Below are 113989 nucleotides of genomic sequence, written 5' to 3'. Positions count from 1 at the left end.
TTGAGGCGTCGGTCGAGGCGTCGGTCGAGGCCGAGGAGGAGATGGAGGAGGCGGTCGCGGTCTGAGGACCGTTCGCCGCAAGGGACTTCACCCGGTACGAGGGCATCGGCACCGGGTGGGGATCGGCGGCCCGCGCCCGGCCTTGGACAAGCCGGGCGCGGGCCCGTTCACGCGTCGGCCGCCCCCGCCCCGCGCCCCGCACCCCGTTCCGGCCGGGAGTGCGGGGTTCAACGGCCCTCCCCTGTGGGGTCGTTGACCCCCGCACCGGCCGGCGAGATCGAGTCTGGCCCGTGCGGGCCGGCCGGACCTCCCGCTGCGGAGGGGAGTTGCCTCCAACCCGTGGAGGAGCCCGGCTCCCCCGGGAGAGCTGCCCGTAGGCTCGGTGGCGTGCGTACCGATCCCCTGCCCCGCCCCGGCCGGCCCCGGCGGTGGCCCGCCGTCGGCGCCGCCCTGCTGCTGCTCGCACCCGTCGCGCTCGCGCACCCCGGGGAGCACGCTGCGGCCCTGGTGCCCGCCCTGACGGCCGTGCTCGCCACGGCGGTGGCGCTGTTGCCCCGGCCGCCCGGTCGGGTCACGCTCGCCGCCGCGGCGGGTGCGTCGGCCGGGGCCTCGCTGCTCGTCGACCTCTGCTACTCGGGGCCCTACCGACTGCCCGCGTTCTGGCTGCCGTTCGAGTGGCTGGCGTTGCTCGGCGTGCTGTTCCGGGCCGTCCGGGGGCTGCCCGACCGCTGGGCCGGGCCGATCGGCGGACTGGTCGGGTCGGCGGCCGTGGTGCTGCCGCTGCGGTTCGCCCTCCGGATGCCGCACGGCGGGCCGGCCGGACCGGTGGTCGCCGTGCTGGTCTCCCTGCTGCCGGTGCTCGGGGTCGCCGGGGCGGGCCTCTACCTGCGGGTGCTGGATGCCCGGCGGGAACGGGCGGTGGCCCGGGCCAGACGCGAACAGCGGCTGGACGTGGCGCGCGGGCTGCACGACTCGGTCGCCCATGAGATCACCGGCATCGTGCTGGAGGCCCAGGCCGGCCAACTCCCGGGCCAGGAAGCGGCGGAGACCGCGGCCCTGCTGCGCCGGCTGGAGGAGGCCGGGCTGCGCGCGCTGGACTCGATGGACGAGATGGTCGGCGCATTGCGCGCGGACCGGGCCACGGCCGCCACCACCCGGCGTCTCGGCCTGGCCGACCTGCCGGAGCTGGTGGCGCGGTTCGGCACGGCGGGCGGCCCTTGCGCCACCGTCGAACTCGCGCCGGAGGCCGTCGGGTTGCTCGCCGCCGAGGCCGAGGCCACCGTGTACGCCGTCGTCCTGGAGGCCCTCACCAACGTCCGTCGGCACGCCCCGCAGGCCACCGAGGTGACGGTCGGGGTGGTCGCGGGCCCGGCAGGGTGCACGGTGAGCGTCGTCGACGACGGCGGCCCGGCCGCCCGCGGGCCCCGGTTCCGCCGCCGCCCCGGCGCGGGCGGTACGGGCCTGGCGGGCCTGGCGGCCAGGGTCGCCGCCCACGGGGGCGCCCTGACCTCGGGCCCGCTCGACCCGTCGGGCTGGCGGGTGCGCTGCACCCTGCCGGGGCGGTAGCGGCAGGTCCGGTGGAACGCGTTCTGGACGCCTCGCCTCAGTGCCCCCGGCCGCCGCCGCGCAGGCCGCGCGGGCGGGTGAGGGTGAAGCGGTCGACCGGCACCAGGTCGCCGTACGGGCCGCTGACGGAGTAGTACGTGACGTCGATGGTGGTGTCGCCGCCGCGCTCGCCCGGGTCGACGTCGAAGGAGGCGAAGCCGTACGGGTTGTCGGCGTCGCGGAAGGCGGACCAGGGGGCGTCCTCGATCACGTAGACCGGCGGCCGCTTGCCGGTGGAGCTGTCGACCGGGCCGACGCCGGTGATCACCCGGGCCTTGGGCGGGGTGAAGAAGAGGTGGTTGGAGGGGGCGGAGGTGCCGCCGCCGCCGATGACCATGTGGACGGTGCCCTTGGTGGTGTCGACGGTCTCGGTGTCGGTGGCGACCGGGATGGGCGTGCGGGTGTCGGTGGGCTGCTGGCCGCGGATCGGGTGGGAGCGCTCGTAGTGGTGCTCGTGGCCGCAGACCACCAGGTCGACGCCGTACTTGTCGAACAGCGGGACCCAGGCCTCGCGGACGCCGAGGTCGGCGCCGTTGAACTTGTCGGCCGTGGAGATGACCACCTGATGCATGCAGACCACGATCCAGTCGATCCCCGGGTCCGCGTTGGCGGCGATCAACTCCCGCTCCAGCCAGCGCTGCTGGGCGCCGCCGGAGTAGCCGTGCACATAGCTGTTGCCGGCGTCCTGGTAGGCGACGTCGTCGTTGTTGAGGCTGATGACGCGCACCGATCCGGCCGTGAACGCGTACCAGAGGCCGCGCAGTTCGCCGTCCGCGCCGGTGTCCGAGCCGGAGTCCGGGAGGTCGAAGTAGGCCTGGTAGGCGCCGTAGCCGATCGGGCCGTTGCCCTTCTCGTTCTCGTGGTTGCCGGCTGCGGGCATCCAGGGGCGGTGGCGGGCCGAGCGGGTGTTGTTCTCGAACCAGTCGGACCAGGTGCGGACCCGGTCGGTGGCGAGGTTGGCGTAGCAGAGGTCGCCGTTGACCAGGTGGAACAGCGGGGCGACCCGCTCGACCCCGGCGGTGGTGTCGCCCGCGGCGGGGCTGCCGAGGTTGTCGTTGACGTAGCCGTTGGCGGTCTGCTTGCCGAGGGTGGGGGTGCCCTGGTCGCCGAAGCTGGTGAAGGTGAAGGCGGCCCGGCCGCGCGGGGCGGTGCGGACGGTGCCGAGCTCGGGGGTGGCGCCGTCGTGCACGGCGGCGTAGACGTAGTCGGTGTCGGGCCGCAGGTTGCCGATCCGGGCGTGGTGCACCTGGACCTCGGTGCCGGAGTTGGCGTCCCGGTAGGTGCGGGTCTCCGCCTGCGCCGTCCGGCCGAAGCCGCCGTGCGAAGTCCCGTACATCACTCGGGGGTTGGAGACGGACGCGGTGGTGTGCCAGGAGACCGTGACCTCGCGCGAGGCGTCCGAGCCGAACTGCAGGTGCAGCCCGCCGACCCGTGGGGCGCCGGAGCGGTCCGGCCGTTCCCAGAGCAGCGGGGAGGCGGCGGCGGGGGTGGCCGCGGCGCCGGAGAGGGAGACCGCGCCGCCGAGGCTCAGGCCGGTGGCGCCGGCGAGCAGCCCGCGCCGGCTGACGGAAGGGCTGACGGCGGGGCCGACGGGGGTGCGTCCACTGGAAGCGTTCATGGCCGCCAGCCTCACCGGGCGGAGGTGAACCGCGCCGGATCGGCAGCGTGAACTTTCCCGGGCCGGGTCGGGCTCCCGGCGGTCGGGCAGTCGGGCAGTCGGGCGGTCGGGCGGTCGGGCAGCCGGGCAGTCGGGCGGTCGGGCGATCGAGCCGGCGGTCGGGCGGAGTTTCCCGGCGGGCGGACGGTGCGGGAGACTGCCCGGTGTGACGAGTGCGAACGGTGGGTGTCCGCGGGTGATCCGGGTGTTGATCGCGGACGACCAGGAGGCGGTGCGGCGCGGCGTGCGGCGGATCCTCGCGGCGCAGCCGGACATCGAGGTGGTGGGGGAGGCCGCCGACGGTCTCGCCGCGCTGGAGCTGGCGGCCGAACTGCGGCCGGACGTGGCCCTGGTGGACATCCGGATGCCCCGGCTGGACGGGTTGGAGGTGACCAGGCGGCTGTCCGGTGCGGTGCGGGTGGTGGTGCTGACCACCTTCGACCTGGACGAGTACGTCTACCCGGCGCTCCGGCACGGCGCCTCCGGCTTCCTGCTGAAGCGTTCCGGCCCGTCCCTGCTGGCCGAGGCGGTGCGGGCGGCGGCGGACGGCGAGAGTCTGATCAGCCCGTCGGTCACGGTGCGGCTGCTGAAGCACGTGACGGCGCCGCGCCGGTCCGCGCGGCCGGCCGCCGGCGTGCCGGTGGTGGCGCTGACCGAGCGGGAGGTGGAGATCGCCGGTCATGTCGCGGCGGGCCGGACCAATGCCGACATCGCGGCCGAACTGTTCATCTCCCCGGGCACGGTGAAGACGCACGTGGCCAGCATCCAGCGGAAGTTGGGGGTGGCGAACCGGGTCGGGATCGCGGTGCACGCGTGGGAGATGGGGTACCCGGTGCCGTAGCGGCGCCAGGTGGGCCGGGACGGGGGCCGGGCGGCGGCGGGACGAGTGCGTCCACGGAGCCGAGGGGACGCTCCGTGGACGCGGGGAACCTACGAGGCGGGGGCGGCCTCCGGACTTGGCGTCCTCCGGCCGGTAGTTCGATCGTCGACCGAGGTAGTACCAGCGGCAGACCCTGATCCGTCTCGATCTGTCACCACTGCCTCCTGCGGTCGAACTTCCTTCAGCTGCCTCGCAGGTCCATCTCCCATCATGCGCCTCCTACGGCGGGTGCACCAGGGGTCAACGGCCTGAAATCGGGCGAATTTCGCAACTCGGGCGCTGTGTCGCCTCGGCCTACGGCGCCGGCCACCCGTCCACGAAGGCCAACGTCCGGTGGTACGGCCCGTCCGGCCCGGTGCTGCGGTAGTCCTCGGTGCTGCTGCCGGTCCGCACCGTGCGGTCGCCGTCGTGGCGCCGTGCGGTGGGTCGCAGGGTGTGGTCCACGGTGGAGCGCTCGGTGACGTGGCCGCCGGTCGCCGTGGTGGCCGCGCGGTGGTAGCCGAGGTCCATCGCGGTGTTCTGGTCGGTGTTCCCGGCCGCGTCCCGGCTCACCTTGTACGTGACGTCCAGCGGTTCGCCCTCGTGCACGGTGGTGGTGCGGTGCGGTCCGCCGCCCCAGGTGCTGGTGGCGCGGGTGAGGTCGGCGTCGTTGTGCAGGGTCACGTCGTTGCCGCTGTCGCGCAGTTGCTGGGCGGAGCTGAACGCGAGGTCGTCGCGGACCTCGGTGGTGATCCGGCCGTGCGAGGTCTGCACCCAGCCGCGGGCGAGGTCGTGGCGGGCGGCGGTGACGGTCCAGTCGCCGCTGCCGCCGCCGTGGTCGGCGAGTCGGGTGGTGACGGCGGCCTCGGGGGCGACCCGGTAGTCGGTGAGCTGCCCGGAGGTGCGGGCGGTGCCGTGGTCGACCTCGGCGAACAGGTTGAGCTGGCCGGTCCAGACGTCGTTGCTCTGCGCCTCGGTCGCGTTGACGGTGACGCCGAGCCGGTGCGGGCGCCCGTCGAGCAGCAGGCCGACGTACGGGGTGAGGTCGAGCCGGTAGGCGGGCAGGTCGAAGGCGAAGACGCCCGGCACCGGCCGCCACAGCAGCGGGTCCCAGCCGCCGGTGTAGATCACCGGGTACGGCCAGACCGCCCCGGCCACCCGGCCGTCCACGGTGAGCCGCAGTTCGCGGAACGGGCCCTTGCCGCAGGCGCCGATCGACGGGTTGGCGGCCACGAAGGCGTCCGGCGCGGCGGCGTAGGCGAACTCCTCGCAGGCGCCGCCGCCCCGGGCGTACAGCTCGGCGGTCAGTCGCTCCAGGTTCCGGGGGAAGGTGACGTCCCCGGTGCCGGCCGGGGCGGCCTGGGTGAGGGAGAACGCGCCGGTGGTGAGGACCTGGTCGGCGCCGTGGGCGGCGGGCCAGCGGTCGTTCGCGGTGTAGAAGGTCAGGCTCGCCGAGAGCTTGTAGACGCCGGTGTAGGTGGCGTCGGTGACGTTGGCGAGATCGAGCGAGAAGGGCTGCGCCCCGGCGGCGAACAGCGGGGCGTAGCGGGTGAGATCGCGCTCGACGTTCCACTGGATGCCGTCCTTGGACGGTTCCGGGGTGGAGGACAGCAGCACCTGGACGCCGCCGATGCGGGCGCTGAAGATGCGGTCGAACTGCCGTCCGGCGACCTGTCCGTGGAGGTCCAGGACCACCGCGGACCAGGGGCCGGCGCAGTCGGCGGGCGGGGTGACGCTGGTGGTGTACGGGGTGTCGGGCGGGTTGCCGTAGCCGTTGCGGAACTCGCGGTCGTGCATCACCTCGACCGTGCAGGAGCGGGTGTCGGGGCGGGTGAGCGGCTTGGTGGCGGTGATCGGGTCGTGGTAGCCGCTGCCGAAGTCGGCGTGGGCGGGTGCGGCGGCGGTGAGGGTGCCGGCCAGGGTGAGGACGGCGGTGCCGAGCAGTCCGGCGGCGCGGCGCAGCAGTGGGCGGCGCGGGCGCGGGGAGGGCAGGGAGCGCAGGGCCAAGGTGGGTCCCCGGGGTCGGGCGGCCCGTCGGCGCGCGACGGGCCGGGTGGGTGATCCGGGCATCCTTCCGGCGCTGGCATGTGAGCGTCAAGAGTCGGCGCGGGGGCCGCGGTCGGTCCTCGCCACTTCCGGTCGGCCCCCGTCGTTCCCCGCCGTTTCCCGCCGCGGCGCACCGTTTCCCGCCGTCCTGCAGTGGTTCCCGCCGCGCCTCACCACTCCTCCAACTCCGCGGCCTCCTGCCGGATCAGGTTGCGCAGCGTGGCGAGCGGGGGCCGTCGGTCGTCCGTGCGCCACTGCATCTCCAGCGGCAGGGTGGCCCGCCCCTCCAGCCGTACGGTGGCCACGTCCTCGGTGAGGTGGCCGGTCATCGAGCCGGGCACCAGGGAGAAGGCGCGGTTGCGGGCGAGCAGGTAGAGCCGGGAGCCGACGATCCGGGGCGGGCTGACCAGCACCGGCGGGTCGATGCCGTGCTCGGCGCACAGGCCGAGCACATGGTCGTAGTACCGGGGGTGCTGCTCGCGCGGCCACAACAGCAGTGGCAGGTCGCGGAGTTCGGCGAGCCGCAGGCCGGTCCGTCCGGCCAGCGGGTGGTCCCGGCCGAGGGCGACCCGGACCGGCTCGTCGGCGATCCGCTCCAGCCGGTAGCCGGGGACGTCCGCCAGGAAGCGGCCGAGGCCGATGTCGGCGAGTTCACCGGCCAGCGTGGTGGACACCTGGCCGGTGTCGACGGCGAGTTCGGCGGTGTGGAGCGTGGGCAGCTCCTGTTCGGCCCGGCTGACCACGGCCGGCAGCAGCCGGTTCACCACGCTCGGCGAGGCGACGATCCGGGCCGTCCGCAGACGGGACTCCTCGTGCAGCCGGACCCGGGCAAGCAGTGTCCCGGCCTGTTCGAGCAGCCGTGCGCTCTCGGCGGCCATCACCTCGCCGGCCTCGGTCAGCGCGACCGAGCGGCGGCTGCGGTCGAACAGCTCGACGCCGACGGTCCGCTCCAGCCGGGCGACCTCCTGGCTGACCGTCGGCTGCGAGATGTGCAACCGCTCGGCGGCCCGGCCGAAGTGCAGCGTCTCGGCGACGGTGAGGAAGACCTCCAGCTGCCGCAAGGTGAAGCCCATGCGGATCATCCTAGTGCGAACCGATAGGCCCTCGCCTATCGGAAACCCCAGGACTCATTCTGGTTTCCGATCCGAACCGTCCATACGCTGAACGGCACGTTGCCCCATCGCAGTGGCATCTCACAGGGAGCCCCACACCATGACCGGACTGCCCGCCAGCACCCCTGCCAGCACCCCCGCCATCCAGGTCGCCGAGGAGGTCGCGCAGGCCGTCGCCGACGGCCGTCCCGTGGTCGCCCTGGAGTCGACGATCTTCACCCACGGACTGCCGCGGCCGCGCAACCTCGCCGTCGCGCTGGAGGCCGAGCAGCAGCTGCGCGCGGCCGGCGTCGTCCCCGCCACCATCGGCGTGCACGCGGGCGTCCCCACGGTCGGGCTGAGCACCGAGCAGATCACCGAACTCGCCGCCACCGACGGCCTGGACAAGGTCAGCCTGCGCGACCTGCCGGTGGTCGCCGCGCTCGGCCGGCACGGCGGCACCACCGTCGCCGCCACCGCCTTCCTGGCCCATCGCGCGGGCGTGCGGGTGTTCTCCACCGGCGGCCTCGGCGGTGTCCACTTCGGCGCCTCCGAGAGCTTCGACGAGTCCGCCGACCTGACCACCCTGGCCGCCACCCCGGTCACCGTGATCAGCGCCGGGGTGAAGTCGATCCTCGACATCCGGGCCACCCTGGAGCGCTTCGAGACCCTCAACATCCCGGTCATCGGCTACCGCACCACCAGGTACCCCGGCTTCTACGTCACCGACTCCGGCCACGAGATCAACTTCGCCGTCCAGTCCCCGGAGGAGGCCGCGCGGATCATCGACGCCCGCGACCGGCTCGACCTGCCGCAGGCCGTCCTGATCGCCAACCCGGTCGACCCGGCCCGGCAGTTGCCGCCGGAGGAGCTGGACGGCATCCTGGCCCGCGCCTGGGCCGAGGCCGAGCGCCGGGGCATCACCGGCAACGCCTCCACCCCGTTCCTGCTCGACCACATCCAGCGCGACACCGGGGGACGCAGCCTGGAGGTCAACGTCGAGGTCTACCGCGGCAACGTCCGGCTCGGCGGGGAGATCGCCGGCGCGCTGGCCCGGATCCCCGCGGCCGGCCGGGCCGGTGGAGCCGATGAGGCGAGCGGCCCGGACGGGACCGGCGGGGCCGGTGGGTCCGTCGCCGCGCCCACCGGGGCCTGAGCCGTGCTCGGGGTGCTCGGCGACCTCGTCGAGGACATCGTGGTCTGGACCGACGGCCCGCTGCGCCACGGCACCGACTCCGGCGCCCGGGTCTTCCGGCGGCGCGGCGGCAGCGCCGCCAACGTCGCCTGCTTCGCCGCCGGGCAGTACCCGGCCCGGTTCCTGGGCTGCGTCGGCGCGGACCCGGTCGGGGACGGCTTGGTGGCCGAACTCGGCGGCCACGGCGTGGACGTGCGGGTGCAGCGGCACGGCCGGACCGGCAGCGTCGTGGTGCTGATCGACCCGGACGGCGAGCGGACCATGCTGCCCGACCGCGGCGCCGCCACACTGCTGGAACGCGTCCCGGAGGACTGGCTGACCGGCCTGACCCACCTGCACGTGCCCGGGTACTCCTTCGACGGCGAGCCGGTCGGCCGGACGGCGGTCGACGTGCTCGACCGGGTCCGGCGGGCGGGCGGCACCACCTCGGTGGACGCCTCCTCCACCGGCATGCTGGAGGAGTACGGGCGGGAGCGCTTCCTCGCCCTGCTGGCCGGGTTGGCGCCGACCTTCGTGTTCGCCAACCGTTCCGAGTCGGCCTTCCTCGGACTGCTGGTGGACGGCCTGCCCGGGCCGGAGCGCGCCCGGCTGGCGGCCACCACGGTGGTCACCAAGGCGGGGGCCGGGGCGACCACCGTCGACGTCCCGGGTGACGGGCTGTTCACCGTGCCGGTGCCGCCGGTCGCGGAGGTGCGCGATCTCACCGGAGCCGGGGACGCCTTCGCGGCGGGGTTCCTGGCCGGGTTCCTGGACACCGGGGACCTGCACCTGGCGGCCGGCCTCGGGCACCGCAGTGCGGCCCGGGTGCTGGGCTCGCCGGGGGCCAGTTGCGCGTAGGTCATGGCTGTGGCTGTGGCCGTGACCGTCGCCGCGGCCGTTCCGGGTCGACTACGGGTGTAGTCAACCCGGAACTACTTCTGTAGTGCGTCCTTGCGGAGGAAGTGCTTCAGCTTCTGCCACGTCCAGGCGTTGACGACGTCCTCGACGGTGAGCCAGCCGCGCTGTGCCGTGCCGATCCCGAAGCGCGGGTAGGCCAGCTGGCCGGTGGCGTGGGCGTCGCTGTCGATCGCGAACCGCACGCCGTGCCGCTTGGCCCGCAGGACGTCCTCGTCGCGCAGGTCGAGCCGCTGCGGCGAGCTGTTGATCTCGATCGCGGTGCCGGTGCGGGCGGCCGCCGCGAACACCGCGTCCAGGTCGACGTCGATCGGCCCGCGCCGGCCGATCCGGCGGGTGGTGAGGTGGCCGATGACGTGGACGTACGGGTTCTCGCAGGCGCGGATCAGCCGGCGGGTCTGGGTGGCGCGGTCGAGGGTGAAGTGCGAGTGCACCGAGGCCACGCAGACGTCGAACCCGGCCAGGAACCCGGCCGGCCAGTCCACGCCGCCGTCCGGGCCGATGTTCAGCTCGGTGCCGTGCAGCAGGCGCAACTTCCGGTGGCGGTCGGCGAGTCGGCGCAGCTCCGCGCGCTGGGCGAGCATCTTCTCGTCGGTCATCCGCTGCATCACCAGGTCCGGCGCGTGGTCGGTGACGGCGTAGTAGGAGTAGCCGCGGGCGGCCGCCGTGTCGATCATCTCGGTGAGGGTGGCCAGGCCGTCGGTGAGGTCGGTGTGGGTGTGCAGGTCGCCGCGCAGGTCCGATTCCTGGATCAGGTCCGGGAGTTCACCGTTCAGCGCGGCCTCGATCTCGCCCCGGTCCTCGCGCAGCGTCGGCGGGATCCAGGGCAGCCCGAGGGCCGCGTACACCTCCTCCTCGGTCGCGGAGACCACCTTGGCGCCCTCCCGGCCGCCCTTGGTGTTCCGGTCGGCGTCCTCCTCGCCGCCGACCTCGAACAACCCGTACTCGGAGAGCTTCAGACCGGCCCGCACCGCCCGCGTGCGCAGCGCGATGTTGTGCGCCTTGGACCCGGTGAAGTAGACCAGTGCGGCGCCCCAGTCCTCCTCGGGGACGACCCGCAGATCGACCTGGATCCCCTGGGTGGTGCGCACCGAGGTCTTGGTCGGCCCGCTGCCGATCACCTCGGTCACGTACGGGAGTTCGGTGAGCGCGGCCATCAGCGGTGCGGAGTCGGCGGCGGTCGCCAGCACGTCGATGTCGCCCACCGTCTCGCGCATCCGGCGCAGCGAACCCGCGTACGCGCAGCGGGTGCAGCCGGGGACGGCGGAGAGCGCCTCGACCAGCTGCTCGGCCAGCTCGGTCGCGGCGTCCAGGAGGGTCCGGCCGCCGGACTGCCGCATCAGCTCGATGCCGTGCAGGATCTTCTCGCCGCTGCGCTCGCCGAAACCGGCCAGGCCGGAGAGCCGGTCGGCGCGGACCGCGGCGGCGAGTTCGTCGACCGAGGTGATGCCGAGGTCACGGTGGAGGGTGCGGGCGCGCTTGGGGCCGACGCTGGGGACGGCCATCATCTCCCGTACGCCGGACGGGATCTCGGCCCGCAGGGCCTCCAGTGCGGGGATCGTCCCGGAGGCGAGGTACTCGGCGATCTTCTCGGCGGTGGACCTGCCGACGCCCGGGATCTGCTGCAGGCCCTTCACGTCCAGACCGGCCAGGTCCTCGGGGTGGCCGCCGACGGCCCGGGCGGCCTTCTCGTAGGCGCGGGCCCGGAAGGCGTCCCCGCCGGTGATGTTGATCAGGTCGGCGTACTCCTGGAGCAGTTCCCTGACCTGGTCGTTGAGCCGGGGCATGCGGCAAGTCTAGGTTCGGCGGGCGCTGTTCGCCGGGCGGCGGGTTCCGGGGCTCCGGTCGGTCGTCGGGCGTCAGCCGTGCGGGGACAGGCGTCAGGGGAGGGATGTCAGGGGACGGACGTCAGTCGTAGGCGACCGCGAGCAGCAGCACCACGGTCAGGCCGCCGCCGGGGGTGGGTTCGACCGCGAGGCCGCCACCGGCCGCCAGCACCAGGTTGCGCAGGGCCGGGCCCACCGCACCGGTGGGCCGCGGGTCCGCCGGCGGCCGCTCCCCGGCCCCGGGCGGCCGGTAGGCGCCGCGGTCGGAGATCCGGATCTCCACCCGCTCCCGGCCGCGTCCGCCCGCCGGCCGTCCACCGGCCGTCCGTGCACCGGCCACTCGTCCGCTCGCGGACCGGGGTGCCGCCGGGCCGATGCGCCGGACGTCCGCCCGGACCAGCACCCGGCCGTCCGACGGGCTGCGCCGGATCGCGTGGTCGAGCAACCCGGCGATCGCGGCCTCCATCCGGCGGGCGTCCCCGGCCACCACCGGCAGCCCCGGGGCCAGCCGGACCGTGACGGCCGCCGCCCGGCCGCCGCCGCGCAGCACCCGGCGCACCACCTCGGCGACCTGCACGTGCCGCGCCTGCGGCTCGCACCCGGCCGGCCGGCCGGTCCGGTGCAGCTGGTCGAGCTCCGTCCGGGACAGCGTCCTGGGCCCGGCCATCGCGATCGGTGGGAACGGGCCGAGGCCCTCCGGCGCGCCCTGCCCGCCCTGGCCGTCCTTGCGCTCGGCGCCGCCCGCGCCGCCGAGCGCACCCAGCGCCCGGGCGCCCGACGCGACGTAGCCCCAGAGCTTCCCGCGTGCCATCGCCCTGCCCCTCGTGCCTGACCGGTGGCCGTCATCGAGTCCGCGGCCGACCGGGGCGGGCCGCTTCCCGGGCCCTGCTGCCAGCCTGCGCCTCCTCCGCCCGAGTGACAACCGGCTCCGGGGCGCGAACCGGCCCACGCCCCCCGCCGAGCGGCGGGTACCCCGCACCGCCGACCGGCGGGGCGGGACGTCCGCCCGCCTCCCGGGAGCCCGGGAGACGGGCCGGGTCAGCGGTCGAGGGCGGTTCGTGGGGGCGGCTGTCCCGTCCAGTGCAGGAGCAGCAGGCTGGCCAGGGCGGCGAGGGCGCACCAGGTGGAGACGAACGCGAGCTGCCAGAGCAGGGCGCAGACCACGGCGCCCGCTCCGGTGAGCAGGCCGAGCCGGTGGAGCAGGCGGTCGCCGCTGATCAGAAGGGAGCCGACGGTGGCGAGGAGGTAGCCGGTGAGCAGGAGGGCCGGGTACGGGAGGCCGACGGCGTAGTCGAGGGTGTGGCCGTGCCGGGAGGCCGTCACCGGGTGGGCCGCGACGGCGATCGCGAGCGGGACCGCCACCGCCGCGCCCAGCAGGGTCAGTACGGTGAGTGCGCGACGCCGGCCGGGGCCGGCCGGGTGCCCGGGCTCGCCGGCCGCGCACCGGACCCCGGCGGGGACCAGGACAGGCAGCAGCGGCAGGGCGATCACCGCCCAGGCGGTGCGGGCCGCCCGGGCGGGGGCCGACGGCAGCCCGCCGTCGGTGCCGAGCCAGACCAGCGCCTCGATCAGCTGGTGCACGCCCAGCACCAGCGGGAGCGCGGCCAGCAGCAGGCGCCGTGGCCGACCGGACCGTGCGACCCGTGCCAGGCAGGCCAGCCCGACGGCCGCGACCGTCCCGCCGGCCACGGCGTCCGCCTGGGCGCTCCAGCACATCGGTCCCGCTACTCGCCCTTCTGCTCGCCGTTCCCGGTCGGGTCGCGGGCGGCGTCGCCGTCGTCGGCGGGTCGTTCCTCCGGTGGGGCCCCGACGCCCTCCAGGGTGTCCCGGACGCTGCCGGGCAGTGCCGGATGCCGGCCGATCACGATCACCCCGACCACGATCGCCACCAGCCCGGCCGCCTGCCAGGCCAGCGCGCCCGGGGTGACCCGCAGCCGGTCGCCCAGGAAGCCGACCGCACAGGCGATCCCGGACAGCGGTTGGGCGGCGGTCAGCGCCGGCAGGGACATCCGCAGCGGGGCGGCCTCGAAGGCGCTCTGCACCAGCAGCAGCCCGACCACGCCCGCCACCACCACCGCGTACGGCTGCCAGCTGCGCAGCACCGCGGCGAGCCCGCTGTGGTCCAGGCGCTGGGTGGTGGTGCGGGTGAGCGCGTCCTGGAGGCCGTACAGCAGCCCGGCGGCCAGCGCGAGCAGGGTGGCCTCCTCGAACAGCGGCAGCCGGCGGGCGAGCGCCACCAGCAGCAGGGTCAGTCCGACCACCGTGCCGACCACCAGCCAGTGGCGCAGTTCCCCGGCCGGCGGGCCGCCGCCGGTGGGCTGCCCGGCCACGATGAACGCCGTCACCCCGAGCCCGAGCAGCAGCACCCCGGCCCAGCCGGAGCGGCCCAGGGTCTGACGGGTCAGCACCCGGGAGAGCGCCATGGCGAAGATCAGGTTGGTCGCCAGCAACGGCTCGACCAGGGACACCTCGCCCTGGTTCAGCGCGAGCGCGGACAGCAGCAACCCGGCCACCATGAACCCGGTGCCGAGCAGCCACTCGGGCATCCGCATCAGGTCCAGCAGCAGGCGCCAGCGCAGCAGGTCGGCACGGGGGGCCCGTTGCGCCGCGTGCTGCTGGAGGACGAAGCCGAGTCCCAGACAGCAGGCCGCGCCCAGAGCGAGGAGGAAGACCGCCACGGAGGGACCACCAGGTTGTCGCTGCCCCGCGCCGCGCCGGCGGTTCCGGGGGAGGGTCGACGGTCGCGGCACGCTTCCGTCAGCGTACCGCCGGGGCGGTGGCCGGGCCGATCGGACGCGGGCCTCCCGCACCGGGCGCCGCACCTGCCGCCGCGTGGGCCGCCCGTCGGCCGTCGGCCGCCGTCCGCGACGGCCGCGCTTGCCGCCGCGGGTGGGGCGGGCGCACGCTGGTGGGAGCGGCCGCCACGGGCCCTCCGTCCGGCGCGGCCCGGACCGGCGTGACGGGGGCCGGCGCCTGGAGGTGTGGCATGCACAATCAGTGGGATGTGGAGCTGAGCTTCGACGAGGACGGCGTGCATACGGTGTGCGACGCCAGGTTGACGGGCGCGAGGGCGCCGGGCCTGAGCGCCCACGGTGAGTCCGAGAAGAGCGCCGAGGACCGTCCGCTCGCCAGGATCGGCGAGGAGGTCGCGGCCTCCCGGGCCCTGGAGGAGCTGTCCCGCAAGCTGCGGGCCCAGGCCACCGGGGAGATCGAGGACGAGGGGCGCCGCCCGGGTTATCTGATCTACTGACGAGCCGCCGACGGTGCCGGAACCGCTCGCGCGGCCGGGGCGGCCGTCCTCGAACAGCCGCCCCGGGAACGGCTCGGGCCGGTCAGCTCCAGGGGTCGGCCGGCTGGTCGTCGATGGCGGTCCAGAACCGGGTGCCCTGCGGGAGCGAGCCGGTGGCCCAGAGCGACCAGCCCTCGCCGTCGTGGAACTCGGCCATCCGCCAGTCGCCGCCGAAGGTGTCCGCGCACAGCCCGTCGCCGACGTCCCGGCCGGTGAGGTCGGAGCCCGCGGTCGGGTCGGTCGCCGCCACCTCGCCGCCGGCCCAGCTGTGGAAGCCGCTGGTCGGGATCCCGTCCGGGGCCGGGCGGTCGTCCACCCGGATGCAGAGCACCGGCAGTTCGGTCCCGGGGGCGGTGTCGCCGAGGTAGGGGTTGCTGAGGCTGTCCGTCCCGACGTGCACCGAGGTGCCGCGCTGGCCCAGGACCGACCAGGTCAGCCCCAGGTGCCCGGCCGGGGAGGCGTCGATGGTCAGGGTCGGCCCGTCGGTGGCGGCGGAGGCACCGCTCGGGGCGACGGTCAGGGCGGCGAGCGCGAGCACCGCCGCGGGGGCGAGGCGTCGGAGGAACACGGCCATGGCTGCTCCAGGGGGGAGGCGTGGGAGTGGTGCGGCTGCGGGGCGACAGTGTGTCAGCGCCAAGTGTCCGCCGGGGCAGGAGACTTGACGGGTGCGTCGGTTTCCGGCCGCCGGGCGCCGTGATGGTCCGTGGGCTACCGGATCGCGGCCTCGGGATTCCCTGCCGGTAGCCCATCGGGGGCGGGCCGTGGTGCGGTGGGTGGGGGTCAGGGGGTGGGCCGGGTGAGGAAGGTGAGGACGTGACGGTTGACCTCGGGGGCGGCGGCCACCGGGAAGTCGTGGTGGGTGGCGCCCGGGACGGTGGTCACGGTGGCGTGGGGGACGGTCCGGCGGGTGGCTTCGGCGGCGCGGTGGGGGTCGAGGGCGCGGGAGCGGTCGGCGTAGAGGGCGAGGAGGGGGGTGGTGAGGGTGCCGAGGCGGGCCGGGGTGGGCCGGGGGCCGGTGATGACGCGGGAGGCGGGGAAGTCGGCGTAGCCGAGGGCGTAGACCTCGCGCCAGTCGGGGCCGGTGCGGGGGCTGCCGGCGGTCTCCCAGTCGAGGAAGGCGTGGGCGCGGGCCGGGGTGCGGCCGGGGAGGAAGAGGGGGAGGGCGTGCAGTAGGTAGCCGGGGCGGAAGCCAGCGAAGCACTGGGTGGGGTCGAGCAGGGCGAGGCGGCCGACCCGGGCGGGGGCGTGCAGGGTGTAGGTGAGGGCGATCCAGCCGCCGTACGAGTGGCCGCAGAAGTCGGCTTCGGTGACGCCGAGTCGGTCGAGCACGGCGTCCAGCCAGCCGTGCAGGCCGGGGACGTCGCCGAGCGGGGTGCCGTCGTGGACGCTGCGGCCGGGGTCGCCGATGAGGTCGACGGCGAGGACGCGGTGCCTGGCCTCGGCCCAGGCTCCGGCGTTGGCGAACCACATGGTGGAGGTGGCGCCGCCGCCGTGGAGCAGCACGAGGGGGCGTCCGTCGGCGGGGCCGCAGGCGTTGACCCGGGTGGTGCCGTGGGCGGTGCGGACGGTGAGCGGTTCGACCGGGACGGGCCACCGGGCGAGCAGCCGGTCGTAGGCGGCGAGGAAGGGGGCGAGGTGCGGCGCCGGGGAGCGGTCGGTGCGGGCGGACATGCTGGGCCTCCGCGAGGTGTGGTGTGATCGCGTGCGGATATGGCACAAACTCACTCGTTGAGCGAGTCTCTCGCTGAACGAGAGAATAATGGCACGCGCGTGCCCGAGAAAGGAGGGCAGGGTGCCCGAGGTTGAGGAGCCGATGCGGCTGGTCCACCTGCTGCGCGGTCTGACGGTCGAACTCGACCTGTTCGGGGCGGAGTTCGCCGCCCGCAGCGGCCTGCACCCGACCGATCTTCGGGCGCTGATCCACCTGCTGGACGCCGCCCGGGCCGGGGAGGTGGTCACCCCGGGGCGGCTCGGCGAGGCGCTGCGGCTGAACTCGGCCGGGACCACCGGCCTGGTGGACCGGCTCGAACGGCTCGGGCTGATCCGCCGGGAGCGCGATCCGGGGGACCGGCGGAAGGTGCGGCTGGTGGTGGAGCAACGGGCGATGGAGCTGGGGGAGGGCTTCTTCGGCGGGCTGATCGGGGACCTGGTCACGGCGATGGGCCGGTTCGACCCGGCGGAGCTGGCGACGGCCCGGCGCTTCCTGGAGGCGATGACCTCGGTGGTGGCCGCCGCCCGCGCGGAGTAGGGCGCGGGGCCGTGTGCGGGAGCAAGGGCCCGGCGGCGGACGGGGGGTTACGCGGGTCCGAGGCTCCAGGCGATCAGGGAGAGTGTCGCCATCGAGACCAGCGTCGACCAGAGCACGGTGTCCCGGGCGAGCTCGGTGCCCTGTCCGTACTCGCGGGCGTAGGTGTAGATGTTCTGGGCCGTCGGCAGAGCGGAGAACAGCACCACGGTGAGCAGTTGGTGCATGGGCAGGTGGAGCACCGGGCCGGCCACGAGCAGCGCGACCAGCGGTTGGACCAGGGTCTTGATCGCGACCGTCAGCCCGAGCTCCGCGCGGCGCGAACGGCCGTCCGCGGGCGGCCGGTTGTGCAGCGACATGCCGAGGGCGACCAGGGCGGTCGGCACTCCGGCGCCGCCCAGCAGCTCGGCGGAGTGGTGGAGTTCGGCGGGCAGGCGGAACCCGGTCGCCGAGGCGACCGCGCCGAGGGCGGTGGCGATCAGGATCGGGTTGCGCAGCGGCAGGGTGAGCAGGGCCCGGCGACCGGCCGCACCGCTGTCCAGGACGGCCAGCACGGCCGGGGTGACCAGCAGGATCTGGAAGAGGATCACCGGTCCGACGAAGGAGGCGTCGCCGACCACCTGCATGGTCACCGGGATGCCGAGGTTGGCGGAGTTGACGTAGCCGGAGGCCATCGCGCCGATCGCCAGTTCACCGCGCTCGCGCCGGAACAGCAGCCGCCCGACGAGCAGTCCGAGGCCGGTCGCGACCGTGGTGCCGGACACGAAGGCGAGCATCGACGCGTTGGCGAAGTGCCCCAGCGGGGTACGGGCGATCATCAGGAAGAGCGCGGCCGGCATCGCGACGTGGAAGACGAACCGGGTCAGCACCAACTCCGCCTGCGCTCCGAGCAGTCCGGCGCGGGCGACGACGTAGCCGACCGCGGTGAGCACCCAGATCGGGGCGAAGGCGGACAGCAGCGGGTGGAGGGCGTGCATGGTTCCTCGGATCGCTCGACGGGCCTGCCGGGTGCGGCGGGTGTCACCCGCCCGAGGGGCCAGGACCACCGAAACCGCCGAGAACCCCCCTGAGGCAGTAAACCAGTGGCCGTCGGGGAGTTGATCGTCGGGCCGGGCGGAAGCGGGCCCGGGCGGAAGGCGGACGGACTGCCGGTGGTCGGACGAACCGCCGGTGGTCGGACGGACTGCCCGGTGGGCGCCCCGTGGAGGGGCCCGGCCTACGATGAGCCGATGGAGGACCAGTACCTGAGCCTGTCCGAGGTGGAGGCGGTCGCGCGCCGTGCCCACCGGGGGCAGACGGACAAGAACGGCCACCCGTACGACGAGCACGTCGCGGCGGTCGCCCGGGGGACGGCGGCGCGCGGCGGCAGCGAGGCGCAGATCGCGGCGGGCTGGCTGCACGACACGGTCGAGGACGACCGGCTGAGCCGGGAGTGGCTGGCGCGGGCCGCGCTGCCGGAGGAGACCAAGGCGATCGTGGACGCGCTCACCCGGCGCCCCGACGAGCCGCTGGAGCCGTACGCCGCGCGCATCCTGGCCACGCCCGGGGCGCTGCTGGTCAAGCGCGCCGATCTGGCGCACAACTCGGACCCGGCCCGGATCGCTCTGCTGGATCCGGCGACCGCCGAGCGGTTGGCCGCCAAGTACGCGCGGATGCGGGAGCTGCTGGGGCTGGGCGCGGAGCTCTGAGGGCTCCGAGGGCTCCGAGGGGCGCTCCGGGGGGCGGGGGCAGGGTTCGGCGCGGGGAGCACGAGAGGGCCCGGGCCACGCGGTTCGCGCGGGCCCGGGCCCTCTCGGGTCACCCAGGTGGTCCCTGTCCGGCCCCCGGGGTGAGGGGGATGAGGTCAGGAGACAGGCGGTACGCCGGTACGCCGATGGTCGGTCGGCTTAGTACCAGTGGTTGGCCTGCCAGAAGGTCCACGCGGCGTTCGGGCTGCCGTAGCGGGAGTTCATGTAGTCCAGGGCCCACTTGATCTGGGTGGCGGGGTTGGTCTTCCAGTCCGCGCCGGCGGAGGCCATCTTGGAGGCCGGCAGGGCCTGGCCCAGGCCGTAGGAGCCGGAGCTCGGGTTGGTCGCGGTCACGTTCCAGCCGGACTCGTGGGAGATGATCTGGCTGAACGAGGCCAGCTGGTTCGCCGGGACGATCTGCGCGGCGATGGCCTGCGGGGAGGCGGTCGCGGCGTTCGCCGTGGCGGGGAGCACACCCGCGCCCAGGGCGGTGAGGGCGGCGGTGCCGGCCAGAACGGCGGCAGAGGTGCGCATACGGAGCTTGAAAGTGGGCATGTAGGACAAGACCTCAATCAGGTTGGGCCGAGTCGCACCCCACCCAGGACCACGGGCCGGACAGGGGCCGTTGTGGTCGTGGGGTGCGACTCGGCGAAAAGCCGTCCACCGGCGGGACAGGTGCCGGTGCGGCTGACGACGAGAGCCATTGTTGCCAGACCGGATCGGCCCCCGCCAAGACCCCCTCGTTACGACGTGCGGTCGTAGGCGTCGCGGGGGCCGTGGATTCGAAGGGGCGCTCCGCTGGGCCGCTCGGATGGGCCCTGAGCTGGGCGGATGCCGGTCGGCGGGCGATCGGTCCGGGGGTGCGCGGACCGGCCTGCGGTCACCACTACCGTCCGTCGTAGGCGTGATTCGCCTGTGAGCGCACTCACCGTTTAGCGGCGGCGGTCGTCACCGGACGGTCCGGTCACAGCACTTTGGGTACAGACGATCTGTGCCCGGCGCCACAGGAATCGGTCGCATTGCGGAGCGATGTCAACACCGAGGGTCACCGAACGGTCTTCGGTGGACGCAGAACGGTCGTGGAATGGTCGCGGGGTGGTCGTCGGGTGGTCATCGCGCGGTCGTGCAAGGCGACCGAACGGTCATCGAAGGTCGCCGAGGCGCCGGTGCCGGAGCGCCCGGGCGGCGAGCCGGTCCAGCTCGGTGGTGGCCGACAGCTCGCCGAGGGCCGTGACGACGGCCGCACCGAGGCGGGCGCAGAAGGCCTCCGACTCCTCGGCGGCGTCCGGCAGCTCGGGGACCACCTCGTCGACCAGGCCGACCGCCGCCAGCCGGTGGGCGCCGATGCCCTGGGACCGGGCCAGCTCGGCGGCGTGCGCTCCGTCCCGGTGCACGATCGCCGAGGCGCCCTCCGGCGGCAGCGGCGCCAGCCAGGCGTGCCCGGCCGCGAGCACCCGGTCGGCCGGGAGCAGGGCGAGCGCGCCGCCGCCGGAGCCCTGGCCGAGCAGGACGGCCAGGACGGGCGTGCGCAGCGCGAGCAGGGTGGTCAGGCAGTGCGCGATCTCGACCGCGATCCCGTCCAGTTCGGCCCGGGCGGACAGCTCGGCCCCGGCGGTGTCCACCACGGTGACCAGCGGCAGGCCCAGCTGCTCGGCCAGCCGTGCGGTGCGCTGGACGGCGCGCAGGTCGGCGGCGGTGAAGGGGCGCTCGTGTCCGGCGCTCTGCCGCTGCTGGCCGACGACCAGGACGGGGTGGCCGCCGAGCACGGCGAGCGCGCGGACCAGGGCGCCGTCGCGGCCGCCGGGTGCGTCGAGCAGTACCAGTTCCTCGGCGGTGCGGCGCAGCAGCTCGCGGGTGCCGGGGCGGTCGGGGCGACGGGTGCGGCGGACGGAGTCCCAGGCGTCGGGGTGCCCGGCGTCGGGGTGCCCGGTGTCGGATGCGGAGGTGGATGCGGGGTCGGAGGCGGCCGGAAGAGAGGGTTCCCTATAAGAGGTGTAGACCGGTCGCGGAGGAGGGGTCGTGCCGAGGACGGTGAGCGTGCGGCGGAGCAGCTCGCGCAGCTCCTGCGGCGGTACCACGGCGTCGACCAGCCCGTGCCCGGCCAGCGTCTCGGCCCGCTGGACGTCCGGCGGCAGCTCCACGCCGCGCAGTTCCTCGTACACCCGTGGGCCGAGGAAGCCGAGCCGGGCGCCCGGCTCGGCGAGGACCAGTTGGCCGAGGGTGCCCCAGGAGGCGAAGACCCCGCCCATGGTCGGGTTGCGCAGGTAGCTGAGATAGGGGAGGCCGGCCGCACGGTGGGCCTGGACGGCGGCGGTGATGCGGAGCATGCAGAGGAAGGCCGCGGAGCCCTCCTGCATCCTGGTGCCGCCGGAGACCGGCAGGGCGAGCAGCGGGAGCCGTTCCGCGGTGGCGCGCTCGACGGCCCGGGTGATCCGCTCGGCGGTGGCGACGCCGATCGAGCCGCCGAGGAAGCCGAACTCGGAGGCGATCAGGGCGACCGGCCGCCCGTCGATCAGGCCGCGGCCGGTGAGCACGGCCTCGTCCAGGCCGGTGCGCTCGCGGGCCCGGTCGAGCGAGGCGCGGTAGTCGGGGTCGGGGTCCGGGCCTGCGGTCTGCACGGTCGGCGGTTCGTCCCAGCCGCGGAAGCCGCCGGGGTCGACCAGCAGTCCGATCAGCTGGTGCGCCGTCAGCGCTGTGCCCGCTCCCGTGCCCATGTCCACCCCGTCAGAGATCGTCGTCCGCCGGTGGAGGTCGTTCCGGCCGCCCGACACGCTCCGTCACTCTATGCGGCGCGGGCGGGCCGTTGTGGGAGTGCTGTGAAGGTGTGAGGAGCCCGACAGCGGGGCTGTCGGTTGTTCGACGGCGGTCGACCCAAGGGTGGTACGGGCGGTTCGTGGACGGCCTCGGCGGTCGGCCTCCGGGGGTGGTTGTACGGGTCAAGTCGCAGGTGGGAAAGGTGAGTTACCCGCCGGTAAAAAGTTGTCGGCGACCCTTTCGGACTTGTCGGTGGCTCGCCACACTGGTGGACATGACTCGCACTCTACGCGCGTGGAAGACTCGCGCTGCCGCCATCACCGCCGTCGCCCTGATGACCCTCGCCCCGGTCGCCGTCGCCACCGACGCGCACGCCGACGTGAGCGGCACGGTGTGCCTCTCCGCGCTGCCGTCGCAGGCCACCGACACCCTGAACCTGATCGCCTCGGACGGGCCGTTCCCGTACTCGCAGGACGGCGTGGTCTTCCAGAACAGAGAGGGCGTCCTGCCCAGCCAGTCGTACGGGTACTACCACGAGTACACCGTCATCACCCCGGGTGCGCCGACCCGTGGTACCCGCCGGATCATCACCGGCGAGGCCGCCCAGGAGGACTACTACACCGGCGACCACTACGCCACGTTCTCGCTGATCGACCAGACCTGCTGACGTCCTCGGACGTGACCGTGGCCCCGGCGGACGCCCGCCGGGGCCACGGTCGTGCCGACAGCCGGCCGGGCGGGCGCCCGGCCGGGCGGACCTCAGAGCTCGGACGGTCCCCAGTCGCTCACCGTCAGCTCGTCCCCGACCCGGAGGGTGCCCGGCCGCAGGACGGAGAACTTGCTGCCGAACGCGACCCCGCCGGCCGTCGCCCGGCGGTAGCGCGCCAGGGTGCGCAGCGGCTCCGGGCCGGCCTTGCCGCCGGTGGTCTGGTCCACCAGCGTCACCGCGCAGCGGATCGCCAGCTTGGTGTAGCCGAGTTCGGCGCCCGTCCCGGTGTCCGCCCCCGGAGTCGTCCCCGTCCCCGCATCCGGCCCGGTCCGGCCGACGGTGAACCGGCGGAGCAGGTCCTCGGTGTGCGGCTCCGGCCAGCCGTCCACCACCACGTTCGGGCGGAACCGGTCCACCGGCACCGGGGCCGTGCCCTCGTCGATGCGCGCGTTGAAGTCGTCCAGGGTCGCGCGGGACAGCAGGTGCACCGCGCTGCTGTCGGCGAAGCCGGAGGTCCCCGGGTTCAGCCCGTCGGTCACCCGGTCGTGCTCCGGCGGGACCCGGACCAGTCGGCTGGGCGAGCCCAGCACCTGGGAGAGCCACTCGGCGGCCTCCGCGCCCTGGTCGACGGCCAGGTACGGCGCCCCGAACAGCTGCACCTCGCGGCGCGGGCCCACGGTGTCCACGGCGAACGCCACCGGCTCCACCCCGGGAGCGGCCAGGCGCAGCCGCCCGCCGTCCTCCTCCACCGCCGGGCGGACGGTGGCCAGCAACGGGTCCCGCCGCTGGGAGCGGAACACGCCCCGCTCGTCCACCACCATGAACGCCCGGTCGTGGGCCAGCCCGGCCCTGGTCAACTCCGCCTGCTCCGCCCGCACTCCGGCACACCCCTTCACCGGGTAGTACCGCAACTCCGTCACCGTGGCCATGTCGCCCCGCCCCCGTACTGTGCGGCCGCTGCGGGCCGCTGCTCATTCGTGCCCCCGTAGGGTAGTTGCCGGCTCCGACCGGGTCCGACCGGGTCCGACCGGCTCGGCGCCGGCGGTGCACCCGGCGGCTGCTCCGGTCGTCGAGTCGGTGAACTCCGGGCAGCCGTACGGTTGCTAGGGTCTGCGCATGGCACCGAGCAGTGCGAACCCTCCGGGACGGCTCCGGCGCGACGCCCAGCGCAACCGCGACCTGCTGCTCGCCGCCGCCCGCGACAGCTTCGCCCGGCACGGCCTCGACGTCCCGCTGGACCGGATCGCCAAGGAGGCCGGCGTCGGCAACGCCACCCTCTACCGGCACTTCCCCACCCGCGGCGCGCTGATCGCCGAGGTCCTCGCGGACGCCGGGGTCGGACTGGCCGCCGCCGGGCAGGAGGCGCTCGCCGCCGAGGACGCCTGGACCGGCCTGGAACGCTACTTCGAGCGGATCCTCGAACTCGTCGCCGCCGACCGGGGCATCAACGACCTGGTCACCCGGCCTGTCCCGGGTGTCCCCGGTGTCCCGGGTGTCCCCGGTGTCTCTGGTGTCCCCGGCACGATCGGGATCGGCCGGGGCCACGCCGCCACCGTCGGCTCGCTGATCACCCGCGCGCAGGAGCAGGGCACCATGCGGCGCGACGTGGTCGCCAGGGACCTGCTGTCCCTGTTCGGCCCGCTCTGCCAGGCCCTGCCCGCCATCACCGCACTGCACCCGGACCTCTGGCGCCGCTACCTCGCCCTGCTGCTGGAGGGCTTCCGCGCCCGGGCCGCCCGTCCGCTGCCGGTCCCGCCGATCGGCGAGCGGCGCCCGGACGGGACGGCGCCGGACGTCTGATGGGTCGCAGGCCCGCTCCGCTGCCCGCTCCGCTGCCGGGGCATCGAGGGCGGTGCGGGCGTTGCGGGCCTCGCGGGCATCAGGGACGCGTACGGAACGCCGGGCGGCGCGTCAGAGCCGCGTCAACGGGCCGGGCCGGACGGGGGTGGACCGCTTTGCTGGGGTGACGCGCCGCAGGGCGGTCGCGGCGGACGCGTCGTGCACGACGGACGCGCCCGGGGCGCAGAGGCGGAAGGGCGGGGCGGACCATGACGGACGCGGACACGGGTGCGGACGAGGGCCGGATCGTGGTCGGCGTCAGCGGCTCGCTCGGCAGCCTCGCCGCCCTGCACCACGCGGTGGCCGAGGCCCGGCGGACCGACGTCGAGGTGCTCGCCGTGCTGTGCTGGACCCCGCCGGGGGAGGAGCTCGGGTACCGCCGCTCGGTCTGCCCGCCGGTGGTCGACGCCGGCCGCGACGCCGCCGTCGCCCGGCTGCGGCAGGCCCTGGACGAGGCCTTCGCCGGGCGCCACGCCGGCGTGCGGCTGCGCTGCCAGGCCGTCCGCGGCGAGACCGCCCACACCCTGGTGCGCTGTGCCGACCGGTCGGACGACGTGCTGGTGCTCGGCGCGGGCCGGGAGCGCGGCTGCCTCTCCCGGCTGATCCGGCCGTCGATCAGCGCCTACTGCGTCCGGCACGCGACCTGCCCGGTGCTCACCGTGCCGCGCCCGCCGCTGCAGCGGGACCTGGAGGCGCTGGAGCGCGGGTACGGACTGCGCGACCTGGTCGCCGGGAACTGAACCAACGACTGTTTCCCTCAAGGGAGTTGAGCCGCGATGCGGGCGGCTGCCGCGGGCCACGGCGGGAGCAGCTCGCCGCCCTGCTCGGCCATCACCTCCTCCTCCCACCACGCGCGCCCGTCCAGCCAGTCGGCCAACCAGCGGGCGAGCGAGGGGGAATCGGCCCGCAGCGGCTCGTGCTCCTCGTCGGGGGCGATCAGCAGGACGGGTGCGTCCGGGGTCAGGCAGTCCACGGCGCCGGTCATCCCGCAGCCCCAGTCCAGGAACTCCAGCACGCCGTACGGGTGTCCCGGCCCGCCCGCGACGACCTGGTTCAGTGGCCACAGCGGGTAGCCGTCCGGGCCGTACCCGCCGTCGCCCACCTCGCGGTAGAGGCGGGCGAACAGCGGTGGCAGCGGAAGGCCCAACGCGGCCTCGGCGGCCGCGAGTTGCTCGGCGGTGACGGGCGGCGGCAGGGCCGGGCCGACGTGCTGCCGGAGCCGGTCGATCAATGCGTCCTCGGCCGTGGTGGTCATGAGGACGATGATGCCGGTCGGCTGCGACAGGTCCGCCGCCGGAAGTCCCGTTATCGGATCCCGGCCGCCCGGGCGAGGACGGCGGCGGTGCGCCGGCCGGCCGCCAGGGTGGCGGGGTCGGTGGCGGGCAGGCAGCGCTGGGCCGCGGGGCTGTAGGCGGTCATCACCACGCCGGCGTGGTCGGTGGGGAGTTCGAGCAGTTCGGCGGTCGGCACGACGGCGCGCAGCTGGTGGGTGAGCTCCGCCGGCACCACCTCGTCCGTGGTGCCCAGCACCAGCAGGATCGGCACCGGGGAGGGGTCGGTCGCGAGGTGGTCGAGCGGGACGTCGCCGGTGGTCGCGGCCGGGCGGCCGTAGGCGGAGGCGATCCCGACCGCGGCGGTGGGGCGCAGCTCGGCCGGGGTGTCCGGGTGGGTGGCGACCGCGACGGCCTCCCGGCCGCCGAGCGACCAGCCGGCCAGCACGAAGCGCTCCGGATCCCCGCCGTACGCGGCGGCGTTGCGGCGGGCGAAGGCGAGCGAGGCGAGCAGGTCGGCGCGGCCGCCGTCCTCCCGGTCGGAGCGCCAGTCCGGGACCAGGACCAACAGGCCCAGCCCGGCGGCCTCCTGGGCGAGGGTGTGCAGCACGTCCCGCTCGTCGGGGCCCGAGCCGTGCCAGAGCAGCACCACGGGGGCGGGCCCGGTGGCGGTGGCCGCGGTCGGGCGGTGGACGTCCAGCAGCCGTCCGTCCGCGTACGGAACGGCCTCCGGTCGGGCGTTCGTCATGCGGGGTTCCCCTCCGATTTGGTGCGTGATCACGGAGCTTGTACTGTACTTCCTGTCGCGAGGGAGATGATTCCTCGTCAGGCGTCAGCGGTGCTACCAGAGCACGTCCTACTTTCAGTAGGAAGAGTCCGTGCGATCCGGGCCTGGCGCTCCATGATCGGACGGGGTCCGGTGCCTTTCCAGGCGCCGGGCCCCGTCCGCGTTCCCGAACGCCGACCAGTGTCAGGACGGCTGGCGGTCGGAGCCCAGTTCGCGGGAGATCCGCAGGCCGACCTGGGCGACCACCGGGCCGAGGGCGCGGACCCGGGCGGCGGTCATCCGGGAGGTGAGGCCGGAGACGGAGAGCGCCGCGGTGACCTCGCCGGTGTGGTCGAAGATCGGCGCGGCCACGCAGCGCACCTCGGGCTCGTTCTCCCGGTCGTCGATGGAGTAGCCGCGGGCCCGGATCCGGGCCAGGTCGGCGCGCAGCCGGGTCTCGTCCGAGATGGTCCAGGCGGTGACCGGACGCAGGCCGGCCGCCATCACCTCGGTGACCGTCTCCTCGGGCAGCCAGGCGAGGATAGCCTTGCCCGTGGCGGTGCAGTAGGCGGGCGCCCGGCTGCCGACCCGGGAGGCCATCCGGACGTTGGTCTCGTCCTCGACCTTGTCCAGGTAGACGATCCCGGGGGTCTGCCAGACGGTCAGGTGGACGGTCTCGCCGGCCTCGCGCTGGAGCCGGCGCAGGTGTTCGGCGGCGACGCTGCGCAGGTCGAGGGTGGTCAGGTAGGCCTGGCCGAGCCGGAGCGCGCCGTGGCCGAGGCGGAACCAGCCGGTCTCGCGGTCCCGTTCGAGCAGGTGCTCGTCGAGCAGCGGACCGGCCAGCCGGAGCACGGTGCTCTTGTTGAGGCCCAGCCCGTCCGCGAGTTGGGCGAGCGGGACGCCGCGCCCGTCGCCGTGGTCCCGGACGTGGCCGAGCACGGCGAGCGCCCGGCGCAGCGAGGAGGACTGGTTGCGCTCGGTGGTGGGCTTCGAGGAGGGCGCGGGCGCCGAGGTGGTGGGTGGGGGTTGCTGGGGCGACGTCTCCGTCATGGGTCCGTTCCCTGGTCCGGTTCCGCTGGTGTTCCCCCGCACGACGGCGGCGGTTGTCAGAACGTACCCCTTCGGACCCGGGACGGCGCATCTGCGATACAACGTTGTGCAGTGCAAAACTTCGTGAACCGCCTCTTGTTGGGGCCGATCGCCCACGCCTAACGTCCCTGCCATCGAGCAGGCGGCGTCGCCCACCCGAGGCGCTGCGCCCTGCCGTTCACCCCCACCACTCACCCACCATCGGCCCCGGTCAGGGCCTGCTTCGACGTGCCCGTCCGCAGCGGCGCGCGTCTCGGCGGCAGCTGTCGGGAGGGGAGGTCTCCACCCATGCGACTCACCAGTCGGGCCGCCGCGGCCGCCGTGCTCGCCGTCGGCTGCCTCGCCGCCACCGCCTGCGCCCCGGGCACCGCCGCACCGGCCGGCGACAAGGCCGCCGACGACCGGACCGGCACGCTGCAGGTGTGGCTGTACAACGAGGCGGGCAACGCGGCCAAGGAGGCCGTGGTCACCAAGGCCGTCAACGAGTTCCAGGCCTCCCACCAGGGCGTCACCGTCAAGGTCAGCTACATCGACACCGACGCCTCGGCCCGCGCCGCCAAGATGAAGGGCGCCTTCAACGACCCCAACAGCGCCCCCGACCTGGTCGAGTTCGGCAACACCGACCTGCCCGGCTACGTCGCCGCCGGCGGCCTCGCCGAGATCGGCGCCGAGCTGGACAAGTGGCAGGACAAGGGCGACCTCGACCCGGCGATCGCGAGGACCGCGGTGGTCGACGGCAAGACCTACGGGCTGCCGTGGTGGGTCGGTGTCCGCGCCCTGTACTACCGCACCGACCTGTTCACCGAGGCCGGGCTCACCCCGCCCACCTCGTACGCCGAACTGGTCGCCGCCGGGCAGAAGATCCACGCCGCGCACCCCGACACCTTCGGCATCGCGGTCGGCGGCAAGTACACCTTCGCCGCGCTGCCGTTCGTCTGGGACGCGGGCGGCGACATCGCCGCCAAGAACGGCTCCGCGTTCAAGGCCGCCATCGACTCGTCCGCCTCGCAGGCCGGGATCAAGCGCTACACCGACCTGTTCGGGCCGGACGGCTGCCCCGCCCAGCAGTGCGCCGACCTGACCGGCGGCAAGACCGTCGACCTGTTCGCGGCCGGCAAGTCGGCGACGGCGATCCTGCTCAACTCCAACCGCGGCAAGGTGGACGCGGGCGCGGTCAAGGGCAAGTACGGCGTGGTGCCGCTGCCCGGGGAGAAGCCCGGCTCGATCGCCCCCGCCTTCGCGGGCGGCAACAACCTCGGGGTGATGAAGGCGGCCAAGCACCGCACCCTGGCCGTCGAGTTCGCCGAGCTGCTGGCGAGCCCCGGGTACCAGGAGCAGATGTACGACGCGATGGGCAACCTGCCGACGCTCAAGTCCGTCAGCGCCAAGGTCGGGGCGAAGGACGCCTTCCTGAAGCCGTTCACCGACACCATCGCGGCCGGCACCCGCTTCGTGCCGCTCGACCAGGGCTGGGCGCAGATCGACGCCCAGGCGGTGATCCCGACCATGCTGCAGCAGGTGGTCACCGGCAAGGCGGACGTGGCCAAGGCCTCGGCCGACGCGGCGGCGCAGATCAACTCGGCCTTCGCCGCGCACTGACGCTCCTTCTTCCGGTTCGTCACAGAGAGCAGGTCACGCACGTGTCCGCATCCACCACGACCGCCCCCACGGCGCCGCCTTCCCCGCGGCGCCGTGGAGGCAGGGCGCCGGCCGCACCCCCGGGCGGCCGGCGCCGCAGACCCCCGCTGCTGCTGCTCCTGCCGGCCGCGGTCATCCTGATCCCGCTGGTCGCCTACCCGATCTACCAGCTCGGCCTGCTGTCCGTGCTGGACTTCGGACAGGCGCAGGCCTCCGGCGGCGCCCCGACCTCCTTCGTCGGCTTCGGCAACTACACGAGGATCCTCGACGACGGCCAGTTCTGGACGGTGCTGGTGCAGACCGTCGGCTTCGCCGGGTTCTGCGTGGTCGCCACCCTGGCGGTCGGTGCCACCCTCGCGGTGCTGCTGACCAAGGTCGGCCGCTGGCCGCGGCTGCTGCTGACCACGGCGGCGATGGCCGCCTGGGCGGCGCCCGCGATGACCGGTTCGACCGTGTGGAGCTTCCTGTTCGACACCAACCTCGGCCTGGTCAACCACACCCTGGTGCGGCTCGGGCTGAGCGGCTTCCACGAGTTCAACTGGTTCTACGACAAGTGGACGGCGTTCCTGATCGTCGGCGCCGTGGTGGTGTGGCACTCCTTCCCCTTCGTGATGGTCACCCTCTACGCGGGCATCCGCGCCATCCCGGAGGAGATCATGGAGGCCGCCGCCCTGGACGGCGCCGGCACCTGGACCACCTTCCGCCGGATCACCGCGCCGATGCTGCGGCCGATCCTGACCATCGTGGTGATCCAGTCGGTGATCTGGGACTTCAAGGTCTTCACCCAGATCTATGTGATGACCGAGGGCGGCGGCATCGCCGGCCAGAACCTGGTGCTCAACGTGTACGCGTACCAGAAGGCGTTCGCCTCCTCGCAGTACGGGCTGGGCGCGGCGATCGGCGTGATCATGCTGCTGATCCTGGTGATCCCGACGGTGCTGTACATCCGCACCCTGCGACGGACGGGGAACGAACTGTGAGCACGGCGACGACCGTTCGGCGCGGTCCCGGACCCCGCAACGTCCGCAGGCGGTGGAGGGCGGCCGCCAACGCCGGCGCGATCGTGGTGGCGGTGGTCACCGCCTTCCCGATCTTCTGGATGGTGCTCTCGGCGTTCAAGCCCAAGGGCGAGGTGCAGGCGCTGGATCCGAAGCCCTGGACGGCCCACCCGACGCTGGAGAGCTTCCGTCAGGTGCTCAGCGTGGACGGCTTCGGGCGGTACTTCGTGAACAGCCTGGTGGTCGCGCTGTCGGTGGTGGTGCTCTCGGCGGTGGTGGTGTTCCTGGCCGCCGTGGCGGTGACCAGGTTCAGGTTCCGCTTCCGCACCACGATCATGGTGATGTTCCTGATCGCCCAGATGATCCCGGTCGAGGCGCTGACCATCCCGCTGTTCTTCATGTTCCGCGACGCCGGACGGTTCGCCCCCGGCATCGGGCTGAACACCCTGGCCTCGCTGGTGCTGGTGCAGTTGGCGTTCTCGCTGCCGTTCGGGATCTGGATGATGCGCGGCTTCGTCGCGGCGGTGCCGGTCTCGATCGAGGAGGCCGCGCAGATCGACGGGGCGAGCCGGACCCGCATCCTGTGGCGGATCCTGCTGCCGCTGGTGGCCCCGGGCCTGGCCGCGACCAGTGTGTTCTCCTTCATCGCGGCGTGGAACGACTTCGTCTTCGCCAAGACCTTCATCATCAGCGCCACCCAGAACCAGACGCTGCCCTCGGCGCTGCTGGTGTTCTTCAAGCCGGACGAGAACGACTGGGGCGGGATCATGGCGGCCTCCACGCTGATGACCGTGCCGGTGCTGGTGTTCTTCATCGCGGTACAGCGGAAGCTGGTGTCCGGGCTGGCGGGCGCGGTCAAGGACTGACCGCCGGCCGCCGGGGGGCGGACAGTCGGGCGGGCGGGCGGGTCGTTCAGGCCACCCCGTGCGGACGGAACTGGATGCTGATCCGCGGGCCGACCGGGCGGGCGGTCTTGGGGATCGCGTGTTCCCAGGTGCGCTGGCAGGATCCGCCCATCACCACCAGGTCCCCGTGGCCGAGCTGCCGGCGCACCACCGTCCCGCCGCCGAACCGGGGCCGCAGCGCGAGGACGCGCGGCTCGCCGACGGACAGGATCGCCACCATGGTGTCCTCGCGGGCACCGCGCCCGATCCGGTCGCCGTGCCAGGCCACACTGTCGCGGCCGTCCCGGTAGTAGCAGAGCCCGAGGGTGCGGAAGGGCTCGCCCAGCTCCGGCGCGTAGTGCCGGCCGAGCGCCGTCCGGGCCGCGCCGAGCACGGGGTGCGGCGGCTCGTCGTCGGCGGCGTAGGAGGCGAGCAGTCGGGGGACGTCGACCGTCCGTTCGTACATCTCGCGCCGCTCGGCCCGCCAGGGCACCGTCGTGGCCAGCTGTTCGAACAGCCGGTCGGCCCCGCGCAGCCAGCCGGGCAGCACGTCCAGCCACGCGCCGTCGCCGAGCGGCAGGCGCTGGAGGCCGTCGAGCGGGCCGAGCCGGGGGTCGGCGGCTGCTTCGAACAGCGAGGGCTGGAGGTGGACGGTGCCGTGCATGGGTTCAGCGTACGCTGAAAATCGAACAGCTGCTCGACTTGCAGGGTGGGGGCTAGCCTGCCAGGTATGGCGATCAACGGGTTCGGGGTCACCGAGTTCCAGCTCTACCTGCTGCGGCGGATGGCCGACTATCACCCCGAGCTGGTGGAGGACGCGGTGCGGCGGCTCGGGGCGACCCGCGCCTCGAAGCGGGAGGCGAACAAGCGCTGGCAGGCGATGGTCCGGGCGCCCGGGTTCCCGCGCGGCGCGGGCCGGTACGCCGCCGTGCTCGGGCCGGCGGAGGCGAGCCTGCCGCGCCGGATCGGCGACCTCGCGTGCACCGCACGGCAGTGGGCGCTGCCGCTCTGGCCCGGGCTGCGCTTCGAGGTGCTGCTGGGGCGGCCGGAGATCGGTGCGCCGGTGCTGAACGAGTGGCTGGTGCGGGCGGCGGACGTCCCGGTGCCGGTGCTGCGGACGGCGGCGGATCTGGTGCCGTGGGGCTGCGTGGTGGGCGACGTGGGGGCGGCCTTCCCGGGGGCGGTGCCGCGGGAGGGGAGTGCGCCGACCCGCTTCCGGCTGGACTTCGCGGCGCCGGACGCGGACGGGCGGGTGCGGCCGTGGGAGGCCGAGTTCACCTGGGGGCTGCTCCAGGAGGTCCGGCCAGGTGCGGGCGGGCGATGACGGGAGGGTGATGGCAGGAGGGTGATGGCAGGACGGCGATGCAAGGCGCCATTCAGTGAATGCCTTTGATTTGCAGGCCATAGAGCCGCTGTGGGAGCATAATTATAGACACTGAATCGGGATTGACCTCAGAAAGCGAAGGATCATGTCGGGCGACGCGCGCGTCATCGTCGGAGTGAGCGGCTCACTGCACAGCCTCACCGCCCTGCACCGGGCGGCCGAGGAGGCCCGGGCCCGCGGGGCGGTCCTGGTACCGGTGCTGGCCTGGACCCCGGTCGGCGGCGAGCGCAGCTACCGGGCCCGGCCCTGCCCGCCGCTGCTCCGCGCCTGGCGGGACGCCGCCGAGGCCCGACTGGAGAGCGCGCTCGGCCAGGCCTTCGGCGGCCTGCCGGTCGGCCTGCCCGTCCAGCCGCTGGTGATGCGCGGCGAGGCCGGGCCGGTGCTGACCGCGCTGGCCGACCGCCCGAACGACCTGCTGGTGATCAGCGCCGGTCGGCACGGCTCGCTGCGGGGTCGGCTGCGCCGGCTGCTGCGCGGTTCGGTCGCCCGCCACTGCCTCGACCACGCGCGCGGCGGCGTGCTCGTCGTCCCGCCGTCCGGCCTGCACGAGGACCTGCGCGCCCTGCACCGCGACGGCGTCGACCTGCGGGAGCTCATCGCGGCCTGACGATCGGTCAGCCGCCGTGCACCGTACGGCCGTTGACGATCGTACGGGTCGGCAGCAGCTCGCGCAGCGCCGCCGTCGGACAGTCCAGCGGGTCGGCCGGCCACAGCGTGAGGTCGGCCAGCGCCCCCGGCCGCAGGCTGCCGCGCTCGCCGCTCTCCCCGGTCAGCCGGGCGGCGTTCACGGTGTGCAGCGCGATCGCCTCGGCCCGCCCGATCGCGTGCTCGGGGCCGACCACCCCGGCCGTGGTGCCGCGGGTCGTCATGCCCCACACCGACACCATCGCGCCGTACGGGCCGACCGGGAAGTCCGAGCCGGCCGAGAGCTGCGCCCCCTCGTCCAGCCACTCGCGCAGCGGGAACAGTGCGGCGGTGCGCTCATCGCCCCAGGCGCGCTGCTGGGTGAGCGCGCCGTCGTGCAGCAGCGGGTGCTGCACCGTCACCGGGATCCCGAGGGCGATCGCCCGGGCCCGGTGCTCGGGCCGGGCCAGTCCGCCGTGCTCGACCACCAGGGTCCCCGGGGCCAGGCCCGGGTAGCGTCGGAGCACCTGCTCGAAGACGTCCAGCAGGACGCGCAGCCCGCGGTCGCCCCAGGCGTGCACGCCCACCCGCCAGCCGCGGTCGACCACCCGCTCCACCGCCGCGAGCAGCTCCTCCGGCTCCCAGAGCAGCCGCCCGTGGTAGCACGGCTGCCCCTGGTACGGCTGCTCCAGGGCGCCCGCCTCGAAGCCGCCGTCGATGCCGAACTTGACGCCCCACAGCCGCAGTTGGGCGTCGTCCCGGCCGCCGGAGCGCCAGTCGTCCATCCGGTCCAGCAGGGCGTCCACCTGCTCGGGGGTGCGCGCCGCGAAACCGGAGACCAGCGCCCGGACCCGGACGGCGAGGGCGCCCTCGGCCCGGGCCGCGTCCAGCACATCGAGGTCCTCGACCGGGACCAGGCAGTCGCGCACGGTGCCGATCCCGGTGGCGGCGTAGTCGGCGGAGGCCGCGCGCAGCCCCTCGATCCGCTCGGCCGGGGTCGGGCGCGGCAGCACCCGCTCGACCGGCTCGGTCGCCCGGTTGATCAGTCGACCGGTCAGCCGGCCCCGCTCGTCGCGCTCGATCACGCCGCCGTCCGGCGACTCGGTGGCCTCGTCGATCCCGGCCAGCCGCAGTGCGGGCGAGTTGAGCACCATGTTGTAGGCGCCGCGGCGCACCAGCACCGGGTGGTCGGTGGTGACGCCGTCCAGCTCCTCGGTGGTCGGCATCCGCTGCTCGGCGAGCAGCACCTCCTGCCAGTTGACCGTGGTGGTGATCCACTCCCCGGCCGGGGTGCGGGCGGCGCGCTCGCGGATCAGGGCCAGGAAGCCGGCCAGGTCGCGGGTCCGGTGCACGGGGACGCCGTGGACGCTGTGGCCGGCCAGGATCAGATGGGTGTGGGTGTCGTCGAAGGCGGGCAGCACCGTCCCGGTCGGGGCGTCCACCACCTCGGTGCCCGGGCCGACCAAGGCGTCCAGCCCGTCCGGGGCGGCGGAGAGCGCGGTGATCCGGCCGCCGGTGACGGCGATCGCCCGGCGGGGCGGCTCGCCCGGCACCAGGGTGTGCACGGCGGCGGCGCGGATCAGCAGGTCGGCGGGGGCGGTCATGACGGCTCCTGGTGCTGGGACGGTCCGGCGGACGGGGACGGTCCGGTGGACGAGGTCGGTCCGGCGGACGGGGTCAGTCCGGTCACCTTCTCGACGAACCGCAGGCTGGGGTCGGCGAGCCGTCCGTGCACCTCGGTGAACACGGCGCGGGCCGGGCGGGCGTTCCAGTCGGCGGGCAGCAGCGGTTCGGGCAGTCCCGGGTCGAGGTAGGGCAGCCGCCGCCACTGGGTGAGCATCGGCACGTAGTCCCGGAAGGCCTCGACCGGGTCGACCCGGTCCCGCCCGCGCAGCTCGTCGGCGAGCGGGCCCCAGTCGTCGGTGAAGGCCGCGTACTGCGCCTCGATCGCCGGGAGGTCCCACCAACCGGCCACCGCCGTACGGAGTTCGGCGAAGCCGGCGTACTCGGCGGAGAGGAACAGGTGGACGTAGGCGCTCAGGTCCAGGCGCTCCAGCAGGCGGCGGGCGTCCGGCAGCAGCCGGGCCGGGGCCAGCCAGACGCCGGGGGCGGCGTTGCCGAAGCCGAGCCAGCTCAGCCGGGAGCGCAGCTGGTGGCGGTGGGCGCGTTCGGACTCGGGCACCGAGAAGACCGCCACCACCCAGCCGTCGGCGAGCGCGGCGGGCTCCAGGCTGTGGAAGATCCGCCGGTCGCCCTCGTCGAACACCGGGTCCATCGCCGGGGCCAGCCGGTAGCCGGTGCCCGCGCGGCGTTCCTGGAGCAGGGTGCCGGCCTTCTTCAGCCGGGAGATCGCCGAGCGGACGGCCGGGCCGTCGACGTCCAGCTCGGCCATCAGCGCGATCAGGTCGGCGATCGATATCCAGCCGCCGAGGCGGCGGACGTACTCGCCGTAGACGGTGTTGATCAGGGAGCCGGGCCGGGTCGTGCTCGGCGTGCTCTCCGGCATGGCTGGGCCCTCCTCCCCGACGGCTGGTGGTGATCATAGGGCGTCAGCGGTAGGCCCCGGAGAGCAGGTGCCCGGCGCCGGGGGCGACGGCGGGCAGGCCGAGTGCCCGCAGCAGCTGGTGGGTGGTGCAGATCGCGGCCGAGACCACCGGTTTGCCGAGCTGTTGCTCGGCCTCCTCGACGGCGGACAGCGAGGGCAGCTGCACGCAGGCGGAGAGCACCACGGCGTCGGCGCCGGAGTGGGCGAGGCGCTCGGCGATCGCGGGCAGCCGGGCCGGGTCGTGGGCGGCCACCTCCAGGTTGTCGGCGATCTCCAGGGCGGCGTGGTCGAGCACCTCGACGCCCTCCCCGGCGAGGTAGTCGACCACCGTCCGGGCCAGCGGGCGCGGGTACGGGGTGACCATCGCGATCTTCTTCGCCCCGAGCGTGTGCAGCCCCGCGACCAGGGCGCCGGCGCTGGTGACCACCGGCGCGGGCGCGCCGTTCTCGACGGTGCGGCGGTGCAGCCGTTGCTCGGCCTCGCGGTGGTAGCCGGGGCCGGTGGCCATCACCGCGACCAGGCAGGCGTAGCCGATCACGTCGACCCGGGCGTCCGAGAGCTCGGCGGCGCAGCGGTCGGACTCGGCGTCCATGGCCCGCAGTTGCTCGGGGGTGACCCTGGTCATCCGCATCCGGCTGGAGTGGAAGGTGAACCGTTCGGGGGCGATCGCCTCGCGGGCCCGCAGCAGGGCGGGGACCTCCGTCTCCATGGTGACGTTGGAGCTGGGGACGATCTGGCCGATCCGGTAGCTGGTCATCTGCGTCGGGCTCCTATCGGCGGGCGTCGATCACGGGGTTGGCGAGGGTGCCGATCCGCTCGATGGTGGCCTCCACCAGGTCGCCGGGCTGGAGGAACTGCGGCGGGACCATTCCGGCGCCGACCCCGGAGGGGGAGCCGGTGGCGATGACGTCCCCGGGTTCCAGGGTCATCCCGGCGGAGATGTCGGCGATCAGCCGGGCGACGCCGAACAGCATGTGGCGGGTGTTGGAGTCCTGCCGCAGTTCGCCGTTGACCCGCAGCGAGAGGTCGAGCGCCTGGGGGTCGGGGATCTCGTCGGCGGTGACCACGACCGGGCCGAAGGGCGCGTAGCTGTCCTGGCCCTTGGAGAAGAACCACTGCCCGGACCGGCGTTGGTCGCGGGCGCTGACGTCGTTGACGATGCTGTAGCCGAACACGTGCCGCAGGGCGTCCGCCTCGTCCACCCGGAAGGCGGGTTCGCCGATCACCACGGCGAGTTCGCACTCCCAGTCGAGCTGCTTGGTGAGGTCGGCGTTGTGCAGGATCGGCTGGCCCGGGCCGGTGACGGCGGTGGCGGGCTTGCCGAACAGCACCGGGCGGTCGGGGAGTTCGCGTTCGGTGTCCAGAGTGAGGTGCGACTCGGCCACGTGCTCCACGTAGTTGAGGCCGACGCCGACGATCTTTCCGGGGCGCAGCGGGGCGCACAGGGTGACCTCGGTGAGCGGCCGGGTCGGGCCCGCCGGGTCGAGCAGGGCCCGGGCGGTGGCCAGGGCGGGCGCTCCGGCCCGGATCAACTCCACCAGGGTGCCCGGTAGTTCGACCCCGGCGGCGGTGGCGAGGGCGGTCAGGTCGGCGACCCGGTCGGGGCCGGTCCGGGCGCCGAGGCGGGGGGTGGACTCGCCGTCGGCGCGGTAGGTCAGCAACTGCATGGCGGTGAACTCCTGTTACGGGGTGGTGGGCTGGTGCCCGTCGTGGTCCGGGTAGGACTCCTCGCGGTGGAGCCCGAGCGCGTGGGTCACCGGGAAGTCGTTGAAGGAGAACAGGCAGGCGTCCTCGCCCTGGTCGAGGTTCGCGTGCTCGTGCCAGGCCCAGGACGGGACGACGAAGACGTCGCCCTGCTGCCACTCGAAGCGCTGCCCGGCGATCACCGAGACGCCGCGCCCCTTGGCCGCGGTGTAGACCACCGAGCCGGTGTGCCGGTGGGCGCGGGTGGCCTGGCCGGGCCGGAGCAGCTGCAGGTGGGCGCCCATGGTGGGCATCACCGACCCGCCGGTGACCGGGTTGGTGTACTCCATGATCACCCCGTCGTACGGGGATCCCTCGGTGGCGCGGGCGAGTTGGCACAGCGCGTGGTAGCTGGGCTCCCAGGGCCAGCCGAGCAGCGGGGAGTACGGGCGGCTCCACTTCTCCACGCCGTACGGGAGCAGGTTGCCGCCGTAGCTGAGCAGCGAGGAGTTCGGCACCGGGCCGGGTCGCTGGTGGAGGTCCGGGTGGACCTCGTAGAAGTTGGCGTCGAGGGTGTTGACCAGCGGGATGTCCAGGCCGTCCTGCCAGATCACCGGGTCGGACGCGGATTCGTTGCCGTGCTCGTGCCAGCTGCCGTTGGGGGTGATCGCGAAGTCGCGCGGGCCGACCCTGAGCTTCTGCCCGTCCACGATCGTCCAGGCGCCTTCGCCCTCGTGCACGAAGCGCAGGGCGGCGGCCTGGTGGCGGTGCGCGGTCATCGCCTCGCCGGGGCCCATGATCTGCAGGCCGGTGTACAACAGGCCGACGGCGGCGCTGAGTTCGCGGCGCCCGGGGTTGACCAGCATCACCACCCGGCGGCCCGCGTCGTCGGCCTTCACCAGCGGCAGGGCCTTGCGGACCAGGGGGCGCAGGTCGGTGTAGCGCCAGAGCACCGGGACGGACTTCGGCTGCGGGTACCAGGGCTCGATCTCGTTCGCCACCGTCCACAGGGCGCCGGCCTCGTGCTTGGCCAACTCCTCGTAGTAGGCGAGCAGTTCCGGGCTGTCGGTGACCCGCGCCCGGCCGATCCGGTCGTCGTCGTAGCGGTCTTGGCCGGTCATGGCGGCTCCTCGCTCAGGTCAGGTCAGGTCGGGTCAGGTCTAGGTCGGGTCGGGTCAGGTCGCGTCGTCGGGGAGGGTCAAGGGCCGCAGTGGGCGGTTGTCCACGTGCAGCCGGAAGACGTCGAAGCGGTTGTAGTGGCCGACGATGTCGTGCATCTGCTTGGGCTGGATGCACCGGCCGAGGTCGATCTCGGCGTAGACGATGCCCTCCTCGTCGACCAGCGGCTCGGTGACCGCCCGCCCGTCCGGGCCGAAGATCCCGGACAGAGCGGCGCGCGGGCGGGCGAGCTGCTTGCGGACCTGCTGGTCCTCGCCGGCGATCAGGTCCACCATCGCGGGCGAGATGGTGGAGCAGGAGACCACGGTGAACAGCTTGCCTTCGAAGCAGTGGGCGGCGGCGCGCAGGGCGATCGCCTCCGCCATGTCGTAGTCCTCGGGGGCCACCGGCAGGGCGATGTAGCTGGCGGCGTGCACGAGTTCGCCCTGGGCCAGCAGGGTGAACCGGGCCAGGGTGTTGGTGTTCTCCCCGCAGGCCAGCGCGCCGAGCGGGCCGACGGCCGTCCGGTGCACCCGCAGCGAGCTGCCGTCGCCCTGGGTCCAGGTCAGCTTCTCCGCCCAGGTCGGCACCAACTTGCGGTGCACGTCGAGCAGTTCACCGTTGGAGTCGATGATCAGCAGGGTGTTGTAGAGCACCCCGAGGCTGTGCCGGCCGCGCTCGTTGACGCCGATCACCAGCACCACCCCGGCCTGTCGGGCGGCGGCCCGCAGGGTGTCCACGTACGGTCCGGGGACGTCCACGGCGGCCCGGTACAGCCGCTCGTACCAGGGCGAGCCCTGGACCGGGGTCATCGTCCAGTTCCAGTACGGGTAGCCGGGCACGAAGACCTCGGGGAAGACCACCAGTTCGGCGCCGTGTGCGGCGGCCTCCTGGATCAGCGCGACGGCCTTGTCCACGGTGGCGCCCGGGTCCAGGTAGACCGGGGCGGCCTGGACGGCGGCGGCGGTGAAGCGGGGCAGGTCCATGCTTGCTCTCACTCCTCGGTCGGGGTCGGCCGCCACCGGCGGTGGATCGGCGGGGCGGGCGCGCGCAGCAGGTGCAGCCGCGGGGCGACCCGGTCGGCGCCCGGCCCGGGCGGCCTGCGGCGCCCGGCCAGCCACGGCTCGGGCCAGGGGGCGCCCGGGCCGGTGTACTCCTGCTCGGCGGCGGCGTGCAGGGTCCAGAACGGGTCGTGCAGCTGGGCCCGGCCGATCGCGACCAGGTCGGCGCGGCCGGCCAGCAGGACGGAGTTGGCGTCGTCGTGGCCGGAGATCGCGCCGACCGCGACGGTCGGCAGTCCGGTGGCGGTGCGCACCAGTTCGGCGAAGGGCGTCTGGTAGCCGCGCCCGTACGGCGGCCGCTGGTGCGCCACCACCTCGCCGGTGGACACGTCCACCGCGTCCGCCCCGGCCTCGCCGAGCGCCCGGCAGATCGTTACCGCCTCCGCCTCGGTGGTGCCGCCCGGGGCCCAGTCGGCGGCCGAGATCCGGACCAGCAGCGGCCGCCCGGCGGGCCAGGCGGCGCGTACCGCGGTGAGCACCTCGACCGGCAGCCGCAGCCGGTTCGCCAGCGGGCCGCCGTAGCGGTCGGTGCGGTGGTTGGTGAGCGGGGAGAGGAACGAGGAGAGCAGGTGGCCGTGGCCGAACTGGAGCTCCAGCACGTCGAATCCGGCCCGCGCGGCACGCTCCGCCGCGGCGGCGAAGTCGGCGGTGACGGCGGCCAGTCGGACCTGGTCGGCCTCGTGCGGGGTCGCGGCGGCGGAGTCCCAGGGCAGCGGCGAGGGGGCGAGCAGCGGCCAGCCCTCGGCGAGCGGGCGGCCGATGCCGTCCGGTCCGGGCGCCTCCGTGGCGCCCCGGCGGCCGGCGTGGGTGAGCTGGAGGCCGATCGGGGTGTCGCTCACCGCTCGCACCGATGACCGGAGTTCGGCCCAGGCGGCCTCCTGGCGGTCGGTCCACAGCCCGGGGCAGCGGTCGGTGGCCCGGCCCGCCGGGTCGACCGCCGTCATCCCGGCGATCACCAGCCCGGCACCGCCGAGCGCGTGGGCGGTCAACTGGGCCCGGTCGAAGGCGCTGGGCAGCGCGTCCGGGGAGGTGAAGGTCGCCAGCGGGGGGACGACGATCCGGTTGCGCAGCTCCAGCGTGCTCAGCTTCAGCGGCCGGAACATCGGCGGCACCCCGGGCGAGCCGCCGACGGCGGTGTCCACGGCGGCGGTGAACTCCGGGTCGCGGGCGCGCAGATTGCCGTAGGTGACCCGGCGGCTGCGGGTGAGCAGGTTGAAGGCGAACTGGTCGACGCCCTGCCCGGTGCGGCGGCCGACCGTCTCGAACCACTCCAGGCTGGCCTGGGCGGCGCGTTGGGTGGACTCCACCACCGGCCGCCGTTCGGCCTCGTAGGCGGCCAAAGCCTCGTCCAGGGTGGGCTGTTCGGCGAGCGAGGCGGCCAGTGCGAGGGCGTCCTCCAGGGCCAGTTTGGTGCCGGAGCCGATCGAGAAGTGGGCGGAGTGCGCGGCGTCGCCGAGCAGGACGAGGTTGCGGTGGCGCCAACTGGCGTTGCGCACCGTGGTGAAGCGGATCCAGCGGGAGGCGTTGGGGATCAGCCGGTGGCCGTCCAGGTGGCCGGCGAGCAGCTCCGCGCAGCGCCGCACGCTCGCCAGGTCGCTCTCGCCGCGGGCGAACTCCCGGGCGGCGAGGGCCTCGAAGCCCGCGCGGCGCCAGGCATCGGCGGCGATCTCGACGATGAAGGTCGAGCGGGTGGCGCTGTACGGGTAGGCGTGCACCTGGACGGTGCCGAAGTCGAACTCCTCGACGATGAAGGTGAAGGCCTCGAAGACCCGGTCGGTGGCGAGCCAGATGTAGCGGCAGTGCCGCTCGTCCAGCTCGGTGCGGAAGGCCTCGGGGCAGCCGGACCGGGTGGCCGAGTGGATGCCGTCGGCGGCCACCACCAGGTCGTAGTCGGCGGTGAGTCGGGCGACCGGCGGGGCCGGCGTGCGGTAGCGCACGTCCACCGCCAGTTCGGCGCAGCGCTGTTGCAGGACGGCGCGCAGCCGGTTGCGGTCCAGCGCGGCGAAGCCGTGCCCGCCGCTGGTGCGGACCTGGCCGGCGTAGCGGATGTCGATGTCGCTCCAGCGGGCGAACTCGGCGCTGATCGCCGCGAAGACTTGGGGGTCGGCCTGGGCGATGCCGTCCAGGGTCTCGTCGGAGAAGACCACGCCGAAGCCGAACTCGTCCTCCCGGCCGTCGCGTTCGAACACGGTGATCTCGCGGTCGGGGTCCAACTGCCGGGCCAGCGCGGCGAAGTAGAGGCCGCCGGGGCCGGCGCCGATGACGGCGATCCGGCGGGCGGGGCCGGCCGTGGGCCGCGCTCCGGTCGTCATGCCAGCACCTCGGCCTGTTGCGGCCCGGCCTCGGTCAGCGCCCGGCGGACCGGGTCGGGCCAGGGCTCGGCGCCCCCGGCCCGCGGCGCGGCGTGCACCACCGACATCCGGCCGCTGGCCGCCAGCCCCTGCGGGCCGTGCACCTCGAAGGCGTAGTGCAGCGAGGAACCGCCGACCCGGACCACCCGCAGCTCGGTGCGGACCACGTCCCCGAACCAGAGCCGTTCCCGGTAGTCCGCCTCGAAGTGCACCCGGGGGATCCGACCGAACAGCTCGGCCAGCCCGAGCCGGCGCAGCAGCGCCGCCTCCGCGGCCTCGGCCCAGCGCTGGACGGCGGAGAAGTGGTAGTGCCCGGCGGCGTCGGTGTCCGACCACTCGACCCGGCGCTCGACGGTGACGCTGGCGGGGTTCGGTCGCGGTTCCAGGGCGGCCCTCCGGCGGAGTTCGGTGCGCAGCAGTTTGCCGGTCGCGGTGCGCGGCAGCTCGGGGACGAACTCGACGGCGCGCGGGTACTTGTACGGTGCGATGGTGTGCTTGACGTGCTCCTGGAGCTCCTTGACGGTTTCGGCGCCCGCTGACACGCCCTCGCGCAGCACCACGTACGCCTTGACCACCGTGCCGCGCCGCTCGTCCGGTGCGGCCACCACGGCGCAGTCGGCGACCGCCGGATGGGCGGCGAGCGCCTGCTCCACCTCGGGGCCGGCGATGTTGTAGCCGGCGGAGACGATCATGTCGTCGTTGCGGGCCTGGTACCAGAAGTACCCGTCCCGGTCGCGCAGGTAGGTGTCGCCGGTGAGGTTCCAGCCGTTGCGGACGTAGTCGCGCTGGCGCTCGTCGTCCAGGTAGCGGCAGCCGGTCGGGCCCTTGACTGCGAGCAGTCCGGGTCGGCCGTCCGGGACGGGGTCGCCGTGCTCGTCGAGGATCGCCGCCCGGTAGCCGGGGACGGGACGGCCGGTCGCGCCGGGCCGGATGTCGTCGTCGGCGGCGGAGATGAACACGTGCAGCAGCTCGGTGGCGCCGATGCCGTCGATCAGCCGTCGGCCGGTGGCGGCGTGGAAGGCCGCCCAGACGTCGGCGGGCAGCGGCTCGCCCGCCGACACGCAGCGCCGTACGCCCGCCAGCCGGTCGGCCAGCCCGGCGGCCAGGATCGCCCGGTAGGCGGTCGGCGCGGTGAACAGCACGCTCGCGCCGTGGCGGGCGACCTGCTCGGTGAGCTGCTCGGGGGTGGCCTGTTCGAGCAGCAGGCTGGCGGCGCCGACGCGCAGGGGGAAGACCAGCAGGCCGCCGAGGCCGAAGGTGAAGCCGAGCGGCGGGGTGCCGGTGAACAGGTCGTCGGGGGTGGGGCGGAGCAGATGCCGGGAGAAGGTGTCGGCGTTGGCCAGCACGTCGCGGTGGAAGTGCAGGGTGGCCTTGGGGCGGCCGGTGGTGCCGGAGGTGAAGGCGATCAGCGCGACGTCGTCGGCGGCGGTCGGCACGGCGGTGAAGCCGGGGCGGTGGGCGGCGCAGCGGGCGGTGAGGTCCTCGGGGCCGGGGCCGCCGAAGGACAGGATCCGCAGGCCGGGCGTGTCCGCCCGGTCGAGCTCGGCGAGGAAGCGGTGGTCGCACAGGGCGAGGGCGGGTCGGGCGATCCCGGTCAGTTCGGTCAGTTCGGCCGCGCGCAGCAGCGGCACGGTGGTGACCACCACGCCGCCGGCCTTCAGCACGCCGAGCCAACAGGCGGCCAGCCAGGGCGTGTTGGGGCCGCGCAGCAGGACCCGGTTACCGGTGGCCAGGCCCAGTTCCTCGGTGAGCAGCCGGGCGATCCGGTCGGCGTGGTCGCGCAGTTCGCCGTAGCTCCACCGGTCGGTGGGGGTGAGCAGGCAGCGGCGGTCGGGCCCGAGCCGGGCGATGGTGTCGTCGAGCAGGGCCGCCGCGCAGTTCAGGCGGTCGGGGTAGGCCAACTCCGGGAGGTCGAAGAGGAGTTCGGGCCACTGCTCGAAGGGCGGGAGATGGTCTCGACAGAACGTGTCCACGTGCGCTGAGGGGGAGAGCTCCATGGGCTGGCACCTCGTCGTGCGGGCGGGAGTGAAGCCAGTATGGCGTGCTCGTGACGCCAGTCAAGAGAGCGATACATGCATTCGGACTACAGGGGAGGGAGGTGCGGAAGGGGCTCTGGGTGTCGGGTGTCGGGTGCCGGGGCAACGCGAACGCCCCGCGGGCCGGTGCGGCCTGCGGGGCGTGCGGGGCGTGCGTCGGGGGCGGGGCGTTTGGGGCGTGCGGAGCCTACGGGCCGCGCGGGAGGGCTGAGCGCTCAGTCGCCGGAGCGGAGACCGCGTCCGGGCTGCGGCCGTCCACGGCCTGCTGGGCGCGTTCGGCGAGCAGCCGGGCGAGCGGGGGCAGGACGGGCGCCGCGGCCGCCGCGCCCGGTCCGTCGTCCCGTACGGACAGCAGCGTCGGGCCGACCCGGACCAGCACCTCCGCCATGCTCGCCCCCTTGGTGCGGGCGGCGCTCCGGTCGCCGATCGACGGGACGGTCACCGTGGTCGCGTCGCCCGCGCCGTCGACCTGGGTCAGGCTCCCGTCGAAGGCCCGGTCGGCGGCGTCGGCGGAGGCGAAGGTGACCACGGTGAACCGTGCGGCCTGGACCGGAGCGGCACGGAACGTCACGGTGGCGTAGGCGAGTTGCCGGTCGCAGGCGTCCGGCAGCAGGCAGGGCACCGCGGCCCCGCTGCCGGTCCCGGACTGCGGCGCGGCCGCCACCTGCCAGCCGCCCGGCAGCGACGCCCCGTCCGGCAGTACGCCCTGCAACTGCGCGGGGTCGCGGACGGTGCGCGCGGCGTGGGCGAAGTCGGGCCCGGTGGGGCGCAGCAGCGGGCGGGAACCGAGGTTGATGCCGAGCGCGACCAGCGCGGCGATCAGCACCAGGGCCAGGGCGACGATGAGGGCGGCGTTGCCGCGCCCGGCGGCCAGGGCCCGGGCCCCGGCGGCGGCCGGGCCGACCCGCAGCTGCACGGTGCTCGGGCCGGACGGGGACTCCGGGCCCGTGCGGAGCTGGACGGTGGCCGGATCGGCCTCCGCGCCCGTCCGGAGCTGCACGGTGGCCGGGTCGCCGTCCGGGCCCGTGGCGGGGTCGCCCGCCGGGCCGGTCCGCAACTGGACCGTGGCAGGCCCGCCCGCCGGGCCGGTCCGCAGCTGGACGGTACTCGGATCGCCCGGCCCGGCGAGCGCGGTGGTGCCCAGGTACTGGGCGAACCCCGGGTCAGTGGCGAGCAGTTGGACGACGGCCGCGGTCAGCGCGCCCCGCACCCGGGGGTCGCCCGGCGCGGCGTCGGCCACCGTCACGGCCCGCGCCCCCTCCGGCATCAGCCGCAGCCGGGCCCGCACCACCTCGGCCACCGCCTGTCGCGCCCCGCCCGTCTCACCCCGGGCCAACCGCAGCAGCGCCTCCACCACACCCGGCACCAGCTCCCGGCCGTCCCCCATGGCAACTCCCCCCCACCGCATGAGCCGTTGCCATCAGCCTCCCGGACCGGCGGCCCCGACACACCCCTGGCGGACTGAACGGAGACTGAACTGCAACCGCATCCGGACGCGGCGGTCACCCGCACCGCCCCGGCGCCGGCCGTCATGGGCCGTACGGGTGCCCCGCCACCAGTTCCGCCATCACCGCCACCGGCAGGGCCGGGTTGGCGGCGGCCGCCTCGGCGGTGCGCCGGTCCGGGGCGGCCAGGCAGTCGGCGAGGAGGGCGGGGGAGGCGTTCGGGTGGGCGGCGACGGCGTGCCGGGCCCGGCCGGCCAGTGGGAGGGCGGCGAGACGGTCCAGCAGGTCGGTCGGGGTGCCGGGGTTGCGGGCCACGGCGGTGGCCACTCCGGGGCCGAAGCGGTCGACCAGCAGGGAGAGTCGGCGCCCGGCGAGACCGGGGTGCGGAGCCACCGCCTTGACCACCCTGGCGTCCGGGTCGGCGGCCAGCCGGTCGCGGAGGGCGGCCGGCAGGTCGCGGCGCGCGGCGACGAGCGCGCGGACCCGGGGCTCCGACGACCCCGCGAGCTCGGTGAGTTCGGCGGGGTCGGCGGTGGCGATCCGGGGGAGCAGGGCCGGTCCGGTCCTGGTGGCGGCGGCGAGCCGGGCGAGCACGTCGAGCGGGACGCGTGGGTGGTGGGCGAGCGAACGCCGGACGTCGTGGCCGTCGTCCTCGGCCAGTCGGCGGATCAGCGGGTCGTCGATCCCCGGGTTCCCGGCGAGGTTGGCGCGGACCAGGGGGATCTCGTCCCCGCCGAGGCGGTGGTACGCGTCGGCGGGCAGCCCGGGGTGGGTGGCGAGGGTCTGCCGGACCATCACGTGATCGGCCGCGAGCCGGGCGGCGGCCGCCCCCGGGGTCGCCGGGTTGCCCGCCGCCTGCTCGCGGACCGGCACCTCCGGATCGTCCAGCAGGGCGGCCAGCAGCTCGGCGGGCATCGCCTCGTTCGCCGCCGCCCAGCGTCGGACCCTCGCCACCGGGTGCGCCGCCAGGTGGGTCAGCAGGTCCGCGTGGGTGGTGTTGACGGCGAGTTCGGCCACCACGTCGACGGACTCGTCGAGGGCGAGCAGCCCGGCGGCGTCCGGCGGCAGGTCCGGGCAGGCGGCGAGCCGCTCCCGGACGGCCGGGTCCGGAGAGCGGGCCAGCAGCAGCGCCCAGTCGGGCTTCCCGCGCCCCTCGTCCAGCAGCCGGACCGCCGCGGTCGGCCGGGTGAGCGGATCCACGTCCTCGGCGCCCAGCAGCCCGGCTTCGGCGAGCAGCAGGGCGGCGCCCTCGTGCCGTTCGGCGAGCTGCCGGACCTGCTCCGGGCCGAGGTCCGGCCGGTCCGCGAGCGCCCACGCCAGCTCACCGTCGGTCTCGGCCCGGTTGAGCAGCTGCCGGAGCAGTTCGGGCGGCAGGGCGGGGTTGCGGGCGACGGCGTGCAGCAGCGATGGCATTCGCGCATTCTGCCCGCGGTCCGGCCGGGCCCGCCGTCGAATATCGCGGCGGGCCCGGCCGTGGGGACGGTGGGCCCGCGGAGGGACCCCTGCCGTCCGGACTGCTCCGACCGGGTGATCCTCCGTCCCGGACGTCGCCTCCGGTCAGTGCACGGGTGTCGACATGTAGACGGCGCGCCGCCCGTAGCAGTCCGGCACCGCCACCTCCCGGTGCGCCCGGTAGCCGAGCAGTCGCAGCAGGATGTCCGCCCCGCGCACCGCGACCATCGAGATCCGCTCGTAGCCCAACTCCTCGGCGTGCGCCCGGAAGTGCCGCATGAACCCCAGGGCGACCTCCCGGCCGCGCAGTTCCTCGGCGATCACCAGGTCGTGCACGTGCAGGTTGTCCGAGGTGTACGCGGTGTCCTCCGCCCGGGAGAGGTCCGGGCAGCGCAGCGGCGGGTACGGCAGGCTCAGCAGGTAGCCGCGCACGACGCCGTGCTGCTCCAGCACGAAGCAGGTGCCCGGCGAGTTGCGGGCCCGGGACTGCAGCGCCTCCCGTCCCTCCGACAGGCCGTCGGCCGCGTAGGCGTCGTGCTCCAGCGCCACCACGGCGTCCCAGTCGCCGTCGGCCAGCAGACGGATCCGGAGGTCCTCGCTCACCGGCTCGGCACCTCCGTCGTGCCGTCCGCAGCCGCACTTCCCGCAGCCGCCGTGCCTGCGGCCGGGTCAGCGTGCAGTCCCTCCGCCCGCGCGGCGGCCACCAGCGCCGCCCAGGCCTCGGTCAGCACCACCCAGAGCCCGGCGTCCCGCTGCGCCTCGTCCAGCAGTCGCCGGCGCTGCCCGGCCACCACGTCCGCGAGTTCGGTGTACTTGCCGCCCAGCTTGCGGTACGAGCGGTCCAGGACGTCGAGGCAGTGCTCGTTCCCGGCCCGGTCCCAGTCGACGGCGCCCCGCGCCAGGCCGATGATCGGCTCGACCCGCAACTCGTGCCGCTCGTCCAGCAGTTCGCGACCGATGTCGATCATCCCGCCGTAGACCGGGTACAGGTACAGCATCGAGAGCAGGAACTTGACGAACCGCAGCTGGTAGGCGATGAAGCCGGTGCCGGTGCGGCGTTCGGGCGTGTAGTAGTTGACGATGTGGCGGTTGTGGACGACGCCGGGCAGCCGGGAGTGGACCAGGGCGTGCAGCAGGGCGTAGTCGCTGCCGATGGTCTCGGTCGCGGGCGGCAGCGGCAGTGCCTCGTAGGAGCGCTGGTCCAGGGCGATGTTGCACATGTAGACGTCCCAGATGTCGGGCACGCCGAGGACGGAGTCGTCGGTGCTGAACGGTCCGGAGTCGGAGCCCTTGAAGGAGACGTCCACCATGGCGTCCCGGTCCTCCTCCGGCCACACCGGCGGGGTCCACAGGCGCACGATGTCGCGGTAGACGGCCGGGTCCAGCTCGTGGATCTCGCTGATGTCCACGTTGAGTTCGCCGATGAAGGACCCGCTGACCAGCATCACCGGCTTGTCCGCGTCGGCCGGGTCGAGCCGGGAGCGGGACACCCCGGCCACCGCCTCGCCGGCCGGTCGGCCGATCGAGAGCAGCTCGTGGTGGATCGGGAAGACCTTCCGGCCGTCGACGACCTGGAAGTCGGCGTCGTCGTTGCGCAGGTGCGTGGAGCTGCAGCCCAGGGCGGCGGCGCCGAGGAACAGCCGGTTGACGCAGGAACCGTAGGCGACGGCCTCCGGGAGCATCAGATCGAGCAGCAGTGCGGGGTCGGCGGCCCCGGAGCGCTCGGTCACCCGGCGCAGGAACTCCCGCTGCCGCGCCTCGCCCAGGTGGTGGACGACCACGCCCGGGGTCGGGGTCAGCGCCGCCACCGCAGCCGCGTTCTGCGCGAACGCGGCCGCTCCGGTGGTGTCGAGGATCAGGAGGTGCACCTCGACCCCGAAGGTCGCGACGGCGTAGGCCGCCTCCTCGGCGAGTTCCGCGATGGTCTCGGGGCAGGGGCGCATGGTGGGCAGGGCGAGGCAGACTCTTTGCATGGCGGTGGATCTCCGTCTGATCGTCAGAATCGGTGCGGCGACGGCGACATGAATGCGTCGGGCGCACCACGCTGGACTAGACCACTTGCGAAGTCAACGATTGACAGGGCGGCCGCGGCGGGGTGGAATGCGCCCCCGCCAGGCGGCTTCCGGGGCCTCCCGGGCTTTCCCCGGCCCCTTTTCCGGGCAGGACTGAGTACGGATCCGGCGGCACGCGTCGCGAGCCCCGGTCCGTACCTGCGGACGAATTCCTCTTGTTGATCCGAACGGCCGTACGGGCCCGGGAGGTTCAACGCCCCTCACTGCGCCACCGATCGCGCCGCCGGGGTCAATCCCCGACGCGTACCTGCCGATACCGGCAATGACGTCATTACGCCGTTCGGAGGAGCCAGCATGCCCGAACCGTGGCTGCCCGGTGCCGAGATCCACGACCTCGGCGACCACGCGCCGACCGACCACCAGTACCCGCCGAAGGCCATCGCCCACATCACCTGGGACCGCAACGCCACCGCCGCCGCACCGCAGGACTGGTGCTCCTACGAGGACCTGGTCGGGTACTTCACCGGCCCCGGCGCCGGCGACGCCCCGCACCTGGTCTGGGACCCGTTCACCGGACGCACGACGCAGCTGTTCCCCGCCGACTCCCGCTCCAAGAGCCTGCTCAGCCCCGACCAGAGCCCGACCCGCACCAACCGGGCCGGGCGGGTGGTGATCCAGATCGAGGCGGTGTTCTTCCCGTACTGCCGCCACCAGGGCACGGTCTACCCGCGGCTGGTCGACACCCCGTGCGCGGGCTGGGCGCTGATCCACGCCTGGATCTCCTCCTGGGGGGTGCCCGACGTGTGGCCGATGGGGCGGCCGACCGACTTCTCCGAGCACCGCGACGAGCAGGTGTGGGAGAGCCGGGCCGGCTGGTACGCCCATGCCCACGTGCCGTACAACGACCACGTCGACCCGGGCTCCTGGCCCGCCTTCCCCGGCGGACCGGGCTCCCCCTCCGACCCGCCCCCGCACCAGCACCCGGCGCCGCCGGCCGGCACCCCGGCCCGTTACCAGAGCACCATCAACGGCCTGGCGTACGGCTACGGCGCCCACGGCTACCAGGTCACCACGGTCGGCCGGGCGCTGGTCGCGGGCGGCTTCGGCAGCCACTACCGGTCCGGCCCCGGACCGGACTGGACGGACGCGGACACCGAGAACTACGCCGACTACCAGGCGAGCCTGGGCTACACCGGCCAGGCCGCGGACGGCGTCCCCGGCGAGGGCTCGCTGCGCCGGCTGCTCGGCTACCTGCCCGGACCGCGCACGGTCTCGGTCGCCCACGTGGTCGCCGCCGCGCACACCGATCCGGGGGCCGAGCAGGGTCACCGGACCTACGGGGCCGAGGTGGCGATCGTCGAACAGGCGCTGGCGGACGAGGGGTTGCTCGAACAGCGCTGGGTGGACGGCTCCTACGGCTCGCTCACGGTCACGGCGTACGCGGGCTGGCAGCGCCGGTGCGGGTACACCGGGGCGGCCGCGGACGGTATCCCCGGGCGGGACTCGCTCCAGCGGCTGGGCGCGGCGCAGGGGTTCGCGGTGACGGACTGAGCGGGCCGGCGGTGACGGACTGAGCCGGCCGGCGGCGGGGGAGCGGCGGTCGGCTCCCTCGCCGCCGGCTTCCCTGCGTCCTCGCCGGTCGTACTCCTGGGGGAGTTCTTCGGCGGGGAGGGCGCCTGGTGCGTACTCGCCTGGGAGTAGTCGAGGTTACTTCCCTCGTCAGATGCCCGAGGAGGGGCGGACGGGGGAGTCTGGGCGCGTCGTCGTGACCCCGACTCGAAGGAGGTACCCGTGCGCTCGTCCACCGGAGCCGTCGCGTTGTCCGGGCCCGCCCCCGACCCCGCCCCCGGCGCGGCGCGGCGGTCCGGAGGCCGCCGGCTGTCGCCGGGGGCGCGCAAGCGCCTGGTGGTCCTGCACGTCGTCGTCTCGGTGAGCTGGCTGGCGCTGATGCTCTGCCTGCTCACCCTGGCGGTGACGGCGCTGACCACCGACGACGCCGACCGGCTGAGAACCGCCTACCGGGCGATGGGCATGCTCGGTGACGCGCTGATCCTGCCGTTGAGCCTGCTCACCTTCCTGAGCGGGGTGGCGCTGGGGCTCGGCACGTCCTGGGGCCTGTTCCGCTACTACTGGGTGAGTACCAAGTTCTGGCTGACGCTCGGGGCGATGGCCGCCTCGGTCTTCGCCCTCACCGCGCGGCTGCACGACGCGGTCCGCCTGGCGGACGCGCACCCGACCGGCCCGATCCCGGTGGCGGAGCTGGGGTTCGTCCGCTACAACACGGTGATCGTTCCGGCGGTCGCGCTCGTGCTCTACCTGTTCAACGTCATCCTGTCGGTGTACAAGCCCTGGGGCCGCCGCCGCACGGCTGCGGGCGGGCGCCCGGGTCGAATACCCGCGGTGGGCGCCCGGGCCGCGGTGGTGGCCGGGCGTGACTCCTCGGTCGGTTCCGCTTCCGGCTCCGGGTCCGGGTCCGTTCTCGGCTCCGGCTCCGACTCCGGGGCCGGTGCCGAGCCCGGTGGGCGATGACCGGGCGGCGGGCCGCACCGGCCCCGGGGAATGCCCACCCGGCGGCCGGGTGTTGTGCACCGACGTGACCAGCGCTACGCCCGCGACAAGGCTCTCCGTCCTCGACCGCTCCCGGACGAGAGAGGGTGAGGAGCCGGCGCAGGCGCTTCGGAACACGGTGGCTTTCGCCCGCGAGGCCGAGCGGCTGGGCTACCACCGGTTCTGGGTCTCCGAGCACCACGGCGTGCCCGGGGTGGCCGGGTCGGCGCCGACGGTGCTCGCCGCGGCGGTCGCGGCGGCCACCACCCGGATCCGGGTCGGCACCGGCGGGGTGATGCTTCCGAACCACCAACCGATGGTGGTGGCCGAGCAGTTCGGTGTGCTGGCGGCGCTGTTCCCGGGGCGGATCGACATGGGGCTCGGCCGCTCGGTGGGCTTCACCGACGGCGTCCGGCGGGCGCTCGGGCGGGAGAAGGACGCCGCGGACGACTTCGGCGGCCAGCTGACCGAGCTGCTCGGCTACTTCGACGGCTCGCAGCAGGTGCACCGCGACGTCCACGCCCGCCCGGCCGAGGGCCTGCACGTACCGGCCTTCGTCCTGGCGACCGGCGCGGGCGCCGACCTGGCCGCCGACGCCGGGCTGCCGCTGGTCATCGCCGCCGCCCGCGGCGAGGAGCGGATGCTCGCCGCGATCGAGGCCTACCGCAGCCGCTTCCGCCCCTCCGCCCAGGCCGCCGAGCCGTACGTGGTGGTCTCGGGCACGGTCGCGGTGGCGGAGACCGAGGAGCGGGCGCGCGACCTGCTCGTCCCGGAGGCCTGGGCGGGCGCCTACTCCCGCACCCACGGGGAGTTCCCGCCGCTGGCGCCGGCCGACGAGATCCTCGCGCGTGCGATGAGCGCGCGGGAGCGGGCCGCGTTCGAGCAGTCGCTCAAGGGCCACATCGCGGGCACTCCGGAGCAGGTCGCCGCCGAGTTGGCCGCCCTGGTGGCGCGCAGCGGTGCGGACGAGTTCCTGGTGGCCACCAGCACCTACGACCGCACCGCGCTGCTGGACTCCTACCGACTGCTCGCCGAGGCCGTCGGTCAGGTCTGAGCCGCGCCCTCGGTGGGGCCCCGGGCGGAGTCCGGGGTTCGATTTCTGACCAGGCGCGATGAGCTGCTACTGTTCATCTCGTCGAGGGGAAATGATCTTCCGAAACGAAGATCCTCCGAACATGCGTCAGTGGTACTACCAGAGTACGCCCTACTTTCAGTAGGGAGAGTCCGTGCGATCCGGGCCTGGCGCTCCATCCGAAGGGGTCCGTTCCATTCCGTGGAACGGGCCCCTTCGTCATCTCCGTCATCTCCGGTATCTCCGGTGCACGGCGCGGGGATCGGCGACCTCGCCGACGGGCGTGTCCTCTTATCGCATTTTCGTCCTCGAAACCCTCGGCTGCAGCCCCCTATCGGCCAAGGTGCCACACCAGGTGGCCGCCGGTCGGCGGTCCGGGGCGGCCGCGCGGCCAGCGGGTTTGCCCGTGAGGCGGTCATGACGCTTCGTCACACCTTGGCTGGAACTAGCGGTAGCTGATGTGAATATGCCATTGGAATGTTCGTCCTACGGAAACCGGCAGTAGCCTTCCGTGTCGAAGCTGCCACTGCTGGTGGCGACCCGGCCGGAGTCGCACTGCGTCCGGCCACCCAGACCCCCCTCGAAGGAGCCGGTGTGCCGGGTATCGACGACTGTCTCTCCGGAGCGATGGCGATCGCCGGAGCCCGCTCGGCGAGCCTGGTCGACTGGGGCAGCGGCCTCGCCCTCGGCAGTCTCGGCGAAGGCCCGTCCGGTGAGCACGAGACCGCGGCCGCCGAGGCAACCGATGTGGTGCGAGCGGCAGTTGAGAGCCAGACCTTCACCGCGACGGAGGACCCCCGCGCACCGCTGGAGGACATCATCGTCACTGCGGGCCGCAACTACCACCTGATCCGCTTCATCGACACCGTCTTCGACGGCCGACTCGTCCTGCACCTCTGGCTGGACCGCTCGACGGGCAACCTCGCGGCCGCCCGCTTCCGGCTCCAGGCCCTCGCCGAGGAACTGGTGCTGGGGTGAGCGCCGGGTTCGCACCGACCGTCGCATTCCGGCCAGCCGGTCACCCGGACACCTCGCGCCAGGCCGCGCTCCACTTCCCACTCCAGTTCCCACTCCACTCCCCGTCCCGCTCCCCGCTCTACTCCCCGCTCCACTCCCCGTGCCCGTTCGGCCGGGTCCGACGGCGGTGGCCCGCATGACCGCCGCGCCGTCCCTGACCGAACCCGTCGGCCAGGCCGGGGCGGTCCCGCCGCGGACCCCGGGCGAGGCCGTCTCCCTGCTCGCCGCCCGCCGTGCCACCGGCGCCCTGTACGGTCCGCTCGGCAGCCTGCACCTGGTCGACGGCCAGGTGGCCGCCGCCGAGTCCCCGCGCGCCCCCGGCCTGGCCGACCTGCTGACCGGCTGCGGCCGGATCACCCGTGCGGGCTGGGCCGAGCTGCTGCACGACCACGGCCCGCGCGGCCGGGTCGGCGAAGTCCTGGTGGAGCGACAGCTGCTCAGCCGCGGCGAGCTCGAACTCGGCCACCTGGGAACACTGTTCGACGCCGCCTACTTCGTCCTCGCCGACCGGGCCGGCGGCACCTGGCGGTTCGAGCCCGAGGTCCGGCACTGGCTCGGCACGGTGGCGCTGGTTGACCCGGTCCGGCTGGGCCGCGAGGTCGAGCGCCGGCACCAACTCCTCGACCGGATCTGGCCCTGGCCGCAGCTCGACACCGCCCCGGTCCGTCCGGTCGAGCGCGGCCGGTGCCCCGCGCACCGCCCGCCCGGCCGCCGTCGACGCGAACTGCTCGACCACGCCGACGGCCGAAGAACCCCGGCCGACCTGGCCCGACTGCTCGGCCGCTCCGGCTTCGGCGTGACGGCGGACGTCCGCCGCCTGGCCGCCGCGGGCCTGCTCGATGCCCCGCGGCACGACGCCCCGCGGCACGACGTCCCCCGGCACGACGTCCCCCGGCACGAGGTCCCGCGGCACGACGCTCCGCGACACGAGCTCCCACGGCACGCCGCGCCGACCGCCCCCGTCCCGACGGCCGCACCGCCCCCGGCCTCCGCACCCCCGCGGCCGGTCGGCGGCCTGCACCGCAGGATCCCCGGCGCCACGCTCCGCACCACCCCGTCCCCCAGCCCCGCCGCCCCCACGTGCCCCGACCGACCGCCCACCACGGCAGCGGCCCACCCGCTGGCCGTCCCCGACCCGGACATCGCGCTGCTGACCCGGGTCCGAGACCTTCTGGAGGCCCGACTTTGAGCCACTCTCCGCCCACGACCCCGTCGTACCGGCCATGAGGCGGGCGCTCAAGCAGCGTGTCGGAAGGAGACAACTGATCGCCTTGGAGACCGAGCTGCTCGCCGAACTCCGCGCCGTCAAACGCCGTGTCCCGCACCTCGCGGGCGGCCTGGTGGCCAGCGTGGACGGCCTGTTGATCGCGCACGACACCCACGGAACCGAACCCTCCGGCCTGGCCGCGATGACGGCGGCCTCGCTCTCGCTCGCCCAACGGCTCGCCGACAGCACCGGCCAGGGCGAGTTCCGCGAGTCGGTGGTGCGCGGCGAGCACGGCTACGTGGCCACCTACGCGGCCGGCGGAAGTTGCGTGCTCACCCTGCTGGCACTCCCGGACGTCAACGTCGGCCGGCTCCACCTGGAGGCCCGCCGCTGCGCCCGGCGCATCGCCGAGCTGCTGAACGACGCCCTGGTGCCCAAGGACCCGCGCGACGCGCTCTGAGCGAACCCCCCTGCACCACCACCTCACCATCCCACCACCTCACCAACCAACGGGAGTTGACCAGACATGACCGACGCACCCGGCGCGCTCAAGCAGGCCATGACCACCATCGAGGGCGCCATCGGCGCGGCCCTGGTGGACTACAACAGCGGCATGGCGCTCGCCACCCTCGACGGCCCCGGCGGCCTGGACCTCAACGTGGCCGCGGCCGGGAACACCGACGTGGTCCGCGCCAAGATGCGCACCATGGACATGCTCGGCCTACAGGACGGCATCGAGGACATCCTGATCACGCTGAGCAGCCAGTACCACCTGATCCGCCCGCTGGCCGGCCGCACCGGCAAGGGCCTGTTCCTCTACCTCGCGCTGGACAAGGGCCGGGCCAACCTGGCGATGGCCCGCCACCAGCTCACCAGGATCGAGGCCGACCTGGAGGTCTGATCCCGCCCCGGTCCCTCAGGGCCTGTCCGGCGGATCCCCGCTTGACGAGGCCCCGGTCGACGAGGCCCCGGCGGCGGCTCACGCCCCGCCGGGCTCCGTCCACCGGACCTCGCCGCCCGCCAGCCCCGCGCACACCGCGCCCTCCGCGGTCAGCACGCTCCACGGCGCGAGCACCGCGTGCGGCGGGACGGACAGCGCACCGCCCTCCGCGAAGCCCAGCTCCAGGCCGCCGGCCAGGGTGATCCGGGCGGTGCCGACGGTTCGGCCGACCAGCGTCAGCAGGGTGGGGGTCGGCCGGAAGGTCAGCGCCGGGAAGAAGTGCTCGACCTCGTCCGGCGCGGCGAAGGACGGCGCCGCGAAGCGGAACTCGTGCGCCACCCGTACGGTCACCGGCCCGTCGAGCCGCAGGTCGAGCCGGACTCCGCCGCTGACCGCCTCGACCCGCCGGCCGGCCAGTACCTCAGTGATCGCGTTCTGCATGCTCCCAGTGTTCACCGACCGGGCGCTCCTGAACCTCCTGAACCTCCCGACCGCCGGACCACCCCGATCGCTGGGACTACCCGGATCACTGGGACTGCCCCGGTCACCGGGACTGCCCCGATCACTGGGACTGCCCCGATCACCGGGACGACCCGGACCACCCCGCCCGCCCGCGCACCAGCTCGACCGGCCCGGCCGCCCGCTCCCGGGCCGCCAGCGCGGCGGCCACCCGTTCCCAGGACGGCCCGGACAGCAGCGTCCGCGCCTCGGCCGGGTCGCAGAGCCGCCACTCCACCAGCTCCTGCTCCTGCAGCTTGATCGAGCCGAGCAGCTCCTCCGTCACCGTGCCGCCGTCGTACACGTACACCAGGACGGCGGTGTCCTGCCCGGTCGCCGGATCGGCCCCCGGATCGGCCGCCGTCCCCGGCTGCCAGTCCAGTGCCAGCAGCGACCCGGGCTCGACCTCCCAGCCCAGCTCCTCGCGGACCTCCCGCCGCGCCGCCGTACGGGGCGTCTCCCGCTCCGCCTCGACCCCGCCGCCGGGCAGCGTCCAGTGCGGCCGCTCTCCGCGCGGCCCGTCCCACGGCCGCAGCCGCACCAGCAGCACCCGCCCGTCACCGTCCGTGAACAGCGTCCGCGCCTTCGCCCGGATCCGCGGCCGGGTGGCGTAGAAGGTGTCCCGGTCCATCGGCGCTTCGGGCGACGCCTGCTGCACCGCCGGCCCGGGCGCGCTCCCCAGTCCAGGCGTGCCCCCCGACCCGGACACGGCGGCCAGCCCGGTGTACTCGGGCACCGGACCGTCGGCCGGCAGCTCCCGCAGGGTGTGCCCGACCGGTCGGCTGTCCTCCAGCTCCAGCGGCCCGGCGGTACGCGGCGCCCGCAGACAGGCCGTCACCCGCCGTGACAGCCGGGGCGGCAGTGCGTGCCCCGCCTCCTCCGCCGTCAGCCAGGCCCAGCCGCCGACCTCCGCCGCGTCCGGTCGGATCGCCGCCACCTGTTCCGCCGTCAGCGGCTCCGCCCAGTAGAGGTACGCCACGATCGGCGGACGGCTCGGCATCATCGCCCAGTCGACGCACGCCAGCGGCCCCAACCGGGGCGTGAACCCCAGCTCCTCGGCGATCTCCCGCTCCGCCGTCTCCCGCGGTGACAGGTCGCCGGGCTCCCAACCGCCACCCGGGACCGCCACCGGATGCTTCCGGTCGTACGGCAGCCGCACCACCAGTACGCGCCCCCGCCCGTCCGGGAACAGCACCCCGGCCGCCGCCAGAATCCCCCGACCCGCCCTGTCCGACGTCTCCACCCCGGCTCCTTCCGCCACATCACTCCCCATCACTCCCCGGGGACGACACCCCGGCCGACCCGATGGTTCCCACTCGCCACCCGGGCCGACCCCACCCCGAGGGGTGATCCCGCTCCCCACCGGACCCACCCGGCCGACCGGTTCACCCGGCCGACCGGCTCACCCCAGCGAGGCCAGCGCCTGCGCCGCCGCCCGGGCCATCTGCTCGTCGTGCCGCCCGCTCGCCCCGCGCAGACGGGCGGCGCCCTCCACCGCCGCCAGGGCGAGCAGGCCCGGCAGCAGGTCGGTGCTGCGGGCGGAGACCCAGCGGGTGCCCCGAGTGGCCATCCACCACAGGTCGGCGGCCAGGCCCGGTGGCGGCTCGGCGGGCGCGGCGGTCGGCGGCGGGCCGAGTGGGTGCCCCGCCGTGCCGAGCAGTTCGTAGTACCGGCGGGCGATCAGATGGTGCCCCTCGGCACTGGGGTGGAGGCGGTCCACGCTCAGCAGGTGCCGCTGCTCGGTCCAGGGCAGTTCGGCGATGTGCAGGTGCACCGCCCGGTGCCGCAGGGTGAGGGCGTGCACCACGGTGTTGACCGCCCGCATCCGCCGGGCCAGCGGCCGGGCGAGCGGCTTGGGCAGCCGGAGCAGCAGGCCGGGGTCGGGCAGACAGGCGGTCATCAACACGGCACCGTGGCCGGACAGTTCACCCAGGGTGGCGTCCAACTCCAGGGTGGTGCGCCGGATGTCGAAGCCGGCCCGCAGGGTGTCGTTGCCGCCGACCAGCACCGCCGCCAGCTGCGGCCGCCGGGCCAGCGCGGCCGGGAGTTGACGAGTCGTCAGATCCGCGGTCAGAGCGCCGGCGTAGGCCAGGTTGGTGAACTCGACCGACTGCCCCTCGGGTGCCAGTGACCGTGCGAGCAGGGCGGCCCAGCCGCGCCACTGCTCACCGACCTGGTCCCCGATCCCCTCCGTCAGGGAGTCGCCGAGCGCCACGAAACGCAGCAGCTCGCCCGCCGTGGGCCGGTCCTCCGCCGCCCGGTCAGGCCCGGCGTCCAGCACGCTCATCCCGCCCCCCTTCCCCCGCATCGGAGCTGACCACCCCGTCCGCCTCCGCCTCCGCTGCCGCCGCCTCCGCGCCGGGCCGCCGGACCCCGTCCTCCGTCGTTCCCGCACCAGGCGCCCGCACCCCGTGCGCCGCCAGGAACCCGGCCACCGCCGCGGGCCAGCCGTACCGTTCCGCCTGCGCCCGTGCGGTCGCCCGCCGTACCTCCTCCGGCCGCCGCAGCAACTGGCCGACCGCGGCGGCGAAGCCGGCCCCGGTGTCGACGGCCGCCACCCCGGCGAGCCCGATCAGCCCGGGCAGCGCGGACGAGCGGCTGGCCACCACCGGCGTCCCGCAGGCCAGCGCCTCCATCGCGGCCAGCCCGAAGGTCTCCACCGGCCCGGGGGCCAGTACCACGTCCGCGCTGCCCAGCAGTCCGGCCAGCTCGGTGCGCCCGTTCAGGTGGCCGAGGAACCGCACCGGCAGCCGCAGCCGCGCGGCCCGGGCAGCCAGCCGGTCCCGCAGCGGGCCGGCTCCGGCGACCACCAGGACGGCGGGCAGGCCGCGTGCCCGCAGCCGGGCCAGCGCCTCGACCGCCCGCTCGGGCCGCTTCTCCGCGGAGAGCCGGGAGCAGAGCACCAGCAGCAGCTCGTCGTCCGCCGCGTACCGGGCCCGCTCCGCTGCCCGGCGCTCCGCCGGCAGCGGCCGCAGCGCCGTCAGGTCGACCCCGAGCGGCGCCCGGACCAGGTTGGGCACGCCGATCCGGCGGAACTCCGCCGCCGCCCAGTCGGTGGTGCACAGCACCGCGTCGTACGCGCGGGCCGTCGCCGCGTTGAGCCGGTCGGCGGCCGCGCCCGCGAGCGGCCCGGGCACGCCCCAGGTGCGCAGCAGCCCGGTGGCGCTCTCGTGCGAGACCATCACCGAGCGGACGCCGTGCCGCCGAGCCCAACTCCCGGTCCAGCGCAGGGTCGTACGGTCGGAGACCTCCAGCCGGTCGGGGCCGAGCCGAGTCAGTTCGGCGGCCACCGCCCGCTGGTCGGTGAGCAGCCGGTAGCCGCCGCTGGCGGGCAGCACCGGGCCGGGCAGGGTGACCACCAGGCCCTGTTCGGTGTCCTCCTCGGAGCGCCGTTCACCGGGCACGATCAGGACCGGCCGGTGCCCGGCCGCCCGGTACCCGGCCCCCAGATGGAGCAACGCGGTGCGCAGGCCGCCGGAGACCGGGGTGACGAAGTTGGCGAGCCGCACGATCGTCAGCGGCCCGCCGTGCGGCGGGGGCGTCATGCGGGCAGCTCCTCCGGCAGGGGCGGCGGCACCACCGGGCGGGCGGAGGCGGTCCCCGCGGGGGCGACGAACGGCAGCACGGCCGACACCGGCACCCCCCGGTGCTCGGCCAGCACCTCGGCGTAGTGCCGCAGCAGCAGGTCCCCGACCGCCTCCCAGGTGCGGGCGGTCACCTCGGCCCGCCCGGCCTTCCCGTACGCGGCCCGCCGGGCCGGGTCCGCGGCGAGTTCGGCGACCGCCCGGGCCACCGCCGCGCCGTCCCGGGGCGGCACCAGCAGCCCGGTGCGGTGGTGCGCGACCAGGTCCAGCGGGCCGCCGGCGGCCGGGCCGACCACCGGGACCCCGCTGGCCATCGCCTCCTGGATGGTCTGGCAGAAGGTTTCCAGCGGGCCGGTGTGCACGAAGACGTCCAGGGTGGCGAAACATCGGGCCAGCTCCTCGCCGGTGCGGCGGCCGAGGAACACCGCGCCGGGCATCGAGGCCCTCAGCCCGGGCGCCGAGGGGCCGTCCCCGACCACCACCACCCGCACCCCGGGCAGGGCGGACGCGGCCGCCAGCAGGTCGACCCGCTTCTCCGGCGCCAGCCGTCCGACGTACCCGACCAGCACCTCCCCGCCCGGCGCCAGCGCCCGGTGCAGCGCCTCGTCCCGGTGCCGCGGGTGGAAGCGCACCGAGTCCACCCCGCGCGGCCACAGCTGCACCCGGGGCACCCCGTGCGCGGTCAGGTCCTGCGCGGCCGGGGTGGACGGCGCCAGGGTACGGGCGGCCGCCCGGTGCACGGCCCGGATCCGCCGCCAGGCCGCGGCCTCGCCGAGCCCCCGCCCGGCCCGGTAGGCGTGCGCGTACCCGGCCAGATCGGTCTGGTAGACGGCCACGGCGGGCACCCCGAGCCGGGCCGCGACCTGCATCCCGCGCGCCCCCAGCACGAACGGGCTGGCCAGGTGCACGAGGTCCGGCCGGTGCCCGCCGAGCGCGGCCGCCAGCTGCCGGCTGGGCAGCGCGATCCGCACCTGCGGGTAGCCCGGCAGCGGCATCGACGGGATGCGCACCACGGGGATCCGCTCCGCCTCGGTGCCGGAGCCGAAGGTCTGCGGCGGGCAGTGGGCGCCCCGCGCGGGCGCGGGGGTGACGACGAGGGGCCGGTGGCCCCGGCGGAGCAGGTGCTCGGCCGTCCGCAGCACGCTGTGGGCGACTCCGTTGACCTCGGGAGGAAAGGATTCGGTGACGATGGCGACGCGCATGCCTGAGTTCTGTCCACGCCCGGCGTGCACCCGGCCAAAGGGATCTGTCGTACAAGCGAACGCGGGTCGGCGATTTGCACCGCCGACCTGCGCCCCGGACCCACCGCGTCACACCGACCCGGCCGCCTCCTTGAGCTCCGCGTACGGCGCGAGCTTGCGGATCGACTCGATGCTCCTCAGACAGTCGTCCTTGCTCTCCTGCGGATCCCCGGTCACCACGACCGTCCCATTGCTCGCCTTGAGCCGGAACCGGTGCATCCCGCTCTCGTCCATGTACAGCTCGAACTTCCCAGCCATGCCAGTGACAGCCTTCCGCTTGAGTGACCCCCTCGCTCGAAAGGTACGGTCAAACCCATCACCCCGCAGACCACCTGCCCCACCCGAGTGGCACCCATTCGAGCCACGGAGCCGAGGACCCCACCCGCCCCTGCACCCACGAGCACCCCGCGAGCGTGGGGCCGACCTCCAGCAGCCCGGCCGCGATCCGGTCACGGAGTTCCTGCAGTGCCGCTTCGGCCGATACCGCTGCAGTGCTGTCGGCAAAGGCCCAGGACTCGATCACGACGCGAGCTTCTCATATGGGGCTGGGCCTCGGGGGCTGTGATCCCGGTGCCAGCTTAGTAGCGGGGCGGGGCGCACTCTCCCTGTTGGGGCCAGAACGCGGTACGGAGCAGCGTCCGGCTGACGGTCGCGTAGAACTGGTTGTCCCTCAAACCGGTTGGCGTCTTGCGGGGTCGTCGTTCGAACGGTACGGGCCGTGACGCTGCCGCGCGGTGAGGCGGACGGCGGCTCCACCCGGCCGGTGACTGCGGCGGTGTTTCCGGCTCGAAGTCGCGAGGGAGTCGGGATTTCACGGGGAAGTCCGAAGCCGCCCGGAGTCGCGGCGCGCGGGCGGAAGAGGAATGGCTCGCCGACCCGAAGGCATCGGCGGTGAAATGGATGGAGAAACGTTCATTCCTTTGTGCAGCGGCTGATGAACGGCGTTGGAAAGCCCGGTGCAGTGACTTTCCGGGGCCGGTCGGTGTGCGACCGCGTCATCGGCGACCGCCGACGGGTCGGTGGCCGGCGGAAGGCGGGTCTTGAGCCGGAGGTTGGGCTGCTCCGGAGCGGGTCCCGGCGATCGTCAAGTCCCGTGCATTGGACAAGCACTGACTCTTCATCAGTCCCACACCGCCCGCCTCCGTCGCGGGTGTGCCCGCGGTCGGACCGGCTGCCGGCGGAGCGCCGGAAAGCCGTCCCGGGCAGCGGGATCGAATCGAAAATGCGATCGCCATCGGAGAATTGTCAGCGGTCGTTAAGGATTCTCAGATACGCCGCTCCGGCGAACCTCTTGCGGGAGAGAACCCCCAAGTCCGGGCGCTGTAAAGCTGAGAATCGGACGAAGAAACCGGAAACTGCTTCACAACCCGTCAGGCCCCTGCCTAGTGTGGTGGTCATGCCGCACGGCGATGCGCTGGGATGCAGCCATCCACTGCCTGAGGGGGAGTCATGGGGGTCTCCGGTGTCGCCGCTGCGGAGCGAAGGACCGCCCCTGTCAGATCGGTTCGGGAGAGCCGGTAGACGTCCAGGGGTGACGGGCGGGCGGCCGCGCCCACTCGACGCCGGGGTGTGCTGACCCCGTGCGACCCGGCAGGTCGGACCCTGCCGGTGAACCCGGCCGCCCTCCGTGTGCTCGTACCCACCTGTACGGATCCCGACCGTCGCGGCGCAACTGCCCGACGGTGCCGACGGGTTGTCCAGACCGCGCTGCCAGGCGCGGTCCCACCCGACCCCACGCTCTCTCGTGGGTCGGACCAGCCGGCGTTGATCTCCGCCTGCCAGAGGGAGTTCACATGAACACACTGTCCATCGTCATACCCGCGCTCAACGAGGCCGAAAACCTGCCGGCCGTGATGGCGTCGATCCCGTTCGCCGAGCTGGAGGAGGGCGGGTGGCGGACCGAAGTGCTGGTCGTCGACAACGGCTCGACCGACGGCACCGGCGACGTCGCCCGGCTGCTCGGAGCCCGGGTCGTCGACCAGCCCGCGCGCGGTTACGGCAACGCCTACCGCGCCGGCTTCGGCGCCGCCACCGGCGAGGTGATCGCCACCGGCGACGCCGACCGCACCTATCCCTTCGACGCGCTGCCCCGCCTGCTGCGCACCCTGGTCGACCACGACGTCGAGTTCATGACGACCAACCGGTTGGCCCGTGGCAACAGCGAGGCGATGAAGCCCTCCCACTCGCTGGGGAACCACGTGCTCAGCGCGATCAGCCGCTCCCTCTTCCGGAACGAGCTGCGCGACTCGCAGTCCGGCATGTGGGTGTTCCGGCGCTACGTCTGGCAGCGGCTGGACGTCCGCTCCACCGGGATGTCCTTCTCCCAGGAGATCAAGAACGCGGCCACCAGGGCCGGTTACCGGTACCTGGAGCTCCCGATCGAGTACCGCAAGCGCGGCGGGCAGGTGAAGCTGAACGCGCTCCGGGACGGCACCGAGAACCTGCGCCAGCTCTTCGAGCACACCTTCCGCCGCGCCAGCCCGGTCCGCCGCCCGATGCTGCTCGACCGCGCCGCCCAGGAGTTCGACACCGTATGACCGAACCCCTGGGCGGGGTCCAGGGCCTGACGCCGCCGCCGGCCCCCCCGCCCCACCGGGCGGGCCGGCGGCCGGGCGGCCCGCACGGCCGGCGGCGGCCGCGCCCGCGGGCCCTGGCGCTGCTGGCTGCCGTGCTCGCGACGGCGGTCGCCGTCCCACTGCTGTGGGCACAGCCGACGGTGCGTCTGGCACTGCGCCAGACGTTCACCCGGATCCCCGCCGACTACGACGAGTTGTACTTCACCCAGCTGCCGACCACGGCCGGTGGCCAGGCGGTGATCCCGCTCTCGCTGGTGCAGCACGGCACCCCCACCCCGAACCTCCAGTTACGGGTCTCGCTCACCACCCCCGGTGGCACGGTCACCGGGAGCACCACCGTCACCCTCGTCCCGAAGCCGGACACCCCGGTGGGCACCACCGTCCACCTGCCGCTGACCGAGCCGGACGCGGAGGTCCAGGTCGCGTTGCTGGGTCATGACCAGACCCTGCACTACCGCTTCCAGGCCGCCGCCTCCCCCGAACCCGAGGCCTCGCCACGATGAACGCCACGACGAACAGCACAACGAGCAGCACAGCGACTGGCACGACCGGTCGGCGGCACGTCACCGTCACCACCAGCTGGGACGACGGGCACGTCCTCGACTCCCGCCTGGCGGCGCTGCTGGAGCGCCACCGGCTGCCCGGCACCTTCTACATCGCCCCGCGCAACCACGAGTTCGCCCCGGCCGAGCGGCTGCCCGCAGCGGGCATCAGGGAGCTGGCCGAACGCTTCGAGATCGGCGGGCACACCCTGACCCACCAGCGGCTGCCGCGGCTGACCGACGCCGATGCGGCCGGGGAGATCCGGGCCGGCCGGGAGGAGCTCGAGTCCGTCATCGGCCGACCGGTGACCAGTTTCTGCTATCCGCGCGGCGAGTACGCCGCCCGCCACCTCCCGCTGGTCGACCGGGCCGGCTTCACCCTGGCCCGCACGGTGCGGCGCGGCCGCCTGCGGCCCGGGCCCGCGCTGGAGCTGGCCACCACGGTGAACGCCTACGCGCACCGGGTGGACGGGCCGTCGGCCCTGCGGCTGGCCCGCGGCCGACCGCGGAAGGCGGTCAGGCTGTTCCTGGCCTGGGACGAGTTGGCCGTCCACTGGTTCGAGCGCTGCCTGAGCGAGGGCGGCGTGTACCACCTGTGGGGCCACAGCTGGGAGGTGGACGCCCGGGGCGACTGGGCCCGCCTGGAGCGGGTGCTGGCGCACATCGCGGACCGCCCGCAGGTGACGTACCGCACCAACGGCGAACTGCTCGACCTGGCGGCCCGATGAGTACCGTCCTGCAGATCACCCCCTACTACCCGCCCCATCTGGGCGGCCTGGAACGGGTGGTGGAGAACCTCGCGGCCGGTCTGGCCGAGCGGCACGAGGTCCAGGTGCTGACCACGACGATCGGTTCCGGCGGCGCCCCGCGGCGCAGCAGGCAGGGCGGCGTGACAGTACGGCGCCACCGGTCGGTGGAACTCGCCCACACCCCGCTGGTGCCGGGACTGCCGCTGGCGCTGCTGCGCGGTCGGCGGGACTGCGTGCTGCACCTGCACGCCGCGCACGCATTGCTGCCCGAACTGGTCGCGTTCGCCGCCCGGTTGCGTCGCCGGCCGTTCGTGCTGCACTTCCACCTGGACGTCGACTCCTCCGGCCGGCTCGGTGTGCTGCTGCCCGCCTACAAGAAGTACGTCTTCGGCCCGGTGCTGCGGGCGGCCGCCGCGGTAATTGTTCTGACGGACCGTCAGGCCGACTTCGTCCGAACGGTCTACCGGGTCCCCGGGGAGCGGATCCACGTGGTTCCCAACGGCGTGGACACCGGCTACTTCATGCCGGTGCGCGAACCGGTCGAGCGCCCCCTGCAACTGCTCTACGTGGGACGGCTGAGCCCGCAGAAGAACGTCGGTCGACTGCTGGAGGCGATCGCCCTGTTGCGCCGGCCGGTGCGGTTGCGGATCGTCGGAGACGGCGAGCTGCGCGGCCGACTGGAGCGGCAGGCCATCGAACTCGGCCTGGAGAACGTGGAGTTCGCCGGGGCGAAGCTGGGGCCGGAGCTGGTCCGCTGCTACGCCGAGGCGGAGGCCTTCGTACTGCCCTCGGACCGGGAGGGGATGCCGCTGGTGGTGCTGGAAGCGATGGCCGCCGGCCTGCCGGTGATCGCGACCGACGTCCCCGGCAACACCGAACTCCTCGAAGGAATAGGCCTGTTGGCGGCGCCGGACCCGGCCGCGCTGGCGGCCGCCGTCGACCAGGTGGCGGGCGACGCCCGGCTGCGCCGTCGGCTGGCCGAGCAGAGCGTCGCCGCAGCGCCCGCCTACGCGTGGGACACGGTGGTCCGGCAGGTGGAGCGGATCTACGCGGAGGTGCTCGGATGACTGGGCGGGAGCGGGAGCCCACCTCCGCGCCGCTGCCCGTCACCGGCCCGTCGACGGCCGCGCTGCCGACCGGGGCAGGCCGATGAGGCGCGCGACGGCCCCACTGCGGCGCGGCGGCCGGGCCGTCGTCCGCCGCACCGGAGCCCGGTGGAGGCTGCTGGCCGTCACCGCGCTCGCCGCGGCCGTCGAAACCCTGCCCGGCGTGCCGACCCCGCTGCTGGTGCCGGCCGGCTGCTGGTTGCTGTTGGGCGGGCCCTGGGTGCTCTGGTACGGGTACGCCGACACCTTCGTCGCGACCAGGACCGGGCGGGCCCTGGTGGCCGTCGGGCTGGCGGTCGGCGGCGACCTCGCCACCGAGCTGCTGCTGAACACCACGTTGCCGCTGCTCGGTGACGACCGCCCGCTCCGCCAGGCCCCGTTGGCGTTGTCGGCGGCGCTTGCGGTCCTGCTGGCGGCCTGGATGCTGCCACTGCCCGAGCGCACGCCCGAGCCCGAGCGCACGCCCGAGCCCGAGCGCACGCCCGAGCCCGAGCCCGAGCCCGAGCCCGACCCCGAGCCCGACCCCGAGCCCGCTGCCGCCGGGCCGCGACACCGCCGCCGCGCCGGTACGCCCCGCCGCCGCGCCGGTACGCCCCGCCGCCGCACCCCCGGGCTGCGCCCGGTGCTGCTGCTCGGGGCCGGCTGCCTGCTGCTCGCCGTCGGCGGGGCGATCCGGCTGAACAACGGCCTGGGCCCGACCATGGCACTGCTCGCCCTGGGGACGATGGCAGTGCTCTTCGTCCAACTGCTGCGCGGCCGCCGCCGCTACCCGGAAGAGGTGCTCTGCCTCGGCCTGTTCCTACTGGCCGCCGCGCTGCTGCTGCTGACCTCCCTGCGCGGCTGGTTCATCACCGGCCACGACATCCAGCGCGAGTACGAGGTCTTCCAGTTGGCCTCCGGCGCCGACCGCTGGCAGATCGCGGCCTTCCGTGATCCCTACAACGCCTGCCTGAGCATCACCCTGTTGCCCACGGCGTTCGCCCGGCTGACCGGGATCAGCGGCCTGTACGTCTTCAAGGCCGTCTTCCCGCTCCTCTTCGCGCTGAGTGTGCCGCTGGTCTACCGTTCGGTGCGCAACCTCGCGCGGCGGACGGTGGCGCTGCTGTCCGCGCTGTACTTCGCGGCCTTCCCCACCTTCTTCACCGACATGACCTTCCTGGCCCGCCAGGAGATCGCCTTCCTGTTGTCGGGCGCCGCCCTGGTGGTGCTCACCGACCGGGGACGGCCGCTGCACCGGCGACGGGTGGTGTTCACCGCCCTGATGGGCGGTGTGGTGCTCTCGCACTACTCGACCACCTTCGTGCTGGTGGCGGTGCTCGCCGTCGCGCTGCTCACCGACCACGGCTGGCGCCTGCTCTCCCGGCTGCGGGCCCGGCGCGCCGGACGGCCGCGGCCGACCGCCACCGCTTTCGTGACCTGGTGGATCGTGCTGGCCACGGCGGTGGCCGCGGTGCTCTGGACGGGGCCGCTGACCGGCACCGGCGGGCAGCTGCGCAGTACGGTCAGTGCGACGGTGCAGGACATCACCAGCCCGGCCCAGGTGCAGAGCGGCTCCTCGGACACCTCCTACAGCCTGCTCGGCGGGCAGGCGGTCAGCCCACAGCAGCGGCTGGCCCAGTACCAGGCGAGCACGCTGCACCTGACCGCCGAGGGCCGGGCGAAGGGTGACTACCTGCCGGCCGGCGAGGTCGGCCGGTACCCGGTGGCGGCGGTGACGGAGCCGGACCTGCCGCTCACGTGGCTGGGCCGAGCCCTGCAGCACACCGGTCTGGACGTCTCCGGCGCCAACAAGGCGATCCGCCAGTGGGCCGCCGACCTGCTCCAACTCCTGCTGCTGGTCGGGCTCGCGGTCTGTCTGTGGACCAAGCAGCGGGCCTTCCGCCCGGCGCGCGACCAGATCACCCTGACCATCGGCATGCTGACGGTGATCGGGCTGCTGACCGTGCTGCCGCAGCTGTCCGTGGACTACGGCGTGCTGCGCGCCTTCCAGCAGGGCCTGTTCTTCTTCGCGCCGTTCATCGCCGCCGGTTCGCTCTGGGTGTTCCGCTGGGCCGGGCGCTGGACGCCGCCATTGGCCGGCGCCCTCGCGGTGGCCTTCTTCCTGGACCTCACCGGGGCGGTCCCGCAGTTGATCGGCGGCTACCCGCCCCAACTCAACCTCAACAACGCGGGCCAGTACTACGACATCTACTACGTCCAGCCGCAGGAGCGGACCGCGATCACCTGGCTGGAGCAGCTCACCGCCGGTGACCGGACGCAGAACGTCCAGTCAGAGGTGCAGACGGACCGCTACACCTTCAGCCGGCTCCAGACGTTGATCCGCGGTCGGGCCCTGGACGACATCTACCCGACCTTGATCGGCGCCGACTCCTACGTCTTCCTCGGCAGCACCACGGTGGCGAAGGGCGAGGCGACCGCCTTCTACCAGGGCGACCTGGTGACCTACCGCTACCCCATGGGCCTGCTCGACGCCACCAAGAACGAGATCTACAGCAGCGACGGAGCGGAGATCTACCGATGACCCACGAGACCGCGAAGACCCCGAAGAGCGCGAGCACCGGGAGGACCGCGAAGGCCCCGAGGACCGCCGACAGCGCAAAGGCCGGACGGGTGCTGCTGGTCAGCCACTACTACCCGCCGCACGTCGGCGGGATAGAGAACGTCGTACGCCAGGAGGCCGAGCAACTCGCCCGCCGCGGCGTGGCGGTGACGGTGCTCACCACCGGCGCACGCCCCGCCCGGGCCCAGCCGGACACGGACGCGGACGCGGACGCGGACGCGGTGACAGCGCCGGAGAACGGGAAGCCGGGCGTACGGGTCCTGCGCTGTGCCGCCTGGAACGGCATCGAGCGTCGTACCGGCGTACCGTTCCCCGTCCCCTCCCCGCAACTGCTGCTCGACGCGGTGCGCGAGGCCCGCCGGGCCGAGGTGATCCACCTGCACGACTGCCTCTACCCGACCTCCTGGGCCGCCTGGGCGGCCTCGGCGCTCACCCGCACCCCGCTGGTACTGACCCAGCACGTCGGCCTGGTGGCGCACCCCTCGGCACTGGTACGGAACGTGCAGCGGGTGGTGTACGGGGTGTTCGGGCGGGCCCTGTTGCACCGGGCCCGACGGGTGCTGGTGCTGAACGACACGGTCCGCGCCTTCACCCGGGCGCACGGCGCCCGTGCCCACGCCGTACGGCAGTTGGCCAACGGAGTGGACACCGTGCTGTTCCACCCGGCCGGTTCGGCGGCGGAGACCCGGCGGCTGCGGGAGCACTACGGGCTGCCGGTGGACCGGGCACTGGTGCTCTTCGTCGGACGACTGGTCCCGAAGAAGGGGTACGACCTGCTGCGCGCGGCCGCCGATCCGGCCTACGACCTGGTCTTCGTCGGGACCGGCGCCGGGGGAGAGGAGCACCGCGGCGGCGGCGCCGGGGTCCACCACCTCGGGTCACTTCCGCCCGACCGGGTCGCCGAGGTCTACCGGGCCTGTGACGTCTTCGCGCTGCCCTCCACCGCCGAGGGCTTCCCGCTCACCGTGCAGGAGGCGATGGCCTCGGGGCTGCCGGTGGTCACCACCGACGACCCGGGTTACGCGCCCTACGCGCTGGACCGGGCCGAGGTCAGTCTGTTGCCGCGCGACGCGCAGCGGCTGCGGGCCGAACTGGCGGCCCTGGTCGCCGATCCGCCCCGGCGGAGGCGCATGGGGCGCTACTCGCGGTCCTACGCGGAGCGCAGCTTCGGCTGGTCGGAGCACGTGAGCGCACTGCTCGGCCACTACGCGGCGGCGAGCACGCCGAGCGCCGGGTGGGCCTCGACGGGGACGAGGTCGGGCTGATGACGCCTGACCGCCCACGGTCCCCCGACCCCGGTGCCGACGGGCCGGGCCGACCAGGCCGACCAGGTCGGCCCGACCGGGCCGAACGCACCACCGGCGTCGGCCTCGTCGCGGGCCTCGCCCGCGCCGTCCGCACCGCCCGCCACGACCAGGTGGCCCGCAGCTCCGTCTACCTGATGGCCGCCACCGTCAGCACGGCCGCCCTGGGTTTCCTGTTCTGGGTGGCCGCCGCGCGCCTGTTCCCGCCGAGCCAGGTCGGCACGGCCACCTCCCTCACCAACGCGATCTCGCTGATCGCCTACTTCAGCCTCTGCGGCCTCAACAGCACCCTGGTGCGGTTCCCGGCCGCCCCCGAGCGGCGGCACGCGCAGATCAACCGGGCCGTGCTGCTGGTCTTCGGAGCCGGCTGCCTGCTCGGCACCGGCTACCTGCTCGGGCTGCCGCTGTACGGCACCCGGCTGCTCGCGGTGCGGGCCGACCCGGTGCAGGCGGGGCTGATCGTGCTGTTCTGCGCCCTGTCGGCGGTCAACCTGCTCACCGACGCGGTCTTCGTCGGCGAGCGGCTCGCCCAGTACAACACCCTGGTCGACGGGGTGCTGCAGGGCCTGGCCAAGCTGGGGCTGCCGTTCCTGCTGACGGGTCTGGGGTCGTTCGGGCTGGTCGCGTCCATCGGCGGCGGCTACGCGGTGGCGGTGCTGGCCTCGCTGTGGTTCCTGAGGCGGAGGATCGGCCTGCGCCCGACCGTCCTGGGCGGCGGCACCCTCCTGCGCGAGCACCTGGGCTTCTCGGCCGGCAGCTACCTGTCCAGCCTGCTGAACCTGGTGCCGCTGCTGGTGCTGCCGCTGCTGGTGCTGCAACGCCTGGGCACCGAGGCGGCCGCCTACTACTTCGTCGCCTTCCAGATCGCCAATCTGGCCAACGCCGTCCCGTTCGCGGTCTGTGAGTCGATGTTCGCCGAGATATCCGCCGACGAGTCGCGTCTGGTGCCCGTGCTGCGCCGCTCGGCCCGGCTGATCGTCCTGCTCCAACTCCCGGCCGCAGTGGTGCTGGCGGCCGGCAGCGGGTTGCTGCTGCGCCTGTTCGGCGGGTCCTATCCCGCACGGGCACAGGGTCTGCTGGTGGTGCTCGCGGTGGGTACCGGCGCGGTGGCCCTGAACACGGTCGGCAGCTTCGCGCTGAAGCTGGTCCGCCGGATGGCGCCGCTGGTGTGGAGCAACGTCGTCTACGCCGTGGTGACCGTGGGCCTGGCCGCCGCGTGGGCCGGGCACGGACTGATCTGGTTCGGCTACGCCTGGGGCCTGGGCAACCTGGCCTCCGGCCTGATCGCGGTCCTGGCGCTGGTCCGCACCCCGCTGCCGGCCCCGGCCGCCACCCCGCCCCCCGCTCAGGCGGGCCTGCGAACGGAACACCTCCCCATGCGAGTGCTGGTCGTCAACGCCTACGTCCGTGAGAACGCCGGAGACGCCGCCCTGCTGGCGGTGTGCCTGCGCCAGGTCCGCGCCGCCTTCCCGGAGGCCGTGATCACCGTCGCCGGGATGGAGGACCCGGAGGTCCACCCGGCCTTCGACGGCGCCGCCAACATCGGCTCCATCCGCCGCTACGTGGCGGACGCCGGGATCGGCACCGTGCGCCGGATCGCGCGCAAGGCGATGGGACTCCTGGCCCTGCCGCTCGTCCTGTCACTGCCGTCGCGCGCGCCGGGCAGGCTGTTGCGCACGCTGCTGCCGACCGAGGTGTGGCGCGAGGTGGAGGCGGTGGAGGCGGCCGATCTGGTGGTGTCGATGGGCGGCGGCTACTTCAACGCCCGTCCGGGCCTGGACGGTTACCAGAACGTCTTCTACGTGGCGCTGCCGCTGCTGCTGGCCCACCGCCGGGGCGTGCCGGTGGTGTTCGCGCCGCAGTCCTTCGGCCCGTTCCCGGCCCCGGTCCAACGCCGGCTCGCCGCCTACGTCCTGCGCCGGGCCGCGCTCGTCCTGACCAGGGAGGACGTCAGCACGGACATCCTGGCGACGTGCGGGGTGCACGGCGGCCCGGTGCGCCGGGCGGTCGACTCGGGGTTCGCCTTCGCGCCCCCGCCGCGGGGCGACTGGCGGGCGAGGCTGGGGGTGGGCCCGGAGGTGCCACTGGTCGGCGTGACCGCCCGACAGTGGCTGGCGGCCGCCGAACAGGACCGCTACGAAAGGGCGTTGGCGCAGACCATCGACGCGGTCCGGGCCACCGGCGCCCAGGTGGTGCTGATCCCCCAGGTCACCACCGACTACCTGGGCGACGACGACCGGATCGTGGACCGCCGGATCGCGGGTCACTGCGCCACGCCGCCGCTGCGGGTGGACGAACGGGTCGACTTCCGCGAACTCAAGGGCCTGTACGGCGAGTGCGCCTACGTGCTGGGCACCCGCTTCCATTCGGTGATCTTCGCGCTGACCAGCGGGGTGCCGTGCATCGCGATCGAGTACGAGCACAAGACCCGCGGGATCATGCGGGACCTGGGGCTCGAATCCTGGGTGCTGCCGATCGCCGAGGTGTCGGCGGCCAGCCTCGGCGCACTGGTCGAGCGACTCCGGCTGGGGCGTGAGGAGTACCTGCGGGTCCTGGCCGAGCGGCTGCCCGGCTACGTGGCCCGGGCCGAGGAACTGCCGGAGCTGCTGCGCGCCGCCACCGACCGCCGGCCGGTACGGGTGGCGGCATGACCGGGCGCACGGTACTGCTCGCGACCCCCTACTTCCCGCCCGACACCGGCGGGGTCGAGCAGTACACCTGGGAGCTGGCCCGGCAGTTGCGGGCCCGGCACGGCTACCGGGTGGTGGTCGCCGCGACGGTGGGCGACGGCGGCCGCCCGGGCCGGTACCGGGAGCGGGACGGTCTGGTGGTGCACCGGCTGCCCGCCCCGCTGCGGGTCTCCCGCACCCGGCTCGGCACCGGCTGGATCACCGCACTGCGCGCGCTGATCCAGGAGGAGCGGGTCGACCTGGTGAACGCGCACGCCCCCGTGCCGCTGTTCGCCGACGCCGCCGCCAGGGCCTGCGGGGCAGTGCCGTTCGTGCTGACCTACCACACCGGCCGGATGCACAAGCGCGATCCGCTGCGCACGGCCGCCTGCTCGCTCTACGAGCACACCCTGCTGGCCGGCACCGTGCGCCGGGCCGCCGAGCTGATCTGCTCCTCCGACCACGTCCGGGGCGACCTCGCCCGGCTGTTCGCCGGGCGGGCCGTCACCGTCCCGCCCGGTGCCGACCTGGAGCGCTTCACCGCGAGCCCGGTGCCGGGCGGGCCCCGGATCCTCTTCGTCGGCTCACTCGAACGTGCCACGTCCTACAAGGGGTTGACCGATCTGCTGCGCGTCCTCCCCGAACTGGCCCTGTACGTACCGGGGGTGAGCCTGGAGGTGGTCGGGGACGGCTCGGCCGCAGCCACGTACCGGCGCCTGGCGGACCGTCTGGGGGTCGCCCGACGGGTGCGGTTCAGCGGCCGGCTGGCCGGAGCCGAGTTGGTCGACGCCTACCACCGGGCCCGGGTGGTCGCGCTGCCCACCCACTACGACAGCCTGCCGAGCGTGCTGGTGGAGGCGATGGCCGTCGGGCGCCCGGTGGTCAGCACCCGGGTCGGCGGCATCCCCTCGCTGGTGACCGAGGACCGCCCCGGCCGCTTCGACGGCACCGGCCCCTTCGACGGCACCGGCCCCGGCCGCGGCGGTACCGGCATCGGCATCGACGGTGGTGGTGACGGAACCGGCCTGCTCACCGCTCCCGGCGACCGGCCGGCCCTGGTCGCGGCGCTGACCGCGGTCCTCGGCGACGAGGCGCTCGCCCGTCGGCTCGGTGCGGCCGGCCGGCGCCGGGTCGAGGCCGGGTTCTCCTGGGAGCGGCAGGCCGACCGGACGGCGGAGGTCTTCGCCCGGGCACTGTCCGGCAGGCGCCGGCGCGGGGTGGCGGTGGTGGCCCCCTACTACCCGCCGAAGATCGGCGGTGTGGAGAACTACGCGGCCAGGATCGCCGGGGCGGTCGCCGGGGACCCGGGCCTCCGGGCCGCCGTGATCACCAGCAACACCACCGGCCGCCGCACCACGGTCCGGGTCGAGGACGGTCTGCCGGTGGTCCGGCTCGGTACGTGGGCCCGGCTCTCCAACACCCCGCTCAGCCCGCTCTGGCCCTTCCAACTCCCGTACTGGCTGCGCCGCCTGGACATCGACGTGGTCAGCGCGCACGCCCCGGTGCCGGGCCTGGCGGACCTGGCGGTGGCGCTCGGCGGCGCGAGGGCCTCGGTGCTGACCTACCACGCGGGCTCGATGGCCAAGGGCGAACCCGGCGTGGACCGGCTGATCGGCTGCTACGAACGGTTCCTGCTGCCGCGGGTCTTCCGCCAGGCGGCGGCCCTGGTCGCGGTCTCCCCGGTGTCGCTGGCGGCCGGCCATAGCGGTGCGCTGCACATCCCGCCCGGCGTGGACACCGACCTCTTCACCCCCGGCCCGCCGGCCGTCCGGCGGGCGCCCACGGTGCTCTACGTCGGGCGGATGGACCGCACCTCGGCCTGGAAGGGCGTACCGGTGCTGCTGCGCGCCTTCGCGCAGCTGGCCGACCTGCCCTCGGCCCGGCTGCGACTGGTCGGCGACGGCGACGCCCGGCCGGAGCTGCGGGCCGAGGCGGACCGGCTGGGCATCGCGGACCGGGTGGAGTTCACCGGGGCGCTGACCGGCCGGGCACTGGTGGCCGAACTCCAGCAGGCCGCCCTGCTGGTCCTGCCCTCGCTGAGCCAGGCCGAGTCCTTCGGCATGACCCTGATCGAGGCGATGGCCTGCGGTACCCCGGTGGTCGGTTCGCGGGTCGGCGGCATCCCGTACGTGGTGGACGACGGCGTGACCGGACTGCTGGTGGCGCCCGGTGACGAGCGCGATCTGGCCGCGGCGTGCCGACGGCTGCTCACCGACACCCGCACCGCCGACCGCTTCGGCACCGCGGGCCGCCGCCACGTCGCCGAGCACTACGCCTGGCCCGGGCTGACCCGGCGCTACCTGGAGCTGTTCCGGGAGCCGCCGCGGTCCTGAACGCAGCGGTGGGTTCCGGCCGCCGGGACGGGTGCGGCCTCGCATGTCCTCCCGCGTCGCCGTCCGATCGGGTGTCACTATCGGACCGATCCGCACGGAACAGGGCATTTCGCCCTTGAGGAGGAGTTCGCATGCCCAGTCGTCCCCTCGGCCCGGCCGCCCTGCTGGCGGGTGCCGTCCTCGTGTTCGCCCCGCTCACCGGCTGCAGCGGCGGCGGGGTGGACGCGCCCGGGCCGGTGGTCGCCGCGCCCCCGCCGCCGGAGAAGGCCTTCGGCCAGGCCTGCACCGCCCTGTCCGGGAACGGTGGCGGCGGGAGCCTGGACGCGCTCGGCGGCCAGCCCGTGCTGACCGCGATCGACCAGACCAAGGACCTGGGGCAGCTGTCGGCCCTGATCAAGACGGCCAAGGCCAAGGACATCTTCGACTCGATGGAGAACGTCACCGTCTTCGCCCCGAACGACGCGGCCTTCGGGAAGCTGACCGAGGACCAGAAGAAGTCCCTGGCCACCCAGCAGGGCGCGGGGGACCTCGTCCGCAAGCTGATCGTCGTCCGCGACCTGCGCAAGGACGACCTCCAGGACAAGCAGTACAACTCGCTCCAGGGCGCCGTCATCAAGGCCACCGGCAGTGGCGAGGACTACCGCATCGGCGGCGCGCAGGTGCTCTGCGGCAGCATCAAGACGGCCAACGCGCGGCTCGCGGTGCTGGACACGGTGCCGGCTTTCGGCTGACGAGCGGCGTTCCCGAGGTGGGCCGGTCCGGTGGACCGGCCCACCTCGTCGTGTACCGGGAGCCGGGCGCGGGCAGACTGCGCCGAACGGTCCGGGGTGTTGCGCCGAACGTGCGGATTCCGTGACGAACATCCGATGACACGATGTCAGGTCATCCTGACGCGGGGCCTTCCCTAGGCACGCTCTGATCTCGCACGCGCATTCGCGTGACTGTCGTGTGGTCCGCCGATCTGCGCCCAGCGGTGCGCGGTCGCGAGAGGAGACGCCGGATGGCTCCGGTCAGGTCGTTGCCCGGCGGTCGGTTCCCGACGGCGCTGCGCGGGCTGCTCGCGCTGCTCTGCCTCGTGCCCCAGAGCGGGCTCGCGCTCGCCGCGGCCGCGCCCGCGTACGCGCCGCAGGGGCTCCCGGAGCGGCAGCGGGCGGCGGTGGCCTGCACACCGGTGTTCACCGGCGCCACCAACTGCGTCCGCTACACCTACAGCGGGGGCGACCAGACCTTCACCGTGCCGCCCGGCGTGACCAGCGTCTACGCCCGGGTCTTCGGCGGCGGCGGCGCGGGCTCCCCGCGCGCCTACTACACCGGCCAGTACGGCGGCGGTGGCGGCGGCTACACCACCGGCAGCATCGCGGTGACGCCCGGGCAGCAGCTGACCGTCACCGCCGGTCAGGGCGGCCTGTTGAACAGCACCGCCACGACCTACGGGGGCGGTGGCGCGGGCGGCCTGGGCGGCTACCAGAACCTCGGGACCGGCGGCAGCGGCGGCGGCCTGAGTGCCGTCTGGAACGGCGGCTACGGCACCAACCCGCTGCTGGTCGCCGGCGGTGGCGGCGGCTCCTCACCCGGCGGTGACACCTTCACCCCGGCGGGCGGCAGCGGCGGCGGCAGCAACGGCGGCCAGGACAACCAGCCCACCATCTCCGGCCGCGGCGGCAGCCAGACCGCAGGCGGCGCCGCGGCCACCCAGACCGCGTGCGCGGCCGCCCAGGCCGGCAGCCAGTACCTGGGCGGCCGCGGGGCCAGTGCCAGCAACTACGAGGGCGGCGGTGGCGGTGGTGGCGGCTACTACGGCGGTGGTGGCGGCGCCTGCCAGCGCTCCGGCGGCTCGGAGGCCAACGGCATGGGCGGCGGCGGTTCCGGCTACAACCGGGGCACCGGCGTCACCAACACCCAGACCTCCAACGGCACCAACGCCAGCGGCAACGGTGTCGGCGGTACCTCGGGCGGCCGCACCGACCCGCAGTACTCCACCGGCATCGGCACCGGCGGCGGCTACACCGGCGGCGGCAACGGCGAGGTCGTCATCGAGTGGCAGACCCTGGTCGGCCTCTCCATCGCCAAGACCGCCTCCCCGACCACCTACGTCCCGGGCCGCACCCTCACCTACACGGTCGTGGTGAGCAACTCCGGTCCGGCGCCCGCCGTCGGCGCGGCGGTGCGCGATGCGCTGCCGTCGGCGCTGTCCGGCTTCACCTGGACCTGCGCGCCCGGTTCCGGCAGCAGTAGCTGCGGCAGCGCGAGCGGCACCGGCAGCATCGACACCACGGCCACCATCGCGGCCAACGACCGGGTCACGTACACCATCACCGGTACCGTCCCGTCCGGCACCACGGGCACGCTCTCCAACACCGCGACGGTCACCCGCCCCGCCGCCTCGACCGACCCCAACTGCGGCCCGACCTGCTCCAGCACCGTCGACACACCGGGCCAGGTCACCACCGGGCTGTCGGTGACCAAGACCCCGGACAAGAACCCGTACGTGCCCGGCCAGCCGCTGACCTACACGATCACGGTGAAGAACACCGGCCCCTCGGACGCGACCGGCGTGAGCGTCCGGGACACCCTGCCCGCCGCGATCCAGAACTTCACCTGGACCTGCACGGCCGCCGCGGGCAGCAGTTGCGGCAGCACCCCCTCCGGCACCGGCAACATCAACACCACGGTCAACCTCCCGGCCGGCGGCCAGGTGACGTACACCCTGACCGGCACCGTGCCGCCGGACGCCACCGGCTCCCTGGACAACCGGGCCACCGTCACCCCGCCGGCCGGCGCCACCGACCCGAACTGCTCGCCGAACTGCACCAGCACCGCGAACCCGATCCCGCCGGGCGGCCAGGCCAACCTGGTGGTCTCGAAGACCCTGCTCACCAGCCCGGTGGTGCCCGGCCAGCCGATCAAGTGGCAGGTCAAGGTCACCAACAACGGCCCCTCGACGGCCCGCAACGTCGTCGTCACCGACCAGGTCCCGACCGGGGTCACCGGCCCGAGCATGGTCAACGACCAGGACTCCTCGACCTGTCCGATCAGCAACGGCACCGCCACCTGCCCGGCCGTCACCATCCCGGTCAACGGCACCGCCAGCTGGACGCTCTCCGGCACGCTGTCGGCCGACGCGACCACCACCCCCACCAACTCGGCGGTGGTCACCGGCGGCCCCGACCCGTCCGCCTCCTCGCGCACGGCCGTCGCCTCGCCGACCTCCTCGCCCTCCCCACAGGCCAACCTGACCATCTCCAAGACCCTGCTGACCAATCCGGTGGTCCCCGGTCAGCAGGTCCAGTGGCGGGTGACCGTCACCAACAACGGGCCGTCGCGGGCGCGGAACGTCGTGGTGACCGACCAGGTCCCGACGGGCGTGACCAACGGCTCGATGACGGCCTCGGACGGCACGGCCTGCCCGATCGGCAACGGCACTGCGACATGCCCGGCCGTCGAGATCCCGGCCGGCTCCTCCGCGAACTGGACGCTCTCCGGCACGCTGTCTCCAGACGCCACCACCACGCCGACCAACACCGCCGTGGTCACCGGCGGTCCCGACCCCTCGGCCACGGCCCGCACGGCGGTGGCCTCGCCGTCCAATTCGCCGTCGCCGCAGGCGAATCTGACGGTGTCGAAGTCGCTGCTGACCAATCCGGTGGTGCCCGGTCAGCCGATCCAGTGGCGGGTGACCGTCACCAACAACGGTCCTTCGCGGGCTCGGAACGTCGTCGTCACGGACACCGTCCCGGCCGGGGTCACCGGCGCCTCGATGAAGGCGGACGCGGACGGGACGGCCTGTCCGATCAGCAACGGGACGGCCACCTGCCCGGCCGTCGAGATCCCGGCCGGGACGTCGACCAGCTGGACGCTGAACGGCACCCTGTCACCGGACGCCACCGTGACCCCCACCAACACGGTGACCGTCACCGGCGGGCCCGACCCCTCCGCCTCCACCCGCACGGCGGTGGCCTCGCCGACCGCCTCGCCCTCCCCGCAGGCCAACCTCACCGTCTCCAAGGCACTGCTCACCAACCCGGTGGTCCCCGGTCAGCAGATCCAGTGGCAGGTCACGGTCTTCAACTCCGGTCCGTCCCGGGCCCGAAACGTCGTGGTGACGGACCAGGTCCCGGTCGGGGTGACCAACGCCACGATGACCGCCCGGGACGGTACCGCCTGCCCGATCAGCAACGGTGTCGCGACCTGCCCGGCGGTGGAGATCCCGGCCGGCCAGACCATGACGTGGACGCTCTCCGGCACCCTCGCCTCCGACGCGACCGTGACGCCGACGAACACGGTGACGGTGACGGGTGGTCCGGATCCGGCGACGCCGACGCACACGGCGGTGGCTTCGCCGTCCAATTCGCCGTCGCCGCAGGCGAATCTGACGGTGTCGAAGTCGCTGCTGACCAATCCGGTGGTGCCGGGGCAGCAGATCCAGTGGCAGGTGAGCGTCACCAACAACGGTCCTTCGCGGGCGCGCAACGTCGTCGTCACCGACACCGTCCCGGCCGGCGTGACCAACGCGTCGATGAAGGCCGCGGACGGGACGGACTGTCCGATCGCCAACGGCACCGCGAACTGCCCGGCCGTGGAGATTCCGGCGGGCCAGACCATGACGTGGACGCTCTCCGGCACGCTCGCCTCCGATGCGACCGTGACGCCGACGAACACGGTGACGGTGACGGGTGGTCCTGACCCGACGGCGTCCACTCACACGGCGGTGGCGTCCCCGTCCAACTCGCCGTCGCCGCAGGCGAATCTGACGGTGTCGAAGTCGCTGCTGACCAACCCGGTGGTGCCCGGCCAGCAGATCCAGTGGCGGGTGAGCGTCACCAACAACGGTCCCTCGCTGGCCCGGAACGTCGTCGTCACCGACCAGGTCCCGGCGAACGTGAACGACGCCTCGATGCGGGCCGACTCCGACGGGACCGCCTGTCCGATCGGCAACGGGACGGCGACCTGTCCGGCCGTGGAGATCCCGGTGGGCCAGACCTCGACCTGGACGCTGACGGGCACGCTCGCCTCCGACGCCACCGCCACGCCGACGAACACGGCGACCGTCACCGGCGGTCCCGACCCGACGGCATCCACCCACACGGCGGTGGCGTCCCCGTCCAACTCACCCTCCCCGCAGGCCAATCTGACCGTCTCCAAGGTGCTGCTGACCAATCCGGTCGTGCCCGGCCAGCAGATCCAGTGGCAGGTGACCGTCACCAACAACGGCCCGTCCCGCGCGCGCAACGTCGTCGTCACCGACACCGTCCCGACCGGCGTGACCAACGCCTCGATGAAGGCCGCGGACGGAACCGACTGCCCGATCGCCAACGGCACCGCGACCTGCCCGGCCGTGGAGATCCCCGCCGGCCAGACCGTGACGTGGACGCTGACCGGGACCCTGGACCCGAACGCGACCACCACCCCGACCAACAGCGTCACCGTGACCGGCGGCCCGGACCCGACCGCCTCCAGCCACACCGCGGTCGCCTCACCGACCGGCACGCCGACGCCGCAGGCGGGCCTGACCATCGCCAAGGCGCTGCTCACCGACCCGGTGGTGCCGGGCCAGCAGATCCAGTGGCGGGTCAGCGTGACGAACAACGGTCCGTCCCGGGCCCGGAACGTCGTCGTCACCGACCAGATCCCGGCGGGGGTGAACAACGCGACGATGGCGGCCGACGCCGACGGCACGCCGTGCCCGGTCGCCAACGGCACCGCCACCTGCCCAGCCGTCGAGATCCCGGCCGGCTCCACGCTCACCTGGACGTTGACCGGCACGCTCGCGTCCGACGCGACCACCACGCCGACCAACACGGCGGTGGTCACCGGCGGCCCCGACCCGTCGGCCACCGCGCACACCGCCGTCGCCTCGCCGACCTCCTCGCCGACGCCGCAGGCCGGCCTCACCGTCTCCAAGGTTCTGCTCACCGATCCGGTGGTGCCTGGGCAGCAGATCCAGTGGCGGGTCAGCGTGACGAACAACGGCCCCTCGCTGGCGCGCAACGTCGTGGTCACGGACACCGTGCCCACCGGCGTGAACGACGCCTCGATGACGGCCTCGGACGGGACCGCCTGCCCGATCAGCAACGGTGTCGCCACCTGCCCGGCCGTGGAGATCCCGGTGGGCCAGACGTCGACCTGGACGCTGACCGGCACCCTGGCTCCCGACGCGACGACGACGCCGACCAACACCGCCACCGTCACCGGCGGCCCCGACCCGGCCACCCCGACACACACCGCCGTCGCCTCACCGACCGCCTCGCCCTCCCCGCAGGCCAATCTGACCGTCTCCAAGGTGCTGCTCACCGACCCGGTGGTGCCGGGACAGCGGATCCAGTGGCGGGTCAGCGTGACGAACAACGGGCCTTCGCGGGCGCGGAACGTCGTGGTCACGGACCAGGTGCCGGCGGGCGTCGGCAATGCGACGATGACCGGGTCGGACGGTTCCACCTGTCCGATCGGCAACGGCGTGGCGACGTGCCCGGTGGTGGAGATTCCGGCGGGCCAGACCATGACGTGGACGCTCTCCGGCACGCTCGCCTCCGACGCCACCGTCACGCCGACGAACACGGCGACCGTCACCGGCGGTCCTGACCCGACGGCGTCCACTCACACGGCGGTGGCGTCCCCGTCCAACTCGCCCTCGCCGCAGGCCAATCTGACCGTCTCCAAGGTGCTGCTGACCAACCCGGTGGTGCCTGGGCAGCAGATCCAGTGGCAGGTCAGCGTCACCAACAACGGTCCGTCGCAAGCCCGGAACGTCGTCGTCACCGACCAGGTCCCGGCGGGCGTCGGCAATGCGACGATGACGGGATCGGACGGCTCCTCGTGTCCGATCACCAGCGGGACGGCGACCTGTCCGGCCGTGGAGATCCCGGTGGGGCAGACCATGACGTGGACGCTCTCCGGCACGCTCGCTTCCGATGCGACGGCGACGCCGACGAACACGGTGACGGTGACGGGTGGTCCTGATCCGACGGCGTCCACGCACACGGCGGTGGCGTCCCCGTCCAACTCGCCGTCGCCGCAGGCCAATCTGACTGTCTCCAAGGTGTTGCTGACCAATCCGGTGGTGCCCGGTCAGCAGGTCCAGTGGCGGGTGAGTGTCACCAACAACGGTCCTTCGCTGGCCCGGAACGTCGTCGTCACCGACCAGGTCCCGGCGAACGTGAACGACGCCTCGATGCGGGCCGACGCCGACGGGATGGCCTGTCCGATCGCCAGTGGGACGGCGACGTGTCCGGCGGTGGAGATTCCGGTGGGGCAGACGTTGACCTGGACGCTGACCGGCACGCTCGCCTCCGACGCGACCGTCGCGCCGACGAACACGGCGACGGTCACCGGTGGTCCGGACCCGACGGCGTCCACCCACACGGCCGTGGCTTCGCCGTCCAACTCACCGTCGCCGCAAGCGAATCTGACGGTGTCAAAGTCGCTGGTGACCAATCCGGTGGTGCCCGGGCAGCAGATCCAGTGGCAGGTGACCGTCACCAACAACGGCCCGTCCCGGGCGCGCGACGTCGTCGTGACGGACCAGGTGCCGACTGGGGTCGGCAATGCGACCATGACCGGATCGGACGGCTCCCCCTGCCCGATTGCCAGCGGTACGGCGACCTGCCCGGCGGTGGAGATTCCGGCGGGCCAGACCATGACGTGGACGCTCTCCGGCACGCTCGCTTCCGATGCGACGGCGACGCCGACGAACACGGTGACGGTGACGGGCGGTCCGGATCCGGCGACTCCGACGCACACGGCGGTGGCCTCACCCAGCAACTCGCCCTCACCGCAGGCAAACCTGACCGTTGCGAAGTCCCTGACGACGAACCCCGTCGTGCCGGGTCAGCAGATCCAGTGGCAGGTCAGTGTCACCAACAACGGTCCGTCGCAGGCGCGGAACGTCGTGGTGACGGACCAGGTGCCGGCGGGTGTGACCAACGCGTCGATGACGGCTTCGGACGGTACGGTCTGCCCGATCGCCAGCGGGACGGCGACGTGTCCGGCGGTGGAGATCGCAGTGGGGCAGACGCTGACGTGGACGTTGTCCGGCACGCTGGCTTCGGATGCGACGGTGACGCCGACGAACACGGTGACGGTGACGGGTGGTCCGGATCCGACGGCTTCCACGCACACTGCCGTTGCCTCGCCGTCGAACTCGCCGTCGCCGCAGGCGAATCTGTCGGTGTCGAAGGTGTTGCTGACTGACCCGGTGGTGCCTGGGCAGCAGATCCAGTGGCGGGTCAGCGTGACGAACAACGGTCCTTCCCGGGCACGGAACGTCGTGGTGACGGACCAGGTGCCGACGGGTGTGAGCAATGCGTCGATGACCGCGCAGGACGGTACGGCCTGTCCGATCAGCAGTGGGACGGCGACGTGTCCGGCGGTGGAGATCCCGGTGGGGCAGACGCTGACCTGGACGTTGACGGGCACGCTCGCTTCCGATGCCACGTCGACGCCGACGAACACGGCGACGGTCACCGGCGGTCCTGACCCGACGGCCTCCACGCACACTGCCGTTGCTTCGCCGTCGAACTCGCCGTCGCCGCAAGCGAATCTGTCGGTGTCGAAGTCGCTGGTGACCAACCCGGTGGTCCCCGGGCAGCAGATCCAGTGGCGGGTGAGTGTCACCAACAATGGTCCTTCCCAGGCACGGAACGTCGTGGTGACGGACCAGGTGCCGACGGGTGTCTCGGGTGCGAGCATGAAGTCCGACGCCGACAACACCCCCTGTCCGATCGCCAACGGCACCGCGACCTGCCCGGCCGTCGAGATTCCGGTGGGGCAGACGCTGACGTGGACGTTGTCCGGCACGCTGGCCTCGGATGCGACGGTCACGCCGACGAACACGGTGACTGTCACCGGTGGTCCGGATCCGACGACCTCCACGCACACGGCGGTTGCGTCCCCGTCGAACTCGCCGTCTCCGCAGGCAAATCTGACCGTCTCCAAGGTGCTGTTGACCAATCCGGTGGTGCCCGGTCAGCAGGTCCAGTGGCGGGTGAGTGTCACCAACAACGGTCCGTCGCAGGCGCGGAACGTGGTGGTGGCGGATCAGGTGCCGGCGGGTGTGACCGGCGCGTCGATGACCGCGCAGGACGGTACGGCCTGTCCGATCAGCAACGGGACGGCGACGTGTCCGGCGGTGGAGATCCCGGTGGGGCAGACGTTGACCTGGACGCTGTCCGGCACGCTCGCTTCCGATGCCACGGTGACGCCGACGAACACGGCGACGGTCACCGGTGGTCCGGACCCGACGACCTCCACACACACCGCCGTCGCTTCGCCGTCGAACTCGCCGTCGCCGCAGGCGAATCTGTCGGTGTCGAAGGTGCTGCTGACCAACCCGGTCGTCCCCGGGCAGCAGATCCAGTGGCAGGTCAGCGTGACCAACAACGGGCCGTCCCGGGCCCGCGACGTGGTGGTCACCGACACCGTCCCGGCGGGCGTGACCGGCCCGTCGATGACCGCGCAGGACGGTACGGCCTGTCCGATTGCCAGCGGGACGGCGACGTGTCCGGCGGTGGAGATCCCGGCGGGACAGACGTTGACCTGGACGCTGTCCGGCACGCTCGCCGCCGACGCCACGGCCACGCCGACCAACACGGTGACGGTCACCGGTGGGCCTGACCCGGCCACTCCGACGCACACCGCCGTCGCCTCGCCGTCCAACTCGCCCTCGCCGCAGGCAAGTCTCACCGTCTCCAAGGTGCTGCTCACCGATCCGGTGGTCCCCGGGCAGCAGATCCAGTGGCGGGTGACGGTGACCAACAACGGGCCGTCCCGGGCCCGCGACGTGGTGGTCACCGACCGTGTCCCGGACGGCGTCGGAGGTGCGAGCATGACCGCTGCCGACGGCACCGTCTGCCCGGTCGCGAACGGGACGGCCGTCTGCCCGGCGATCGAACTCGCGGTCGGCCAGAGCCAGTCCTACACGCTGACCGGCACGCTCGTGCAGGACGCGACCTCCACGCCGACGAACACGGCGCTGGTGACGGGCGGGCCGGACCCGGCCACCCCGACCCACACGGCGGTCGCGAGTCCGTCCAACTCGCCCTCACCGCAGGCGAACCTGACCATCGCCAAGGCTCTGCTGACGGACCCGGTCGTCCCGGGGGAGCGGATCCAGTGGCGGGTGACGGTGACCAACAGCGGCCCCTCCCGGGCCCGCAACGTCGTCCTCACGGACCGCATTCCGGAGGGGGTCGACAACGCCGTCCTCCAGGCGGACGCCGACGCGTCCCGCTGCCCGGTCACCAACGGTACCGCCGTCTGCCCGGCGATCGAGCTGGAGGTCGGGCAGACGGCGTCGTACACGCTGACGGGGACGCTGGCCCCGGACGCGACCAGCACGCCGACGAACACAGCGGTGGTGACGGGTGGTCCCGATCCGAGTGCGACGGCGCACACGGCGGTGGCCTCACCCAGCAACTCGCCCTCACCGCAGGCGAATCTGAGCATCGCCAAGGTGCTGCTGACCAACCCGGTGGTGCCGGGTCAGCAGATCCAGTGGCGGGTGACGGTGACCAACAACGGGCCGTCCCGGGCCCGGAACGTGGTGGTCACCGACACCGTCCCGGCCATGGTGGACGGCCCGAGCATGACCTCGGACGCCGACGGGACGGCCTGTCCGATCGCGAACGGTACGGCGACCTGCCCGGCCGTGGAGCTCCCGGCCGGCGCGACCGTCTCCTACACCGTGACGGGGACGCTCGACCAGGCGGCGACCAGCACGCCGGTCAACGTGGCCGTCGTCACCGGCGGGCCCGACCCGACCGCGACCGCCCACACGGCGACCGCGCAGGCCAGCGAGACGGTCGTGCCGCAGGCGCGGCTGACCGTGTCGAAGGCGCTGGTGACCGACCCGGTGGTGCCCGGGCAGCCGATCGCCTGGCGGATCAGCGTCACCAACAACGGGCCGAGCCGGGCCCGGAACGTCGTGGTCAGCGACCGCATCCCGGACGGGGTCGTCGGCGCATCGCTCTCCCCGGACGACACTCGTGCGGCCTGTCGGATCAGCGGCGGGACGGCGACCTGCCCGGCGGTCGAGATCCCGGTCGGCGGGACCGTCACCTACACGCTCTCGGGCACCCTGGCCCAGGACGCGACCGTCACCCCGGTTAACTCGGCGGTGGTGACGGGCGGGCCGGATCCGGCGACGCCGACCCACACCGCCGTCGCCTCGCCGTCCAACTCTCCCTCACCGCAGGCGAATCTGACGGTCGCCAAGGTGTTGGTGACCGACCCGGTGGTGCCGGGGGAGCAGATCGAGTGGCGGGTGACGGTGATGAACAACGGGCCTTCGCGGGCCCGGAACGTCGTGGTCACGGACCGGATCCCGGCCGGGGTGTCCGGCGCGATGATGACCTCGGACGAGAGCGGCGCCACCTGCCCGATCGGCAACGGCGTCGCGACCTGCCCGGCGATCGAGCTGGAGGTCGGGCAGCTGGCCTCCTACACGCTGAGCGGGACGCTGGACGCCAATGCGACCGTCACGCCGACGAACACGGTGACGGTGACGGGTGGTCCGGATCCGGCGACGCCGACGCACACGGCGGTCGCGAGCCCGTCCAACTCGCCCTCACCGCAGGCGAACCTGTCGGTGTCGAAGGTGTTGGTGACCAACCCGGTGGTGCCGGGGGAGCAGGTCCAGTGGCGGGTGAGTGTGACGAACAACGGTCCGTCGAGGGCTCGGAACGTGGTCGTGGCGGACCAGGTGCCGGCGGGCGTGAGCAGCGCGTCGATGGCGGCGCAGGACGGCACGTCGTGTCCGATCGCGAACGGTACGGCGACCTGCCCGGCCGTGGAGATCGCGCCCGGTGACACGCTCACCTGGACGCTGACCGGCACGCTGGACCCCAGCGCCACCACGACGCCCACCAACACGGTGACGGTGACGGGTGGGCCGGATCCGGCGACGCCGACGCACACGGCGGTCGCGTCCCCGTCCAACTCGCCCTCACCGCAGGCGAACCTGTCGGTGTCGAAGGTGTTGGTGACCAACCCGGTGGTGCCGGGGGAGCAGGTCCAGTGGCGGGTGAGTGTGACGAACAACGGTCCGTCGAGGGCTCGGAACGTGGTCGTGGCGGACCAGGTGCCGGCGGGCGTGACCAATGCGTCGATGGCGGCGCAGGACGGCACCCCCTGCGCGATCGCGAACGGTACGGCGACGTGCCCGGCGGTCGAGATCGCGCCCGGTGACACGCTCACCTGGACGCTGACCGGCACGCTCGACCCCAATGCCACCACGACGCCGACGAACACGGTGACGGTGACCGGCGGGCCGGATCCGGCGACGCCGACGCACACGGCGGTCGCGAGCCCGTCCAATTCGCCGTCTCCGCAGGCGAATCTGTCGGTGTCGAAGGTGTTGGTGACCAACCCGGTCGTCCCCGGGCAGCAGATCCAGTGGCGAGTGAGTGTGACGAACAACGGTCCGTCGAGGGCCCGGAACGTGGTCGTGGCGGACCAGGTTCCGGCGGGTGTGACCAATGCGTCGATGGCGGCGCAGGACGGCACGCCGTGCCCGATCGCGAACGGCACGGCGACCTGCCCGGCGGTCGAGATCGCGCCCGGTGACACGCTCACCTGGACGCTGACCGGCACGCTGGACCCCAATGCCACCACGACGCCCACCAACACGGTGACGGTGACGGGCGGGCCGGATCCGGCGACGCCGACCCACACGGCCGTCGCGTCCCCGTCCGGCTCGCCCTCCCCGCAGGCGCGGCTGAGCGTCTCCAAGGTGCTGCTGACCGACCCGGTGGTGCCAGGGCGGCAGATCCAGTGGCAGGTCGCCGTCACCAACCAAGGCCCGGCCACGGCGCGCGACGTGGTGGTGAGCGACCAGGTCCCGGCCGGGGTCGCGAACGCCTCGATGGCGGCCGACGACGGCACCTCGTGTCCGATCGCGAACGGCACGGCGACCTGCCCGGCCGTCGCCATCCCGGTCGGTTCGACCCGGACCTGGACGCTCACCGGCACGCTGGACGCCGCCGCCACCGCGACGCCCACCAACTCGGCGGTGGTGACGGGCGGGCCGGATCCGGCGACGCCGACGCACACGGCGGTCGCGTCCCCGTCCAACTCGCCCTCGCCGCAGGCGAGTCTGACGGTCGCCAAGGTGTTGGTCACCGACCCGGTGGTGGCCGGCGGGCCGATCGAGTGGCGGGTGACCGTGACGAACAACGGTCCCTCCACGGCGCGTGGCGTCGTGGTGACGGACCGGGTGCCGGGCGGGGTCGGCAACGCCAGGATGACGGCGCAGGACGGCACGTCGTGTCCGATCGCCAACGGTACGGCGACCTGCCCGGCGGTGGAGATCCCGGTCGGCTCGACCCGGACCTGGACGCTGACGGGCACACTGGACCCCAGTGCGACCGTCACACCGACGAACACGGCGACGGTGACGGGCGGGCCGGATCCGGTCACCCCGACCCACACCGCCGTCGCCTCCCCGTCCAACTCGCCCTCGGCGCAGGCACGGCTGACCGTCGCCAAGGTGCTGCTGACCTCGCCGGTGGTCGCCGGGCAGCGGATCCAGTGGCAGGTCACCGTGACCAACGACGGGCCCTCGCTGGCGCGGAACGTGGTGGTCACCGACCAGGTGCCCAGCGGGGTGAACAACGCCTCGATGGCGGCCGACGCCGACGGCACGCCGTGTCCGATCGCGGACGGCGTCGCGACCTGCCCGGCCGTCGACATCCCGGTCGGTGCCACGGTGGCCTGGACGCTCTCCGGGACGCTGGACCCGAACGCCACGGTGACGCCGACCAACACGGTCACCGTCACCGGCGGGCCGGACCCGGTCACGCCGACGCACACGGCGGTCGCGACGCCGACCGAGCCGATCACCGTGCAGCACGACCTGCTCCTGACCAAGCAGGCCACCCCGGCGAACCCCAAGGCCGGTGACACCGTCACCTACACCGTCACCGCCACCAACCGGGCCAGCGGCACCTACCTCGGGGCCGTCGTCACCGACGACCTCACCGGAGTCCTGGACGGCGCGGTCTACGGCGGCAACGCCCACGCCGGCACCGGGCGGACGGCCTACTCCGCGCCGAGGCTCACCTGGACGCTGGACATCCGGCCGGGTGCCACGGAGACCCTCAGCTACACCGTCACCGTCAGGTCGGACGCGGGCGGCCGGACGCTGGTCAACCGGCTCACCGCCGACGGCTCCAACTGCCCCGGCGGCAGCGGTGCCCGGCGGGCGGTGAGCGGCGGCAACTGCTCGACCACCACGGAGGTGCAGTCGACGCCGAGCCCGAGCCCGAGCCCGAGCCCGAGTCCGTCGCCGAAGCCCCCGCTGCCGCCCACGGGCAGTGGCGGGTCGCAGCCGGCGCTGCTGATCACCGTGCTGCTCCTGGTCCTCGGCGGCACCCTGATCGCGGTCCGGCGCCCCAGGCGCTGATCAGGGCATGTGGAACGCCCCCGGGCGGTCGGTTCCACCGACCGCCCGGGGGCGTTCTCACGAGCTATGGGGAAGGCAGGAGCCGAGCGGTCACGCCGATTCGGCGGTCTTGCGACGGCCGGCCAGCCAGACGTAGACCAGGATGCCGGCGAACAGGAACAGCACGCCCTGGTAGACGGCCGCGTACCCGGCCCCGGCCAGCAGCCAGATCGAGAAGGCGAAGGCGCCGAGGCCGAGGACGGCGTCGCGCACCAGGTGGGCGCCGTTGACCTTGTCGGTGGAGCCGCGGACCAGCCAGTACAGCTGGGCGGCGGTGGAGAGCAGGTAGGGCACGACCGCGGTGAAGGTGGTGACCAGCACCAGCATGTCGAACGCGCCCTTGGCGCCGCTGGCGAAGTTGGCGATGGTCAGCAGCGAGGCGAGGGCGACGCTGACGATCACGCCGAAGGTCGGCACGCCGCGCTTCTCCTTGCCGAAGGCGGCCGGGAACAGGCCGTCCTTGGCGGCCGCGTACGGGGCCTGGGCGGCGAGCAGGGTCCAGCCGTTGAGTGCGCCGGTCATCGAGATCAGCGCGGCGACGGCGATCACCGTGCCGCCCCAGGTGCCGCCGAACATGCCGTTCATGGCGTCGGAGAAGGGTGCGCTGGAGCTGATCAGCTGCGGGTGCGCGACGGTGCCGAACACGGCGAGCGTGCCCAGCAGGTAGACCACGGCCGCGCCGCTGGTGCCGAGCACGCTGGCCCGGCCGACGTTGCGCTCCGGGTCGCGGACCTGCCCGGCGCTCATCGCGGCCGACTCCACGCCCAGGTAGCTGAACAGCAGGATCGCGGCGGCGGCCGTCATGCCGCCCATCCAGCCCTGGCCGCTGGCGTCGAAGGGCCCGAGGTTCTTCGGGTCGAAGAAGAACAGCCCGCCCACCGAGACCAGCAGCAGCGGGATGAACTTCAGGACGGTGGAGACGAGTTGGACCGCCCCGACGAAGCGGGTGCCGGCCAGGTTGGCCAGCGCGGGCAGCCACTGGAAGGCCAGCGCGGCGGTGATCTCCAGCGGGATGCTGTGGTGCAGGGGCACCAGCACACCCAGGTAGCCGACCGCGGCCACCGCGAGCGCGGCGTTGCTGACCCAGGTGGTGATCCAGTACGACCAGGCCGACAGGAAGCCGGCGAAGTCGCCGAAGGCCTCGCGGGCGTAGACGTACGGGCCGCCGGTGCGCGGGTTGCGGCGTGCGAGCTGGCCGAAGACCAGGGCCAGGGCGATCGCGCCCACCGTGAGCACCACGAAGGCGAGCAGGCTGACCGTCCCGAACGGCGCCACGGCGGCCGGGATCATGAAGATGCCGCCGCCGATGATGTTGCCCATCACCAGGGCGGTGGCGGTCGGCAGCCCGAAGCGGCGGCCGTTCTTCGGGGGCTCGGGGGTGACCGGGGCCTGGTCGACCGGATCGGTCGGGGCGCTCGGTCGGGTCGCCTGCCGGGTTGCGGCCGGGCTGCTCTGCATGAGGGTGGTGCGCCTTTCGTGGTCCTGCTCGCGCTCGGTGGAGCTACCGTTCATGCTCGGACCGGGCGGCACCTTGTACCAAATCGACGGGATTTGTTCATCCGGCCCGGCCGATCACCGCAAGATTTCCGGTCTGGGCCCGGTTGGACGGGCACTCGTCCGACCCGCCCCGAGCGGCTGTTCGACCGCTTATGCGCGCGTACGACCGGCTTCGTCCGGTCGGGGGAGATGTGTCACCCGGATGCCGCAGCGCGGTTGCGGCGCGCACGGCGGCCGCGAATTCGTGTGCAAACGTTGCCCCCGCGCCTCCCGGTGGGGCGTCGCCCGGCCTGCCCGGCGGCCGTACCGGCCGTTCCGGAGGCGGGTTGAGGACCAGAATCGGACCAATCGGACCAGAGGACATCTGATGTCGCTTCGTGGAAACATCCGCAAGTTCGCCGTGATCGCCGCCGTGGCGGGTGCCGCCGCCCTCGCCGCGCCGGCGCCGGCGATGGCCTTCAACGCGTCGCACTCGTCGACCTCGCAGAGCCTGGAGTCGGGTTCGGCCGGTGTCGGCCTGTTCGGCCCGCACGCCAGCTGGACCAACATCCACGCGGGCACCGAGGACGACTGCATCAGCGGCTGAATCGCGTGATCGCCTGATCGACCGGTGAGCCCGGGGACCGCCACGGCGGTTCCCGGGCTCACCGCTGCCGCCGCGACCGGCCGGGCCGCCCGGCCGGCCGGACAGGACCTACGCCACCGGCACGGCCGCCCGCTCGCGCAGCTCCCGCAGCACCGCGATGTCCATCGCGTGCCCGGTGCCGTCCCCGCCGTGCTTGCGGTCCGGGGTCTCCACCAGCAGCGGCACCCCGGCCGTCTCCGGGTGCTCGAACAGCTCCCGGAACGGCTCCGCGCCGATCATCCCGGCGCCGATGTTGGCGTGCCGGTCCTTGCGGGCGCCGACCACGTCCTCCGAGTCGTTGGCGTGGATCAGCCGCAGCCGGCCGGGGCCGGCGGCCGAGGCCAGGGCGTCCAGTGCGGCCGTCACCCCGCCGGGGACGGCCAGGTCGTGCCCGGCGGCGAAGGCGTGGCAGGTGTCCAGGCAGACGCCCACCTTGGGGTGGCCGTCCAACGCCTCCATGTACTCGGCCAGCTGCTCCAGCCGGGAGCAGAGCGAGCTGCCCTGCCCGGCGGTCGGCTCCAGCAGCAGCCAGGGGGCGTCGTCGCCGAGCGCGTCCAGCTCGTCCAGCAGCGGCCGGACGTCGGCGCGCACCTGCGCCATCGCCTCGGCCCGGCGCGAGCCGCCGCCGGGCGCCGTACCGACAGCCGAACCGGTGTGCAGCACGACGCCGAGCGCGCCGATCGCGTGGCCGCGGTGCAGCGAGTGCCGCAACGAGTCGGCCGAGCGCTCCCGGGTGGCCGGGTTGTCCGAGCCGAAGTTGATCAGGTACGGGGCGTGCACCCAGGCCGGGACGCCCTGCTCGGCGCAGGAGGCGCGGAACTCCTCGTCCTGCGCCGGATTGCCCGCGGGGGTGGCCCAGCCGCGCGGGTTGGCCACGAACACCTGCACCGTCTCGGCGCCCACCTTGTGCGCGTACGCCAGTCCCGTGCCCGCCAGGCCGCGACCGGCCACCGGGACGTGGGCGCCGATCGGGTTGCGGCGGGCGGCGGCGGACGGAACGGGTGCGGTGCTCATGCCCCCGAGCATGTCACGGGCGCGGGCGGCCGCGGTGCGCGGGCCCGGCCGCCCGGCGGGTGCGTGCGCCACGCCGGGGCGTCCCACCGGTGGCCGACGCCCCGTCAGTCCGGCAGCCCAGCCCTGGTGGCGGGCCCCCCGGGGCGCCCGTACCGTCGACTCGGCCGTACTCACCGACCGTCACCACTCGAACACGCCGGGGCGGACCGTCCCGTCGCCCCACCGCCGCACCGCGCGCGCCGAGACACGCGCCGAAAGACAGGTCACCACTCATGCCCACGCGTCGGGTCCACCACCTCGCCGCGGCCACCGCCGCCGCCACCGCACTGACCACCGTCCTCGCCACCCTGGCCGCCGCCCCCGCGGCACACGCCGCCGGTGGCACCGTGCACCTCGTCGAGCCGGGAGGATCGATCCAGCAGGCCATCGACGCCGCAGCCCCCGGCGACACCGTCCAGCTCCTCCCCGGCACCTACCGCGGCAGTGTCCGCATCACCACCCCCGGCCTCACCCTGCGCGGCGCCGGCCCGGCCAGCGTGATCACCCCCGGGGACGGCACCGAGAACGCCTGCGCCACCGCCGGGCACGGCGTCTGCGTGGCCGGCACCGAGGCGGCCCCGGTGCCCGACGTCACGATCGAGACCCTGGCCGTCACCGGCTTCCGCAAGAACGGCATCGACGCCAGCGGCACCACCGGCCTGACCGTCCGGGCCACCTACGTCCACGACAACGCCCAGCAGGGCATCAGCCAGGAGATGTCGACCAAGGCCGCCATCCTCGGCAACCGCTCGGTCGACAACGGCCAGTCCGGCGTCTTCCTCGCCAACTACGCCTACCGCGAGGGCGGCGCGCCCGACACCGGGGGCACCGTCGTCGAGGGCAACGAACTGACCGGGAACCGGGTCGGCGTCACCGTGCGCCGGCTGCGCGTGCTGACCGTCGAGGGCAACCGGATCAGCGGCAACTGCAGCGGCGTCTTCGTGGTCGGCGACGAGGGCGTGCCCCGCGCCGGGGACCTCGACGTCAAGCACAACCGGGTGGTCGCCAACAACAAGTTCTGCCCGGCCAACCCGCGCCTGGGCGCCATCCAGGGCGCCGGCATCGTGCTCACCGGCACCGAGGACACCCGGGTGACCGACAACGAGGTCCGCGACAACGTCGGAGCCTCGGACTTCTCCGGCGGCATCGTGCTGTTCAAGAGCGTCGTCGGCATCCCCAACACCCGGGCGACCATCGCCGACAACCGCCTCAGCGGCAACGGCCCGGCCGACCTCGCCGACCGCGACACCGGCGCCGGCAACACCTTCACCCGCAACACCTGCGCGCTCTCCGAGCCCTCCGGCCGTTGCTGACCGGCCGTTGCTGACCGTCCCCGATCGAGAAGGACCGCCCATGACCACCGCACCCGCCAACCCCACCGCCCAGCCCGCGATGCGCCTGCGCGAACTCGTCTTCGGCGCCGCCTGCGCCGCCGCCGTCCGGGCCGCCGCCCGGCTCGGCGTCGCCGACGTGCTCGACGACACCCCGGCCGACGTCACCGAACTGGCCGCCCGGCTGAACACCGAACCCCGCCAGCTGCGCCGCCTGCTGCGCGCGCTCACCTGCTACGGGCTCTTCGCCGAGACCGGCGACGACCGCTTCGAGCACACCGAGATGTCCCTGCTGCTGCGCGAGGACGCCCCCAACTCGCTGCGCCACATCGCCCTCTGGTGCACCGAGCCGTGGACCTGGGAGGCCTGGCCGAAGCTGGACGAGGCGGTGCGCTCCGGGCGCAACGTCTTCCCCGAGCTGTTCGGCAAGGAGTTCTTCGACTACCTGCACAGCGACGCCGGCGACTCGGCGAAGGTCTTCGACAAGGCGATGACCACCTCCAGCCGGCAGTCCGCCGAGGACTTCGCCGACTACCTGGACCTCACCGGCATCGACTCGGTGGCCGACATCGGCGGCGGCCAGGGCCACGTGCTGGCCAGCCTGCTGGAGAAGCACCCGGCCCTGCACGGCACCCTGCTCGACCTGCCGAAGGTCGTGGCCGGCGCCGACTCCCGGCTGCAGGACGGCGGCGCCTTCTCCGCCCGCGCCCGCCTGGTGCCGGGCGACTGCCGGGTGGACATCCCGGTGCGCGCCGACCTCTACATCATCAAGAACATCCTGGAGTGGGACGACGACAGCACCCGCCGCACCCTGGCCAACGTGGTCGCCGTGGCGCGTCCGGGCGCCCGGGTCGTGGTGGTGGAGAACCTGGTCGACAACAGCCCGTCGATGCGCTTCACCACCGCGATGGACCTGATGCTGATGCTCAACGTGGGCGGCGCCAAGCACTCCGAGGAGAGCATGATCCGGCTGATGCAGGAGGCCGGCCTGGACGTCGCCGAGGTGCGCCCGGTCAACCCGTACCTGCACGCCTTCGAGGCCGCCGTCCGCGGCTGAGTCCGGAGGCCCGGTCACAGCCGACGGCCGCTGCACCCCCGAGGCGGGGGAGCAGCGGCCGTCGGCGTCGTCGGTCGGGCCTGCGCGGGTGGTCAGGCCCGGTGCGAGGACTCCAGGTGGGCGAAGACCACCACGTTGTCGAGGTAGTCGCGCTTCTTCTTGTCGTACGCGCCGCCGCAGGTGATCACGCGCAGCTGGGCGTCCGGGGTCTTGCCGTAGACCTTCTGGTCCGGGAAGGCGTCCTTGGCGAAGGTCTCCACCGAGTCGACCGAGAAGACCGCGACGGTGCCGTCCGCCCGGCTGACCTCGATCTTGTTGCCGGGCAGCAGCATGCTGAGCAGCAGGAACACCGCGGGGCCCTTGGTGGTGTCCACGTGCCCGGCGACGACGGCGCTGCCGCGCTCGCCCGGGGTGACGCCGTCCCGGTACCAGCCGACCAGGTTCTTGTCGTCCGGCGGCGGCGCGTTGAGCTGTCCGGCCGGGTTGAGGGTGAGTTCGGTGAACGGCGCGTCCACCGCGATCTGCGGGATGCGCAGCCGGGTCGGCTTGGCGCGCTTGAGCGCCGGGGCGCCGGGGGCGGCGGCGGCCGGGCTCGCGGGGGCGGTCGCCGCCCCCGGGACGGCGGGGGCGAAGGCCGCCGGGGGAGCGGCCTGACCGACCGTCTGCCCCTGGCGGGCTCCGGTGTCCACCGAGTTGTAGATCAGCAGCAGACCGACCGCCGCCGCGCCCATTCCGCCGCGCAGCAGCCGGGGCATTCCGGTGCCGGGACCGCCTGTCATCCTGTCCTCCGCTGGAAGTGCTCTACGTCAGGTGCCTGTTCCGCAACGGCCCGCCGCCCCCGTGCGCCCCACCCGGTGGCCGGGGAGACGCCCAGAGGCGGCATTCAGCGGCTGGGGTCAGGCGACGGCGCCGGTCGTGCGGCGGCCGCGGCGCAGCGCGTACGCGCCCGCGCCCAGGCCGCCGAGCAGCAGCACCGCGCCGGAGGCGAGGCCGCCGCCGGACAGGGCCAGGCCGCCGCCACCGGTGTGCACGCCGCCGTGCGGGGAGCCGTGCTCGTCCTCGCGGCCGTCGGAGCCCTTGCCGTGGTCGTCGTTCCCCTTGTGGTCGTCGTTGCCCTTGTGCTCGCCCGAGCCCTTGTGGTCGTCGTTGCCCTTGTGCTCGTCGGAGCCGCCGGACTTCTTGTCGTCGTAGCCCTTCGAGTTGTCCGAGCCGTGGTCGGACGACTTCTCCTGCCAGGTGAGGTTCTTGCCCTGGTCGGAGGAGGTGCCGTCGGCGAAGGCCAGCGGAGTGCCGACGGTGAGGGCGGCGGCGACGGCCGCTCCGGCGAGCAGCGTGCGTGCAGAACGCATGAGGGTGATCCTTCCGGCGCGCGGACCGCGACCGCCGGCACGGTGCCGGTCAAGGGGACTCGCGGGAAGTGGCGCCTGATCCACCGTCAACCAGGCTGCGGCCGCCTGCCACCGGAGCGTGGCGGCGTCGGTACGGACTGTGCGCCCTTCGGGTGGTGTCCCGGGCGTGTTCACCCGACTGCCCCGGCGATCCGGGTGAAACCCGCGCCCGCTCCCGGTGGTGCGACCGGGCTGCGCCGCCGCCGGATGGTAGAGGGGCGTGTCGGCCCCTGGACGCGCACATGGGCCCGCCCCCGGCGCACGGCCGGGGGCGGGCCCAGACGGGACTGCGGACCGCGGCGGGCGGTCAGCGGTCCCAGCGGTAGAACTCGCGCGCCATGGCGTCCTTCGGCTCGCGCCAGGTGGCCGGGTCGTAGGCCTGGACGTAGGCGGTCAGGCGGTCGCTGACGGTCCGGAACTCCGGGTGGCCGAGGACCTTGGCGACGGCCGGGCCCGGCGGGCGGTCGGCCTCGATCAGGTGCAGGTAGACGTCGCCGAACTGGAACAGGCTGCGGCCGGTGACGCCGATCAGGTGCGGCAGTTCGCCCCGGTCGGAGTCGGCGAACACCTCGGCGATGTCCGGGGCCGTCTCGGGCTTCATCCGGGCGACGATCAGGGCGCGGTGGGTTCCGGTCACTGTTCGGCCGCCCGCTTCTCGACCTTCTCGCGGATCAGCTGCAGCTGGATCCGGGAGTTCTTGTTGATGTGGTTGACCATCCCGTCGTCGTCCACGGGGGCGGTGGGCTTCATCGAGAAGTCCTGGATCCAGCGCATCCTGGTGCCGGCCGGGACCTCCGCGTACTCCCAGCGGATCTCCATGAACTCGAACGGGCCGGGCTCGACCCGGCGGGCCGCGACCGCCAGCGAGGAGCGGTCGGTGGTGCGCTCGGAGACCCAGCTCCACACCTTGCCGTTCTCGTCCGGGTGCATGGTGAGCCGGAACTGCACCCGGTCGCCGTCGCGCTCCAGCACCTCGACCGAGGCGTACTCGCTGAACAGCTCCGGCCAGTTCTCCAGGTCGTTGGTCATCTCCCAGACCAGGTCGAGCGGGGCGTTGATGACGATCTCGTTGTCGGTGTGTCCGGGCATCTCAGGCACCAGCCTTCGTGGCCAGGGAGCTGTTGACCAGCTCCAGGAACTCGTGCGGGGTCTTGGCGGACTCGGCGCCGGGGGTGACCTTGAGGTCGTGCCGGTTCTCCAACTCGCCGACGACGCCGAGCAGTCCGAGCGAGTCGACGCCGAAGTCGTCGAACTGGGCGCTCGGCTGCTCCAGGTCGCCCGGGTCGACGGTGACGCCGGCCCGGGCCTGGAGCAGGTCGGCCAGGTCCGAATAGCTGAGGGTGTTGCTCACGGGATTCCCTTCGAAGAGGCAGCGGAAATCGGGGGGTCAGGACCGCTCGCCGCGCCGGAGCACCAGCGCGGAGTTGGAGCCCATCAGCCCGCGGCTGAGCACCAGCGCGGTGCGCAGCTCGGCCGGGCGGGCGCGGCCGGTCACCAGGGCGAGGTCGTGGCAGACCTCGGTGACGTTGGGGGTGGGCGGCAGCACGCCGTCCTCCATGGCCAGCACGGCGGCCGTCACGTCCAGCATCGGGGCGCCGCAATAGGCGCGTCCGGTGCCGGACTTGGGGGCGGTGACCGGGACCCGTTCGGCGGCCGGGCCGAGTGCGTCGGCCAGGGCCAGGGCCTCGGCCCGGTCGGCGGCGGGGACACCGAGCGCGTCCGCGAAGACCACGTCGATCTCCTCGGGCGCGGTCCGGGCCTCGTCCAGTGCGATCCGGATCGCGGCGGCCAGGCCCTCCCGGGACTCCTCCCAGCGGGAGGCGCCGGTGAAGGTGGCGCCGTGCCCGGCCAGGTGGGCCCGGACGGTGGCGCCGCGCCGGCGGGCCGCCTGCTCGTCCTCCACCAGCAGCATCGCGCCGCCCTCGGCGGGGGCGAAGCCGCAGGCCTGCGCGGTGAACGGCAGGTAGGCCGCCTCGGGCCGGTCGGCCAGGCTCAGTTCGGGATAGCCGAGCTGGCAGACCATGGAGTACGGCGCGAGCGGGGCCTCGGCGGCGCCGACCACCACGGCGTCGGTGCCGCGGGCCACGGAGCGGGCGGCGTGGGCGAGGGCGTCCAGGCCGCCGGCCTCGTCGCTGGCCACCACCCCGCACGGGCCCTTGTAGCCGCCGCGGATCGAGATCTGGCCGGTGCTGGCCGCGTAGAACCAGGCGATGGACTGGTACGGTCCGACGAACCTCGGCCCCTGGCCCCAGAGTTGCTGGAGCTCGCGCTGGCCGAACTCGCCTCCGCCGGAGCCGGCCGCGGTCACCACGCCGACCGTGAAGGGCTGTTCGGGGTCGGGTCGGAACCCGGCGTCGGCCACGGCCAGGTCGGCGGCGGCCATCGCGTAGTGCGTGAAGCGGTCGGTCTGCACCAGGTAGCGGCTGTCGATCACCGAACTCGGGTCGAACTCCCTTACCTCGCCCGCGATTCTGAGCGGCAGCTCGGTGCAGCCCTCACGGGATATCCGGTCGAGGACGCTCACGCCCTGCCTGGTGGCCTTCCAGAAGGCATCGGCACCGACACCGTTCGGCGCCACCACGCCGAGGCCGGTGACCACCGCCCGGCGGCCCTGCTGACGTGACGTCATGGAACTCACCCCGTTCTGTTGAGCACGACGGCGGACTGGAATCCGCCGAATCCGCTGCCGACCGAGAGGATGTGGCTCAGCGGCAGCTCGCGCGCGGTGCGCGGCACGTAGTCGAGGTCGCACTCCGGGTCCGGAGTCTCGTAGTTGGCGGTCGGCGGCACCACGCCGTGGGCCAGCGCCAGGGTGCAGGCGACCACCTCGATCGCGCCGATCGCGCCGAGCGAGTGCCCGACCATCGACTTGATCGAGCTCATCGGCGTCCCGAAGGCGTGGTCGCCGAGCGAGCGCTTGACCGCCGCGGTCTCGTGCCGGTCGTTCTGCTTGGTGCCCGAGCCGTGCGCGTTGACGTAGTCGACGTCGGTGCGGTCGACCCGCGCGTGGTCGAGCGCGTGGTCGATCGCCCGGGACATCTCCAGCCCCTCCTTGGTGAGGCCGGTCATGTGGTAGGCGTTGCCGAAGGTCGCGAAGCCGCCGACCTCGCCGTAGATCCGGGCGCCGCGGCGGCGGGCGTGCTCCAACTCCTCCAGCACCAGGACGGCGCCGCCCTCGCCGAGGACGAAGCCGTCCCGGTGGGCGTCGAAGGGGCGGGAGGCGTGCGCCGGGTCGTCGTTGCGCTCGCTGGTGGCCTTGATGGCGTCGAAGCACGCGACGGTGATCGGCGAGATCGGGGAGTCGGAGGCGCCGGCGACGCAGATGTCGGCGCGTCCCTCCTCGACCGCCTGGAAGCCGTAGCCGATCGCGTCCAGGCCGGAGGTGCAGCCGGTGGAGACGGTCTGCACCGGGCCGTGGGCGCCGACCCGCTCGGCCACCGCGGAGGCCAGCGTGCTGGGCGCGAAGGCCCGGTGCAGCTGCGGTTCGGCGTACCGGTGGTCCACGTCCCAGCGTGCGCCGGTGGCGCTGACCAGGGCGTAGTCGTGCTCCAGCCGGGTGGTGCCGCCGACGGCGGTGCCGAGCGAGACGGCGATCCGCCACGGGTCCTCGGCGGCCAGGTCCAGCCCGGCGTCGGTGACCGCCTCGGCGGCCGCGACCATGGCGAACTGCACGTAGCGGTCGGCCCGTTGGACCTCGTCGGGGGTCAGCCCGTGGGCCGCCGGGTCGAAGTCGCACTCGGCCGCGATCCGGGAGCGGAACCCGGTCGGGTCGAAGAGCGTGATGCCCCGGGTGGCGGTGCGGCCGGCCGTCAGGAGGTCCCAGAAGGCCGGGATGCCGATCCCTCCGGGCGCGACCACACCGATGCCCGTGACGGCGACGCGCCGTGTCACGAGCCCACCTTGGCGTGTTCCGGCGGGCCGGCCGCGGCGGTCCCCTCGGTGCTGACGTGGCCGAGGTCGGGGCGCGGGGCGAGCGGGCCGCAGTGGAAGACCATCCGGGCCTCGGTGGACCCGACGTTGCGGAAGCGGTGCCGCATGTTGATCGGGATCATCAGGGCCTGGTTGGGCTTCAGCGGGCGGCTCTGCCCGTCCAGGTCCACCTCCAGGTCGCCGGAGAGGACGAACACGAACTCCTCGGAGTACGGGTGGTAGTGCTCGTTGATCCGCTCGCCGGGCTTGACGATGGCCAGGCCCATGAAGCCGCTGGTCGCCCCGCAGCTGGGCGGGGTGAGCATGGTGCGCAGCTCTGCGCCGTGGCGGCGGTTCTCCGGGGCGTCCTCGATGTTGATGATCGGCGGTAGTTGCGTGGTCATGATGGCTTTCCTCCAGGGGAGTTGACGACGCGTCAGGCATCCAGCGAGCTGCGGTCGGTGACCGGGCTCATGGCGCGGGCGGCGAGGAACGCGCTGAGGCCGTCGACGGTGCGCAGGTCGCCGGCCGGGCCGAGGTCCAGCAGCCGGGCCAGCTCGGCGGCCTCCTGGTCGCCCACCACGCCGAGCGCGGCGGCCGGTTCGGCCTCGGCCGGGACGCGCAGGTCGACCAGGCGCACCACGGTGTCCTCGCGCCGGAAGACGATCGCCGCCGCGACCGGGCCGGTCGGGTCGGCGGTGGCGAGGTTGTCGTGGTCGAAGAGCAGCTCGGCGACGGCCTCGCCCCGGCCCGGGCGGACCGGGTAGAGCACGGCGTGCCGGTGCAGCCGCCCGGAGGCGGAGGAGCTGGCGATCGCCTGGTGCCGGGCGGGCAGCGCCGCCTTGGCGAAGAAGGCGCGGGCGGCCTGCGGGTCGCCCAGCTGCCGGGCCTCCTCCAGGTACGGGTTGAGCTCCTCCTCGACGGCCCGCACCTCGGGCTGCATCGCCACGTGGCGCAGCGCGTCGCCGAGGTTGCCGACCACCTCGACGGCCCGCACCACCCGGTTGCCGTGCATGAACAGCGAGGTGCGGCGCAGTCGGGTGTGCTCGTCGACCTCGGCCCGGGGCGAGGTGTAGCCGGACAGGATGCGGGCCACCTCGGCCTCGCTGCCGGGCTTGACGGTGAAGGTCAGCGCGTGGCGCACCACGCCGTCCGGGCCGGGCTCGGCCCGGGGCGGGCCGACGTGTCCGGCGGGCTCGGTGCGCGGCAGGCCGGGCGGGACCTCCATCGGGGCGCGGGTGCCGGTGGAGCCGGCCGCGGAGGTCTCGCGCAGGACGGCGTAGCGCAGCGAGCGGAAGTTGTCGCTGACGCAGCCGTGCATCGGCTTGACCATCTCGCGGTGGGCGGGGCTGTCCACCCACTGCAGGAAGGTCTCCTGGTCCTCCCACTCGCTGGTGATCAGCCACTGGCGGGGGTCGTTGATGGACTGGCACAGCTGGTCGCTGACATGGCCGGGCACCGAGGCCACCTGGTGGCGCAACTGCTCGTAGACGTCGAGGAAACGCTGCTGGGCGCCGTCCTGGATCTCCAGCATCAGCACCACCCTCAGCCGGGTGTCGGAGTCTTCGTGCTGCTTCGGCTGCGGTTCGGACAGAGTCGTCATGATCCACTTTCTGCTCTCGGCCGCACGCGGCGGGCCCTGTCGGCCCCGTCCGGCGGTGCTCCCGGCCTGGGTTCTCGGTCTTGAGGAGGGAGGTGCGGTGCGGTCGGCCCGGGCGGTCGGCGCCAGGCCTGAGGTCGATCGTGAGCGGCCCGATGGGCGCGGCGCGAGATTTGCGGGCCATCCGGGCGAAGGGGCGGCAGAGCGGCCCCCGGGCGGGGGATGGAAGAGCGGGGCCCCCGGCTGAGCGGGCCCGTCGAGGGCGGCGCCGAGTCCAGTCGCCGGGCCGCGGAATCCCCTTACAGGGTGGAGCAATTGATGAATCCGAAGGTTGACGACCGGGTGCCGGTCCTGATCGTGGGCGGCTCCCTGGTCGGGCTGTCGGCCGCGCTGTTCCTCGGCCGGCTGGGGGTGCGCCACCTGCTGGTCGAGAAGCACGCCGACACCTCGCATCACCCACGTGGACGAGGCAACAACGTCCGCACGATGGAGCTGTACCGGGTGGCCGGGATCGAGCCGGGGATCCGTGAGGCGGCCTCGGTGCTCGCCCCGAACCACGGCATCCTCCAGGCGCCCTCGCTGACCGGCGCGGAGCAGGAGTGGCTGTTCCGGGAGATCGACCCGGGCGGGAAACTGGCCCGGTTCAGTCCCAGCTCCTGGTGCCTGTGCAGCCAGAACGACCTGGAGCCGGTGCTGCTGCGGGCGGCCCGCGAGCTCGGCGGCGACCTGCGGTTCAGCACCGAGCTGGTCTCCTTCGAGCAGGACGACGAAGGCGTCACCTCACTGCTGCGCAGCCGGGAGACCGGCGAGGAGCGGGTCGTGCGCTCGGAGTACCTGATCGCCGCGGACGGCCCGCGCAGCCCGGCCCGCACCCGGCTCGGCATCGGCCAGACCGGCAAGGGCGAGCTGTTCCACAACGTCAGCATCACCTTCCGGGCCAAGCGGCTGGCCGAGGTGGTCGGCGACCGGCACTTCATCGCCTGCTACCTGACCAACCCGGAGGCGGACGGCGCGCTGCTGCCGGTGGACAACCAGTCCGAGTGGGTCTTCCACGCGCCCTGGCACCCCGAGCACGGCGAGCCGCTGGAGGCCTTCACCGACGAGCGCTGCGAGCGGCACATCCGCACCGCCGTCGGCCTGCCCGAACTGGACGTCGAGGTGACCGGCAGGGCGCCCTGGCACGCCGCCGAACGGGTCGCCGAGCGGTACGGCACCGGGCGGGTCTTCCTCGCCGGGGACTCCGCCCACGAGATGTCCCCGACCGGTGCCTTCGGTTCCAACACCGGCATCCAGGACGCCCACAACCTGGCCTGGAAGCTGGCCGCCGTGCTGTGCGGCTGGGCCGGACCCGGGCTGCTGGAGACGTACGGGCAGGAGCGCCGCCCGGTCGCCGAGGTGACCAGCGCGCGGGCCTCGGCCCGCTCCGCCGAGCACAGCCACCCCGGCTACGCGGTGGTCCCGGGCGTCGGCCGGCAGGCCGGGGTGCTGGCGGTGGCGCTCGGCTACCGCTACCCGCGGGGCGCGGTGCTGGGCGCCGACCCGGACGGCGCGGTCGTGCCGGAGCGGTTCGAGTCGGCGGGCGAGCCGGGCAGCCGGGCCCCGCACCAGTGGCTGCTCTGCGCGGGTGTGCGGCTCTCCACCCTGGACCTGTACGAGCAGGCGATGGTGCTGCTCACCGACCCCGAGGGCACGGCCTGGCAGCAGGGCGCCCGGCGGGCGGCGGACCGGCTGGCCGTCCCGCTGGACGCGTACCGGATCGGTGACGGCGCCGAGGACGACCTGGCCCCCGAGCCGGGTACGGACTTCGCCGAGCTGCACGGCCTGGCCCCGGGCGGCGCGGTGCTGGTGCGCCCGGACGGCTTCGTCGCCTGGCGCTCGCGGGGCCCGGTCGCCGACCCGGAGGCCGCGGTCGAGGCCGCGCTGCGGGCGGTGCTGGACCTGTAGCCGACGGTGGCACGTGCGGACGGGCCCGCTGGTCGTGTGGTCGACCGGCGGGCCCGTCCGTTCGGGTGCCGGGGTCAGTGACCGCCCGCGTCGACCACCTCGACGTCGGCGACCTCCCGCTCGATCGCCTCGGCGGGCGGCGCGACCCGGATCGCCCAGTAGTAGATGACCAGGGCGAACACCGAGACCAGCGCCATGTCGTACCACATCGGGATCCGGCCGGTGCCGTCACCGAAGCCGCCCTGCCAGGAGACCAGGCCGAGGCCCAGCAGGTAGACCGGCAGCCACTGGGCGGAGCGCCAGTTGAGCCGCGGCGCGTTCGGCAGGCCCTTGCGGATCGCGTACGCGGCGTAGCCGCCGAGCAGGACGTAGCCGAGCACGATGGCGATGCCCAGACGGGACAGGGTCTGCCAGCCGGCCCAGTAGATGATCAGGCTGGAGACCACGAAGGCGGCTGGGGAGACCACGCCGCCCAGCGGCAGCCGGTAGGAGCGCTCGCGGTCGGGCAGCCGGCGGCGCAGCGCGCCGAAGGCCAGCGGGGCGCCGGCGTACATCAGCACGCTGGCGGAGGTGATGAAGCCGACCAGCTCCTTCCAGCTGGGGAAGGGCAGGAAGCAGATCACGCCGGTGACGAAGGACAGCACCAGGCCGAACCACGGCACGCCGTTGCGGTCCAGCTGCTCGAACTTCTGCGGCGCGTAGCCGTTGCGGCTCAGGCCGTAGGAGATGCGCGAGGTGGAGGTGGTGTAGATCAGGCCGGTGCCGGCGGGGGAGATCACCGCGTCGACCTTCAGCACGTAGGACAGCCAGCCGAGGCCGACCAGGGTGGCCAGACCGGCGAACGGGCCGTCGATGCCGGGGAAGTCGAGCTTGGCCCAGCCGTTGGCGAAGGCGCTGACCGGCAGCGCGCCGATGAAGACGACCTGCAGCAGGGTGTAGATCAGGGCACCGATGGCGACCGAGCCGAGCACCGCGCGGGGGATGTCGCGCCTGGGGTTGCGGCTCTCACCGGCGATCTGGATGGCCTGCTCGAACCCGAGCAGGGCGAAGATGATGCCGCTGGTGCTGATCGCGGCCAGCACGCCCTTGGCGCCGAACGGGGCGAAGCCGTGCGAGGTGAAGTTGGAGCCGTGGAAGTTGGTGACCGCCAGCACGAAGATCGTGAACAGAGGAACGAAGATCTTCAGCCAGGTGGCGACACTGTTGGTCCGGGCCAGGACCTTCACGCCGAGGAAATTGACCGCGACGAATACCGCCATCAGCCCGGTCGCGACGATGAATCCGCTGGTGGTGAGGGTGCCGTTGGCGTTCTGCAGTCCGCCGGCCCAGGGCGAGTCCTTGGCGTAGCCGATCATGGCCTCGACCTCGATCGGTGCCACGGTGGCCGCCTGGAGCCAGGAGAACCAGCCGAAGGACATGCCGGCCAGGCCGCCGAAGGCGTAGTGCGGGTAGCGCGCGGTGCCGCCGGAGACCGGGAAGAGCCCGCCGAGTTCGGCGTGCACGAGCGCGAGCAGCACGATCGCGACGGCGCCGATGCCCCAGGAGATGACGGCCGCCGGACCGGCCGCGGTGACGGCGCTCTTCGCGCCGAACAGCCAGCCTGAGCCGATGATCGAGCCGACCGAGGCCCACATGAGGCCGATGAGTCCGACGTGGCGGTTCAGCGACCGGTGGGCGGTCCCGGTGGTTCCGGTGCTCCCGGCGGTGCCGTCGGCGCCGGAGTTCCCGCCGGGCGGCGAGATCTGGTTGAGGGAAGCCATGGGCGATCTCTCTGTGTGTGGGGGCTCCGGGGTGGGCGGAGCGCGGAGAGTTGCCACACAGTAGGGCTATTCAGAGAGCTCTGCACAGATTCCATTGCTGAATGTTTACTTTCTTTGCCGCATATCTGCGCAGGTAGGGGGCGGTCTGTTCGGAGGTCTGTTACGTGACCGGCGAGTAGGTCCAGTATTTGAGCCGGAATTGAGCTCGGATATCCGGCCGGGCAATATGGATCGCCCGTTGTCTCATGGGAATGACCGGAAACGCATAGTCATACCGAGGTGGTGCGTCGTAGGCTGGTCCCGTGCGTTTCGTGATCCTCCCGCCGCCGGTCCGCTAGCGGGCGGCGTACCCACCTGACCCGGCCGAGCGGGAGAGCCCGTCGGCGCCGGGGCGATGACTGCCGCCCGCGTACCCCGCGGACCAGAACCGGCGATCATCGTGGAGCACTGACGCATGACCTCGTACACCGCCGTGCCGTTCCGGCACGGCCTGCTGTCCATTTCCGCCGCCGCCGTCGCCTGGGGGGTGGGCGGAGCCGTGGCCGCGCTGCTGATGCGCACCAGCGGGCTCGGCCCGGTGGCCGTCTGCTGCTGGCGCTTCGGCGTCGCGGCGCTCTGTCTGGCGCTGCTGCCCTCGCGGGCCCCGCAAGGCGGCCGGGACCGGCGGGCCGCCGTGCTGACCGGCCTGGGGCTGGCCGTCAGCCAGTGCGCCTACTTCGGCTCGGTGCACTACGCGGGCCTGGGGCTGGGCACCCTGATCACCATCGGCGCCGGGCCGGTGCTCACCGGCCTGGGCGGCCACCGGCTGCTCGGCGAGCGCCTCACCGGACGGGCCGCGGCCGCCGTGGCGCTCGCCCTCGGCGGGCTGGCACTGCTGGTGGCCGCCCCGGCCGCCGGGCCGCGGCCGGCGCTGGGCGTCGCCCTGGCGGTGCTCGCGGGCGCCGGCCAGAGCGGATTGACCCTGTGGGCCCGGGGCGGCGGTTCGGCCCGGGCCGGCACCGGCGCCTTCGCGACCGGGCTGCTCTGCCTGCTGCCGTTCGCGGCGCTCCAGGGCGCGCTGCCGAGCACCGGGCAGCCGGCGCTGACCGGGGGAGCGCTGCTGTTCCTCGGGACGGTGCCGACGCTGCTCGCCTACCGCTGGTACTTCAGCGGGCTGACCGTCGTGCCGGGCACCACCGCCTCGGTGCTGGTGCTGCTGGAGCCGGCCACGGCGGCGGTGATCGGGGTGCTCTTCCTCGGCGAGCCGCTCACGGCGGGCCTGGTGGCCGGCTCGGCGCTGCTGCTGGCCGCGATCGCGGTGCTGGCCCGGGCGTAGGCCCCTCTCGGCGCTCCTGGTCCGGGTGGGCTGCCTGGGCCTCGGGAGGGGCCTTCCGGGCCCGTGGGGCGTGGTGGGTGACCCGGGCGGGTGAGCTGTGGTCGCCGGGGGCGGGGCGCCGTGCTGTCGTGGCCTGCATGAAGACCACATGCGCGGCCCGGGTGGCCGTCTCGACCGTGACCGTCGTCCTGCTCGCCGTCGGCGCCGCCGCCCCCGCCGGCGCGGCGGCGGGCGGACGGCGCGACGTGACCGCCGCCACCTGCCGGGCCGCGGGCGGCCACGTCGAGGGCAGCGGCTACTGCGTGGACGCGAGCGGTCAGGACGACTGGGGCGCGGACATCGACGGCCAGGCGGTCAACCCGAACCCGCGCCCCGGCTTCGAGTGAGCCGGGGCGCGGGTCGGGGCGGCCGTCGGCTCAGGGCACCGGCCGCAGGGTGACCGGTGCCGGGGTCAGCGCCCGCAGCACCAGGTCGATCCGGACCCTGGCGGCACCCGCCCGGTGCAGGGCGGCGGCGACCGCCCGCAGCTCCTCCGGTCCGGTGCAGGCGAGGCGGAGCTCCAGGTCGGCTTCCCCGGCGAGGGCGAGACCGCTCTGGACGGCCGGGAACTCCGCCGCCAGCCGGTTGAAGTCCAGCGGCACCGGCCCGTGGCTGATCCGGGCGATCGCGTGCAGCGACCGGACCTGCCCGGGGTGTCCCGGAGCGGGGTCGAACCCGTCCGGGACGAGATGGAGCGGGGCCGTCACCGGTGCTGGAGGTGGGCGGTCGAGGTCGGGGAGGCGGCCGCGCCGGGGGTGCCGACGGGCGGGGCGACGAGGCGCGGGTCGAACACCAGGGTGTCGACGCCGAGCGGGCTGATGAGGGTGCGCAGGGCGGCCTCGCCGAGTTCGGTGTAGGCCTGCTCCGGCCCCAGCAGGGCGGCGAGGCCCTCGGGGCTGGAGAACCCGATCGCGCAGCGGCGGCCGTCGCGCATGCGGAAGAGGCGGAGGGCGGTGGTGCTTCCGGTGCCGGTGGTGTTCACCGGTACGTGCCAGACGACGCAGGCCATGCGGATGCTCCCGGGTAGGGGTGGTGGTGTGGCTGCCGGAACTGCTTGGGTCGACGCTAGGTCGGGTCGTGCCGGGCGTCGCCGGTCCTGACGCAGCGTTGACCGAATGGGGTGGTGCGTTGACGCACTTCTGACACCCGACTCACTCGATTGGACTACGCCTGTTACGCGGGGGCCCGAACTCGGCCCCAACGGGGTCGTACAACCGGCCCAACCCCGCCCGTCCCGTACGGCCCGGGCGCGCTCCGCTTGCCGCGCGCCGCCTCGCGGACCACGGTGGAGCCGTCCGTCGGCGCGCGCTCCGCGGGCCCCCGGAACGGACCGGCGCGCGCTCCGGGGCGGGGGGAGGTGGAGCGAGGGGCCCGGGACGAGATATCTTGACGTCAAGACGTTGGAGACGTGAAGCGGAGTACCGATGACTGACTCGACCATCATCTATACGCACACCGACGAGGCTCCGGCCCTGGCGACCTACTCGTTCCTGCCGGTGGTCCAGGCCTATGCCTCGACGGCGGGTGTGCGGGTGGAGACCCGTGACATCTCCCTGGCCGGGCGGATCATCGCCAGCTTCCCGGAGCGTCTGACCGAGGCCCAGCGGATCGGTGACGCCCTGGCCGAGCTGGGTGAGCTGGCCAAGACCCCGAGCGCCAACATCATCAAGCTGCCGAACGTCTCGGCTTCGGTGCCGCAGCTGAAGGCCGCCGTCGCCGAGCTGCAGGCCCAGGGCTACGCCCTGCCGGACTACCCGGACGACCCGCGGACCGCCGAGGACGAGGACGTCCGCGCCCGCTACGACAAGATCAAGGGCAGCGCCGTCAACCCGGTCCTGCGCGAGGGCAACTCGGACCGCCGCGCCCCGCTGTCGGTCAAGAACTACGCCAAGACCCACCCGCACCGGATGGGTGCCTGGACCGCCGAGTCCAAGACCAACGTCGCCACCATGGGCGAGAACGACTTCCGCTCCACCGAGAAGTCCGCCGTGATCGCCGCCGACGGTGCCCTGCGCATCGAGCTGGTCGGCCAGGACGGCACCACCACCGTGCTGCGCGAGAAGGTCCCGGTGCTGGCCGGCGAGGTCGTCGACGCCTCGGTCATGCGCGCCGCCGCCCTGAACGACTTCCTGGCCGCCCAGGTCGCCCGGGCCAAGGCCGAGGGCGTGCTGTTCTCGGTGCACCTCAAGGCCACCATGATGAAGGTCTCCGACCCGATCGTCTTCGGCCACGTGGTCCGCGCCTTCTTCCCGAAGACCTTCGCCCAGTACGGCGAGGCGCTGGTCGCCGCCGGTCTGAACCCGAACAACGGCCTCGGCGGCATCCTGGCCGGCCTGGACGCGCTGGAGAACGGCGCCGAGATCAAGGCCTCCTTCGAGGCCGAGCTGGCCGAGGGCCCGGCCCTGGCCATGGTCGACTCGGACAAGGGCATCACCAACCTGCACGTGCCGAGCGACGTCATCGTCGACGCCTCGATGCCGGCCATGATCCGCACCTCCGGCCACATGTGGGGCCCGGACGGCCAGGAGGCCGACACCCTCGCCGTGCTGCCGGACAGCAGCTACTCCGGCGTGTACCAGGCCGTCATCGACGACTGCCGCGCCCACGGCGCCCTGGACCCGGCCACCATCGGCTCGGTCCCGAACGTCGGCCTGATGGCCCAGAAGGCCGAGGAGTACGGCTCCCACGACAAGACCTTCGAGATCGCCGCGGCCGGCACCGTCCGCCTGGTCGACGCCGAGGGCAACGTGGTGCTGGAGCAGGCCGTCCAGCCGGGCGACATCTTCCGCGCCTGCCAGACCAAGGACCTGCCGATCCAGGACTGGGTCAAGCTCGCCGTCACCCGCGCCCGCGCCACCGGCGACCCGGCCGTGTTCTGGCTGGACGCCGAGCGCGCCCACGACGCGGTGCTGATCGAGAAGGTCAAGGCGTACCTGCCGCAGCACGACACCACCGGCCTGCAGATCGAGATCAAGTCCCCGGTCGAGGCCACCAAGTTCTCGCTGGAGCGCATCCGCCGCGGCGAGAACACCATCTCGGTCACCGGCAACGTGCTGCGCGACTACCTGACCGACCTGTTCCCGATCCTGGAGCTGGGCACCAGCGCCAAGATGCTGTCGGTCGTCCCGCTGATGGCGGGCGGGGGCCTGTTCGAGACCGGCGCCGGCGGCTCCGCCCCGAAGCACGTCCAGCAGCTGGTCAAGGAGAACTACCTGCGCTGGGACAGCCTGGGCGAGTTCTTCGCGCTGGCCGCCAGCTTCGAGCACCTGGCCGGCACCACCGGCAACGCCCGCGCCCAGGTGCTGGCCGACACCCTGGACCGCGCCACCGGCACCTTCCTCAACGAGGACAAGTCGCCGAGCCGCCGCCTCGGTGGCATCGACAACCGCGGCAGCCACTTCTACCTGGCCATGTACTGGGCCCAGGAGCTGGCCAAGCAGACCGCCGACGCCGAGCTGGCCCAGGCGTTCGACGGCCTGGCCAAGGCGCTCACCGAGCAGGAGAAGGCCATCGTGGACGAGCTGATCGCCGTCCAGGGCTCGGCCGTCGACCTCGGTGGCTACTACCAGCCGGACCCGGCCAAGGCCGCGGCCGTGATGCGTCCGTCGAAGACCTTCAACGAGGCGCTCGCCAACCTCGGCTGATCCTCGGCGGGTCGAAAGCACCGGGAGGCCCCCGGGTCCGTGCACACGGACCCGGGGGCCTCCCCGCGTCTGTCGGGCCGTCGGGCCGGGGCCGGGCCGTTCAGACGAGCCCCAGCACCACCCCGGTGCCGGTGAGCAGCAGCAGGGCGGCCCCGTTGGCGCGGGGCAGCGCGAGCGCCGTGCCGACCGCCTCGCGCAGCAGCTGGTACGGGCCGTGCGCGAGCGGGCCGTCCGCGCCGAGCACCCGGGCGGGGGCGCCGGCCCGGTGGGCGGCCAGGGCGGAGCGGACGGTGTGGAAGCCGCTGGTGACCACCGTGCAGCGGTAGCCAGGGCGTTCGGCGGCCATCAGGGCGGCGCTGAAGCGCAGGTTCTCGGCGGTGTTCACGGCCCGCTCCTCGCGCCGGATCCGCTCGGCCGGGACGCCGTGGGCGAGCAGGTAGCGGGCCATCGCGCCGGCCTCGGTGCAGTCCTCGTGCGGGCCCTTGCCGCCGGTCACCAGGAGCAGCGGGGCGTGCCCGGCGGCCTCCTCGGCGGCGAAACGTTCCAGCGCGGCGTCCAGCCGGGCCCGGAGGGTGGGGGCGGGCTTGCAGCCGTCCAGCGCGGCGCCCAGCACCACCAGGTAGTCGGCCCCGGCGGGCACCGTCCGACGGCGCTGGCGCAGCGCGCAGCCGAGGAAGCCGAGCAGCCAGAGCAGGACGTACCCGCCGAGCAGGACGGCGGGGAGGAACAGGGCGTGCATACCCCCTCGAACGCGTCCGGTGGGAACACCGTTCCGGACGGGCCGGAACATGACGGAGCCCACGTCCCCGGGGCGGGGGCGTGGGCTCGGTCGGATCGTCAGCGGTGGGCCGGGCCCGCGGTGGGCCCGGCCGACAGCGGACTCAGCCGGCGTCGGCGGCCGGGGTCGCCGGGGCGGCGGGGGCGGCGGCCGGGCGCTGGCCCTTCTTGTGCAGCGAGGTCAGGTAGGCGTTGTACGCCTCCAGCTCGGCGTCGCCGCTGCGCTCCTCGGCGCGGTCGCGGCGGCGGGCCTGCCGCTGCTCGGAACCCATCCACTGGTAGACCAGCGCGATCAGCACGATCGCGGTCGGGATCTCGCCGAACGCCCAGGTGATGCCGCCGGCCAGCTTCTGGTCCTCCAGCAGGTCCGTCCCGGGCGGTGAGCCCTGGACGGTGAAGGTGGACACCAGCGGGTGGCTGGCCATCATCACCGCCACGCCGAAGAAGGCATGGAACGGCATCCCCATGAACAGCTCGATGATCCGCATCACGTGGCCGGGACGGTGCGGGCCCGGGTCCACGCCCATGATCGGCCAGAAGAAGGTCAGACCGGTCATGAGGAAGTGGACCATCATGAAGATGTGCCCGAGGCGGTACTGCATCAGGAAGTCGAACGCCGGGGTGAAGTAGACCCCGTACAGGCTCGCGATGAACATCGGGATGGTGAACATCGGGTGCGAGATCACCCGGACGTACCGGCTGTGCAGCAGCGCCACCAGCAGCTCGCGCGGCCCGCGCGGCCGGCCCTTGCCCGCCGGGCGCAGGGCGCGCAGCGCGAGCGTGATCGGGGCGCCGAGCAGCAGCAGGATCGGGGTCAGCATGGAGAGCACCATGTGCTGGATCATGTGCGCGCTGAACAGCACCATGCCGTAGTCGTTCAACCCGCTGCAGGTGACCAGCAGCAGGCTGGCGACGCCCGCGACCCAGCCGACCACCCGGCCGACCGGCCAGCGGTCCCCGCGCCGGTACAGCCGGACCACGCCGGTCAGGTACAGCGCCAGCGCGACCAGGCCGCCGAGCAGGAAGACCCAGTCGGGGGACCACGTCCACACATTGGAGAGGGTGAACGGGCCCAGCTGAGTCATCCCGCCGTGGTGGTGCATTCCTGACATTCCGTCGCCCATCGGCGGGTCCTGCTTCCGTCCTCGTGGTCCCCGGTGGGGGTCCGGTTCGCCCGTTTTGCTTGGCATACAGCCTAGGCGGGCCTTACCTGGGGCATACCGCCGCCCCCTCCGTACGGGTGGTCCCGGGTGGGGCGGCGGGCTGGCTAGACTGACCGGCCGGTCGGCAGGGAGGAACGGGGAGGAAGCAGCCATGGCGGTGGCGCAGCGGCCCGACGGGCGGCCCGTGGTCGCACTCACCGGGGCGACCGGCTTCATCGGTTCGGCCGTCCGGGCGGAGCTCGCGGCCCGCGGCGTCCCGGTGCGGGCCCTGGTGCGCGGCGAGCCCGTACCGGACGGACACACCGACTGGGTGCCCGGCGACCTCGCCGACCGGGACGCGCTGGACGGCCTCTGCGCGGGCGCCGGGGTGCTGCTGCACCTCGCCTCCCGGGTCGCCGGCGACGCCGACGAGTGCGCGGCCGTGAACGACCGCGGCACGGCGGCGGTGCTGGCGGCGGCCACCCGGGCCGGGATCCGGCGGATCGTCCACCTGTCCACCACGGCGGTGTACGGTGCGGGACCGCACGACGGCATCGCCGTCGACGGGGTGCCCGCCGCGCCGCTGTCCGCGGCCAGCCGCACCCGGCTGCTCGGCGAGGGCCACGCCCTGGCGGCCGGCGCCGCGGTGCTGCGCCCCGCGCTGGTCACCGGGACCGGCGACCGCTGGGTGGTGCCCGCCCTCGCCGAGCTGGCCCGCAGGGTCCCGGGCCGCTGGGCGGGCGGCGAGGCCCGGCTCTCCCTGGTGGACCGGACGGACCTCGCCCGGCTGATCACCGGGCTCGCGCTGGACGCCCCCGGACCGGTGGCCGGAGTCCACCACGCCGCCCACCCGGAGCCGGTCCGCGGCGGCGACCTGCTCGCCGCCCTCGCCGGGCTCGGCCTGCTGCCCGCCCCGGACGGCCCGTCGCTGCCCTGGGAGGAGTGTCGCCGGCTGCTCGCGGCCACGCCCGGGCGGGTCTCCGAGCGCCAGTTCGCCATGATCGCCCGGGACCACTGGTACCGCGGCGACGAGGTCTGGCGCCTCGCCGCCTGCCCGCCCGGCCCGGGCCCGCTGGCCCGCCTCGCCGCGGCGGCGCCCTGGTACCGGACGGTGCTCGGACTCTAGGGCACGGGCCCAGGCCGGTGCTCGGGCGGGAAATCGCTTGAACCTGACATCAGTGTCAGGTCCTATCGTCGGGCTACGCCGAACTCGGCGTCCACGGACGGGGGAAGAACGATGAGCAGTGACCTGGCCGGCAAGGTGGCCCTGGTGACCGGCGGCAGCCGGGGCATCGGCGCGGCGGTGGCCAAGCGGCTGGCGGCCGAGGGGGCGGCGGTGGCGCTGACCTACGTCCGGGCGGAGGACCAGGCCCGCACGGTCGTCAAGGAGATCGAGGAGGCGGGCGGCCGGGCGGTGGCGCTCCACGCCGACCTGGTCGAAGCGGACGCCGCCGCTCGGGCGGTGGAGGAGACGGTCCGGCAGCTGGGCGGAATCGACGTCCTGGTGAACAATGCGGGCTTCCTCACCTACGGCCCGCTCGCCGAGGTGTCGGTCGAGGAGATCGACCGGGTGCTCGCCGTCGACGTCCGGTCGGTGCTCCTGGCCTCCCAGGCCGCCGCCCGGCACATGGGCGAGGGCGGGCGGATCATCAGCATCGGCTCCTGCTTCAACGGGCGGGTCCCCGGCGCGAACTTCGTCCTCCAGGCGACGGCCAAGACCGCGCTCACCGGGCTGACCAAGGGCCTGGCCCGGGAACTCGGCCCGCGCGGGATCACCGCCACCATCGTCGACCCGGGCCCGATCGACACCGACATGAACCCCGCCGACGGCGACTCCGCCGGCTTCCAGCGCTCGCTCACCGCCCTGGACCGCTTCGGCGCGGCCGAGGACATCGCCTCCGCCGTCGCCTTCCTGGCCGGCCCCGGCGGCCGCTACGTCACCGGCACCGCCCTCGCGGTGGACGGCGGCTACACGGCCTGAGTGAACGGCCGGTGCACGGGAGGGCGGCGACGGGGGTGTCGCCCTCCCGCGCACGGTCATGATCATGGATCGATCCTTGGTAGCGTCGGGCGCGGTGCCGCTCAACTGCGGCGCAGCGCCGTCGACATGAGAGAGCATCACATGGCCACCAGGACGATCCGCCGAGCCGTCATCCCCGCCGCCGGACTCGGCTCCCGCCTGCTGCCGCTGACCAAGGCCACCCCGAAGGAGATGCTGCCGGTCGGCGACAAGCCGGTGATCGAGCACACCGTGCGCGAGCTGATCGAGAGCGGCATCACCGACATCACCATCGTCGTCAACGGCGACAAGGGCCTGATCCAGGAGCACTTCCGCCCCAACCCGGTGCTGGTCGAGCAGTTGCGCCGGGACGGCAAGGCGGCGTTCGCGGACGCCG

General features: G+C 73.9%; 93 protein-coding genes and 2 pseudogenes (2 of these 95 cut by a window edge). 43 read left to right on the top strand and 52 right to left on the bottom strand.

Translation table 11 applies throughout. The features are described 5' to 3' along the window. Positions 1-65: the final stretch of a hypothetical protein gene (locus ABTZ03_RS11100; RefSeq protein ID WP_350512610.1), read on the top strand. It extends 1012 nt beyond the left edge of the window; only the last 65 of its 1077 coding nucleotides appear in the window; the start codon falls outside the window, past its left edge; it ends in the stop codon at positions 63-65. Positions 66-387: 322 nt separating this feature from the next. After that, positions 388-1566, top strand: a complete 1179-nt coding sequence (locus ABTZ03_RS11095; protein ID WP_350512609.1) for a sensor histidine kinase — start codon at positions 388-390, stop codon at positions 1564-1566. A gap of 37 nt (positions 1567-1603) precedes the next feature. Here ABTZ03_RS11095 and ABTZ03_RS11090 read toward each other — a convergent pair whose 3' ends face one another. After that, positions 1604-3223 carry a purple acid phosphatase family protein gene (locus ABTZ03_RS11090; RefSeq protein ID WP_350512608.1) on the bottom strand — a complete coding sequence of 540 codons (1620 nt, stop codon included), beginning with the start codon at positions 3221-3223 and terminating at the stop codon, positions 1604-1606. Positions 3224-3428: 205 nt separating this feature from the next. Here ABTZ03_RS11090 and ABTZ03_RS11085 point away from each other — a divergent pair, with 205 nt between their 5' ends. Continuing rightward, a complete protein-coding gene (locus tag ABTZ03_RS11085) occupies positions 3429-4103 on the top strand; it encodes a response regulator (RefSeq protein ID WP_350512607.1) in 675 nt (224 codons plus the stop codon). 333 nt (positions 4104-4436) lie between these two features. On the opposite strand, the gene ABTZ03_RS11080 is transcribed toward ABTZ03_RS11085, so the two are convergent. Next, positions 4437-6128 carry a peptide-N4-asparagine amidase gene (locus ABTZ03_RS11080; protein WP_350512606.1) on the bottom strand — a complete coding sequence of 564 codons (1692 nt, stop codon included), beginning with the start codon at positions 6126-6128 and terminating at the stop codon, positions 4437-4439. A gap of 209 nt (positions 6129-6337) precedes the next feature. Next, a complete protein-coding gene (locus ABTZ03_RS11075; protein ID WP_350512605.1) occupies positions 6338-7240 on the bottom strand; it encodes a LysR family transcriptional regulator in 903 nt (300 codons plus the stop codon). Positions 7241-7379: 139 nt separating this feature from the next. Here ABTZ03_RS11075 and ABTZ03_RS11070 point away from each other — a divergent pair, with 139 nt between their 5' ends. Together ABTZ03_RS11070 and ABTZ03_RS11065 are read left to right on the top strand one after the other, a co-directional pair. Further along, positions 7380-8414 carry a pseudouridine-5'-phosphate glycosidase gene (locus ABTZ03_RS11070; protein ID WP_350512604.1) on the top strand — a complete coding sequence of 345 codons (1035 nt, stop codon included), beginning with the start codon at positions 7380-7382 and terminating at the stop codon, positions 8412-8414. Between the two features lie 3 nt (positions 8415-8417). Continuing rightward, entirely contained in the window at positions 8418-9290 is an 873-nt protein-coding gene (locus ABTZ03_RS11065; protein ID WP_350512603.1) for a carbohydrate kinase family protein, read from the top strand. Positions 9291-9364: 74 nt separating this feature from the next. Here ABTZ03_RS11065 and polX read toward each other — a convergent pair whose 3' ends face one another. The 4 genes from polX to ABTZ03_RS11045 all read right to left on the bottom strand — a co-directional run bounded on the left by polX (position 9365) and on the right by ABTZ03_RS11045 (position 13851). Then, a complete protein-coding gene (gene polX / locus ABTZ03_RS11060; RefSeq protein ID WP_350512602.1) occupies positions 9365-11134 on the bottom strand; it encodes a DNA polymerase/3'-5' exonuclease PolX in 1770 nt (589 codons plus the stop codon). A gap of 121 nt (positions 11135-11255) precedes the next feature. Continuing rightward, a complete protein-coding gene (locus ABTZ03_RS11055; RefSeq protein WP_350512601.1) occupies positions 11256-11984 on the bottom strand; it encodes a histidine kinase in 729 nt (242 codons plus the stop codon). Between the two features lie 227 nt (positions 11985-12211). Next, positions 12212-12889, bottom strand: coding sequence for a DUF6629 family protein (locus ABTZ03_RS11050; protein WP_350512600.1), 678 nt, complete (start codon positions 12887-12889; stop codon positions 12212-12214). Between the two features lie 8 nt (positions 12890-12897). After that, complete coding sequence (locus ABTZ03_RS11045) at positions 12898-13851, bottom strand: DMT family transporter (RefSeq protein ID WP_350512599.1); 954 nt, start codon at positions 13849-13851, stop codon at positions 12898-12900. Positions 13852-14159: 308 nt separating this feature from the next. On the opposite strand from ABTZ03_RS11045, the gene ABTZ03_RS11040 reads away from it, so the two are divergent. Next, positions 14160-14423 carry a dsRBD fold-containing protein gene (locus ABTZ03_RS11040; protein WP_350512598.1) on the top strand — a complete coding sequence of 88 codons (264 nt, stop codon included), beginning with the start codon at positions 14160-14162 and terminating at the stop codon, positions 14421-14423. Positions 14424-14505: 82 nt separating this feature from the next. Here the strand turns inward: ABTZ03_RS11040 and ABTZ03_RS11035 are convergent, their stop codons facing one another. Next, positions 14506-15036, bottom strand: coding sequence for a hypothetical protein (locus ABTZ03_RS11035; protein WP_350512597.1), 531 nt, complete (start codon positions 15034-15036; stop codon positions 14506-14508). Between the two features lie 206 nt (positions 15037-15242). Beyond that, positions 15243-16133, bottom strand: coding sequence for an alpha/beta fold hydrolase (locus ABTZ03_RS11030; protein ID WP_350512596.1), 891 nt, complete (start codon positions 16131-16133; stop codon positions 15243-15245). 142 nt (positions 16134-16275) lie between these two features. Here ABTZ03_RS11030 and ABTZ03_RS11025 point away from each other — a divergent pair, with 142 nt between their 5' ends. Continuing rightward, positions 16276-16710: a MarR family winged helix-turn-helix transcriptional regulator gene (locus tag ABTZ03_RS11025; protein ID WP_350512658.1), complete on the top strand. Its 435-nt coding sequence runs from the start codon at positions 16276-16278 to the stop codon at positions 16708-16710. A gap of 47 nt (positions 16711-16757) precedes the next feature. Here the strand turns inward: ABTZ03_RS11025 and ABTZ03_RS11020 are convergent, their stop codons facing one another. Beyond that, the gene (locus ABTZ03_RS11020; RefSeq protein ID WP_350512595.1) at positions 16758-17684 is read right to left on the bottom strand and encodes an AEC family transporter; all 927 of its coding nucleotides are present in this window, start codon (positions 17682-17684) and stop codon (positions 16758-16760) included. Between the two features lie 252 nt (positions 17685-17936). Here ABTZ03_RS11020 and ABTZ03_RS11015 point away from each other — a divergent pair, with 252 nt between their 5' ends. Then, complete coding sequence (locus ABTZ03_RS11015; RefSeq protein WP_350512594.1) at positions 17937-18395, top strand: HD domain-containing protein; 459 nt, start codon at positions 17937-17939, stop codon at positions 18393-18395. A gap of 198 nt (positions 18396-18593) precedes the next feature. Here ABTZ03_RS11015 and ABTZ03_RS11010 read toward each other — a convergent pair whose 3' ends face one another. Next, complete coding sequence (locus ABTZ03_RS11010; protein ID WP_350512593.1) at positions 18594-18968, bottom strand: aggregation-promoting factor C-terminal-like domain-containing protein; 375 nt, start codon at positions 18966-18968, stop codon at positions 18594-18596. A gap of 608 nt (positions 18969-19576) precedes the next feature. Next, positions 19577-21148 (bottom strand): carboxyl transferase domain-containing protein, encoded by a 1572-nt coding sequence (locus ABTZ03_RS11005; RefSeq protein ID WP_350512592.1) that lies wholly within the window; start codon positions 21146-21148, stop codon positions 19577-19579. 374 nt (positions 21149-21522) lie between these two features. Here ABTZ03_RS11005 and ABTZ03_RS11000 point away from each other — a divergent pair, with 374 nt between their 5' ends. Next, complete coding sequence (locus tag ABTZ03_RS11000) at positions 21523-21855, top strand: ribonuclease (protein ID WP_350512657.1); 333 nt, start codon at positions 21523-21525, stop codon at positions 21853-21855. A gap of 92 nt (positions 21856-21947) precedes the next feature. Here the strand turns inward: ABTZ03_RS11000 and ABTZ03_RS10995 are convergent, their stop codons facing one another. Further along, positions 21948-22826 carry an MOSC domain-containing protein gene (locus tag ABTZ03_RS10995; RefSeq protein WP_350512591.1) on the bottom strand — a complete coding sequence of 293 codons (879 nt, stop codon included), beginning with the start codon at positions 22824-22826 and terminating at the stop codon, positions 21948-21950. Positions 22827-23013: 187 nt separating this feature from the next. On the opposite strand from ABTZ03_RS10995, the gene ABTZ03_RS10990 reads away from it, so the two are divergent. Together ABTZ03_RS10990 and ABTZ03_RS10985 are read left to right on the top strand one after the other, a co-directional pair. Further along, positions 23014-23697, top strand: a complete 684-nt coding sequence (locus tag ABTZ03_RS10990; protein WP_350512590.1) for a TetR/AcrR family transcriptional regulator — start codon at positions 23014-23016, stop codon at positions 23695-23697. A 248-nt stretch (positions 23698-23945) separates the two neighbouring features. Next, the gene (locus tag ABTZ03_RS10985) at positions 23946-24476 is read left to right on the top strand and encodes a universal stress protein (RefSeq protein ID WP_350512589.1); all 531 of its coding nucleotides are present in this window, start codon (positions 23946-23948) and stop codon (positions 24474-24476) included. 17 nt (positions 24477-24493) lie between these two features. Here the strand turns inward: ABTZ03_RS10985 and ABTZ03_RS10980 are convergent, their stop codons facing one another. From ABTZ03_RS10980 to ABTZ03_RS10970, 3 genes are all read right to left on the bottom strand, one after another. Then, positions 24494-24991 carry an SMI1/KNR4 family protein gene (locus ABTZ03_RS10980; protein WP_350512588.1) on the bottom strand — a complete coding sequence of 166 codons (498 nt, stop codon included), beginning with the start codon at positions 24989-24991 and terminating at the stop codon, positions 24494-24496. A gap of 50 nt (positions 24992-25041) precedes the next feature. Beyond that, positions 25042-25755 (bottom strand): alpha/beta hydrolase, encoded by a 714-nt coding sequence (locus ABTZ03_RS10975; protein ID WP_350512587.1) that lies wholly within the window; start codon positions 25753-25755, stop codon positions 25042-25044. 222 nt (positions 25756-25977) lie between these two features. Continuing rightward, positions 25978-26823, bottom strand: a complete 846-nt coding sequence (locus tag ABTZ03_RS10970) for an IclR family transcriptional regulator (RefSeq protein ID WP_350512586.1) — start codon at positions 26821-26823, stop codon at positions 25978-25980. Between the two features lie 327 nt (positions 26824-27150). On the opposite strand from ABTZ03_RS10970, the gene ABTZ03_RS10965 reads away from it, so the two are divergent. Genes ABTZ03_RS10965 through ABTZ03_RS10955 form a run of 3 tightly spaced genes read left to right on the top strand, consistent with a single transcriptional unit; the run spans position 27151 to position 30364 of the window. After that, the gene (locus tag ABTZ03_RS10965) at positions 27151-28461 is read left to right on the top strand and encodes an extracellular solute-binding protein (protein WP_350512585.1); all 1311 of its coding nucleotides are present in this window, start codon (positions 27151-27153) and stop codon (positions 28459-28461) included. A gap of 41 nt (positions 28462-28502) precedes the next feature. Continuing rightward, the gene (locus tag ABTZ03_RS10960; protein ID WP_350512584.1) at positions 28503-29480 is read left to right on the top strand and encodes a carbohydrate ABC transporter permease; all 978 of its coding nucleotides are present in this window, start codon (positions 28503-28505) and stop codon (positions 29478-29480) included. Continuing rightward, entirely contained in the window at positions 29477-30364 is an 888-nt protein-coding gene (locus ABTZ03_RS10955; RefSeq protein ID WP_350512583.1) for a carbohydrate ABC transporter permease, read from the top strand. Before ABTZ03_RS10960 ends, ABTZ03_RS10955 begins: the two co-directional genes overlap by 4 nt. A 46-nt stretch (positions 30365-30410) precedes the next feature. Here ABTZ03_RS10955 and ABTZ03_RS10950 read toward each other — a convergent pair whose 3' ends face one another. Further along, positions 30411-31046, bottom strand: coding sequence for an alpha-ketoglutarate-dependent dioxygenase AlkB (locus ABTZ03_RS10950; RefSeq protein ID WP_350512582.1), 636 nt, complete (start codon positions 31044-31046; stop codon positions 30411-30413). A gap of 66 nt (positions 31047-31112) precedes the next feature. Here ABTZ03_RS10950 and ABTZ03_RS10945 point away from each other — a divergent pair, with 66 nt between their 5' ends. Next, positions 31113-31706: a hypothetical protein gene (locus ABTZ03_RS10945; protein WP_350512581.1), complete on the top strand. Its 594-nt coding sequence runs from the start codon at positions 31113-31115 to the stop codon at positions 31704-31706. A 145-nt stretch (positions 31707-31851) separates the two neighbouring features. Next, entirely contained in the window at positions 31852-32373 is a 522-nt protein-coding gene (locus tag ABTZ03_RS10940) for a universal stress protein (RefSeq protein WP_350512580.1), read from the top strand. Between the two features lie 7 nt (positions 32374-32380). On the opposite strand, the gene ABTZ03_RS10935 is transcribed toward ABTZ03_RS10940, so the two are convergent. The 13 genes and pseudogenes from ABTZ03_RS10935 to ABTZ03_RS10875 form a co-directional block, all read right to left on the bottom strand. Further along, a complete protein-coding gene (locus ABTZ03_RS10935; RefSeq protein WP_350512579.1) occupies positions 32381-33994 on the bottom strand; it encodes an amidohydrolase in 1614 nt (537 codons plus the stop codon). Continuing rightward, entirely contained in the window at positions 33991-34896 is a 906-nt protein-coding gene (locus ABTZ03_RS10930) for a PaaX family transcriptional regulator (RefSeq protein ID WP_350512578.1), read from the bottom strand. The genes ABTZ03_RS10935 and ABTZ03_RS10930 overlap by 4 nt, the downstream gene beginning before the upstream one ends. Positions 34897-34939: 43 nt before the next feature. Continuing rightward, positions 34940-35692, bottom strand: coding sequence for a maleate cis-trans isomerase family protein (locus ABTZ03_RS10925; RefSeq protein ID WP_350512577.1), 753 nt, complete (start codon positions 35690-35692; stop codon positions 34940-34942). A 13-nt stretch (positions 35693-35705) separates the two neighbouring features. Continuing rightward, on the bottom strand, positions 35706-36602 hold the full coding sequence (locus ABTZ03_RS10920) for a fumarylacetoacetate hydrolase family protein (protein ID WP_350512576.1): 897 nt from the start codon (positions 36600-36602) through the stop codon (positions 35706-35708). Between the two features lie 15 nt (positions 36603-36617). Next, positions 36618-37739, bottom strand: coding sequence for a cupin domain-containing protein (locus tag ABTZ03_RS10915; RefSeq protein ID WP_350512575.1), 1122 nt, complete (start codon positions 37737-37739; stop codon positions 36618-36620). Positions 37740-37793: 54 nt separating this feature from the next. After that, complete coding sequence (locus ABTZ03_RS10910) at positions 37794-38762, bottom strand: carbon-nitrogen hydrolase family protein (RefSeq protein ID WP_350512574.1); 969 nt, start codon at positions 38760-38762, stop codon at positions 37794-37796. A gap of 8 nt (positions 38763-38770) precedes the next feature. Then, entirely contained in the window at positions 38771-41149 is a 2379-nt protein-coding gene (locus ABTZ03_RS10905; protein WP_350512573.1) for an oxidoreductase, read from the bottom strand. Next, positions 41146-41469 (bottom strand): annotated as a pseudogene (locus tag ABTZ03_RS10900) (acyl-CoA thioesterase); the annotation flags it as partial. The pseudogene ABTZ03_RS10900 and the gene ABTZ03_RS10905, both read right to left, overlap by 4 nt. A gap of 105 nt (positions 41470-41574) precedes the next feature. Further along, positions 41575-43185, bottom strand: a pseudogene (locus ABTZ03_RS10895) (AMP-binding protein); the annotation flags it as partial. Positions 43186-43411: 226 nt separating this feature from the next. Further along, positions 43412-44611 (bottom strand): hypothetical protein, encoded by a 1200-nt coding sequence (locus ABTZ03_RS10890; protein WP_350512572.1) that lies wholly within the window; start codon positions 44609-44611, stop codon positions 43412-43414. Between the two features lie 142 nt (positions 44612-44753). Beyond that, a complete protein-coding gene (locus ABTZ03_RS10885; RefSeq protein WP_350512571.1) occupies positions 44754-46082 on the bottom strand; it encodes a hypothetical protein in 1329 nt (442 codons plus the stop codon). 144 nt (positions 46083-46226) lie between these two features. Beyond that, complete coding sequence (locus tag ABTZ03_RS10880; RefSeq protein ID WP_350512570.1) at positions 46227-46724, bottom strand: GNAT family N-acetyltransferase; 498 nt, start codon at positions 46722-46724, stop codon at positions 46227-46229. Beyond that, positions 46721-48094, bottom strand: coding sequence for a DUF6271 family protein (locus ABTZ03_RS10875; protein ID WP_350512569.1), 1374 nt, complete (start codon positions 48092-48094; stop codon positions 46721-46723). The genes ABTZ03_RS10880 and ABTZ03_RS10875 overlap by 4 nt, the downstream gene beginning before the upstream one ends. 393 nt (positions 48095-48487) lie before the next feature. Between ABTZ03_RS10875 and ABTZ03_RS10870 the strand changes: the two genes are divergently transcribed. From ABTZ03_RS10870 to ABTZ03_RS10840, 7 genes are all read left to right on the top strand, one after another. After that, positions 48488-49684 (top strand): peptidoglycan-binding protein, encoded by a 1197-nt coding sequence (locus tag ABTZ03_RS10870; RefSeq protein ID WP_350512568.1) that lies wholly within the window; start codon positions 48488-48490, stop codon positions 49682-49684. A 240-nt stretch (positions 49685-49924) separates the two neighbouring features. Then, positions 49925-50662 carry a DUF2269 domain-containing protein gene (locus ABTZ03_RS10865; protein WP_350512567.1) on the top strand — a complete coding sequence of 246 codons (738 nt, stop codon included), beginning with the start codon at positions 49925-49927 and terminating at the stop codon, positions 50660-50662. A 64-nt stretch (positions 50663-50726) separates the two neighbouring features. Continuing rightward, complete coding sequence (locus ABTZ03_RS10860; RefSeq protein ID WP_350512566.1) at positions 50727-51734, top strand: MsnO8 family LLM class oxidoreductase; 1008 nt, start codon at positions 50727-50729, stop codon at positions 51732-51734. A 612-nt stretch (positions 51735-52346) separates the two neighbouring features. Beyond that, positions 52347-52730: a hypothetical protein gene (locus ABTZ03_RS10855; protein ID WP_350512565.1), complete on the top strand. Its 384-nt coding sequence runs from the start codon at positions 52347-52349 to the stop codon at positions 52728-52730. Positions 52731-52905: 175 nt separating this feature from the next. After that, positions 52906-53958, top strand: a complete 1053-nt coding sequence (locus ABTZ03_RS10850) for a hypothetical protein (RefSeq protein ID WP_350512564.1) — start codon at positions 52906-52908, stop codon at positions 53956-53958. 82 nt (positions 53959-54040) lie between these two features. Then, complete coding sequence (locus ABTZ03_RS10845; RefSeq protein WP_350512563.1) at positions 54041-54436, top strand: roadblock/LC7 domain-containing protein; 396 nt, start codon at positions 54041-54043, stop codon at positions 54434-54436. Positions 54437-54502: 66 nt separating this feature from the next. Continuing rightward, positions 54503-54877: a hypothetical protein gene (locus ABTZ03_RS10840; RefSeq protein ID WP_350512562.1), complete on the top strand. Its 375-nt coding sequence runs from the start codon at positions 54503-54505 to the stop codon at positions 54875-54877. A gap of 78 nt (positions 54878-54955) precedes the next feature. On the opposite strand, the gene ABTZ03_RS10835 is transcribed toward ABTZ03_RS10840, so the two are convergent. From ABTZ03_RS10835 to ABTZ03_RS10810, 6 genes are all read right to left on the bottom strand, one after another. Beyond that, positions 54956-55357 (bottom strand): DUF6188 family protein, encoded by a 402-nt coding sequence (locus ABTZ03_RS10835; protein ID WP_350512561.1) that lies wholly within the window; start codon positions 55355-55357, stop codon positions 54956-54958. A gap of 139 nt (positions 55358-55496) precedes the next feature. Then, positions 55497-56657 carry an NUDIX hydrolase gene (locus tag ABTZ03_RS10830; protein ID WP_350512560.1) on the bottom strand — a complete coding sequence of 387 codons (1161 nt, stop codon included), beginning with the start codon at positions 56655-56657 and terminating at the stop codon, positions 55497-55499. Between the two features lie 159 nt (positions 56658-56816). After that, positions 56817-57701: an SGNH/GDSL hydrolase family protein gene (locus tag ABTZ03_RS10825; RefSeq protein ID WP_350512559.1), complete on the bottom strand. Its 885-nt coding sequence runs from the start codon at positions 57699-57701 to the stop codon at positions 56817-56819. Further along, positions 57676-58959 carry a glycosyltransferase gene (locus ABTZ03_RS10820; protein ID WP_350512558.1) on the bottom strand — a complete coding sequence of 428 codons (1284 nt, stop codon included), beginning with the start codon at positions 58957-58959 and terminating at the stop codon, positions 57676-57678. Before ABTZ03_RS10820 ends, ABTZ03_RS10825 begins: the two co-directional genes overlap by 26 nt. Next, a complete protein-coding gene (locus ABTZ03_RS10815; protein WP_350512557.1) occupies positions 58956-60200 on the bottom strand; it encodes a glycosyltransferase family 4 protein in 1245 nt (414 codons plus the stop codon). Before ABTZ03_RS10815 ends, ABTZ03_RS10820 begins: the two co-directional genes overlap by 4 nt. Before the next feature lie 108 nt (positions 60201-60308). Beyond that, on the bottom strand, positions 60309-60497 hold the full coding sequence (locus tag ABTZ03_RS10810; RefSeq protein ID WP_350512556.1) for a YegP family protein: 189 nt from the start codon (positions 60495-60497) through the stop codon (positions 60309-60311). A gap of 1535 nt (positions 60498-62032) precedes the next feature. Between ABTZ03_RS10810 and ABTZ03_RS10805 the strand changes: the two genes are divergently transcribed. The 10 genes from ABTZ03_RS10805 (at position 62033) to ABTZ03_RS10760 (ending at position 88473) form a co-directional block, all read left to right on the top strand. Then, on the top strand, positions 62033-62776 hold the full coding sequence (locus tag ABTZ03_RS10805) for a glycosyltransferase family 2 protein (RefSeq protein WP_350512555.1): 744 nt from the start codon (positions 62033-62035) through the stop codon (positions 62774-62776). After that, the gene (locus tag ABTZ03_RS10800; protein WP_350512554.1) at positions 62773-63318 is read left to right on the top strand and encodes a hypothetical protein; all 546 of its coding nucleotides are present in this window, start codon (positions 62773-62775) and stop codon (positions 63316-63318) included. Before ABTZ03_RS10805 ends, ABTZ03_RS10800 begins: the two co-directional genes overlap by 4 nt. Further along, positions 63315-64085, top strand: a complete 771-nt coding sequence (locus tag ABTZ03_RS10795) for a polysaccharide deacetylase family protein (protein WP_350512553.1) — start codon at positions 63315-63317, stop codon at positions 64083-64085. The genes ABTZ03_RS10800 and ABTZ03_RS10795 overlap by 4 nt, the downstream gene beginning before the upstream one ends. After that, positions 64082-65173 (top strand): glycosyltransferase family 4 protein, encoded by a 1092-nt coding sequence (locus ABTZ03_RS10790; protein WP_350512552.1) that lies wholly within the window; start codon positions 64082-64084, stop codon positions 65171-65173. Before ABTZ03_RS10795 ends, ABTZ03_RS10790 begins: the two co-directional genes overlap by 4 nt. Positions 65174-65255: 82 nt before the next feature. Further along, complete coding sequence (locus tag ABTZ03_RS10785) at positions 65256-67733, top strand: DUF2206 domain-containing protein (RefSeq protein WP_350512551.1); 2478 nt, start codon at positions 65256-65258, stop codon at positions 67731-67733. Further along, positions 67730-69037: a glycosyltransferase family 4 protein gene (locus ABTZ03_RS10780; protein ID WP_350512550.1), complete on the top strand. Its 1308-nt coding sequence runs from the start codon at positions 67730-67732 to the stop codon at positions 69035-69037. The genes ABTZ03_RS10785 and ABTZ03_RS10780 overlap by 4 nt, the downstream gene beginning before the upstream one ends. Next, on the top strand, positions 69037-71727 hold the full coding sequence (locus ABTZ03_RS10775) for a polysaccharide pyruvyl transferase family protein (RefSeq protein WP_350512549.1): 2691 nt from the start codon (positions 69037-69039) through the stop codon (positions 71725-71727). Before ABTZ03_RS10780 ends, ABTZ03_RS10775 begins: the two co-directional genes overlap by 1 nt. Further along, positions 71724-74078 carry a glycosyltransferase family 4 protein gene (locus ABTZ03_RS10770; protein WP_350512548.1) on the top strand — a complete coding sequence of 785 codons (2355 nt, stop codon included), beginning with the start codon at positions 71724-71726 and terminating at the stop codon, positions 74076-74078. Before ABTZ03_RS10775 ends, ABTZ03_RS10770 begins: the two co-directional genes overlap by 4 nt. 131 nt (positions 74079-74209) lie before the next feature. Further along, the gene (locus ABTZ03_RS10765) at positions 74210-74809 is read left to right on the top strand and encodes a fasciclin domain-containing protein (RefSeq protein ID WP_350512547.1); all 600 of its coding nucleotides are present in this window, start codon (positions 74210-74212) and stop codon (positions 74807-74809) included. 269 nt (positions 74810-75078) lie between these two features. Further along, on the top strand, positions 75079-88473 hold the full coding sequence (locus ABTZ03_RS10760) for a DUF7927 domain-containing protein (RefSeq protein WP_350512546.1): 13395 nt from the start codon (positions 75079-75081) through the stop codon (positions 88471-88473). A 90-nt stretch (positions 88474-88563) separates the two neighbouring features. On the opposite strand, the gene ABTZ03_RS10755 is transcribed toward ABTZ03_RS10760, so the two are convergent. Continuing rightward, a complete protein-coding gene (locus ABTZ03_RS10755; RefSeq protein WP_502894435.1) occupies positions 88564-89970 on the bottom strand; it encodes an amino acid permease in 1407 nt (468 codons plus the stop codon). Between the two features lie 406 nt (positions 89971-90376). On the opposite strand from ABTZ03_RS10755, the gene ABTZ03_RS10750 reads away from it, so the two are divergent. Then, the gene (locus tag ABTZ03_RS10750; protein ID WP_350512544.1) at positions 90377-90595 is read left to right on the top strand and encodes a hypothetical protein; all 219 of its coding nucleotides are present in this window, start codon (positions 90377-90379) and stop codon (positions 90593-90595) included. 108 nt (positions 90596-90703) lie between these two features. Here the strand turns inward: ABTZ03_RS10750 and ABTZ03_RS10745 are convergent, their stop codons facing one another. Further along, positions 90704-91648: a deoxyribonuclease IV gene (locus ABTZ03_RS10745; protein ID WP_350512543.1), complete on the bottom strand. Its 945-nt coding sequence runs from the start codon at positions 91646-91648 to the stop codon at positions 90704-90706. Between the two features lie 272 nt (positions 91649-91920). Here ABTZ03_RS10745 and ABTZ03_RS10740 point away from each other — a divergent pair, with 272 nt between their 5' ends. Continuing rightward, positions 91921-93000, top strand: a complete 1080-nt coding sequence (locus ABTZ03_RS10740; protein ID WP_350512542.1) for a right-handed parallel beta-helix repeat-containing protein — start codon at positions 91921-91923, stop codon at positions 92998-93000. A 40-nt stretch (positions 93001-93040) separates the two neighbouring features. After that, positions 93041-94075, top strand: a complete 1035-nt coding sequence (locus ABTZ03_RS10735; RefSeq protein WP_350512541.1) for a methyltransferase — start codon at positions 93041-93043, stop codon at positions 94073-94075. A 92-nt stretch (positions 94076-94167) separates the two neighbouring features. Here the strand turns inward: ABTZ03_RS10735 and ABTZ03_RS10730 are convergent, their stop codons facing one another. The 9 genes from ABTZ03_RS10730 to ABTZ03_RS10690 form a co-directional block, all read right to left on the bottom strand. Beyond that, a complete protein-coding gene (locus tag ABTZ03_RS10730) occupies positions 94168-94854 on the bottom strand; it encodes a class F sortase (RefSeq protein WP_350512540.1) in 687 nt (228 codons plus the stop codon). 117 nt (positions 94855-94971) lie between these two features. Then, on the bottom strand, positions 94972-95424 hold the full coding sequence (locus ABTZ03_RS10725; RefSeq protein WP_350512539.1) for a hypothetical protein: 453 nt from the start codon (positions 95422-95424) through the stop codon (positions 94972-94974). A gap of 346 nt (positions 95425-95770) precedes the next feature. Next, positions 95771-96100, bottom strand: a complete 330-nt coding sequence (locus tag ABTZ03_RS10720; RefSeq protein WP_350512538.1) for a TcmI family type II polyketide cyclase — start codon at positions 96098-96100, stop codon at positions 95771-95773. Continuing rightward, entirely contained in the window at positions 96097-96552 is a 456-nt protein-coding gene (locus ABTZ03_RS10715; protein ID WP_350512537.1) for an SRPBCC family protein, read from the bottom strand. The genes ABTZ03_RS10720 and ABTZ03_RS10715 overlap by 4 nt, the downstream gene beginning before the upstream one ends. A 1-nt stretch (position 96553) precedes the next feature. After that, a complete protein-coding gene (locus tag ABTZ03_RS10710) occupies positions 96554-96814 on the bottom strand; it encodes an acyl carrier protein (RefSeq protein ID WP_350512536.1) in 261 nt (86 codons plus the stop codon). A 36-nt stretch (positions 96815-96850) separates the two neighbouring features. Further along, positions 96851-98092 (bottom strand): beta-ketoacyl synthase N-terminal-like domain-containing protein, encoded by a 1242-nt coding sequence (locus ABTZ03_RS10705; RefSeq protein WP_350512535.1) that lies wholly within the window; start codon positions 98090-98092, stop codon positions 96851-96853. Positions 98093-98097: 5 nt separating this feature from the next. After that, a complete protein-coding gene (locus ABTZ03_RS10700) occupies positions 98098-99354 on the bottom strand; it encodes a beta-ketoacyl-[acyl-carrier-protein] synthase family protein (RefSeq protein ID WP_350512534.1) in 1257 nt (418 codons plus the stop codon). Beyond that, positions 99351-99776, bottom strand: a complete 426-nt coding sequence (locus ABTZ03_RS10695) for a cupin domain-containing protein (RefSeq protein WP_350512533.1) — start codon at positions 99774-99776, stop codon at positions 99351-99353. The genes ABTZ03_RS10700 and ABTZ03_RS10695 overlap by 4 nt, the downstream gene beginning before the upstream one ends. Before the next feature lie 32 nt (positions 99777-99808). Further along, on the bottom strand, positions 99809-100975 hold the full coding sequence (locus tag ABTZ03_RS10690; protein ID WP_350512532.1) for a SchA/CurD-like domain-containing protein: 1167 nt from the start codon (positions 100973-100975) through the stop codon (positions 99809-99811). A 315-nt stretch (positions 100976-101290) separates the two neighbouring features. Here ABTZ03_RS10690 and ABTZ03_RS10685 point away from each other — a divergent pair, with 315 nt between their 5' ends. Further along, the gene (locus ABTZ03_RS10685; RefSeq protein ID WP_350512531.1) at positions 101291-102916 is read left to right on the top strand and encodes an FAD-dependent oxidoreductase; all 1626 of its coding nucleotides are present in this window, start codon (positions 101291-101293) and stop codon (positions 102914-102916) included. Between the two features lie 74 nt (positions 102917-102990). Here the strand turns inward: ABTZ03_RS10685 and ABTZ03_RS10680 are convergent, their stop codons facing one another. Then, on the bottom strand, positions 102991-104676 hold the full coding sequence (locus tag ABTZ03_RS10680; RefSeq protein ID WP_350512530.1) for an APC family permease: 1686 nt from the start codon (positions 104674-104676) through the stop codon (positions 102991-102993). A gap of 454 nt (positions 104677-105130) precedes the next feature. On the opposite strand from ABTZ03_RS10680, the gene ABTZ03_RS10675 reads away from it, so the two are divergent. After that, entirely contained in the window at positions 105131-105991 is an 861-nt protein-coding gene (locus ABTZ03_RS10675; protein ID WP_350512529.1) for an EamA family transporter, read from the top strand. 137 nt (positions 105992-106128) lie between these two features. Next, positions 106129-106377, top strand: a complete 249-nt coding sequence (locus tag ABTZ03_RS10670) for a hypothetical protein (protein ID WP_350512528.1) — start codon at positions 106129-106131, stop codon at positions 106375-106377. Positions 106378-106407: 30 nt separating this feature from the next. Here ABTZ03_RS10670 and ABTZ03_RS10665 read toward each other — a convergent pair whose 3' ends face one another. Then, positions 106408-106737: a hypothetical protein gene (locus ABTZ03_RS10665; protein WP_350512527.1), complete on the bottom strand. Its 330-nt coding sequence runs from the start codon at positions 106735-106737 to the stop codon at positions 106408-106410. Then, positions 106734-107039, bottom strand: a complete 306-nt coding sequence (locus ABTZ03_RS10660; RefSeq protein ID WP_350512526.1) for an SAV_915 family protein — start codon at positions 107037-107039, stop codon at positions 106734-106736. The genes ABTZ03_RS10665 and ABTZ03_RS10660 overlap by 4 nt, the downstream gene beginning before the upstream one ends. A gap of 415 nt (positions 107040-107454) precedes the next feature. Here ABTZ03_RS10660 and ABTZ03_RS10655 point away from each other — a divergent pair, with 415 nt between their 5' ends. After that, entirely contained in the window at positions 107455-109674 is a 2220-nt protein-coding gene (locus ABTZ03_RS10655; RefSeq protein ID WP_350512525.1) for an NADP-dependent isocitrate dehydrogenase, read from the top strand. A gap of 100 nt (positions 109675-109774) precedes the next feature. On the opposite strand, the gene ABTZ03_RS10650 is transcribed toward ABTZ03_RS10655, so the two are convergent. Further along, entirely contained in the window at positions 109775-110413 is a 639-nt protein-coding gene (locus tag ABTZ03_RS10650) for a YdcF family protein (protein ID WP_350512524.1), read from the bottom strand. Between the two features lie 142 nt (positions 110414-110555). Continuing rightward, positions 110556-111554 carry a cytochrome c oxidase assembly protein gene (locus ABTZ03_RS10645; protein WP_350512656.1) on the bottom strand — a complete coding sequence of 333 codons (999 nt, stop codon included), beginning with the start codon at positions 111552-111554 and terminating at the stop codon, positions 110556-110558. Between the two features lie 211 nt (positions 111555-111765). Here ABTZ03_RS10645 and ABTZ03_RS10640 point away from each other — a divergent pair, with 211 nt between their 5' ends. The 3 genes from ABTZ03_RS10640 to ABTZ03_RS10630 form a co-directional block, all read left to right on the top strand. Continuing rightward, the gene (locus tag ABTZ03_RS10640; protein ID WP_350512523.1) at positions 111766-112719 is read left to right on the top strand and encodes an NAD-dependent epimerase/dehydratase family protein; all 954 of its coding nucleotides are present in this window, start codon (positions 111766-111768) and stop codon (positions 112717-112719) included. Between the two features lie 111 nt (positions 112720-112830). Next, the gene (locus ABTZ03_RS10635; RefSeq protein WP_350512522.1) at positions 112831-113574 is read left to right on the top strand and encodes a 3-oxoacyl-ACP reductase family protein; all 744 of its coding nucleotides are present in this window, start codon (positions 112831-112833) and stop codon (positions 113572-113574) included. Positions 113575-113715: 141 nt separating this feature from the next. Continuing rightward, on the top strand, positions 113716-113989 hold the 5' end (the start) of the coding sequence (locus ABTZ03_RS10630; protein ID WP_350512521.1) for a UTP--glucose-1-phosphate uridylyltransferase. Its footprint extends 629 nt past the window's final position; 274 of the gene's 903 nt are visible here — the first part of the coding sequence; it begins with the start codon at positions 113716-113718; its stop codon lies beyond the right edge, outside the window.

This window comes from Kitasatospora sp. NPDC096077 (assembly GCF_040303245.1).
GTDB lineage: Bacteria > Actinomycetota > Actinomycetes > Streptomycetales > Streptomycetaceae > Kitasatospora.
This window is presented reverse-complemented; position numbering and strand designations above follow the sequence as displayed.

What these genes read in the sequence shown, in the direction of transcription:
- ABTZ03_RS10920 (WP_350512576.1), bottom strand. Translation starts at nt 36,602, where the DNA reads ATGCAGTTGCTGACCTACCGCGCCGACGGCGAGTCCACCCCCCGCCTC.
- ABTZ03_RS11015 (WP_350512594.1), top strand. Translation starts at nt 17,937, where the DNA reads ATGGAGGACCAGTACCTGAGCCTGTCCGAGGTGGAGGCGGTCGCGCGC.
- ABTZ03_RS10755 (WP_502894435.1), bottom strand. Translation starts at nt 89,970, where the DNA reads ATGCAGAGCAGCCCGGCCGCAACCCGGCAGGCGACCCGACCGAGCGCC.
- ABTZ03_RS10910 (WP_350512574.1), bottom strand. Translation starts at nt 38,762, where the DNA reads ATGGACCTGCCCCGCTTCACCGCCGCCGCCGTCCAGGCCGCCCCGGTC.
- ABTZ03_RS10930 (WP_350512578.1), bottom strand. Translation starts at nt 34,896, where the DNA reads ATGCCGGAGAGCACGCCGAGCACGACCCGGCCCGGCTCCCTGATCAAC.
- ABTZ03_RS11005 (WP_350512592.1), bottom strand. Translation starts at nt 21,148, where the DNA reads ATGGGCACGGGAGCGGGCACAGCGCTGACGGCGCACCAGCTGATCGGA.
- ABTZ03_RS10750 (WP_350512544.1), top strand. Translation starts at nt 90,377, where the DNA reads ATGTCGCTTCGTGGAAACATCCGCAAGTTCGCCGTGATCGCCGCCGTG.
- ABTZ03_RS10940 (WP_350512580.1), top strand. Translation starts at nt 31,852, where the DNA reads ATGTCGGGCGACGCGCGCGTCATCGTCGGAGTGAGCGGCTCACTGCAC.
- ABTZ03_RS10995 (WP_350512591.1), bottom strand. Translation starts at nt 22,826, where the DNA reads ATGGCCACGGTGACGGAGTTGCGGTACTACCCGGTGAAGGGGTGTGCC.
- ABTZ03_RS11050 (WP_350512600.1), bottom strand. Translation starts at nt 12,889, where the DNA reads ATGTGCTGGAGCGCCCAGGCGGACGCCGTGGCCGGCGGGACGGTCGCG.
- ABTZ03_RS10980 (WP_350512588.1), bottom strand. Translation starts at nt 24,991, where the DNA reads ATGACCACCACGGCCGAGGACGCATTGATCGACCGGCTCCGGCAGCAC.
- ABTZ03_RS11020 (WP_350512595.1), bottom strand. Translation starts at nt 17,684, where the DNA reads ATGCACGCCCTCCACCCGCTGCTGTCCGCCTTCGCCCCGATCTGGGTG.
- ABTZ03_RS10810 (WP_350512556.1), bottom strand. Translation starts at nt 60,497, where the DNA reads ATGGCTGGGAAGTTCGAGCTGTACATGGACGAGAGCGGGATGCACCGG.
- ABTZ03_RS10945 (WP_350512581.1), top strand. Translation starts at nt 31,113, where the DNA reads ATGGCGATCAACGGGTTCGGGGTCACCGAGTTCCAGCTCTACCTGCTG.
- ABTZ03_RS10730 (WP_350512540.1), bottom strand. Translation starts at nt 94,854, where the DNA reads ATGACAGGCGGTCCCGGCACCGGAATGCCCCGGCTGCTGCGCGGCGGA.
- ABTZ03_RS11040 (WP_350512598.1), top strand. Translation starts at nt 14,160, where the DNA reads ATGCACAATCAGTGGGATGTGGAGCTGAGCTTCGACGAGGACGGCGTG.
- ABTZ03_RS10685 (WP_350512531.1), top strand. Translation starts at nt 101,291, where the DNA reads ATGAATCCGAAGGTTGACGACCGGGTGCCGGTCCTGATCGTGGGCGGC.
- ABTZ03_RS11030 (WP_350512596.1), bottom strand. Translation starts at nt 16,133, where the DNA reads ATGTCCGCCCGCACCGACCGCTCCCCGGCGCCGCACCTCGCCCCCTTC.
- ABTZ03_RS11035 (WP_350512597.1), bottom strand. Translation starts at nt 15,036, where the DNA reads ATGGCCGTGTTCCTCCGACGCCTCGCCCCCGCGGCGGTGCTCGCGCTC.
- ABTZ03_RS10735 (WP_350512541.1), top strand. Translation starts at nt 93,041, where the DNA reads ATGACCACCGCACCCGCCAACCCCACCGCCCAGCCCGCGATGCGCCTG.
- ABTZ03_RS10970 (WP_350512586.1), bottom strand. Translation starts at nt 26,823, where the DNA reads ATGACGGAGACGTCGCCCCAGCAACCCCCACCCACCACCTCGGCGCCC.
- ABTZ03_RS10770 (WP_350512548.1), top strand. Translation starts at nt 71,724, where the DNA reads ATGACCGGGCGCACGGTACTGCTCGCGACCCCCTACTTCCCGCCCGAC.
- polX (WP_350512602.1), bottom strand. Translation starts at nt 11,134, where the DNA reads ATGCCCCGGCTCAACGACCAGGTCAGGGAACTGCTCCAGGAGTACGCC.
- ABTZ03_RS10850 (WP_350512564.1), top strand. Translation starts at nt 52,906, where the DNA reads ATGACCGCCGCGCCGTCCCTGACCGAACCCGTCGGCCAGGCCGGGGCG.
- ABTZ03_RS10675 (WP_350512529.1), top strand. Translation starts at nt 105,131, where the DNA reads ATGACCTCGTACACCGCCGTGCCGTTCCGGCACGGCCTGCTGTCCATT.
- ABTZ03_RS10985 (WP_350512589.1), top strand. Translation starts at nt 23,946, where the DNA reads ATGACGGACGCGGACACGGGTGCGGACGAGGGCCGGATCGTGGTCGGC.
- ABTZ03_RS10975 (WP_350512587.1), bottom strand. Translation starts at nt 25,755, where the DNA reads ATGACGAACGCCCGACCGGAGGCCGTTCCGTACGCGGACGGACGGCTG.
- ABTZ03_RS11025 (WP_350512658.1), top strand. Translation starts at nt 16,276, where the DNA reads ATGCGGCTGGTCCACCTGCTGCGCGGTCTGACGGTCGAACTCGACCTG.
- ABTZ03_RS11070 (WP_350512604.1), top strand. Translation starts at nt 7,380, where the DNA reads ATGACCGGACTGCCCGCCAGCACCCCTGCCAGCACCCCCGCCATCCAG.
- ABTZ03_RS10815 (WP_350512557.1), bottom strand. Translation starts at nt 60,200, where the DNA reads ATGCGCGTCGCCATCGTCACCGAATCCTTTCCTCCCGAGGTCAACGGA.
- ABTZ03_RS10835 (WP_350512561.1), bottom strand. Translation starts at nt 55,357, where the DNA reads ATGCAGAACGCGATCACTGAGGTACTGGCCGGCCGGCGGGTCGAGGCG.
- ABTZ03_RS10695 (WP_350512533.1), bottom strand. Translation starts at nt 99,776, where the DNA reads ATGACCACGCAACTACCGCCGATCATCAACATCGAGGACGCCCCGGAG.
- ABTZ03_RS10825 (WP_350512559.1), bottom strand. Translation starts at nt 57,701, where the DNA reads ATGAGCGTGCTGGACGCCGGGCCTGACCGGGCGGCGGAGGACCGGCCC.
- ABTZ03_RS10715 (WP_350512537.1), bottom strand. Translation starts at nt 96,552, where the DNA reads ATGCCCGGACACACCGACAACGAGATCGTCATCAACGCCCCGCTCGAC.
- ABTZ03_RS10780 (WP_350512550.1), top strand. Translation starts at nt 67,730, where the DNA reads ATGACCCACGAGACCGCGAAGACCCCGAAGAGCGCGAGCACCGGGAGG.
- ABTZ03_RS10840 (WP_350512562.1), top strand. Translation starts at nt 54,503, where the DNA reads ATGACCGACGCACCCGGCGCGCTCAAGCAGGCCATGACCACCATCGAG.
- ABTZ03_RS11010 (WP_350512593.1), bottom strand. Translation starts at nt 18,968, where the DNA reads ATGCGCACCTCTGCCGCCGTTCTGGCCGGCACCGCCGCCCTCACCGCC.
- ABTZ03_RS10935 (WP_350512579.1), bottom strand. Translation starts at nt 33,994, where the DNA reads ATGACCGCCCCCGCCGACCTGCTGATCCGCGCCGCCGCCGTGCACACC.
- ABTZ03_RS10725 (WP_350512539.1), bottom strand. Translation starts at nt 95,424, where the DNA reads ATGCGTTCTGCACGCACGCTGCTCGCCGGAGCGGCCGTCGCCGCCGCC.
- ABTZ03_RS10905 (WP_350512573.1), bottom strand. Translation starts at nt 41,149, where the DNA reads ATGACGACCGGAGCGCGGCCCACGGCCGGCCCCGCCCGCCGGATCGCC.
- ABTZ03_RS10890 (WP_350512572.1), bottom strand. Translation starts at nt 44,611, where the DNA reads ATGGGGGACGGCCGGGAGCTGGTGCCGGGTGTGGTGGAGGCGCTGCTG.
- ABTZ03_RS10820 (WP_350512558.1), bottom strand. Translation starts at nt 58,959, where the DNA reads ATGACGCCCCCGCCGCACGGCGGGCCGCTGACGATCGTGCGGCTCGCC.
- ABTZ03_RS11000 (WP_350512657.1), top strand. Translation starts at nt 21,523, where the DNA reads ATGACCCTCGCCCCGGTCGCCGTCGCCACCGACGCGCACGCCGACGTG.
- ABTZ03_RS10760 (WP_350512546.1), top strand. Translation starts at nt 75,079, where the DNA reads ATGGCTCCGGTCAGGTCGTTGCCCGGCGGTCGGTTCCCGACGGCGCTG.
- ABTZ03_RS10645 (WP_350512656.1), bottom strand. Translation starts at nt 111,554, where the DNA reads ATGCACCACCACGGCGGGATGACTCAGCTGGGCCCGTTCACCCTCTCC.
- ABTZ03_RS10705 (WP_350512535.1), bottom strand. Translation starts at nt 98,092, where the DNA reads ATGACGTCACGTCAGCAGGGCCGCCGGGCGGTGGTCACCGGCCTCGGC.
- ABTZ03_RS10635 (WP_350512522.1), top strand. Translation starts at nt 112,831, where the DNA reads ATGAGCAGTGACCTGGCCGGCAAGGTGGCCCTGGTGACCGGCGGCAGC.
- ABTZ03_RS11055 (WP_350512601.1), bottom strand. Translation starts at nt 11,984, where the DNA reads ATGGCACGCGGGAAGCTCTGGGGCTACGTCGCGTCGGGCGCCCGGGCG.
- ABTZ03_RS10915 (WP_350512575.1), bottom strand. Translation starts at nt 37,739, where the DNA reads ATGACCGGCCAAGACCGCTACGACGACGACCGGATCGGCCGGGCGCGG.
- ABTZ03_RS10925 (WP_350512577.1), bottom strand. Translation starts at nt 35,692, where the DNA reads ATGACCAGCTACCGGATCGGCCAGATCGTCCCCAGCTCCAACGTCACC.
- ABTZ03_RS10745 (WP_350512543.1), bottom strand. Translation starts at nt 91,648, where the DNA reads ATGAGCACCGCACCCGTTCCGTCCGCCGCCGCCCGCCGCAACCCGATC.
- ABTZ03_RS10805 (WP_350512555.1), top strand. Translation starts at nt 62,033, where the DNA reads ATGAACACACTGTCCATCGTCATACCCGCGCTCAACGAGGCCGAAAAC.
- ABTZ03_RS10660 (WP_350512526.1), bottom strand. Translation starts at nt 107,039, where the DNA reads ATGGCCTGCGTCGTCTGGCACGTACCGGTGAACACCACCGGCACCGGA.
- ABTZ03_RS10800 (WP_350512554.1), top strand. Translation starts at nt 62,773, where the DNA reads ATGACCGAACCCCTGGGCGGGGTCCAGGGCCTGACGCCGCCGCCGGCC.
- ABTZ03_RS10765 (WP_350512547.1), top strand. Translation starts at nt 74,210, where the DNA reads ATGCCCAGTCGTCCCCTCGGCCCGGCCGCCCTGCTGGCGGGTGCCGTC.
- ABTZ03_RS10670 (WP_350512528.1), top strand. Translation starts at nt 106,129, where the DNA reads ATGAAGACCACATGCGCGGCCCGGGTGGCCGTCTCGACCGTGACCGTC.
- ABTZ03_RS11090 (WP_350512608.1), bottom strand. Translation starts at nt 3,223, where the DNA reads ATGAACGCTTCCAGTGGACGCACCCCCGTCGGCCCCGCCGTCAGCCCT.
- ABTZ03_RS10775 (WP_350512549.1), top strand. Translation starts at nt 69,037, where the DNA reads ATGACGCCTGACCGCCCACGGTCCCCCGACCCCGGTGCCGACGGGCCG.
- ABTZ03_RS10680 (WP_350512530.1), bottom strand. Translation starts at nt 104,676, where the DNA reads ATGGCTTCCCTCAACCAGATCTCGCCGCCCGGCGGGAACTCCGGCGCC.
- ABTZ03_RS10650 (WP_350512524.1), bottom strand. Translation starts at nt 110,413, where the DNA reads ATGCACGCCCTGTTCCTCCCCGCCGTCCTGCTCGGCGGGTACGTCCTG.
- ABTZ03_RS10690 (WP_350512532.1), bottom strand. Translation starts at nt 100,975, where the DNA reads ATGACGACTCTGTCCGAACCGCAGCCGAAGCAGCACGAAGACTCCGAC.
- ABTZ03_RS10795 (WP_350512553.1), top strand. Translation starts at nt 63,315, where the DNA reads ATGAACGCCACGACGAACAGCACAACGAGCAGCACAGCGACTGGCACG.
- ABTZ03_RS10655 (WP_350512525.1), top strand. Translation starts at nt 107,455, where the DNA reads ATGACTGACTCGACCATCATCTATACGCACACCGACGAGGCTCCGGCC.
- ABTZ03_RS10990 (WP_350512590.1), top strand. Translation starts at nt 23,014, where the DNA reads ATGGCACCGAGCAGTGCGAACCCTCCGGGACGGCTCCGGCGCGACGCC.
- ABTZ03_RS10870 (WP_350512568.1), top strand. Translation starts at nt 48,488, where the DNA reads ATGCCCGAACCGTGGCTGCCCGGTGCCGAGATCCACGACCTCGGCGAC.
- ABTZ03_RS10885 (WP_350512571.1), bottom strand. Translation starts at nt 46,082, where the DNA reads ATGCCATCGCTGCTGCACGCCGTCGCCCGCAACCCCGCCCTGCCGCCC.
- ABTZ03_RS11075 (WP_350512605.1), bottom strand. Translation starts at nt 7,240, where the DNA reads ATGGGCTTCACCTTGCGGCAGCTGGAGGTCTTCCTCACCGTCGCCGAG.
- ABTZ03_RS10875 (WP_350512569.1), bottom strand. Translation starts at nt 48,094, where the DNA reads ATGCAAAGAGTCTGCCTCGCCCTGCCCACCATGCGCCCCTGCCCCGAG.
- ABTZ03_RS10785 (WP_350512551.1), top strand. Translation starts at nt 65,256, where the DNA reads ATGAGGCGCGCGACGGCCCCACTGCGGCGCGGCGGCCGGGCCGTCGTC.
- ABTZ03_RS10790 (WP_350512552.1), top strand. Translation starts at nt 64,082, where the DNA reads ATGAGTACCGTCCTGCAGATCACCCCCTACTACCCGCCCCATCTGGGC.
- ABTZ03_RS10640 (WP_350512523.1), top strand. Translation starts at nt 111,766, where the DNA reads ATGGCGGTGGCGCAGCGGCCCGACGGGCGGCCCGTGGTCGCACTCACC.
- ABTZ03_RS10740 (WP_350512542.1), top strand. Translation starts at nt 91,921, where the DNA reads ATGCCCACGCGTCGGGTCCACCACCTCGCCGCGGCCACCGCCGCCGCC.
- ABTZ03_RS10950 (WP_350512582.1), bottom strand. Translation starts at nt 31,046, where the DNA reads ATGCACGGCACCGTCCACCTCCAGCCCTCGCTGTTCGAAGCAGCCGCC.
- ABTZ03_RS10965 (WP_350512585.1), top strand. Translation starts at nt 27,151, where the DNA reads ATGCGACTCACCAGTCGGGCCGCCGCGGCCGCCGTGCTCGCCGTCGGC.